Source organism: Nocardia sp. NPDC005746, assembly GCF_040630785.1.
GTDB lineage: Bacteria > Actinomycetota > Actinomycetes > Mycobacteriales > Mycobacteriaceae > Nocardia.
This window is the reverse complement of record NZ_JBEXYE010000005.1, coordinates 338,832-446,748: the sequence shown is the minus strand read 5'-3', so window position 1 is coordinate 446,748 and position 107,917 is coordinate 338,832. Positions and strand designations below refer to the sequence as shown.

General features: G+C 69.2%; 97 protein-coding genes and 3 tRNA genes (1 of these 100 running past the window's edge). 57 read left to right on the top strand and 43 right to left on the bottom strand.

Features of this window, described 5'->3' with window-relative positions; translation table 11 throughout:
• The 4 genes from ABZ412_RS13075 to ABZ412_RS13060 all read right to left on the bottom strand — a co-directional run.
• The coding region (locus ABZ412_RS13075) for an alpha/beta hydrolase (protein ID WP_357279954.1) at positions 1-1,777 on the bottom strand (1,777 nt) is incomplete at its 3' end.
• Between the two features lie 38 nt (positions 1,778-1,815).
• Positions 1,816-2,115 carry a hypothetical protein gene (locus tag ABZ412_RS13070; RefSeq protein ID WP_357279952.1) on the bottom strand — a complete coding sequence of 100 codons (300 nt, stop codon included), beginning with the start codon at positions 2,113-2,115 and terminating at the stop codon, positions 1,816-1,818.
• Positions 2,116-2,210: 95 nt separating this feature from the next.
• Positions 2,211-3,149, bottom strand: a complete 939-nt coding sequence (locus ABZ412_RS13065) for a tyrosine-type recombinase/integrase (protein WP_357279949.1) — start codon at positions 3,147-3,149, stop codon at positions 2,211-2,213.
• A gap of 98 nt (positions 3,150-3,247) precedes the next feature.
• Positions 3,248-3,321: transfer RNA gene (locus ABZ412_RS13060), tRNA-Arg, on the bottom strand.
• A 203-nt stretch (positions 3,322-3,524) separates the two neighbouring features.
• On the opposite strand from ABZ412_RS13060, the gene ABZ412_RS13055 reads away from it, so the two are divergent.
• From ABZ412_RS13055 to ABZ412_RS13020, 8 genes are all read left to right on the top strand, one after another.
• Positions 3,525-5,564, top strand: coding sequence for a cytochrome c oxidase assembly protein (locus tag ABZ412_RS13055; protein WP_357279946.1), 2,040 nt, complete (start codon positions 3,525-3,527; stop codon positions 5,562-5,564).
• A gap of 11 nt (positions 5,565-5,575) precedes the next feature.
• Positions 5,576-6,520, top strand: coding sequence for a threonine/serine dehydratase (locus ABZ412_RS13050; RefSeq protein ID WP_357279943.1), 945 nt, complete (start codon positions 5,576-5,578; stop codon positions 6,518-6,520).
• Positions 6,521-6,666: 146 nt separating this feature from the next.
• Positions 6,667-7,116: a single-stranded DNA-binding protein gene (locus ABZ412_RS13045; RefSeq protein ID WP_357279940.1), complete on the top strand. Its 450-nt coding sequence runs from the start codon at positions 6,667-6,669 to the stop codon at positions 7,114-7,116.
• A gap of 10 nt (positions 7,117-7,126) precedes the next feature.
• Entirely contained in the window at positions 7,127-8,803 is a 1,677-nt protein-coding gene (gene ettA / locus ABZ412_RS13040; RefSeq protein WP_357279938.1) for an energy-dependent translational throttle protein EttA, read from the top strand.
• Positions 8,804-9,259: 456 nt separating this feature from the next.
• The gene (locus tag ABZ412_RS13035; RefSeq protein ID WP_357279935.1) at positions 9,260-14,161 is read left to right on the top strand and encodes an NAD-glutamate dehydrogenase; all 4,902 of its coding nucleotides are present in this window, start codon (positions 9,260-9,262) and stop codon (positions 14,159-14,161) included.
• Positions 14,162-14,199: 38 nt separating this feature from the next.
• The gene (locus ABZ412_RS13030) at positions 14,200-14,634 is read left to right on the top strand and encodes a thioesterase family protein (protein ID WP_357279932.1); all 435 of its coding nucleotides are present in this window, start codon (positions 14,200-14,202) and stop codon (positions 14,632-14,634) included.
• 13 nt (positions 14,635-14,647) lie between these two features.
• On the top strand, positions 14,648-15,322 hold the full coding sequence (locus tag ABZ412_RS13025; protein WP_357279930.1) for a hypothetical protein: 675 nt from the start codon (positions 14,648-14,650) through the stop codon (positions 15,320-15,322).
• Positions 15,323-15,427: 105 nt separating this feature from the next.
• Positions 15,428-16,159 carry a dienelactone hydrolase family protein gene (locus ABZ412_RS13020; protein ID WP_357279928.1) on the top strand — a complete coding sequence of 244 codons (732 nt, stop codon included), beginning with the start codon at positions 15,428-15,430 and terminating at the stop codon, positions 16,157-16,159.
• 16 nt (positions 16,160-16,175) lie between these two features.
• Here the strand turns inward: ABZ412_RS13020 and ABZ412_RS13015 are convergent, their stop codons facing one another.
• Entirely contained in the window at positions 16,176-16,493 is a 318-nt protein-coding gene (locus tag ABZ412_RS13015) for an AzlD domain-containing protein (RefSeq protein ID WP_357279926.1), read from the bottom strand.
• Complete coding sequence (locus ABZ412_RS13010; RefSeq protein WP_357279924.1) at positions 16,490-17,200, bottom strand: AzlC family ABC transporter permease; 711 nt, start codon at positions 17,198-17,200, stop codon at positions 16,490-16,492. Before ABZ412_RS13010 ends, ABZ412_RS13015 begins: the two co-directional genes overlap by 4 nt.
• 93 nt (positions 17,201-17,293) lie before the next feature.
• On the opposite strand from ABZ412_RS13010, the gene ABZ412_RS13005 reads away from it, so the two are divergent.
• Complete coding sequence (locus ABZ412_RS13005; protein ID WP_357279921.1) at positions 17,294-17,893, top strand: XRE family transcriptional regulator; 600 nt, start codon at positions 17,294-17,296, stop codon at positions 17,891-17,893.
• A 30-nt stretch (positions 17,894-17,923) separates the two neighbouring features.
• Here the strand turns inward: ABZ412_RS13005 and ABZ412_RS13000 are convergent, their stop codons facing one another.
• On the bottom strand, positions 17,924-18,286 hold the full coding sequence (locus ABZ412_RS13000; RefSeq protein ID WP_357279919.1) for a hypothetical protein: 363 nt from the start codon (positions 18,284-18,286) through the stop codon (positions 17,924-17,926).
• A 61-nt stretch (positions 18,287-18,347) separates the two neighbouring features.
• Between ABZ412_RS13000 and ABZ412_RS12995 the strand changes: the two genes are divergently transcribed.
• A complete protein-coding gene (locus ABZ412_RS12995) occupies positions 18,348-18,803 on the top strand; it encodes a MarR family transcriptional regulator (protein ID WP_357279916.1) in 456 nt (151 codons plus the stop codon).
• 3 nt (positions 18,804-18,806) lie between these two features.
• Here the strand turns inward: ABZ412_RS12995 and ABZ412_RS12990 are convergent, their stop codons facing one another.
• Positions 18,807-19,535: an HNH endonuclease gene (locus tag ABZ412_RS12990; RefSeq protein ID WP_357279914.1), complete on the bottom strand. Its 729-nt coding sequence runs from the start codon at positions 19,533-19,535 to the stop codon at positions 18,807-18,809.
• A 300-nt stretch (positions 19,536-19,835) separates the two neighbouring features.
• Here ABZ412_RS12990 and ABZ412_RS12985 point away from each other — a divergent pair, with 300 nt between their 5' ends.
• The 5 genes from ABZ412_RS12985 (at position 19,836) to ABZ412_RS12965 (ending at position 23,342) form a co-directional block, all read left to right on the top strand.
• Positions 19,836-20,240 (top strand): globin, encoded by a 405-nt coding sequence (locus ABZ412_RS12985; RefSeq protein ID WP_357279911.1) that lies wholly within the window; start codon positions 19,836-19,838, stop codon positions 20,238-20,240.
• Positions 20,241-20,376: 136 nt separating this feature from the next.
• Positions 20,377-21,951: a glycoside hydrolase family 13 protein gene (locus ABZ412_RS12980; protein WP_357280011.1), complete on the top strand. Its 1,575-nt coding sequence runs from the start codon at positions 20,377-20,379 to the stop codon at positions 21,949-21,951.
• Positions 21,952-22,051: 100 nt separating this feature from the next.
• On the top strand, positions 22,052-22,330 hold the full coding sequence (locus ABZ412_RS12975; protein WP_357090307.1) for a hypothetical protein: 279 nt from the start codon (positions 22,052-22,054) through the stop codon (positions 22,328-22,330).
• Positions 22,317-22,784 (top strand): DUF5130 domain-containing protein, encoded by a 468-nt coding sequence (locus ABZ412_RS12970; RefSeq protein ID WP_357279909.1) that lies wholly within the window; start codon positions 22,317-22,319, stop codon positions 22,782-22,784. The genes ABZ412_RS12975 and ABZ412_RS12970 overlap by 14 nt, the downstream gene beginning before the upstream one ends.
• 144 nt (positions 22,785-22,928) lie before the next feature.
• Entirely contained in the window at positions 22,929-23,342 is a 414-nt protein-coding gene (locus ABZ412_RS12965; protein WP_357279906.1) for a helix-turn-helix transcriptional regulator, read from the top strand.
• A gap of 204 nt (positions 23,343-23,546) precedes the next feature.
• Here the strand turns inward: ABZ412_RS12965 and ABZ412_RS12960 are convergent, their stop codons facing one another.
• Together ABZ412_RS12960 and ABZ412_RS12955 are read right to left on the bottom strand one after the other, a co-directional pair.
• Entirely contained in the window at positions 23,547-24,134 is a 588-nt protein-coding gene (locus ABZ412_RS12960; protein WP_357279904.1) for an ATP-dependent Clp protease proteolytic subunit, read from the bottom strand.
• Positions 24,131-24,733: an ATP-dependent Clp protease proteolytic subunit gene (locus tag ABZ412_RS12955; protein ID WP_357279901.1), complete on the bottom strand. Its 603-nt coding sequence runs from the start codon at positions 24,731-24,733 to the stop codon at positions 24,131-24,133. The genes ABZ412_RS12960 and ABZ412_RS12955 overlap by 4 nt, the downstream gene beginning before the upstream one ends.
• A gap of 179 nt (positions 24,734-24,912) precedes the next feature.
• On the opposite strand from ABZ412_RS12955, the gene ABZ412_RS12950 reads away from it, so the two are divergent.
• Positions 24,913-25,047 (top strand): hypothetical protein, encoded by a 135-nt coding sequence (locus ABZ412_RS12950; RefSeq protein WP_357279899.1) that lies wholly within the window; start codon positions 24,913-24,915, stop codon positions 25,045-25,047.
• 88 nt (positions 25,048-25,135) lie between these two features.
• Here the strand turns inward: ABZ412_RS12950 and pepN are convergent, their stop codons facing one another.
• Positions 25,136-27,727: an aminopeptidase N gene (gene pepN / locus ABZ412_RS12945; RefSeq protein ID WP_357279896.1), complete on the bottom strand. Its 2,592-nt coding sequence runs from the start codon at positions 27,725-27,727 to the stop codon at positions 25,136-25,138.
• Between the two features lie 142 nt (positions 27,728-27,869).
• Here pepN and ABZ412_RS12940 point away from each other — a divergent pair, with 142 nt between their 5' ends.
• Positions 27,870-28,700 carry a phosphoribosylaminoimidazolesuccinocarboxamide synthase gene (locus ABZ412_RS12940; RefSeq protein ID WP_357279893.1) on the top strand — a complete coding sequence of 277 codons (831 nt, stop codon included), beginning with the start codon at positions 27,870-27,872 and terminating at the stop codon, positions 28,698-28,700.
• Here ABZ412_RS12940 and ABZ412_RS12935 read toward each other — a convergent pair.
• Positions 28,697-29,383 carry an NAD(P)H oxidoreductase gene (locus tag ABZ412_RS12935; protein WP_357279890.1) on the bottom strand — a complete coding sequence of 229 codons (687 nt, stop codon included), beginning with the start codon at positions 29,381-29,383 and terminating at the stop codon, positions 28,697-28,699. The genes ABZ412_RS12940 and ABZ412_RS12935 overlap by 4 nt on opposite strands.
• A gap of 116 nt (positions 29,384-29,499) precedes the next feature.
• Between ABZ412_RS12935 and ABZ412_RS12930 the strand changes: the two genes are divergently transcribed.
• The gene (locus ABZ412_RS12930) at positions 29,500-30,444 is read left to right on the top strand and encodes an AraC family transcriptional regulator (protein WP_357279887.1); all 945 of its coding nucleotides are present in this window, start codon (positions 29,500-29,502) and stop codon (positions 30,442-30,444) included.
• A gap of 98 nt (positions 30,445-30,542) precedes the next feature.
• On the opposite strand, the gene ABZ412_RS12925 is transcribed toward ABZ412_RS12930, so the two are convergent.
• From ABZ412_RS12925 to ABZ412_RS12915, 3 genes are all read right to left on the bottom strand, one after another.
• Entirely contained in the window at positions 30,543-31,952 is a 1,410-nt protein-coding gene (locus ABZ412_RS12925; RefSeq protein ID WP_357279885.1) for a DUF6596 domain-containing protein, read from the bottom strand.
• Entirely contained in the window at positions 31,952-32,353 is a 402-nt protein-coding gene (locus ABZ412_RS12920) for a YciI family protein (RefSeq protein WP_357279882.1), read from the bottom strand. Before ABZ412_RS12920 ends, ABZ412_RS12925 begins: the two co-directional genes overlap by 1 nt.
• Before the next feature lie 103 nt (positions 32,354-32,456).
• Positions 32,457-33,653 carry an FAD/NAD(P)-binding oxidoreductase gene (locus tag ABZ412_RS12915; protein ID WP_357279880.1) on the bottom strand — a complete coding sequence of 399 codons (1,197 nt, stop codon included), beginning with the start codon at positions 33,651-33,653 and terminating at the stop codon, positions 32,457-32,459.
• Between the two features lie 183 nt (positions 33,654-33,836).
• On the opposite strand from ABZ412_RS12915, the gene ABZ412_RS12910 reads away from it, so the two are divergent.
• On the top strand, positions 33,837-34,481 hold the full coding sequence (locus ABZ412_RS12910) for a DsbA family protein (protein ID WP_357279877.1): 645 nt from the start codon (positions 33,837-33,839) through the stop codon (positions 34,479-34,481).
• Between the two features lie 74 nt (positions 34,482-34,555).
• Here ABZ412_RS12910 and ABZ412_RS12905 read toward each other — a convergent pair whose 3' ends face one another.
• A complete protein-coding gene (locus tag ABZ412_RS12905; RefSeq protein ID WP_357280008.1) occupies positions 34,556-35,557 on the bottom strand; it encodes a M48 family metallopeptidase in 1,002 nt (333 codons plus the stop codon).
• Between the two features lie 438 nt (positions 35,558-35,995).
• Here ABZ412_RS12905 and ABZ412_RS12900 point away from each other — a divergent pair, with 438 nt between their 5' ends.
• From ABZ412_RS12900 to ABZ412_RS12890, 3 genes are all read left to right on the top strand, one after another.
• The gene (locus tag ABZ412_RS12900; RefSeq protein WP_357090280.1) at positions 35,996-36,466 is read left to right on the top strand and encodes a ribose-5-phosphate isomerase; all 471 of its coding nucleotides are present in this window, start codon (positions 35,996-35,998) and stop codon (positions 36,464-36,466) included.
• A 3-nt stretch (positions 36,467-36,469) separates the two neighbouring features.
• Positions 36,470-37,282, top strand: a complete 813-nt coding sequence (locus tag ABZ412_RS12895) for a DNA-formamidopyrimidine glycosylase family protein (RefSeq protein WP_357279875.1) — start codon at positions 36,470-36,472, stop codon at positions 37,280-37,282.
• Positions 37,283-37,438: 156 nt separating this feature from the next.
• Positions 37,439-37,948, top strand: coding sequence for a hypothetical protein (locus tag ABZ412_RS12890; protein WP_357279872.1), 510 nt, complete (start codon positions 37,439-37,441; stop codon positions 37,946-37,948).
• A gap of 13 nt (positions 37,949-37,961) precedes the next feature.
• On the opposite strand, the gene ABZ412_RS12885 is transcribed toward ABZ412_RS12890, so the two are convergent.
• The gene (locus tag ABZ412_RS12885) at positions 37,962-38,963 is read right to left on the bottom strand and encodes a sigma-70 family RNA polymerase sigma factor (RefSeq protein WP_357280006.1); all 1,002 of its coding nucleotides are present in this window, start codon (positions 38,961-38,963) and stop codon (positions 37,962-37,964) included.
• Between the two features lie 154 nt (positions 38,964-39,117).
• Between ABZ412_RS12885 and ABZ412_RS12880 the strand changes: the two genes are divergently transcribed.
• Positions 39,118-39,717 (top strand): dihydrofolate reductase family protein, encoded by a 600-nt coding sequence (locus tag ABZ412_RS12880; RefSeq protein WP_357279869.1) that lies wholly within the window; start codon positions 39,118-39,120, stop codon positions 39,715-39,717.
• A 27-nt stretch (positions 39,718-39,744) separates the two neighbouring features.
• Here the strand turns inward: ABZ412_RS12880 and ABZ412_RS12875 are convergent, their stop codons facing one another.
• From ABZ412_RS12875 to ABZ412_RS12860, 4 genes are all read right to left on the bottom strand, one after another.
• A complete protein-coding gene (locus ABZ412_RS12875) occupies positions 39,745-41,028 on the bottom strand; it encodes a glycosyltransferase family 87 protein (RefSeq protein ID WP_357279867.1) in 1,284 nt (427 codons plus the stop codon).
• A gap of 62 nt (positions 41,029-41,090) precedes the next feature.
• Complete coding sequence (locus ABZ412_RS12870; protein ID WP_357280003.1) at positions 41,091-42,413, bottom strand: phosphatase PAP2 family protein; 1,323 nt, start codon at positions 42,411-42,413, stop codon at positions 41,091-41,093.
• A 220-nt stretch (positions 42,414-42,633) separates the two neighbouring features.
• Positions 42,634-42,710 (bottom strand) — tRNA-Pro (locus ABZ412_RS12865).
• A gap of 38 nt (positions 42,711-42,748) precedes the next feature.
• A tRNA-Gly gene (locus tag ABZ412_RS12860) sits at positions 42,749-42,819 on the bottom strand.
• A 393-nt stretch (positions 42,820-43,212) separates the two neighbouring features.
• Here ABZ412_RS12860 and ABZ412_RS12855 point away from each other — a divergent pair.
• Positions 43,213-44,226, top strand: a complete 1,014-nt coding sequence (locus ABZ412_RS12855) for a GGDEF domain-containing protein (RefSeq protein WP_357279865.1) — start codon at positions 43,213-43,215, stop codon at positions 44,224-44,226.
• Between the two features lie 68 nt (positions 44,227-44,294).
• Positions 44,295-45,131, top strand: a complete 837-nt coding sequence (locus ABZ412_RS12850; protein WP_357279863.1) for a DUF1542 domain-containing protein — start codon at positions 44,295-44,297, stop codon at positions 45,129-45,131.
• Here the strand turns inward: ABZ412_RS12850 and ABZ412_RS12845 are convergent.
• The gene (locus tag ABZ412_RS12845; protein ID WP_357279860.1) at positions 45,068-46,009 is read right to left on the bottom strand and encodes an alpha/beta hydrolase; all 942 of its coding nucleotides are present in this window, start codon (positions 46,007-46,009) and stop codon (positions 45,068-45,070) included. The two genes, ABZ412_RS12850 and ABZ412_RS12845, sit on opposite strands and share 64 nt — an antisense overlap.
• 115 nt (positions 46,010-46,124) lie before the next feature.
• On the opposite strand from ABZ412_RS12845, the gene ABZ412_RS12840 reads away from it, so the two are divergent.
• Positions 46,125-46,718: a TetR/AcrR family transcriptional regulator gene (locus ABZ412_RS12840; protein WP_357279857.1), complete on the top strand. Its 594-nt coding sequence runs from the start codon at positions 46,125-46,127 to the stop codon at positions 46,716-46,718.
• Between the two features lie 140 nt (positions 46,719-46,858).
• Here ABZ412_RS12840 and ABZ412_RS12835 read toward each other — a convergent pair whose 3' ends face one another.
• Positions 46,859-47,608: a hypothetical protein gene (locus ABZ412_RS12835; protein ID WP_357279855.1), complete on the bottom strand. Its 750-nt coding sequence runs from the start codon at positions 47,606-47,608 to the stop codon at positions 46,859-46,861.
• A gap of 210 nt (positions 47,609-47,818) precedes the next feature.
• Between ABZ412_RS12835 and ABZ412_RS12830 the strand changes: the two genes are divergently transcribed.
• The gene (locus ABZ412_RS12830) at positions 47,819-48,292 is read left to right on the top strand and encodes an NUDIX domain-containing protein (protein WP_357279852.1); all 474 of its coding nucleotides are present in this window, start codon (positions 47,819-47,821) and stop codon (positions 48,290-48,292) included.
• Here the strand turns inward: ABZ412_RS12830 and ABZ412_RS12825 are convergent.
• From ABZ412_RS12825 to ABZ412_RS12815, 3 genes are all read right to left on the bottom strand, one after another.
• Positions 48,289-50,868, bottom strand: a complete 2,580-nt coding sequence (locus ABZ412_RS12825) for a polynucleotide kinase-phosphatase (RefSeq protein ID WP_357279850.1) — start codon at positions 50,866-50,868, stop codon at positions 48,289-48,291. The genes ABZ412_RS12830 and ABZ412_RS12825 overlap by 4 nt on opposite strands.
• Positions 50,868-52,577: a 3' terminal RNA ribose 2'-O-methyltransferase Hen1 gene (locus ABZ412_RS12820; protein WP_357279848.1), complete on the bottom strand. Its 1,710-nt coding sequence runs from the start codon at positions 52,575-52,577 to the stop codon at positions 50,868-50,870. Before ABZ412_RS12820 ends, ABZ412_RS12825 begins: the two co-directional genes overlap by 1 nt.
• Before the next feature lie 357 nt (positions 52,578-52,934).
• The gene (locus tag ABZ412_RS12815) at positions 52,935-53,270 is read right to left on the bottom strand and encodes a hypothetical protein (protein ID WP_357279845.1); all 336 of its coding nucleotides are present in this window, start codon (positions 53,268-53,270) and stop codon (positions 52,935-52,937) included.
• 242 nt (positions 53,271-53,512) lie between these two features.
• On the opposite strand from ABZ412_RS12815, the gene ABZ412_RS12810 reads away from it, so the two are divergent.
• The 6 genes from ABZ412_RS12810 to clpX all read left to right on the top strand — a co-directional run bounded on the left by ABZ412_RS12810 (position 53,513) and on the right by clpX (position 59,405).
• A complete protein-coding gene (locus ABZ412_RS12810; RefSeq protein WP_357279842.1) occupies positions 53,513-53,980 on the top strand; it encodes a hypothetical protein in 468 nt (155 codons plus the stop codon).
• 126 nt (positions 53,981-54,106) lie between these two features.
• Positions 54,107-54,682, top strand: coding sequence for an FKBP-type peptidyl-prolyl cis-trans isomerase (locus tag ABZ412_RS12805; RefSeq protein WP_357279840.1), 576 nt, complete (start codon positions 54,107-54,109; stop codon positions 54,680-54,682).
• 184 nt (positions 54,683-54,866) lie between these two features.
• The gene (tig, locus tag ABZ412_RS12800) at positions 54,867-56,276 is read left to right on the top strand and encodes a trigger factor (RefSeq protein ID WP_357279837.1); all 1,410 of its coding nucleotides are present in this window, start codon (positions 54,867-54,869) and stop codon (positions 56,274-56,276) included.
• Positions 56,277-56,511: 235 nt separating this feature from the next.
• The gene (locus ABZ412_RS12795) at positions 56,512-57,102 is read left to right on the top strand and encodes an ATP-dependent Clp protease proteolytic subunit (protein WP_357090243.1); all 591 of its coding nucleotides are present in this window, start codon (positions 56,512-56,514) and stop codon (positions 57,100-57,102) included.
• 37 nt (positions 57,103-57,139) lie between these two features.
• The gene (locus tag ABZ412_RS12790) at positions 57,140-57,814 is read left to right on the top strand and encodes an ATP-dependent Clp protease proteolytic subunit (protein ID WP_357279834.1); all 675 of its coding nucleotides are present in this window, start codon (positions 57,140-57,142) and stop codon (positions 57,812-57,814) included.
• Positions 57,815-58,124: 310 nt separating this feature from the next.
• Positions 58,125-59,405 (top strand): ATP-dependent Clp protease ATP-binding subunit ClpX, encoded by a 1,281-nt coding sequence (gene clpX, locus ABZ412_RS12785; protein WP_357090239.1) that lies wholly within the window; start codon positions 58,125-58,127, stop codon positions 59,403-59,405.
• A gap of 400 nt (positions 59,406-59,805) precedes the next feature.
• Here clpX and ABZ412_RS12780 read toward each other — a convergent pair whose 3' ends face one another.
• The 4 genes from ABZ412_RS12780 to ABZ412_RS12765 form a co-directional block, all read right to left on the bottom strand.
• Positions 59,806-60,348, bottom strand: coding sequence for a hypothetical protein (locus ABZ412_RS12780; RefSeq protein WP_357279832.1), 543 nt, complete (start codon positions 60,346-60,348; stop codon positions 59,806-59,808).
• Between the two features lie 72 nt (positions 60,349-60,420).
• On the bottom strand, positions 60,421-60,792 hold the full coding sequence (locus ABZ412_RS12775) for a nuclear transport factor 2 family protein (protein WP_357090235.1): 372 nt from the start codon (positions 60,790-60,792) through the stop codon (positions 60,421-60,423).
• Between the two features lie 102 nt (positions 60,793-60,894).
• Positions 60,895-61,707, bottom strand: a complete 813-nt coding sequence (gene fdhD / locus ABZ412_RS12770; RefSeq protein WP_357279829.1) for a formate dehydrogenase accessory sulfurtransferase FdhD — start codon at positions 61,705-61,707, stop codon at positions 60,895-60,897.
• A 13-nt stretch (positions 61,708-61,720) separates the two neighbouring features.
• A complete protein-coding gene (locus ABZ412_RS12765) occupies positions 61,721-64,024 on the bottom strand; it encodes an FdhF/YdeP family oxidoreductase (RefSeq protein ID WP_357279826.1) in 2,304 nt (767 codons plus the stop codon).
• Positions 64,025-64,935: 911 nt separating this feature from the next.
• On the opposite strand from ABZ412_RS12765, the gene ABZ412_RS12760 reads away from it, so the two are divergent.
• From ABZ412_RS12760 to ABZ412_RS12745, 4 genes are all read left to right on the top strand, one after another.
• Complete coding sequence (locus tag ABZ412_RS12760; RefSeq protein WP_357279824.1) at positions 64,936-65,409, top strand: hypothetical protein; 474 nt, start codon at positions 64,936-64,938, stop codon at positions 65,407-65,409.
• Positions 65,406-67,046, top strand: a complete 1,641-nt coding sequence (locus tag ABZ412_RS12755; RefSeq protein ID WP_357279822.1) for a hypothetical protein — start codon at positions 65,406-65,408, stop codon at positions 67,044-67,046. The genes ABZ412_RS12760 and ABZ412_RS12755 overlap by 4 nt, the downstream gene beginning before the upstream one ends.
• Complete coding sequence (locus ABZ412_RS12750; protein WP_357279819.1) at positions 67,043-69,394, top strand: protein kinase; 2,352 nt, start codon at positions 67,043-67,045, stop codon at positions 69,392-69,394. The genes ABZ412_RS12755 and ABZ412_RS12750 overlap by 4 nt, the downstream gene beginning before the upstream one ends.
• Positions 69,395-69,525: 131 nt before the next feature.
• A complete protein-coding gene (locus tag ABZ412_RS12745) occupies positions 69,526-72,738 on the top strand; it encodes an FAD-dependent oxidoreductase (protein ID WP_357279817.1) in 3,213 nt (1,070 codons plus the stop codon).
• 3 nt (positions 72,739-72,741) lie between these two features.
• Here the strand turns inward: ABZ412_RS12745 and ABZ412_RS12740 are convergent, their stop codons facing one another.
• The gene (locus ABZ412_RS12740) at positions 72,742-74,346 is read right to left on the bottom strand and encodes an FHA domain-containing protein (RefSeq protein ID WP_357279815.1); all 1,605 of its coding nucleotides are present in this window, start codon (positions 74,344-74,346) and stop codon (positions 72,742-72,744) included.
• Positions 74,347-74,554: 208 nt separating this feature from the next.
• On the opposite strand from ABZ412_RS12740, the gene ABZ412_RS12735 reads away from it, so the two are divergent.
• Positions 74,555-74,965 carry a hypothetical protein gene (locus ABZ412_RS12735; RefSeq protein WP_357279812.1) on the top strand — a complete coding sequence of 137 codons (411 nt, stop codon included), beginning with the start codon at positions 74,555-74,557 and terminating at the stop codon, positions 74,963-74,965.
• Between the two features lie 260 nt (positions 74,966-75,225).
• Here ABZ412_RS12735 and ABZ412_RS12730 read toward each other — a convergent pair whose 3' ends face one another.
• Together ABZ412_RS12730 and ABZ412_RS12725 are read right to left on the bottom strand one after the other, a co-directional pair.
• Positions 75,226-76,764: a glycerol-3-phosphate dehydrogenase/oxidase gene (locus tag ABZ412_RS12730; protein ID WP_357279809.1), complete on the bottom strand. Its 1,539-nt coding sequence runs from the start codon at positions 76,762-76,764 to the stop codon at positions 75,226-75,228.
• A gap of 166 nt (positions 76,765-76,930) precedes the next feature.
• Positions 76,931-77,533 carry a TetR/AcrR family transcriptional regulator gene (locus ABZ412_RS12725; RefSeq protein ID WP_357279807.1) on the bottom strand — a complete coding sequence of 201 codons (603 nt, stop codon included), beginning with the start codon at positions 77,531-77,533 and terminating at the stop codon, positions 76,931-76,933.
• Between the two features lie 62 nt (positions 77,534-77,595).
• Between ABZ412_RS12725 and ABZ412_RS12720 the strand changes: the two genes are divergently transcribed.
• The 6 genes from ABZ412_RS12720 to ABZ412_RS12695 all read left to right on the top strand — a co-directional run bounded on the left by ABZ412_RS12720 (position 77,596) and on the right by ABZ412_RS12695 (position 82,947).
• Positions 77,596-79,230, top strand: coding sequence for an FAD-binding oxidoreductase (locus ABZ412_RS12720; protein ID WP_357279804.1), 1,635 nt, complete (start codon positions 77,596-77,598; stop codon positions 79,228-79,230).
• Positions 79,227-80,153, top strand: a complete 927-nt coding sequence (locus ABZ412_RS12715) for a YegS/Rv2252/BmrU family lipid kinase (protein WP_357279801.1) — start codon at positions 79,227-79,229, stop codon at positions 80,151-80,153. Before ABZ412_RS12720 ends, ABZ412_RS12715 begins: the two co-directional genes overlap by 4 nt.
• A 98-nt stretch (positions 80,154-80,251) precedes the next feature.
• Positions 80,252-80,701 (top strand): type II toxin-antitoxin system Phd/YefM family antitoxin, encoded by a 450-nt coding sequence (locus tag ABZ412_RS12710; protein ID WP_357279799.1) that lies wholly within the window; start codon positions 80,252-80,254, stop codon positions 80,699-80,701.
• Between the two features lie 4 nt (positions 80,702-80,705).
• Positions 80,706-80,975, top strand: coding sequence for a Txe/YoeB family addiction module toxin (locus ABZ412_RS12705; protein ID WP_357279796.1), 270 nt, complete (start codon positions 80,706-80,708; stop codon positions 80,973-80,975).
• Between the two features lie 137 nt (positions 80,976-81,112).
• Complete coding sequence (locus ABZ412_RS12700) at positions 81,113-82,399, top strand: hypothetical protein (protein WP_357279794.1); 1,287 nt, start codon at positions 81,113-81,115, stop codon at positions 82,397-82,399.
• Between the two features lie 35 nt (positions 82,400-82,434).
• Complete coding sequence (locus ABZ412_RS12695) at positions 82,435-82,947, top strand: TerD family protein (RefSeq protein WP_357279791.1); 513 nt, start codon at positions 82,435-82,437, stop codon at positions 82,945-82,947.
• 27 nt (positions 82,948-82,974) lie between these two features.
• Here the strand turns inward: ABZ412_RS12695 and ABZ412_RS12690 are convergent, their stop codons facing one another.
• Entirely contained in the window at positions 82,975-83,613 is a 639-nt protein-coding gene (locus ABZ412_RS12690) for a class I SAM-dependent methyltransferase (RefSeq protein WP_357279788.1), read from the bottom strand.
• Between the two features lie 315 nt (positions 83,614-83,928).
• Between ABZ412_RS12690 and ABZ412_RS12685 the strand changes: the two genes are divergently transcribed.
• The 5 genes from ABZ412_RS12685 to ABZ412_RS12665 all read left to right on the top strand — a co-directional run bounded on the left by ABZ412_RS12685 (position 83,929) and on the right by ABZ412_RS12665 (position 92,739).
• The gene (locus ABZ412_RS12685; RefSeq protein ID WP_357279785.1) at positions 83,929-86,622 is read left to right on the top strand and encodes a valine--tRNA ligase; all 2,694 of its coding nucleotides are present in this window, start codon (positions 83,929-83,931) and stop codon (positions 86,620-86,622) included.
• Positions 86,623-86,693: 71 nt separating this feature from the next.
• On the top strand, positions 86,694-88,064 hold the full coding sequence (locus ABZ412_RS12680) for a folylpolyglutamate synthase/dihydrofolate synthase family protein (RefSeq protein ID WP_357280001.1): 1,371 nt from the start codon (positions 86,694-86,696) through the stop codon (positions 88,062-88,064).
• Between the two features lie 183 nt (positions 88,065-88,247).
• Positions 88,248-88,655 carry a DUF4233 domain-containing protein gene (locus ABZ412_RS12675; protein WP_357279783.1) on the top strand — a complete coding sequence of 136 codons (408 nt, stop codon included), beginning with the start codon at positions 88,248-88,250 and terminating at the stop codon, positions 88,653-88,655.
• Between the two features lie 84 nt (positions 88,656-88,739).
• Positions 88,740-89,156: a nucleoside-diphosphate kinase gene (ndk, locus tag ABZ412_RS12670; protein ID WP_357279780.1), complete on the top strand. Its 417-nt coding sequence runs from the start codon at positions 88,740-88,742 to the stop codon at positions 89,154-89,156.
• Between the two features lie 559 nt (positions 89,157-89,715).
• Positions 89,716-92,739 (top strand): translation initiation factor IF-2 N-terminal domain-containing protein, encoded by a 3,024-nt coding sequence (locus ABZ412_RS12665; RefSeq protein ID WP_357279998.1) that lies wholly within the window; start codon positions 89,716-89,718, stop codon positions 92,737-92,739.
• Between the two features lie 314 nt (positions 92,740-93,053).
• Here ABZ412_RS12665 and ABZ412_RS12660 read toward each other — a convergent pair whose 3' ends face one another.
• The gene (locus tag ABZ412_RS12660; RefSeq protein WP_357279777.1) at positions 93,054-93,461 is read right to left on the bottom strand and encodes a DUF3224 domain-containing protein; all 408 of its coding nucleotides are present in this window, start codon (positions 93,459-93,461) and stop codon (positions 93,054-93,056) included.
• Positions 93,462-93,766: 305 nt separating this feature from the next.
• On the opposite strand from ABZ412_RS12660, the gene rplU reads away from it, so the two are divergent.
• From rplU to ABZ412_RS12635, 5 genes are all read left to right on the top strand, one after another.
• Complete coding sequence (gene rplU, locus ABZ412_RS12655; protein WP_357279775.1) at positions 93,767-94,078, top strand: 50S ribosomal protein L21; 312 nt, start codon at positions 93,767-93,769, stop codon at positions 94,076-94,078.
• 43 nt (positions 94,079-94,121) lie between these two features.
• Positions 94,122-94,388, top strand: coding sequence for a 50S ribosomal protein L27 (rpmA, locus tag ABZ412_RS12650; protein ID WP_040806195.1), 267 nt, complete (start codon positions 94,122-94,124; stop codon positions 94,386-94,388).
• Positions 94,389-94,566: 178 nt separating this feature from the next.
• Positions 94,567-96,021: a GTPase ObgE gene (gene obgE / locus ABZ412_RS12645; protein ID WP_357279772.1), complete on the top strand. Its 1,455-nt coding sequence runs from the start codon at positions 94,567-94,569 to the stop codon at positions 96,019-96,021.
• 184 nt (positions 96,022-96,205) lie between these two features.
• Complete coding sequence (gene proB, locus ABZ412_RS12640) at positions 96,206-97,285, top strand: glutamate 5-kinase (RefSeq protein WP_357090723.1); 1,080 nt, start codon at positions 96,206-96,208, stop codon at positions 97,283-97,285.
• A gap of 284 nt (positions 97,286-97,569) precedes the next feature.
• Positions 97,570-98,061, top strand: coding sequence for a DUF4254 domain-containing protein (locus tag ABZ412_RS12635; protein ID WP_357279770.1), 492 nt, complete (start codon positions 97,570-97,572; stop codon positions 98,059-98,061).
• Positions 98,062-98,142: 81 nt separating this feature from the next.
• On the opposite strand, the gene ABZ412_RS12630 is transcribed toward ABZ412_RS12635, so the two are convergent.
• Positions 98,143-99,243: a methyltransferase gene (locus ABZ412_RS12630; RefSeq protein ID WP_357279767.1), complete on the bottom strand. Its 1,101-nt coding sequence runs from the start codon at positions 99,241-99,243 to the stop codon at positions 98,143-98,145.
• A 147-nt stretch (positions 99,244-99,390) separates the two neighbouring features.
• Complete coding sequence (locus ABZ412_RS12625) at positions 99,391-100,230, bottom strand: NAD(P)H-binding protein (RefSeq protein WP_357279765.1); 840 nt, start codon at positions 100,228-100,230, stop codon at positions 99,391-99,393.
• Between the two features lie 92 nt (positions 100,231-100,322).
• Between ABZ412_RS12625 and ABZ412_RS12620 the strand changes: the two genes are divergently transcribed.
• Complete coding sequence (locus tag ABZ412_RS12620) at positions 100,323-100,808, top strand: MarR family winged helix-turn-helix transcriptional regulator (RefSeq protein WP_357279762.1); 486 nt, start codon at positions 100,323-100,325, stop codon at positions 100,806-100,808.
• A 5-nt stretch (positions 100,809-100,813) separates the two neighbouring features.
• Here ABZ412_RS12620 and ABZ412_RS12615 read toward each other — a convergent pair whose 3' ends face one another.
• The 3 genes from ABZ412_RS12615 to ABZ412_RS12605 all read right to left on the bottom strand — a co-directional run bounded on the left by ABZ412_RS12615 (position 100,814) and on the right by ABZ412_RS12605 (position 103,670).
• Positions 100,814-100,993, bottom strand: a complete 180-nt coding sequence (locus ABZ412_RS12615) for a hypothetical protein (RefSeq protein ID WP_357279760.1) — start codon at positions 100,991-100,993, stop codon at positions 100,814-100,816.
• Positions 100,994-101,030: 37 nt separating this feature from the next.
• Positions 101,031-103,094 (bottom strand): RecQ family ATP-dependent DNA helicase, encoded by a 2,064-nt coding sequence (locus ABZ412_RS12610; protein ID WP_357279996.1) that lies wholly within the window; start codon positions 103,092-103,094, stop codon positions 101,031-101,033.
• A gap of 384 nt (positions 103,095-103,478) precedes the next feature.
• On the bottom strand, positions 103,479-103,670 hold the full coding sequence (locus tag ABZ412_RS12605; RefSeq protein ID WP_357279757.1) for a WHG domain-containing protein: 192 nt from the start codon (positions 103,668-103,670) through the stop codon (positions 103,479-103,481).
• A 75-nt stretch (positions 103,671-103,745) separates the two neighbouring features.
• Between ABZ412_RS12605 and ABZ412_RS12600 the strand changes: the two genes are divergently transcribed.
• Both ABZ412_RS12600 and ABZ412_RS12595 read left to right on the top strand, forming a co-directional pair.
• Positions 103,746-104,216, top strand: coding sequence for an MBL fold metallo-hydrolase (locus tag ABZ412_RS12600; RefSeq protein ID WP_357279755.1), 471 nt, complete (start codon positions 103,746-103,748; stop codon positions 104,214-104,216).
• A gap of 95 nt (positions 104,217-104,311) precedes the next feature.
• The gene (locus tag ABZ412_RS12595) at positions 104,312-104,791 is read left to right on the top strand and encodes a hypothetical protein (RefSeq protein WP_357279752.1); all 480 of its coding nucleotides are present in this window, start codon (positions 104,312-104,314) and stop codon (positions 104,789-104,791) included.
• A gap of 6 nt (positions 104,792-104,797) precedes the next feature.
• Here ABZ412_RS12595 and ABZ412_RS12590 read toward each other — a convergent pair whose 3' ends face one another.
• From ABZ412_RS12590 to ABZ412_RS12580, 3 genes are all read right to left on the bottom strand, one after another.
• Complete coding sequence (locus ABZ412_RS12590) at positions 104,798-106,021, bottom strand: RtcB family protein (protein WP_357279749.1); 1,224 nt, start codon at positions 106,019-106,021, stop codon at positions 104,798-104,800.
• Positions 106,022-106,095: 74 nt separating this feature from the next.
• Entirely contained in the window at positions 106,096-107,316 is a 1,221-nt protein-coding gene (locus ABZ412_RS12585) for a glutamate ABC transporter substrate-binding protein (RefSeq protein ID WP_357279747.1), read from the bottom strand.
• Positions 107,317-107,628: 312 nt separating this feature from the next.
• Positions 107,629-107,917 carry the 3' portion of a TetR/AcrR family transcriptional regulator gene (locus ABZ412_RS12580; RefSeq protein ID WP_357279745.1) on the bottom strand. The gene runs 269 nt beyond the window's last position, so the window shows 289 of its 558 coding nt (coding positions 270-558); its start codon lies beyond the right edge, outside the window; it ends in the stop codon at positions 107,629-107,631.

Here is a 107,917-nt window from a genome sequence, read left to right as displayed (position 1 = left end):
ACGCTGCTGCCCGCACAAGGCCGGCTCCCTGACCAAGGCCATCCACGTCCTGCAAAACCACGAGATTCAATCCGCACGAGGATGAAAAAGGCTCATTGACCAGTGACTTGCATGGCTTCCCATCGACGACGTCCCAATACTGACCGTGCGCGTCCGTGGTCACCCCCCAAAAGCTGTCCTTACCGGGATCGGACGCGAAATGGGTCGCCCCGAAGCTCGGATCTTCCGGATTGGTGCCGAACGGTTCCATCAGCTGAGCCTCGTAGATGATGTCGTGGGCGGCGGTGGAGACATACACCTTGTTCGGAACCTGATCCTGCGGAACGCCGGTGAGATGCAGATCCGAGGCATCGTCCACCGTCGTTCCCGGACTGGCTACCAATGCCACCGCATCGGCATTCAGGCTGTTTCCGTGAGCTGCGGCATCACCGACGACCGCGGTGCCGTAGCTGTGCCCGACCACGGTGTTGTACGACGGATTCCCGTCGTGCGTAGCACGCAATCCCTCCTGGAACTTGTTGAGTGCCGGCGCTCCGGCATCGGCGTACTTTCGGTTCGACGCATCATCGATGTTCCAGTTGGTCGGATCGGCATGCGCTCCCCAGTCCACCGGTGTGGGAGGCGTGTCGTATCCAATCCACGTAATCACCGCGGGATCCTTTGCGCCTGCTAGTTTCGCGCTTTCGCGCATGAGTTCGGCTCTGTCCATGTAGCCGTCGATCTTCGCCGGTGTCACTCCTGTGCCGGGCACGTAGGTCGAGACGTTGGTGGCTGTGTCGGGGTTGCCCGCGGAGATCGCCGCGTGGGGCATGGTGTCGCCGGTTACGCTGTCCCACACCATCAAATACCGACCCGGTTTATTGGCCTCGGCCTGGACTTTCAGCATGTCGGGAAGGTCTGTCGCGCGGTCCTTCGCGTCGTCCAGTTGCTTTTTCCAGGCGTCGTATTTGGTGCGGTCAGCGAAGATGGCACCTGGCTCGTTCTCGGGAGGAAGGTTCTCTCCCTTTGCCCAATCCGGGTGCTGTGCGGTCAACTGATCGACAGTGTCCTGGGCGGCCTGCGCGTGGGTGAGCTCGTCGTCGAGTTTTTCGCGGTTGTAGCGATCCCGATCGGCTGTGGGCAGTCCGTCATGGTTGCCGATGTACTGATCGTGTTCGTAGAGCGCATCCTTCTCCGCGGGGGTCAGCCCATCCCAGAAGTTGCGCAGCTCTTTTGGATCGCTCGGCAACTGCTTGTTGCCGTCCAGGATGTCCTGCACCTGTGACCGGACCGGGGCGCCATCTGGGGTCTTCTCGTAGCCGCCCAGCAACTGTAGATCGGTGGTGATCGCCGTTGCCGCCGAAACTTCCGACAAGCCGAACTGGAACAACAACGCCTTGATCCGCGTCTGCAATCCTGACGCCTGGCCATCAAGCACCTGTTGGGCCAACACGTTGGCCACCGCGTTCGATCCGTCCGACGGCATCTTCGGAGCCGTCACGGTACCGTCGTCGTCGACCTTCATTCCCTCGGGGATCTCATGATCGAGAATCTTCACCAACGCGGTCTGGGTGTCGACGAGCTGGGCACCATAGGTGTTGTAGTGGTCGGCGATATCCACGATCGCGGTCGCGAGATGATTGCCATGCAGCTTGTGCGCCACCGCCCGCTCTGATGCCGCCGTCGCGCCGTCGCCTTTCCACTTGTCCATGGCCTTGTCGACCGCGCTGTTCATCGCGTCGACCTTGGTCACGAACTTCTCGTTCTGTGCCACGATGTCCGCGGCGAAATCGACCATCGACTGTGGATTACAGCCCCGCACATGGCTGATCGTGGTCAATTCACGCCCTCGCCGCGACCGTACTTGTCCAACTGGTCCTTGTTGGACTTATCCATGTCCTCGTATGAGCCGCCGGCCGACTTGGCGCGATCCGCCAGAGTGTGAATCTGGCCGCCGATCAACCCGTACGCCTTCAGTACCGCGTCACCGACCTGCTCCGAGACCGCGGCCACCGGCGATCCCGGCATGCTCACCGCTTTGGTGAGCTTGAGTTTGCTGATTTCGTCCGCTTGCCCGCCCAGCTCAGTCGCCAACCCGTGCAATGTCGTGAGGTCGACGTCGAGAATGTCAGCCACCGCTAGACCCCCCTGGTTCAGTTCGCGGTACAAACCTCCGGCGAACATAACATGGCAGCCTGACCAGTCCGGACCGGACGGTTGTGTGAATCGCGCTATAGCTTGTCTCCGAGGCGGGCCTTGCGGTGGGCGTCGCGGGCGCGGGTTTCGGCGGTGGCGCGGGCGTAGCGGCCGAGCATCTGGCGGGAGCGCCAGCCGGCCAGCATCATGAGGTCCTGCTCTTGGCCGCCGCTGGCCAGCCAGTTGTGGGCGAAGAAGTGGCGGAGTTGGTGAGGGTGGAGGTGGGGGATGCCTGCGGCGTTGGCGCGGCGCTCCAAGATTTGATAGATGCCCCAGCTGGTCATCTGGCCTCGTTTGCCCAGCCAGAGCGCGGGATTGTTGTTGGCTGCCTTGGGATGTCGGGCGCGGATCCGGAGGTAGCGGCGTAGGGCGATGCGGGTTTTGTCGCCGAAGGGCAGGACTCGTGGCTGTCGTCCCTTGCCGATGACCAGGGCGGTGTTCTCCTGGAAGTCGAGGGCGTCTACGTCGAGTGCAGCGATCTCGCCGACTCGGGGGCCGATGTCGACCAGAAGACGGATGATCGCTGTGTCGCGGCGGGCTTCGAAATCGGTTCCCTCGCACGCGGCCAACAGTTTTCGGAGATCCTCTATGGGCGGTACCGGGATGGGCTTCTCGGGGACGTACGGCGGGGTCATCTTGTCGAAGGGGTTGTCTTCGAGGATCTCCTCGGTCACCAGGTATTTGCAGAACTGCTGAAGGCTGCGGTACTGGCGGTTCGCGTACTCCGGTGTGATTGGTTTGCCGGTTCGCCGGTTGGCCCGGTTGAGGGTGTCGATGATGTATGCGCCGATGTTGTCGCGGGTGAGGGCGTCGGAGTTGGGCTCGATCGGGGGTGTCCGGGCTTCGAGGAAGGCGACGAAGTAGCCGACGTCGCGGCTGTAGCAGTCGATGGTGCCGGCGGATTTGTTGGCGCGTCGAAGCTCGGTGACGAAGTCCTCCAGGAGCTCGACGATGGCGTCGAGATCTTGCCCCATGGCACCAGGCCGCGCGCGAAAGTTCCTTGGTGTTTGAGCGTTATACGGTCTGGGTATTGGTGTAACTGCCAGCGTTTTCGCTGGTCAGCTACACTTTGCGCCCCCGGCAGGAATCGAACCTGCGACCTAGGGATTAGAAGGCCCTTGCTCTATCCAACTGAGCTACGGAGGCAGTGCGGGCATCGGCGGTGATGCGGGCTCCAAACACCTTGACCCAAATCGATCTCGGTGTCCAGCGGGTTGAGTATAGCGAGCGTCCAGGTTAGTAATGGTTCGTCGCTTAGCAACTGTTCGGCGCGTCGGGGCGGTAGTGCGGACCGGAGGACCGGAAACCCCAGGGGAGTCTGGATGGGCGCTCCGAACTACGCTGGGCGTATGTCGTCAGTGCAGGACCCGCCCGCAGGATCGGATGTTTCGGCGAATCGGTCGGGTTCGGGGGTGACGTTCGCGGCGGTCACGGCACTGGGCGGGGCGGCGGCCGCGTTGGTGGCGGCGCTGGTCGTGGCGTTGTCGGCGGCGCATGCCCTGACCTTGCTGGGGATTCCTGATCCTGGTCCGCTGACCACGTACGGGCTGCCCGCGGTGCGGGCGGTGGCGGATCTGTCGGCGGCGCTGACCATCGGGTCGTTGCTGTTCGCGGCGTTCTTCGTGCCGCCGCAGGAGAGCGGAGTGCTGGACGTCGGGGGGTATCGGGCGCTGCGGCGGGCCGGGAACGCGGCGCTGGTGTGGGCCGGATCGGCGGCGCTGCTGGTGCCGCTGACGCTGTCGGACACCACCGGGCAACCGCTGCTGAAGTCGATGCGGCCCGAGCAGGTGTGGCGGGCCGCCGATCAGGTCGAGGTCGCGGGGTCGTGGCGGTTCACCGTGTTCATGGTGCTGGTGCTGGCCGTCGCGTGCCGGGTGGCGTTGCGCTGGGGCTGGACGCCGGTGCTGCTGTTGCTGTCGGTGCTCTCGCTGCTGCCGGTGGCCCTGACCGGGCATTCGTCCTCGGGCGGCGCACACGACCTGGCCACCAACAGCCTCATCCTGCACCTGCTTTCGGCCTGCTTCTGGGTTGGCGGATTGTTCGCGGTGCTGGCCTACGCGCTGCGCGACGGCAAATACACGGCACTGGCCGTGCGCCGGTTCTCGATCGTGGCGACCGTCTCGTTCGTGGTGATCGCGATCAGCGGTGTGATCAACGCCCTGGTCCGGCTGCCCGTGTCGGAACTGCTCGGGACCACTTACGGCAAGCTCGTGCTCGCCAAGACCGCGGCGCTGATCCTGCTCGGCGTCATGGGCTACCTGCAGCGCCGCAACGCGATCCCGGACCTGGAGAAGGATCCGCAGGATCGCGGCGCGCTCATCCGCCTCGCCGGTGTCGAGGCGCTGATCTTCGCGGCCACCGTCGGCCTCGCCGTCGGCCTGGGCCGCACCCCGCCGCCGGACCAGCGGACCGTGCCGACCCCGACCGAGGTCGAGATCGGCTACAACCTGGCGGGGCCGCCGACCGTGGCGCGGCTGCTGTTCGACTGGCGCTTCGACCTGATCTTCGGCACCCTCGCCCTGGTCATGGCCGGGCTGTATCTGCGCGGCGTGCTGCGGCTGCGCAAGCGCGGCGACGACTGGCCGATCGGCCGGACCATCGCCTGGCTCGCGGGCTGCCTGACGCTGCTGCTGGCCACCAGTTCGGGGGTGGGCCGGTACGCGCCGGCCATGTTCAGCGTGCACATGGCCCAGCACATGATGCTGTCGATGCTGGCCCCGATCCTGTTCGCGCTGGGCGGTCCGGTGCTGCTGGCGCTGCGCGCGATCCAACCGGCCGGTCGGAATCAGCCGTCCGGGGTGCGCGAATGGATCCTGGGGGCCGTGCACAACCCGGTATCGCGCTTCCTGACCCAGCCGGTCGTCGCCTCGGTGCTGTTCGTCGGCGGCTTCTACGCCCTCTACCTGGGTGGCATCTTCGACAAGTACGTCGGCACGCACGGCGCCCACATTCTGATGAATGTGCACTTCCTGCTCAGCGGATACCTCTTCTACTGGGTGGTCATCGGCATCGATCCCAAGCCACGCCCGATGGAGCCGCTCACCAAGCTGGGCATGGTCTTCGGCTCGCTGCCGTTCCACGCCTTCTTCGGCATCGCGCTGATGAGCATGGACACCGTGATGGGCGGCTGGTTCTACCGCGGCCTGGGCCTGTCCTGGAACAAGGACCTGCTCGGCGATCAGCACACCGGTGGCAGCCTCGCCTGGGCCAGCGGTGAGGTGCCGCTGGTCGTGGTGATGCTGGCGCTGCTCATCCAGTGGTCGCGCAGCGACCAACGGCTGGCGAACCGGCTCGACCGCAAGGCCGAGCGTGACGACGACGCGGACCTGACCGCGCACAACGCCATGTTCGCCGAGCTCGCTCGGCGCGACAGAGAGGTGCGCAAGTGAAGGATGTCGCCATGGCGACCCGGAAAGTGAAGCGGCTCTACCGATCCGACGTGCGCCAGGCCCGCCGCCTGCTGCGCGGGCACATCCGCAAGACGCCCGTCTTCCACACCGAGATCCTGGGCCCGCACGGCCCGGTCCCGGTCACGCTCAAACTGGAGCATCTCCAGCACGGCGGCACCTTCAAGGTGCGTGGCTGCCTCAACGCGCTGTTGCAGGCGCGCGGCGACCAGACCCAGGTGGTGCTGGCCTCGGCCGGTAATGCCGGGATCGCGGCGGCCCTGGCCAGCGCGGTGCGCGGAATGTCGTGCACGGTGGTGGTTCCGGAGTCGGCCTCGCACACCAAGGTGGCGGCCATGTGGTCGCACGGGGCCGAAGTGCTGTGGCACGGAACCACTTACGCCGAGGCGCACAAGTACGCCCGCCAGCTCGCCGCCGAACGCGGCGCCATGCCCTTGCACGCCTACGACCTGCCCGAGATCGTGGCCGGGGCGGGCGTGGTCGGGCTGGAGATCGAGGAGCAGGTGCGCGGCAGACCGACGGTGCTGGCCGCGGTCGGCGGCGGTGGCCTGGTGGCCGGGGTGGCGGTGTCGCTCGGGCTGCGCGGCCGGGTGGTGGGGGTCGAGCCGGTGGGTGCGCCGACCCTGCACGCGGCGCTGGCGGCCGGGCACCCGGTGGACGTCGACGTGTCCAGCGTGACCTCGGATTCCTTGGGCGCGAACCGGATCGGTGAGATCGCCATGGAGGTGGCGCAGCGCTACGCGGTGCGATCGACGCTGGTCAGCGATGACGCGATCGTGATGGCCCGGGAGTATCTGTGGCGCGAGTTCCGGATCGTGGTGGAGCCCGCGGGCGCGACCGCCGTGGCCGCGATCCAGTCCGGGGCGTACGTGCCGGGTCCGGGGGAGCGGCCGGTAATCGTCTTGTGCGGGGCCAACACCGACCTGGCGACCCTGTAGTCCATCGCGAAAGTTATCCCCACCCCGCGAGTCGTCCACACTCGCCGAGGCGGGGTCTGCCCCCGCGCACGCCCCCCGGCGAAGCTGGAAGCCGGACCGAACGCAGGGCTCGCGGCGACGGGCTCGAATCGACAAGGGGGAGCGCGATGTACGAGGCGAATACCGCGGTGATCGGCCGGGTCGTCACCCAACCGGTGCTGCGCGCGCTGCAGAACGGCGATCAGCTGCTGAGCTTCCGCATGGCCAGTACCGCCCGCCGCTACGATCAGGCCGCAGGGGACTGGGTGGACGGTGGCACGTTGTACCTCACCGTAAGCTGTTGGCGACGGGGGATCATCGAGGGAGTCGAAGCGTCGCTGCAGCGAGGTGACCCGGTCATCGCGTACGGGCAGCTGCGCTCGAACGAGTACACCACCCGAGACGGCGCGGAGCGCACCGACCTCGAGATGCGGGCCCTGGCAGTGGGTCCCGACCTGGGCCGTTGCACCGCCCCGGTGGTGCGCAAAACCTTCGGTCGACCCGACCGGACCGACCCCGTGGAACGGCCGTCCGCCGATCCGGACACTGCCGGAGAACCCGCTACTACACACAGTTAGGCTTGCCGATATGGCTGAGTTCATTTACCAGATGGTGAAGGTGCGAAAGGCGCATGGCGACAAGGTCGTGCTCGACAATGTGACCTTGAACTTCCTTCCCGGCGCGAAGATCGGTGTCGTCGGCCCGAACGGCGCGGGTAAGTCCAGTGTGCTGAAGATCATGGCGGGACTGGACCAGCCGAACAACGGTGATGCCTGGCTCGCGCCGGGCGCGACGGTCGGCATCCTCATGCAGGAGCCGCCGCTCAACGAAGAGAAGACCGTGCGTGGGAACGTCGAGGAGGGCCTCGGCGAGATCAAGGTGAAGCTGGACCGCTTCAACGAGATCGCCGAGCTCATGGCGACCGACTACTCCGACGAGCTGATGGAGGAGATGGGCAAGCTCCAGGAGGAGCTGGACCACGCCGACGCGTGGGATGTCGACTCGCAGCTCGAGCAGGCCATGGACGCGCTGCGCTGCCCGCCGCCGGACGAGCCGGTCACCAACCTCTCCGGTGGTGAGCGCCGTCGTGTCGCGCTGTGCAAGCTGCTGCTGAGCAAGCCCGACCTGCTGCTGCTCGACGAGCCCACCAACCACCTCGACGCCGAGTCGGTGCTGTGGCTCGAGCAGTTCCTCGCCTCCTACCCGGGCGCCGTGCTGGCCGTCACCCACGACCGGTACTTCCTCGACAATGTGGCCGAGTGGATCCTCGAGCTGGACCGCGGCCGCACCTTCCCCTACGAGGGCAACTACTCCACCTACCTGGAGAAGAAGGCCGAGCGCCTCGAGGTGCAGGGCAAGAAGGACCAGAAGCTGCAGAAGCGCCTCAAGGAGGAGCTGGCGTGGGTCCGCTCCGGCGCCAAGGCGCGTCAGGCCAAGAACAAGGCGCGTCTGGGCCGCTACGAGGAAATGGCCGCCGAGGCCGAGAAGATGCGCAAGTTGGACTTCGAGGAGATCCAGATCCCGGCCGGTCCGCGCCTGGGCAACGTGGTCGTCGAGGTCGAGAACCTGGACAAGGGCTTCGGCGAGCGCCAGCTGATCAAGGATCTGTCGTTCACCCTGCCGCGCAATGGCATCGTCGGTGTCATCGGCCCGAACGGTGTCGGTAAGTCGACGCTGTTCAAGACCATCGTCGGCCTGGAGAACGCGGACAGCGGCAATGTGCGCGTCGGCGACACGGTCAAGCTGAGCTACGTCGACCAGAACCGCGGCGGCATCGACCCGAAGAAGACGGTCTGGCAGGTCGTGTCCGACGGTCTGGATCACATCCAGGTCGGCCAGGTGGAAATGCCTTCCCGCGCTTATGTTTCGGCCTTCGGGTTCAAGGGCCCGGACCAGCAGAAGCCGGCCGGTGTGCTCTCCGGTGGTGAGCGCAACCGCCTGAACCTGGCGCTGACCCTCAAGCAGGGCGGCAACCTGATCCTGCTCGACGAGCCCACCAACGACCTCGACGTCGAGACCCTGAGCTCGCTCGAGAACGCGCTGGAGAACTTCGCGGGCTGCTCGGTGGTCATCTCCCACGACCGCTGGTTCCTGGACCGCACCTGCACGCACATCCTGGCGTGGGAGGGCACCGAGGACAACCCGGCCGCGTGGTTCTGGTTCGAGGGCAACTTCGAGGCCTACGAGGCCAACAAGATCGAGCGCCTCGGCCCGGAAGCCGCCCGTCCGCACCGGGTGACCCACCGCAAGCTCACCCGCGGATAGCGCACCACCCCAACCGAATTCACCGCTCGCCCCCACCCGGAGATCCGGGTGGGGCAGCCGGACCGCGCCGTCATCGGCCGGCTACCGCGGGCTCGGGTTCTGATCCGGCCCGCGGGCGAGCGGTCGGTTGGTCACTTTTGCCTGGCTCGACGATGTTTGCTGGACGGTTTACGGTTCGCTGGATGGCGTGCGGTGGCCGAAAAAGTGAACGGTTATCGAACAGCGAACTCAGCGGTTTCGCATTCGCACTAGTGCGTGAAAACTGTTTTGGTGCAAGGTTTGTCGGAGACGACCTGGCGATATCGGGCGAACATCTCACTCATCGAACCGTCCGGTTTGTCGGTATTGCGAGACGCGGCGTGGCATTGACAGGAATTCGACCCGGTACCTCCTGGGTCCAGCTACTCTCGCATCGGCGTCACTTTGTTACGGAACCGAATCCGAGGAGTTGGCGAAATGACGGTCTCGTCCGAACTGTCCAGCAAGGCCTGGGCCGCGAGTTTGCCCAAGTCGCTGGGCGGCAACCTCGTGTCCCTCGAGGAGGCATATTTCCGTCACGTCGACGCCGGCGACGCGGACTGCGCCATTCCCGCGACCTCCACACACATCTTCCGCTGCCACGTCGATCTGGCCGTGCGGCGCACCCCCGGCACCGCGAATGTCCATGTGTACCAGGCGGATGACGAGGCCGGGCTCGGCGTCGCCATCCAGTTGGTCACCGACGACATGCCGCTGCTCGTCGAGTCCGTCACCGCTTTCCTGAGCCGCATCGGCGTCAGCGTCAGCGAGGTCGTGCACCCTATTTTCGAGGTCACCCGAGACGCCGCGGGTCGCCTGGAGACCGCGGTGCCGCACGAGGTCGACGGCAATGGCGCGACCGGTCTGCGCGAATCCTGGATGCACGTGCAGCTGCATCCGGCAACCAGCCGCGCCCAGCTCGAGCGCATCGAGTCCGCGCTGCCCGACGTGCTCACCGACGTGCGCCGCGTCATCGAGGACACCGAGGCCATGCGCCAGGCCCACGAGCGTGTCGCCGGTGAACTCGACAGTGCCGCGGCCGCCGGCAGATCCGGCTTCCCGGCAGCCGACCTCACCGAGTGCGCCGACCTGCTGCGCTGGCTGGCCGACGGCCATTTCACCGTGCTCGGCTACGCCCGGTACGAACGCAGCACCGTGGACGGCCAGGCCAAGTCGATCATCGTCCCGGAGACCAGCCTGGGTGTGCTGCGCCCCAATGTCGGCACCGACTTCCGCGTCCCGGACAACAGTGGTGACCAGTCGCTGCTCATGCTGACCCAGGGCCTGGTCCCGGCCACCGTGCACCGCGCCGTCTACCCGTACTTCGTCGGCGTCGCCGAGATGGACGAATCGGGTGTGGTCACCGGTGAACACCTGTTCATCGGTGTCTTCACCGTCACCGCCCTGCACGAGAACGTGCTCGACATCCCGATCATCCGCCGCCGGGTGAAATCCATCATCGAATCCAGCGGCTTCGACCTGGACTCGTTCTCGGGCCAGGAGATGCTCGAGGTCATCCAGTCCTTCCCGCGCACCGAGCTGTTCTCCTCGCACGGCGACGCGCTGCGCCGCACCGCCAGCGCCGTGCTGAATGTCGGCATGCGCCGCCAGGTCCGCTTGTTCATGCGCCTGGACGGCTACGGCCGCTTCGTGGCCTGCATGGTGTACCTGCCACGTGACCGCTACACCACCCGCGTGCGCCTCGAGATGCAGGACATCCTGGTGCGCGAACTGGGCGGTGTCTCCATCGACTACTCGGCGCGGGTCTCCGAAAGCGACCTCGCCAGTGTGTATTTCACCGTTCGCCTGCCCGATGAGGGCACCGCGGTCGACACCACCGAGACCAACCGGCTGCGCATCCAGCACCTGCTGTCCGAGGCCAGTCGCACCTGGGACGACCACCTGCGCGACGAGGTGGCCACCTCCGCGGTCCTGGATCCGGCCGTGGCACAGCGCTACGCCGAGTCCCTGCCGGAGAGCTACAAGGAGGACTTCGATCCCACCCGCGCCATGGCCGACATCCTGCGTCTGCAGGGTCTGGCCGAGGGCGGCATCGATCAGCACCTCTACCGCTGGCCCGATTCCGCCCCGGGTTCGTGGCGTTTCACCCTCTATGTCGGCGGTGGCGGCATCTCGCTGAGCCAGGTGCTGCCGCTGCTGCAGAGCCTCGGCGTCGAGGTGATCGACGAGCGCCCGCACCAGGTCGACGGTGACCACGGCCCGGAACAGTGGATCTACGACTTCGGCCTACTGGCTCGCCCGGAACTGCTGCGCAGCGCCCTGGACCGGAACATGGACGCCGAACTGGTCGAGTCCGTGGGTCGCCTCGATGTGCTCGACGCCCAGGTGCGCGGGCTGCGCGTACGCTTCACCGAGGCGTTCGAGGCGCTCTGGTACGGCCGCGCCGAGGCCGACGGTCTCAATGAGCTGGTGCTGCGCGGCGGCCTGAACTGGCGCGCCGTCTCCATCCTGCGCGCCTACTCGAAGTACCTGCAGCAGGCCGGATTCCCGTACAGCCAGGCCGCCATCACCCGCGTGCTGCTGGCGTTCCCGGAGGCGGCGAGCATGTTCGTCGACCTGTTCTCCGCGCTCTTCGATCCCGATTCGGCCAATGCCGAACATGCCGTGGAGCTGGAGGCCGCGGTCCGCCGCCGGATCGACGACGTGGTGAGCCTGGACGCCGACCGCATCCTGCGCGCCATCCTCGGCCTGATCAAGGCCACCCTGCGCACCAACTACTACGTCCTCGACGCCGAGGGCAGGCCGCGGGACTACCTGTCGTTCAAGGTGGAACCGCGCGAGATCACCGAATTGCCCAAGCCCCGTCCGCAATTCGAGATCTTCGTCTACTCGCCTCGGGTCGAGGGCGTGCACCTGCGTTTCGGCCCGGTCGCGCGCGGCGGTCTGCGCTGGTCGGACCGCCTGGAGGATTTCCGCACCGAGGTCTTGGGCCTGGTCAAGGCGCAGGCGGTGAAGAACGCCGTGATCGTGCCGGTCGGCGCGAAGGGCGGATTCGTGGTGAAGCAGCCCCCGGCCGCCACCGCCGATCCGGTCGCCGACCGCCAGGCGCTGCAGGCCGAGGGCATCGCCTGCTACCGCACCTTCATCTCCGGCCTGCTCGATGTCACCGACAATGTCGATCGCGCCACCGGGGCGGTGCTGCCCCCGGCCCGGGTGCTGCGCCGCGACGCCGACGACACCTACCTGGTGGTCGCCGCCGACAAGGGCACGGCCACCTTCTCCGATATCGCCAATGACGTTGCCCAGCAGTACGGTTTCTGGCTCGGCGACGCCTTCGCCTCGGGCGGTTCGGTGGGCTACGACCACAAGGCCATGGGCATCACCGCCAAGGGCGCGTGGGAGAGCGTGAAGCGGCATTTCGCCGAGATGGACATCGACACCCAGTCCGAGGACTTCACGGTGGTCGGCGTCGGCGACATGTCCGGGGACGTGTTCGGCAACGGCATGCTGCTCTCGCGGCACATCCGCCTGCTCGCGGCCTTCGACCACCGGCACATCTTCCTGGACCCGAATCCCGACGCGGCCACGTCGTTCGCCGAGCGTGAGCGCATGTTCGCCCTGCCGCGCTCGTCCTGGGCCGACTACGACAGGTTGCTGATCAGCACCGGCGGCGGCGTCTACGACCGCACGGTCAAGTCGATTCCGGTCAGCGAGCAGGTGCGTGCGGCCTTGGGGCTGGCCGCCGATGTCACCTCGCTGTCCCCGCCGGAGATGATCCGCGCCATCCTGTTGTCCCCGGCCCAGCTGCTGTGGAACGGCGGCATCGGTACCTACATCAAGGCCTCCACGGAGACCAATGCCGAGGTGGGTGACAAGTCCAATGACGCGGTCCGGGTGAACGCGAACGCCCTGCGCGTCACCGTGATCGGCGAGGGCGGCAACCTGGGCGTCACCGCGCACGGCCGCATCGAGTTCTGCAAGCACGGCGGCAAGATGAACACCGACGCGCTCGACAACTCCGCCGGTGTGGACTGCTCGGACCACGAGGTCAATATCAAGGTCCTGCTCGACGGCGTGGTCTCGGCGGGCGAGCTGTCCCAGGCCGAACGCAATCCGCTGCTGGCGTCGATGACCGACGAGGTCTCGGCGCTCGTGCTGCAGGACAACGTGTCCCAGAACTATCTGATGGGCATGTCCCGGGCCGAGGCCCCGCGCATGCTGAATGTGCATCAGCGCCTCATCGAGGATCTCGAGGACCGCCGCGGTCTGGACCGCGAGCTCGAGGCGCTGCCCGCGGACGTGGAGCTGAAGCGGCGCATCGAGGAGGGCGCGGGCCTGACCTCGCCCGAGTTGTCGAATCTGATGGCGCACGTGAAGCTTTCGCTCAAGGCCGACCTGCTCACCAGCGACCTGCCCGACACCGCGTACTTCGCGGCACGGGTGTCGCAGTACTTCCCGACCCCGCTGCGCACCCGGTTCGGCACGGCCATCAAGCGGCACCGCCTGCGCCGCGAGATCACCAGCACCATGCTGGTGAACGAGGTGGTCGATCTCGGCGGCATCACCTACGCCTTCCGGCTGGGCGAGGAGATCGGGGCGTCGGCCTCCGACGCGGTGCGCGCGTTCACCGCCGCCACTCAGATCTTCGATCTGCACACGGTGTGGAAGACCATTCGCGCCGCGGAGGTCTCCACGGGCATGAAGGACGCGCTGGAGCTGGAGACCAAGCGCACGCTGGACCGCGCCTCGCGCTGGCTGCTCAACAACCGCCCGCAGCCGGTCGCGGTGGGCGCGGAGATCCACCGCTACTCGCAGGGCGTGCGCACACTCGCGCCGAAGGTGCCGGGCTGGCTGCGCGGCCACCACATCGACACACTCAACGAGCAGTCGCAGGCCATCGCCGAGCAGGGCGTGCCCGCCGAGCTGGCCACCGCGGTGTTCGGGCTGCTGAACCAGTTCCCGCTGTTGGACGTGCTCGACATCGCCGATATCACCGATCGCAGCGGTGAGGAGGTGGGCGCGCTGTACTACGCGCTCAACGATCACCTGAAGATCGATTGGCTGCTGCAGGCGGTCAGTCACCTGGAACGCGGCGACCGCTGGCACGCGCTGGCCCGGCTCGCCCTGCGCGACGACATGTACGGGTCGCTGCGCTCGCTCACCCTCGACGTGCTCTCCGCCGGCGACCCGGAAGAGACCGCCGAGGAGAAGATTGCATACTGGGAGTCGAAGAATCAGTCCCGATTGGGCCGCGCACGCTCTGCCCTGTCGGAACTTTTCGAGTCCGGAACCCACGACCTGGCCACGCTGTCGGTTGCGGCGCGGCAGGTGCGCAGCATGGTGAGTGGGGTGGGTGCGCAATCGGAGGTACCGCGTTGACGATCGGTTCGCTGAACGGCCTAGCAGCAGGCCCGGGTGTGACGGACACGGCCACATCCGGCCGCTTCCATACCCCCGTGGAGGTCCGCTGGTCGGATATGGACGCCTTCCAGCACATCAACCATGCCCGCATGGTGACGCTGCTGGAGGAAGCCCGGATCCCGTGGCTGTTCCTCGACGAGCGACCGACCGTCAAGCTGCGGGCCGGTTGTGTGCTGGCCGACCTGCGGGTGCAGTACAAGGGCCAGCTGCGCCACGAGGATTCGCCGTTGGACGTCTCCATGTGGATCGAGCGGCTGCGCGCCGTGGACTTCACCGTCGGCTACGAGGTGCGCGCCGCGGGCGCGTCCCCGGACTCCCCGCCGGCGGTGGTCGCCTCCACCCAGTTGGCCGCCTTCGACATCGACACCCAGCGCCTACGCCGCCTCACCACCGAGGAACGCGACTACCTGTCGCTGTGGCTGGCCGACTGACCCGAGAACCGTCTTGTCGGGACAACTGACCCTGCACGTTCCGGATCCCGCGGAACGCGAGAACCTGGCCACCTTCCTCACCCACGCCGTCCGGCTCGACCCGGCGGCGGTCATCCGCCTGCGCCGGCGCGGAGACCGCTTCGTCTCCGCTTGGGCCGCCACCGGATTCGAGGCGCTGGCCGTCCGCACCGTGGTCGCCGAACTCGGGACGGACGATGTGACCGTCGGCGCGGACGCCGTCCTCGCCGGGCTGCACGGGCCCGGCGCCAGCGCCGCGTTCGGGCTGGGCTTCGCCATGGATTCCGCCTGGCACGGGGCCCTGCCGCCGGAGAACGGCTTCGTCCACGTCGAGGATGTGCCCGCGCGCATGCTCGTGGAATTGGCCGAGCGCGGCGCGGAGGTGGCGCAGGAGCACGGCGGGAAACACGGCCCGCCCGCGGCGCTCTTGGACCAGACCGTGCTCACCGTCTCCAATGCCGGTGAGCGGGTCGAGGTGCCAATGCGGGTGGTGTTCGCGCTGGCCGCCATGGATTTCATTCCGCACGGCGGCGAGAAGACCGACTCCCGGCGCATCTCCGTCGACGAGATCGTGCGGGTCCGCGCGGCCCGCACCTGGCTGCGCCTGGACGCTCGCTACGGGTCGGTGGCCCGCCGCCGCGGACCCGCCCTGCCGCTGCTGACGCACTGAGCCCCACGGCCCGTTTCGAAAGATGATGTGTCCCATCGGCTGTTCGATGGGACACATCGCCGGATCGATGGCCCGTGCCTCCGCCCGCCGCACTACGTTTGGCATATGACAGCTGTCGCGATCGAGACCGGGTGGGTCGACCTGAAGGTCGGAGACACCGTGATGAGCGCCTATGTGGCTCACCCCGCCGAGCCCGGCGCCTACCCGGGAGTCGTTGTCGGACACGAGATCTACGGCCTGCACGCCACCGCGAAGCAGGCCACCGAGCGCATCGCGGCCCTCGGCGCGATCGCCATCCTGCCGGATCTGTTCCATCGGCGGGCGCCGCGCGCCGACCTGGAGTTCGGGGGAGAGGGACGTGAGCGCGGTCTGGAACTGCTGCGCACGCTGAGCCGACCCGAGGTGCTCTCGGACATCTCCGCCTGCCTGGACGAACTGCGCGGCCGGGAAGCCACCTCCCTGAACATGGTCGGTTTCAGCGCGGGCGGCCACATCGCCTACTACGCCGCGACGCAACTCCCGCTGGCCGCGACCGCCGCTTTCTATCCCGGCTGGCTCACCAATACCGATATCCCGCTGTCCACCCCTGAGCCGACCATCGAGGCCACCCCCGGCATCACCGGCAGCATCCTGTTGTTCTTCGGCGGCCTGGACCCGCTGATCGACGCCGAGGCGCGGGACGAGCTCGAAGAAGCCTTGACGGCCAATGACATTCCGCACGAGATCGTGCTTTACGAGGACGCCCCGCACGGCTACGTCTACCCGGGTCGCGACTGGTACCGCGCCGAACTCGCCGAGGATTCCTGGACCCGCATCGCGGACCTGCTCGGCCGCTGAGGTTCCCGAGCGGAGATCAGTGCACGCCGAGCATCCGTAGCCCGGCGGTGACGACCGCGGCCGACAGGATCACCACGATCAGCGGCGCCCGCCGCCAGGCCAGCACGGCCGCGACCAGCACCCCGGCGGGCAGCGCCCACCCGAATCGACTTCCGCCCGAAGGCATCAGCGTGGTGACGGCCAGCGCGGTGAGCAGCACGACCGAGGCGATCTCGAGCAGCCGGACCGTGCGCTGCGAGATCCGGACGCGGCTCCGTAACAGCGGCCCGGCGAACCGGAACGCGAAGGTGCCCACGGCCAGTGCCATGGTGGCCATCAACAGGGTCTTCGTCATCGGGCCGCGCTCACGGTCGAATCCGTGGTGGCGTCGTCGGATCCCGCGCGGCGGGCGACCAGCAGGACCGCGCCCAGCGCGAGCAAAACAGGCAGACCCGCGCCGAGGAACGGCGTGGTCGCGGCGGCCACGGCCGCACCGGCCAGTGCGGCAGTGCGCGTGAGGGAGTCACGCAGGGCCGGAAGGACGAGGGAGAACAGCACCGCCGGGAAGACGGCGTCCAATCCGAAGATGTTCGGGTCGGGCACGACCGAGCCGAGGATCGCGCCGACGGCCGCGCCCAGCGGCCAAGCGGCCAGCACAGCGAGTCCGCACAGCCAGTAGGCGGCGCGACGGCGGTCGCGGTCGGGCTGCGACAATGCCATGGCGACGGATTCGTCGTTCATGACGTGGGTCCCGAGCAGTCGCCGCCAGCCGGTGCCGACCACATCGGGCACGGACAGGCCATAGGGCACGTGCCGCGCATTGACGAGCAGCCCGGCCAGCACGGCCGCGACCAGCCCGCCACCGGCGGTGAGGATGCCGATGAAGACGAATTCCGAGCCCCCGGCCACCACCGCCACGCTCAGGAGAACCGGCAGCCAGCCGGGCAGTCCCGAGGTCACCGCGGTAGCGCCGTAGGACACGCCGATCAGGGCGACTGCCAGGCAGATCGCCGCGATTCCTGTGAGCACACCCCGATCGAGTGTTCGCCATGCCGAACGCATGTTTTCTATAATGAACACACCCGGCCGGGTTCGTCAAAGGGGCGTGCCGGAGGAAAGGGTGAGACCGTCCGGGCCGGTACTGTGAACGCCATCATGACCCAGCAGTCCGACCGCTCCGCACCGGCGTCCCCGCCGGACGCGATTCCCCCCTCTCCGCAGGAGGCGATCGCCGCCGCGCTGCGCCGGGAGCGCGCCCGCTCCGGGCTGTCGCTGACCGAGGTCGCCAAGCGGGCCGGGATCGCGAAATCCACGCTGTCCCAGCTGGAATCGGGCTCCGGCAATCCCAGCATCGAAACCCTGTGGGCGCTGTGCATCGCCCTCGACATCCAGTTCTCGCGGCTGCTGGACCCGCCGACGCCGCAGGTGCAGGTGATTCGCGCGGGCGAGGGCCCGGTGCTCGCCTCGGCCCAATCGGAGTACCGGACCACGCTGCTCGCGGCCTCCCCGCCCGCCGCGCGACGCGACGTGTATCGCGTCACCGCCGAGCCTGGCCACCCCCGCGACTCGGCGCCGCACTCGCGCGGCGTCGTCGAGCACATCGTGCTGTGCGCCGGTCGTGCCAAGGTTGGGCCCGCCGAGGATCCGGTCGAGCTCGAGCCCGGCGACTACATCTGCTATCCCGGCGATATGCCCCACGTCTTCGAAGCCCTCGAGCCGGGCACCTGGGCGCTGCTGGTCAGCGAATACAGCTGATCCTCGAATGACCCTGTCGCCACAGGGTTTTCACTGCACCGTCAGCCACCAGGCGGACAGCAGATGCACTGCCGCCAGCCCGACGCAGGTGGCGGCCATCGGCCAATTGCGCCGTCCCGCACCGATGATCGCGTCCCCGATCTGAGCCAGCCCGGCCACCACCAGGACCGGCGCGAGCCCGTCGCGCGCCCCGGCCGCGAGCAGGATCAGCACCACGATGCTCAGTGGCACCGCCCGGGCTCCGTATCCGTAGGCGAAAAACCTTGTCCCCGCGTTGATCCGGCCGCCGTCCGGCATCGCGAGCGCGGGCCGCGCCATGCCCACCACGCTGGAGATTCCGGAGATCAAGGCGACCGCTCCATTGGCGATGGCGATTCCCGTGTACGCGTCCATGTCGTTCACTCCAATAATCATTCACGCTCTGAATGGTTCGAGCAGAAGTATCATCGGACCCGTGAACGATGTCAAGAAGTCGACCGGGCTCCCGAAGACCGTCGCGTTCCGCCTCGGCACCGTCGGCGCGGTGGTCGCGGACCGATTCGCCGCGCGCATCGAGCCGCTCGACCTCAAGCCCAAGCACGCGGGCCTGATGACCGCGCTGAGCCACGGCGAGGCCGCCTCGCAGCAGGAGTTGGCGGGCCGGCTCGGCGTCGCGCCGAGTCTGGTGGTGGCGCTGGCCGATCACCTGGAACGGCTGGGCGCGATCGAACGCGTGCGGGACCCCGCCGATCGCCGGCGGCAGGTGCTCACGCTCACCGAACCGGGGCATGCCCTGCTCGCGGCATGCGAACAGGCCGCGCGGGAACTCGACGCGGAGCTCACCGCCGGATTGCGGCCCGACGAGCGCACGGCTCTACGGCGTGCGCTCGGCGTACTGGCCGCCGAAGCCGGGCTGCCGACAGGCGAGTGACGGCTAGGCCGCGCCCTCGCCCAGGTACTGCAACCACGTCGGGTCCAATTCGGAGCTGGCCGACAGCAGCCGCCAGTGCGGGCCCTTGGGCGCGACCATCGGATGGTGCAGGGCCCAGCCCAGTTCGCTCAGCAGCTTGTCCGCTTTGCGGTGATTGCAGGGCGCGCAGGACGCCACGCAGTTCTCCCACGAATGGGCTCCGCCGCGGCTGCGCGGAATGACGTGATCGATGGTCTCGGCCTTGCCGCCGCAATAGGCGCAGCGGTAGCGGTCGCGATGCATGAGGGCGGCGCGGGTCATGGGTACCCGTGCCCGGTACGGAACGCGCACGTAGTTGCGTAGTCGGATGACCGAGGGGAGTGACACCGAGGTCCCGGCGGAATGCACGACCGGACCCTCCGGATTGTCGTGCACGGTATCGGCCTTGTCGCAGATCAGCAGCACGATGGCGCGGCGCGCGGACAGGGCCGTGAGTGGCTCGTATGTGGCGTTGAGCAGCAGCACGCGGCGTTTGGCCCAGGCGGGAACGGGTGCTGCGGTGGGTGGGTGATGCGAGTGTTCGCGGTGGTCGCCCGGATGGGCGGGCTCGGGATGAGCGCCCGGATGATGCTCGGCATGAGAATGTTCGGACAGTAAGTGCAGCGGAGTAGCCCCCGACCCACGATTGTGGACATCGGCGGGCTGGAGTTGTCGATGCGTCCGCGCCTCACGGGCGCCGTGCCGCTGCTTCATGGGCCATACCCCGGTTTCGTATTCGTCCGATTGTGTGGTATCTCGGCAGACTGCCACCCAGTTGACCATGGAACGGCGCGCAATGCCATCTCTTTCGACACATTGTCAGACACATTCGGATGAACACCGCGTGACGGTGTTTTATCTGCCCCTCCGCTGCGCTGCGGGGCGGGTTCGCGGCCCCCGAAGTCTCGGTTCTTCCCTTCTCCGCTCGTCCGCTTCGCTTCCCCGCTCCTTCGGTCCGGAATCGAGACGGGCCGCGAACTTCGGGCGGGTGCGGGGGCTAATTAGACTCGAGGCGTGACTTCCGGCGAGCAGACTCAGATCTCCTTCTTCGAGGCCGTGGGCGGGCAGGCGACGTTCCATCGGATCGTGGCCGCCTTCTACCGCGAAGTGGCCGCGGACGAGGTGCTGCGGCCGCTGTACCCGGAAGAGGATCTGGGTCCCGCCGAGCGTCGGTTGCGGATGTTCCTGGAGCAGTACTGGGGCGGCCCGCGGACCTACTCCGACGAGCGTGGCCACCCGCGGCTGCGGATGCGGCACCACCCGTTCAAGGTCGGTCCGATCGAGCGGGACGCGTGGCTGCGGGCCATGCACATCGCGGTGGCGGAGATCGAGCCGGAGGTGCTCGATGACGCGCATCGCAAGCAGTTGCTCGACTACTTCGAGATGGCCGCCAATTCGCTCATGAACTCGCCTTTCTGATTGTTGCCGCAGAAGTCGCAGCTTTCCACGGGGATTCAGGTCGGTCGTGGCTGTCCGCTGATCATTTGCTGAATCTGGACAAGTACTTCCGACGCGCCCGCGAAAGCCGCTGTGCTTTGGCACCATTACCGCTGTGATGGACGATCTCGCCGAACTGCCCTGGTGGCGCTCGGCCGTGTTCTACCAGGTGTATCCCCGTTCCTTCGCGGACTCCGACGGCGACGGTGTGGGTGATTTAGGCGGATTGCGCGAGAAGCTGGGCTATTTGGAGCTGCTCGGCGTGGACGCCTTGTGGATCTGCCCGGTCATGCGCTCGCCCATGGCCGACGGCGGCTACGACGTGTCCGACCCACGTGACATCGACCCGCTGTTCGGCGGCCAGGCCGCCCTGGACGAGGTCATCGCCGAGGCGCACGACCGGGGCATGCGGGTGACCATGGACCTGGTTCCGAATCACACCAGCGATCAGCACCGGTGGTTCCGGGAGGCGCTGGCGGCCGGGCCGGGCAGCCCGGAGCGGGCGCGCTACTGGTTCCGGGACGGTCGCGGCCCGGATGGCGCACTGCCGCCGAACAACTGGCCGAGCATCTTCGGCGGCCCGGCCTGGACCCGGGTGTACGAACCCGACGGCAGGCCCGGGCAGTGGTACCTGCACATCTTCGCGCCCGAGCAGCCGGACCTGAACTGGGAAAACCAGGAGGTCGCAACCGATTTCGAACAGACCTTGCGGTTCTGGCTGGATCGCGGTGTGGACGGTTTCCGCCTGGATGTCGCGCACGGCATGGCCAAACCCCCGGGCCTGCCGGACATGGAGCGCATCGACACCCGCATGCTGCACCTCGAGGACGAGGATCCGCGGTTCAACAACGCGGGGGTGCACGAGATCCACCGGCGCGTGCGCAAGGTGATGGACGAGTATCCGCACGCGGTCGCCATCGGTGAGGTGTGGGTCAACGACAACGCCCGCTTCGGCGAGTACGTGCGCGCCGACGAACTGCACCTGGCCTTCAACTTCCGCCTCGCCCAGACGCCCTTCGATCCGGACCGCATCCGTACGGCCGTGGACAATTCGCTGCACGCGGTGGCGGGCGTCGGCGCGACGCCCACCTGGACGCTGTCCAACCATGACATCGAACGCGAGGTCACCCGCTATGGAGACGGCCCGGTCGGGCAGGCCCGGGCGCGGGCCATGATCATGCTGGAGCTGGCGCTGCCGGGCGCGGTATTCGTCTACAACGGAGCCGAATTGGGCCTGGCCAATGTGGACGATCTGCCGGAGTCGGCGCTGCGCGACCCCACCTGGGAGCGATCCGGCCACACCGTGCGCGGCCGCGACGGCTGCCGGGTGCCGCTGCCCTGGGAGGGTGCGCGGCCGCCGTTCGGGTTCACGACGGGTGTGCCGTGGTTGCCGATGCCGCCGGAGTGGGCGGGGATGAGCGTGGAGCGGCAGCTGGAACGGTTGGATTCCATGCTGTCGCTGTACCGGATGGCGATCGAATTGCGGGCCGTCCGTCCGGAATTCGCCGGGTCGGGTGTCGAGTGGTACAGGAGCCCGCCGGGCTGTCTGGCGTTTCGGCGCGAGGGCGGGCTGTTGTGCGTGCTCAATGCCACCGACTCGCCGATTCTGCTGCCCGCGGGGGAGGTGTTGCTGACCAGCGCTCCGCTGGCCGGTCGCAAACTCCCGGCGAACTCGACGGCCTGGTTGGTCTGATCGGCGAGGTTTCGCCGGTCCGAAAGGTGAATGTCACGACACGGCCGCACTAACCCTTACCGGTCGTAGTAGTCGCGGGGCGATCGACTACCGTTGGGCCGTGAGCATTCTCCAGACAGTGCTGATCTACGTCGGCATCCCGGTCGCGATCTATCTCGCGATCGCCGGATTGTCGTTCCTCGGCAAGCCGCTGCCCGGCGAGAAGCCGGAACACTACGAACTCGGTGCGAAGTGGACCCAGCCTCCGGTGCTGTGGAGCGCGACCGACGAGGTGACCGGGTCCGGCCACCACGACACTGCTGATTCGCATGGACACCATGCGGCTATCGAAACCGCCAACGCGGAGCTGATCGGAGGCCGGGCAAGTGGCAAGTTCTAATTGGCCCGCGGTGAACGAGGCCGACCTGCCCCACGGTTGGGCCCTCACCTCCAGCGGACGCGTCTCCGGTGTGCACGAGGCCGGCGACGTCTTCAAGGAAGCGCCGTTCAGCGACCGTGAGCGGCTGCTCATGGACAATGCCCTCACCGACGCCACCCGCGCCACCAAGGTGCGCTTCAACGTCTACATCGGCGACCTGGGCGCCGACTCCGCCGCCGGCGTGGACGCGCTGTTCCCGGCCACCCCGGAGGCCGCCCGCTCGGTCCTGATCGCGGTGGACCCGAACACCAGCTCCGTCGAGGTCCGCTCCGGCCACGAGATCGCCGAGCGCGCCAACGACCGCGTCTGCCAGCTCGGCGCGACCGCCGCCACCAGCTCCTTCCGTCAGGGTGAGCTGATCGACGGCCTGGTCTCCGCGGTGCGCGTGATGGCCGCCGCCATCGGCCGCGTCTAGCCGGTTTCCGATCCGACGAGGGACGCCCGGGGCTCGAGCCCCGGGCGTCTTTTCGCGTGTGCCGGGCCTTCGAGCGTTCGCCGCGGAGTTCGCTCTCAGCAGATCGAGGCGCGACGCCCGGGCCAGGCACTTTACGCTCGGTGTATGTCCGAGCATCCGCGTCTGAAGGCGCTTCCCGGTGGTCTGGATCGAGCAGGCCGGTCGGTACGGCCTACGGCATCACCCGCGCCCGTCCGCGAGCGCGCGGATCGGGAACCGCTGTGGCGCGAGGCGCTCGGCGAGCGATTGCGCTCGATGCGGCTGGACCTGGGGGAGAAGCTCACCGAAACCGCTGGGCGGGCCGGGATCTCGCCGCAGTACCTCTCCGAGGTCGAGCGCGGTCGCAAGGAACCGTCGAGCGAGATGATCGCCGCGCTGGCCGGAGCCCTCGGCGTCAGCGTGGGCGGACTCACCCGCCAGGTCGCCGAGGAGCTGCTGCGGACCCGTCTGGTCCCCGCCGCACCGCCCGCGGTGCCGCACCGCTACGCCGGTCAGGTCATGCTGTCGCTGGCCGCCTGACCCGCGCACCGGCCGCCCGCGCCGCGCCGCCGCGCGGGTCGGCCGTTTCCCGCGCAGCCTCCGGAGACCGTGCCCTACAGTTCTGATGAGCCGTAATTGGTTGTGGATCAAGACAATTCGTGACGGCCGGTTCGGGGCACGGTCTCCTGGCCGAATGGTTGGGAGGCGGTGCTCTCCATCACCACGAGTGCGAACCGACGGCTCTCAGCGCGGGCCGAGCAGTTGGTCGGCGAGGCCGTAGGCGATGGCGGTTTCGGCGGTGAAGACACGGTCGCGGTCGGTGTCGCGGCGGAGGGTTTCGGCGGGCTGGCCGGTGTGGGTGGTGAGGATGGCTTCGATCTGGGCGCGCATGCGGACGATTTCGTCGGCTTGGAGGATGAGGTCGGGGATGGTGCCCTGGCCCCGGATCGCGGGCTGGTGCAGGACGATTCGGGAATGGGGGAGGACGTTGCGGCGGCCTTTCGCGCCACCGGCGAGCAGGACCGCGCCGACGGCGATGGCCTGGCCGACGCAGGTGGTCACGACGGGCGACGAGATGTGCTGCATGGTGTCGTAGATGGCGAGCATGGCGGGCAGTTCGCCGCCCTCGCAATTGATGTAGAGGTTGATGTCCTGGCCGGGGCTCTCCGCGTCCAGGTGCAGGAGTTGCGCGATGAGGGCGTTGGCGACGCCGGAGTCGATGGGGGTGCCGAGGTAGACGATGCGCTCGCTCAGCAGGTGCGAGTAGACGTCCATGATCCGTTCGCCGCGCGGGTCGCGGGTGATGACGTTCGGAATCGTGTAGGTGCTCATGCCGAGATCCCCAGTTTCTGTCGCGCGGGGACCACCTGCTGGAAGGAGTCCACGATGTGGTCGATGAAGCCGTAGTCGCGGGCCTGTTCCGCGGTGAACCACCGGTCGTGGAGCGAATCCTCGAAGATCTGGTCGTAGGGCTGACCGGTGTCCTCGGCGATCAGGCCGAGCACGGTCTGCACCGTGTAGCGCAGGTCGTCGGCCTGGACCTCCACCTCGACGGCGCTGCCGCCGATGCCCGCCGAGCCCTGGTGCATGAGGATGCGGGCGTGCGGCAGGGCGTAGCGGTGGCCGGGAGTGCCCGCCGAGAGCAGGAATTGTCCCGCGCTGCATGACAATCCGAGCGCCAGTGTCGACACCGGGCACGGCACCAGGCGCATCACGTCGCGGATGGCGAGCATGGCCGGCACCGAGCCGCCGGGCGAGTGGATCCACAGCGAGATCCCCGCTTCCGGATCCTCGGCCGCCAGCGTCAGCATCTGGGTCATCAGCAGCGTGCCGTTGTCGTCGTCTAGCCCACCGTCCAGCACCAGGACCCGCCGGGCGAAGAGTTGCTCCCTGGTGCTCCAGTTGAACATCGGAGTCTTGTTGTCTGCCATACCTTCACGGTGCCGCAGTCGGCCCCCGGAAGTCGCGCCCCGCTGCTGTGGGCAGATCCGCTCTGAGCAGCGGGAATTCGAGCCCCCTGGATCGGGGGCACCGGTTCGGAGGTCTTCAGATCGAGGGTTGCAAGGCCCTAATCTGCTGAAGGGTTGGGAAATCCGAGAGAGGACAAAGCATGACCTTCGTCGCCACCTCCACCGGCAGTGATGTCGGCAGCCTGGCCGCCGCCCTGTTGAAGCTGCTGGGCATCACGTCGATGTGCACGATCTCGGCGAACTGGGCCGGGTGCAACCCCGGCCAGGTCTGGTAGAGGGGCTGATCCTCCACACACACAACAGCGCCTCCCGAAGGTTCGGGAGGCGCTGTTGTGTGTGGAAGGTGTTGCCGGGCAGCGCTTTCTAGCCGCGATCGAACGCGCGGGCGCGCAGCGAGCGTTCGATGCCCGCCTTGCCCTCGACCACCAGGCGGCGCAGCGCCGGCGGGTGGTCGCCGCCGAGGAACTTGTCGGCCACGGCGACGGCTTCCTCGGTGACGGCCCAGTGCGGGTAGAGGCCGACGACGACGGTCTGGGCGACCTCGCTGGAGCGGCGGTCCCACACCGCGGCGATATCGGCGAAGTAGCGCTCCACGAACGGGCTGAGCAGCTCGGACTGCCCCGCCGGCGCGAAGCCCGCGACGATGGCGCGCGCGGTGATGTTGGGCACCGTGTCGTCACCCATGACGGTGTCCCACGCCGATTCCTTGACCGCCGACTGCGGGCGGGCGGTGGATGCCGCGGCGGCCTGGCGGCGGCCCGCAGCGGTGTCGTCGCGGGCGAGTTCGGAGTCGATGACCGGGGTTTCGATGCCGTCGGAGTCGATGGCTCCGGCGGCGGCCAGCGCCTGGGTGATGCGCCAGCGCAGGTCGGTGTCGATGGTCAGGCCGGGCAGGCCCGCGCCCTCGGGGTCCTCGGCGCGCAGCTGGCGCAGCACCTGGATGTGCTGCGGGGACAGCAGCGCGCCGGTGAGCGCATTGACGAACGCCAGCTGGTGGTCCGAGCCGGCACCGGCGGCGCGGGCCAGTTCCAGCAGCCGGTCGGCGTAGGCGGGCCAGCCCTCGGTGCGCGCCCACTCCGGGTCGGCGTAGGCGCTGAGCGCGGTGCTCGCCTGCATGAGAAGCCGCTGCACGACGCCGATCTCGGTTTCCGCGCCGACGCCGCGCTGCACCAGCGCCACGAAGTCGCGGGCCTTCATCTCGGCCTGGCGGGTCATCTCCCAGGCCGCGGACCAGGCCAGGGTGCGGGGCAGCGGTTCGGCGATGTCGGCAATGCGGGCCACCACGGTGTCGAGCGAGTCGGCGTCGAGGCGGACCGAGCAGTAGGTGAGGTCGTCGTCGTTGACCAGCACCAGCTTGCCGCGGCCGACGCCGATCAGCTCGGGCACGTCGGTGCGCTCAGCCGCGTCCACGTCGAGCTCGACGCGCTTGGTGCGCACCAGCTTTCCGTCCTGGTCGTCGTAGATGCCGATGGCGAGCCGGTGCACGCGCCGCTCACCGGCACCGGGCTCGGCACCGTCCTGCACGACCGCGAAGGAGGTGAAGTTGCCGGCGTCGTCCACGGTGAAGTCGGGGCGCAGGATATTGAGGCCCGTGGTCTTGAGCCACTGCGCGCCCCAGTCGGACAGGTCGCGGCCCGACGCCTTCTCCAGCGCGCCCACCAGATCATTGAAAGTGGCGTTGCCGTAGGCGTGTTCGGTGAAGTAGTCGCGCAGACCGGCCAGGAACGGCTCCTCGCCGACGTAGGCCACCAGCTGCTTGAGCACGGAAGCGCCCTTGGCGTAGGTGATTCCGTCGAAGTTGACCTCGACAGCGGCCAGGTCGGGGATGTCGGCGGCGATCGGGTGGGTGGAGGGCAGCTGGTCCTGCCGATAGGCCCACGACTTCTCGACATTGGCGAAAGTGGTCCAGGCGTTGGTGTATTCGGTCGCGCCGACCTGGCACAGCACCGACGCGAAGGTGGCGAACGACTCGTTCAGCCACAGGTCGTCCCACCACTTCATGGTGACCAGATCGCCGAACCACATGTGCGCCATCTCGTGCAGTACGGTCTCGCAGCGGCGCTCGTAGGACGCGCGGGTCACCTTGGAACGGAAGACGTAGTCCTCGAGGAAGGTGACGGCGCCGGCGTTCTCCATGGCGCCCGCGTTGAATTCGGGCACGAACAGCTGGTCGTACTTGCCGAAGGCGTAGGGCACGCCGAAATTGGCGTGGTAGAAACCGAAGCCCTGCTTGGTCTCGGTGAAAAGCCGTTCATGGTCCATGAACGTGGCCAGCGAGGCGCGGCAGTAGATGCCGAGCGGGATCTCGCCGTGCGAATCCTGGTAGGAGTCGGTCCATTTCGCGTACGGCCCGGCGATGAGGGCGACCAGATAGGTGCTCATGCGCGGGGTGGTGGCGAAGGTGTGGCGGACGACGGCGCCGAGCCGGTGGGTGTCGGTGACGGCACCGTTGGAGATGACCTCCCAGTCCTCGGGCGCGGTCACGACCATGTCGTAGGTGGCCTTGAGGTCGGGCTGGTCGAAGCAGGCGAACATGCGCTTGCAGTCGGCGGTCTCGAACTGCGAGTACAGGTAGACCTTGTTGTCGGTGGGGTCGACGAAACGGTGCAGGCCCTCACCGGTGTTGGAGTACTCGCCGTCGGCCTCGATCACCAGCTCGTTGTTCGCGGCCAGGTCGGGCAGGGTGAGGCCCTGCTCCTCGTCGTAGCCGCTCACGTCCAGGTCGACGCCGTTGAGCACGGCCGAGCGCAGGCCCGCGCCCACGAAGTCGATGAAGGTCTGCGCACCCGGCGTCGCGGTGAAGGTCACCGTCGCCTTCGAGTGGAACGTCTCACTGCGAGGCGCGTCGGCGCTGGTGGGCTGGCCGGTGAGGTCCAGCTCGACCTTGTAGTTCTCCACCTGGACCGTGGCGGCGCGTTCGATGGCCTGCTCGCGGGTGAGATTCGGTGCGGACAAGGAGGCTCCTTAGCTCTCGGAGAACTGTGCGGCAGTAGCCAGCTTGCCATGCCCGGGGTCGCGCGGTTGGGCGTGTCCGATGCGAGGACGGCCACCCACTAGGCTGGGCGGCGGCAGCTATCGCCCAGCACGAGGAGGACCGTTGAAGCACATCCACGCCGGTAAGGTGCGCGACCTGTACGAGGACGGCGATTCGCTGATCCTGGTCGCATCCGACCGGGTGTCGGTGTACGACGTGGTGCTGCCGACCCCGATCCCGGACAAGGGCGCGCTGCTCACCCAGCTGTCGAACTGGTGGTTCGGCTTCTTCTCCGATGTGCCCAACCACATTCTGTCCACCACCGACGTGCCCGTCGAGTTCGCGGGCCGCGGCGTGCGGGTCAAGCCGCTGAAGATGGTGAAGGTGGAGTGCATCGCGCGCGGCTACCTGACCGGCGGCGGCCTGGCCGAGTACAACCGCACCGGCACCGTGTCCGGCATCGCGCTGCCGCCGGGCCTGCGCGACGGCGACAAGCTGCCCGAACCCATCTTCACCCCCACCACCAAGGCCGACGAGGGCCACGACGAGCCGATCAGCTTCGCCGACGTGGTGAACCAGGAGGGCAAGGAGGTCGCCGACAAGCTGCGCGACCTGACCCTCGAGATGTACTCGCGCGGCGCCGACCACGCCGCCGCCAACGGTGTCATCATCGCCGACACGAAGATCGAACTCGGCTGGGACGGTGACGTTCTCACCGTCGGCGACGAGGTGCTGACCTCGGACTCCTCCCGCTTCTGGCCCGCCGACGACTACGAGCCGGGCCGCCCGCAGAAGTCGTTCGACAAGCAGTTCGTGCGCGACTGGTCCACCTCCACGGGGTGGAACAAGGAGTACCCGGGCCCGGAGATTCCGGCCGACATCATCGACGTGACCCGCCAGAAGTACAAGCAGGCCTACGAACTCATCACCGGCAACGCCTGGACCGGCGTCTAGGCCGGAACCGCCTCGGCGGCAAGGAAGTTCGTGACGAACTCGTCGGCCCGGCGCTCCAGATCGGCGTACTGGGCGACCCGTTCGGCGCCGACGGTGGCCGGGTCGATGAGCAGTTGCCCGTCGGCGTCGAGCCGCTGACGGCGTTCCTCGGCGTCGGGCAGCAGGCCGACGCTCGAATGGGAGAAGCCGCAGTAGTAGGCGATTCCCATATTGAGCTGGCCATCCAGTGACTGCTGGAGGAAGTCCACGAGGGGGTCGCCCGCGGCCATTCCGGCCAGGCCGAGCCACAGCATGCGCTTGCCCGCCAGGCGAGGCTTGCTGCGGCCGTAGGCGAATCCGTAGTTCCACACGCGGTCGATCCAGCCCTTGAGCAGCGCGGGGACGCTCGCCCAGTAGACGGGGAAGACCGCGATCACCACGTCGGCGGCGAGGATGCGGTCCATGTGCTCGTGGACCTCGGGGGAGTAGAGCTTCTCGCGATTGCCCCAATCCGGCTGGTCGGCCTCGATCATGCGGGGATCGAAGCCCTCGGCCCGCAGGTCCAGCAGGTCGACGCGGTAGCCGTCGGACTCCAGCCGGGCGGTCGTGCGGGCGGCGAGGTGCGCGGTCAGGGAATCGGATCGGTGGTGGGCGACCACGACCAGCGCGGTGCGGGCGGGCTGATCGATACCGTCGTGCGACAAGGGATTCCTCCTGGATCCGGGTGGTTGTTTGCTGTGCTCCCAGTACACCCGCCCGGATGTAGACGATCCATGGGTGAAAAGCTCGGCCTGATAGGAATTCGTCTACCCTCGATGAGGTGGATCCTTTGAGTAAGTTGCTGAGCGGTATTCGAGCCGAAGGCGCCGTGGTCACCCACGCGGTGATGCCCGCACCCTGGACGATCCGCTTCGCCGACCGTGCGCCACTGACGATGATCACCGTCATGCGCGGAGGCGGGACGCTGCTGCTGCCGGACGGCGACCGTCGGACACTCGAGGCGGGCGATACCGCACTGGTGCGTGGCCCGGGCGACTTCCGGCTTGTCTCAGGTGATTTCGACAGCGGCGAGCCCGGGGCGGACGCTGCCGCTCCGGCCGAGTACGAGATCTCCTGCTTCGCCGTCGATTCCGAGTGCGCGGGTGAGGAACTCGGCGGAATCCACTGGGGCAGTGACGCCGACGCCACCGCCCTGATGGTGGGCGCCTACCGCACCTCCTTCCGTCGCCACGAACGTCTCCTGCGTGCGCTCCCAGCGGTATTGGTGGTCAGGGAGGACTACGAATCCTGCGGCTGGTACGAGTCGGCCGCCGCCTCCGCCGTACTGCAGAGCGCGGGCTCGCAGGCCATGATGGACCGCCTGCTCGACTGGAGCCTGGTCTGCACCCTGCGCACCTGGTTCGACCAAGCCGGACCTGAGGCGCCGACCTGGTTCCGCGGCCTCGCCGATCCGGTCATCGCCCCCGCGCTGCAATCGATCCACACGACCCCCGGCGCACCCTGGACCGTGGCCTCGCTGGCCGCCGAAGCCGGGGTCTCCCGGGCGCTCTTCGCCAAACGCTTCACCGCCGTGATGGGGCAACCGCCGCTGGCCTACCTCACCGAATCGCGGATGGACGAAGCCGAGGAACTCCTCACCGACACCGACCTGACCATCGCCCGTATCGCCACATCGGTCGGCTACGCGGATCCATTCGGCTTCTCCGCCGCCTTCAAACGCCATCGCGGCGTGAGCCCCACCGCCTTCCGCACGTCCGCCGCCTGAGGCGCGCCGCGGCAGAGACGGCGGCTCCGCGGTTACGTGGACGGCGGCCACCGCGCCGGGATCGCGGACACGCGGGATCGGATCTGCCCCGCGAAATCTCAACCACGACGCAGGCGGGCGGCGCGGATCGTGAGGTAGTCGCGTTCGGGGAGGCTGGTGGTGCTGCGCGCGGCCGCCGTGTAGCAGGCGACGGCTTCCTCGTGGTCGCCGGCCATTTCGTGCAGGTGGCCACGGACGGCATCGAGGCGGTGGTTGCCCGGCAGCGACTCCGCGAGGGTGTCGGCGAGGTCCAGACCGGCCTGCGGCCCGTGCACCATGGCGGTGGCGACCGCGCGGTTGAGGGTGACCATCGGGTTGGGGGACTGGCGTTCGAGGGCGTTGTACAGCAACAGGATTCGGGGCCAGTCGGTGTCCTCGGGCCGCAGCGCCTGCGCGTGCAGGGCGGCGATGGCGGCCTGGATCTGATAGGGGCCGATGAGTCCGCGGCTGACCGACGCGGTCGCCAGGCGCACCCCCTCGATGATCATCTCCCGATCCCACAGCCCGCGATCCTGTTCGGCGAGCGGGATCAGTTCGCCGTGCTCGCCGGTACGGGCGGCGCGCCGGGCATCGGTCAGCAGGAGCAGTGCGAGCAGGCCGGTGACCTCGGGATTGTCCGGAAGTACGCGATACAGCGCCCGGGCCAGCCGAATCGCCTCGCTCGACAGGTCGCCGCGGCGTAGTCGCTCGCCGCCGCTGGTGTGGCCTTCGGTGAAGATCAGGTACAGCACCCGCAGCACACTGTCCAGGCGCGTATTCCATTCCCCGCGTTGCCCGTTCGATTCCGCGGGCATGGCGAAGGGGCGGTCCTCCTCCGCGATGCGCTTCTTGGCGCGGGTGATCCGTTGCGCCATGGTGCGTTCCGGGAGCAGGAAGGCCCGGGCGATCTCCTCGGTGGTGAGCCCGCCCACCGCGCGCAGGGTCAGGGCGATCGCGCTCGCGGGCGACAGTGCGGGGTGGCAGCACAGGAAGAATAACGTGAGCGTGTCGTCGCGGTCCTCGGTCCCGGTATCGGGGGCAGCTCGGCCGGTGGCCGCGCCGCCCGGATCGGCCGTGCCGCGGATACCGGATGCCCCGGAGGACGCGGCCGCACGGCTCGCACCGTCCGCGCCGGGTGCGGCGGCCAGCTGGTCGAGTCCCGTCTCCGACAGCGCGGCGACGACGGCGTCGGCCGGGTCGGGGGTCGCCGTGCCCAGGCGTTCCGGGTCGCGGATCGCGTCGGCGGTCTCGCGGTTGCGGCGGGCGGAGTCGGCGCGGATGGCGTCGACCATGCGGCGCGCGCCGACCTGGATGAGCCAGCCGCGCGGGTTGCCGGGCAGGCCGTCGGCGGGCCACTGGGTGGCGGCGGCGAGCAGGGCTTCCTGGAGGGCGTCCTCGGCGGCGTCGAAATCGCCGTAGCGGCGGACGAGCGCGCCGAGGACCTGCGGGGCGAGTTCGCGCAGCAGGTCCTCGATCGCGGTGTGCGGCATCAGAGTTCGGCGGCGGGGGCGCTCATGATCTGCCGGACCTCGATGTACTCGCCGATCGGCTTGCCGCCGGGGCCGGGCGCGGCCGAGGCCTGGGCGGCGATCTCGACGGCCCGGTCGGGAGCATCGACGTCGACGATCCAGTACCCGGCCAGCAGCTCCTTGGTCTCGGGGAACGGGCCGTCGGTGACGACCGGCGCGGACCGGCCGTCGGAACTGACGGTGATCGCCTGCCCCGGGTCGGCGAGGCCCTGCGCTTCGACCAGCTCGCCGGACTTGGCCAGCTGCTCGCCCAGGGTGCGCTGGAAGTCGATGTGCGCCTGGATCTCCTCGGGCGCCCACTGGTGGATCGGGGTGTCGCAGAAAGCGGCCGGGGTGTAGGACTTGATCAGCATGTACTTCATGGTCGGCTCCTTCGTCGGCGCGCCGCGGTGGCGCTCTCGCATACAGGTCGGAGCCCCGCACGCCGGATCGACGTATCGCGCAGCCCATGGTGTGTGACGGTGGTCACAAGGCTTCCGGGTCGACGGCCCGGCCGCTCAGGATCAGCTCCTTGATCTTGTCGGTGACATCCCACACGTTCACGTTCATCCCGGCCAGCACCCGATCGTTCGGATCGAGCCAGTACGCCACGAACTCGCGTCCGGCCAGATCACCGCGCACCACCACGCGCGCCTGCTGCCGGGGGGAGACGTAGCCGGTGTACTCCATCCCCAGGTCGTACTGATCGGTGAAGAAATAGGGCAGCCGGTCGTACACGGCGGGCCTGCCGAGCATGGTCAGGGCCGCCACGGCGGGCTGATTGAGCGCGTTCGCCCAGTGCTCCACCCGGATTCGCTGACCCAGCACCGGATGCTGCTGATCGGCGATATCGCCGACCGCGACGATATCGGGGTCCGAGGTGGCCAGGCTCTCGTCGACCAGGACCCCGCCGTCGACCGCCAGCCCGGCCTCCGCGGCCAGCTCGATATTGGGTCGCGCACCCACCGCGACCAGCACCGCGTCCGCCTCGATACGGGTGCCGTCGTCCAGGAGCACACCGGTCGCGCGGCCGTCGGCGGTGGTGATCTCGCTGACCTTCACGTCCGTGCGCAGGTCCACGCCGTGCGCGCGGTGCAGGCCCGCGAACACCTCGCCCATCTCGGTGCCGAGCGCGGCCCGCAACGGAACCGAGTCCGCCTCCAGCACAGTAACTTCCACGCCCGCAGCCCGCGCGGCCGCCGTCACCTCGAGTCCGATCCAGCCCGCGCCGATCACCGCCAGCCGCTGGACCTCGCCGAACATGGCCAGCAGCGCGTCGGAGTCCTCGATGGTGCGCAGCACGTGCACGCCCCGCGCGTCCACCCCGGGCATGCGCAGCATGCGCGGGCGCGAGCCGGTGGCCAGTGCCAGTTTGTCGTATGGCAGCGTCGTACCGTCCGGCAGCGCAACGGTTTTGGCGCCACGGTCCAGGCCGGTGACGGTGGTGCCGGGCATCACCTCGATGTGATGGTCGCGGTACCACTGCGACGGGTCCACGGTGAAGTCGGGCAGCGACTTCTTGCCCAGCAGATGCTCCTTGGACAGCGGCGGGCGCTCGTAGGGCAGATGCTCCTCGGCGCTGACGAGGGTCACCGTGCCGTCGAAGTCATTGGCCCGCAAGGCTTCCGCGAGCTTCGCCGCGGCGAGTCCGCCTCCCGCGATGACGAACCTGGAACTGGTCATGCCGAACCTCCCTGCTCACGCGGCCGGGACAGCTCCACCGGATGTGGCCGTCCTCCCGGCGAGGCCGATATTTCGACCCTAGACCCGGGTGAGTCGGGCGGAGCGGAAATATCGGCAACAATCCGGGTTGTTGCCTTAGGGGAACGGCCGTGTGTCGGCCGTCGACTGTGAAAGGACTTCCTTGTGAGCGACACCAAAAAGGACCGGGTCGACTTCTGGTTCGATCCGATGTGCCCCTGGTGCTGGATCACCTCCCGCTGGATCCTCGAGGTCGAGCAGGTCCGCGATATCGACGTCAACTTCCATGTCATGAGCCTGGGAGTGCTCAACGACGGCCGTGAGGGCCTGCCGCCGGAGTACGTGGAGCTGCTGCGCACCGCGTGGGGCCCGGTCCGGGTCGCCATCGCCGCCGCCCGCGAGCACGGCGACAAGGTGCTGGCGCCGCTGTACACGGCCATGGGCACCCGCTTCCACAACCGCCGCGCCGAGTACGAGCAGGACGGGCCGCGCGCCGACCTGATCGAGGTCATCATCGCCGAGTCGCTGGCCGAGATCGGGCTGCCCGCCGAGCTGGCCGCCGCGGCCACCTCCGTCGAATACGACGAGGAACTGAAGGCCTCGCACCACGCGGGCATGGACAAGGTCGGCCAGGATGTCGGCACGCCGACCATCCACATCAACGGCGTGGCCTTCTTCGGTCCGGTGCTCTCGCGCATCCCGCGCGGTGAGGTGGCGGGCAAGGTGTGGGACGGCGCCGTCGCGCTGGCCTCCTACCCGCACTTCTTCGAGCTGAAGCGGACTCGCACCGAGGACCCCGCCTTCGACTGAGGGGCAGGGCTTTCGGTGATATAGACGCAGATCGGGCGGGGTCCGTGGACACGGACCCCGCCCGATTCGTGTGATCAGTGCGGCCGGTACTCGTGGTACGTGGCGGTCTCGCCGTACTGCGGCGCGGGACCGCCGTACGGCTGCGGAGCGCCGTAGGGTCCGGCCACAGGCGGCCGCTGCGGGGCGTCGGGACGCCAGAACAGCTTGCCGTGGCGGCTGCGGTCGCGCAGCGCCCACATGCGCCAGGTCAGCACCGGATGGCTGGCGGTCGCATTCGCCATCCAGACGAAGAAGCCCTTCTCCTGCGGCGCGCGGTCGGCCATCTCGTCGAAACTGACCAGATTGTTCAGGTACTTGCCCGCCGCCAGCGTCTGCATCGCCGTCGGCGCGCCCTGTGGGCGGTTGCAGAAGCCGTGATTGTCGGCCGTGTACTCCTGCGAGCGGATCAGCGAACTGCCCAGGATCGGCAGGAACGGGGCGAGGAACATGCCCAGCTGCCGCCAGTACGAGACGTGGCCCGCCGCGATGTGCCCGACCTCGTGGCCGATGATGAAGGCCAGCGCCTCGGGATTGCGTGCCGCGCCGCTGATCTCGAACAAGTCGCTGTAGACGACCACGTAACGACGGAAGCCGTGCCCGGAGGCGAAGGCGTTGATCTGGCCGTTGCCGGTGACCACGTAGGCATCCGGGACCCGGGTCATGCCGAAGCGGGCCGCCGCCTCCTGCACCATGCGGAAGCCGTCGGGGAACTGGGTCGGCGACATCTTCACGCCGTTGACGCGCTGCGCGGCGTAGTTCATCCCGCGGCCGAGGTAGACCAGCAGCGGCGCGAACACCAGCACCAGCACGATCTGGTTGGAGGAGCCCGACACCAGCGCGAGCAGCGCCAGCAGGAACGCCAGCACGGTGGCGATGATCACGATCACCAGCAGCGGGATCTCCCAGCTGTGCCGCGCGGGCATCCCGAACGGAGACAGGCCGCGGTTGCCGGTCTGCACCACCGGCGGAGGCGGCGGCGAATACGGTTGCTGCGGAGCCCATCCCGGCGGGCCCACCCGCGGATCCCAGCCGGACATGCCGGTAACGGGGTTCCACGCGGGCTGGGCGCCCGCGGGCTGCGCGGCGGGGTAGGAAGTCGTCGGGTGGGCGTACCCGCCGGTCGGCCGGCCCGGGTGGACGGCGGTGGGCTGGGCCCCGAAGTCGCCGGTCGGATACGGCGGATACGCGCTCGCGGGCTGCGCGGGGTAGCCGCCCGCGGGCCCGCCCGGGTGAGCGGTCGTGTGATCGGCGGACCGATCGGCGTTCGGCTGCGGCTGCTCGCCGCTCGGCGGCTGTCCTTGATCTCCGCTGGCGGATTGCCCCCCGTAGGCGTTCGGCGTGGATGAACTGTCGTCGGACGTCATGCCTGGATAGTACGTTCGCGCGCGTCGCCGGGTCGTGCTCGCCAGGAGTGGCTCACCGCCGGTGACAGCCCCCTGCGTGGGCGGTCGTGCGGGGCTGACAGAATCGCAGCCATGCGCGTATACCTGGGTGCCGACCATGCCGGCTTCGAACTGAAGAACCACGTCAAGGCTCACCTGGAGGGCCAGGGCCACGACGTCGTCGACTGCGGCGCGCTGGAATACGATGCCCTCGACGACTATCCGGCCTTCTGCATCGAGGCGGCCCGCCGCGTCGTCGCCGAGCCCGGCTCGCTGGGCTTCGTCTTCGGTGGCTCGGGCAACGGCGAGCAGATCGCCGCCAACAAGGTGCCCGGCGCGCGTTGCGCCCTCGGCTGGAGCGTGGAGACCGCGCAGCTCGCCCGCCAGCACAACAACGCCCAGCTGCTCGGCATCGGCGGCCGCATGCACTCCACCGAGGAAGCCCTCGCCATCGTCGACGCCTTCATGACCACCGAGTGGTCCGACGAGCCGCGCCACCAGCGCCGTATCGACATCCTGGCCGAGTACGAGAAGACCGGCGTCGCCCCCGCGCTGCCGAACTGACCTGTGCCGGAAGGCCATACGCTGCACCGCCTGGCGAAGCTGCACGACAAGCGCTTCGCCGGCGGTCAGGTCCGAGTCTCGAGCCCCCAGGGCCGCTTCGCCGACGGCGCGGCGCTGATCGACGGCCGCGTCCTCACCCGTGCCGAAGCCTGGGGCAAACACCTGCTCCACCACTACGATTCGGGCGTCACCCTGCACGTCCATCTGGGTCTGTACGGCAAATTCACCGAATCCGCCGTCCCCATGGACGCTCCCGTCGGCGAGGTCCGCATGCGCCTGATCGGTGCGGGGCGTTCCGGCGAAGCACACGGCACCGACCTGCGCGGACCGGCCGCCTGCGAAATCCTCCACGAGCCGGAGGTCGAGGCCCTCACCGCCCGCCTCGGCCCCGACCCGCTGCGCCGTGACGCCGACCCCGACCGGGCCTTCGCGCGAATCCAACGCTCCCAGCGCCCCATCGGCGCCCTGCTCATGGACCAGAAAGTCCTGGCCGGAGTGGGCAACGTGTATCGCGCGGAAGTGTTGTTCCGCCACAACATCTCACCGCACCGCCCCGGAAAGTCCCTGAGCCGCACCGAATGGGACGTCCTCTGGTCGGACCTGGTCGACCTCATGAAGGTCGGCGTCCGCCGCGGCTTCATGCACGTCGTCCGCCCCGAACACGACCACGGCGCCCCCTCCTACGCCGCCGACCGCCCCCGCACCTACGTCTACCGCCGCCTCGGCGAGCCCTGCCGCCTGTGCGGCTCGACTGTCGTCCACACGGTGATGGAAGGCCGAAACCTCTTCTGGTGCCCCACCTGCCAGGCGGGTTGAACCGTGTGGCACGAACGCACCGCCGGAGTCCTTCGGATAGGGGCTCACGCTGATCAATTCACGCCCCCTTCCGCCCTCGAGCCGTTGGAGGTCTCGACTCACCGCGCGCGAAACTCGACGTATCAAGCGTCTTCCGGCTCGGCCCAGTGAATTATGTTGGGCGGCATGCTCAGAACAAGGCGGCATCTGCTGGGACTGGCCGCCGTCACGACCGTTGTCGCCGCGGTGTCGGCCTGCGCGAACCCGCCGGAGGCGCCTGCGCCGCCCGCCGAAGCCCTCCGTCATGACCTCGAGCCCCTGACGTCCCGATGGCCTGCCCTCGCGCAACCCGCGTCGGCGACCTGGGCTGCGGGCGTCGTGGGCGTGGCGGCGACGCCCTCCCGCATCGATTTTCCTGGTCCGTCCGACTACTGGCTCCAAGCCATCGTCACCCTCGACCCCGCCGTGGCCGAATCTCTTCGCACTCGAACCATCACCGGCCCGGCCGCCTCGGCTGCGCCGAATCCTGTTCCCGGGCTCCACGCGGAGCTCGCGCCATCGCTGCCCGCCGGCGAATACCGGACGAGCCGTGAGCTCGATGCCGAGTTCGTCACCGCCGAGTTCAAAACCATTGCCTACCTGCAGGTTTCGGGCAGTGTGCTGGTGCTCGCCGCCCACACTTCGTGATCGGCGCCGGTGCTCACGCACCGGGGAGAGATTGCGGCAGGCCGAATGCGGGGAGGACGGTGTTCTCGAATCGGGTCATGGCGCTGATGCGGTCGCCGGCGAGAGTGAGGACGAACAGGCCGGATCCGTGGGTGCCGAGGGACGGGTGTCGGTAGACACCGAAGGCGGGTTGACCGTTGGCTCGGGTCGGCACCAGGTCGAATCGGTGTGCCGAGTCGAAAACGAGGGCGAAGAAGCGGGCCACGAGGTCTCGTCCTCGGTATTCCAGGGGGATCGGCGGCATCGACATGAAGACGTCGTCGGTCAACAGTGCGACCAGGGCGTCGATGTCGGCGGATTCGTAGGCGGTGACGAACTTCGCCACGATCGCGTCCTCGGCGGGTGAGTCGCCGGCGGGCGGGCGCGGGGCAGTGGTCGGCGGCAGTCGGTCCTGCATTCCGGCACGCGCGCGTTTGAGTGCGCTCTTGACCGATTCGACGGTGGTGTCGAGCATGTCGGCTACCTCGTTCGCGTGGAAGCCGAGGACATCGCGCAGGATGAGGACGGCGAGCTGACGGGGCGGCAGGATCTGCAGGGCGGTCACGAAGGCCAGGGAAATGGATTCGGTTTGCTCGTAGCGCGCCTCCGGGCCGAGCGGCACGCTGATCGCACCGTCCAGCAGGGCGTCGGGATAGGGCTCGAGCCAGTGGATTTCGCCGAGTCCAGTGGGTTCCGGCAGGTCGATTCCCGGGACGTCCCACTGCTTCGCGGGGCGTCGGCGGGCGGAGCGCAGCGCGTCGAGGCACCGATTGGTGGCGATGCGATACAGCCAGGTGCGCAGCGAGGCGCGCCCGTCGAACCGTTCGAGACCTCGCCAAGCCGCGAGCAGCGTGTCCTGCACAGCGTCCTCGGCATCCTGAAACGACCCGAGCATCCGATAGCAGTGCACCTGAAGCTCGCGACGGTGAGGCTCGGTCAGCGCCCGGAACGCCTCGCCGTCCCCGCCTCGCGCCCTCGACAACAGATCCGTTCGCACCGACTCCACTCCCGCCACCTCATTCCCTGTGCGCAGTCCCATCCCGTATGGACGTCGGCGGCGGCGCGAAAGGGTCGGTCGCGGAGCGCCCCCTTCGACAATGCCGCACCGTCCACACCTGTGACAGCCGACAACATCGTCCAAGGAGCAGGAAATGGGAAAGATCGTCATCAGCTCGAACGTCACTCTCGATGGAGTGGTCCAGGACCCGGACGGCGCGGAAGGCTTCACGCTGGGCGGCTGGTTCCACCGGTTCGTGGGGAGCAAGGACCTCGAGGACTGGGCCGCCCGGGAAACGGCGGAGCTGCTGGGCGTCGACGCGCTCCTCCTGGGCAGACGGACCAGTGAGTGGTTCGAGTCCCGGATGCGACCGGGCGGCGGCGCGGAAGCCCGCGTGAGCCCCGAGTGGGCGGACAGAATGAACAGCATCCCCAAGTACGTCGTGTCGTCGACCACCGAACCTTCCCGGTGGAACAACACCACGATCCTCAACGGTGATGCGGCGAAGGAGATTACGGAGCTCGAGCGCACGGTCGCCGGGGAGATCCTGGTCTACGGCAGCTACCAGCTGGTGCGCACCCTGCTGGAACAGAACCTGGCCGATGAACTGCGGCTGGTTGTCTTCCCGGTCGTGCTGGGAAGCGGCCTGCGCATCTTCGACCAGACCGGCGACAAGAAGCCACTGCACCTGGTCGACACCCGAAAGATGGGTGACGGCCTGGCGTTCCACACCTACGAATTCGTGCGCGGCTGACCGCCGCGGCCGACGCCCCGGTCCGGGTTATGCCCGGGCCGGGGTGCGGCGTTTCAGGAGTTGGGCGAGAGCCAGGGTGAGCAGGACGGCGGTGGCGAGGATGTAGATGTCGCCCGGGAGGTGTTGCCACCAGTGCCAGTGGAGTTCTTGGTGTTTGCCGTTGGGGACTATGCCGGGACCGATGAGGAAGAACAGGGCGAAGGTGGCGATCAGGGCGTAGGTGGCGGGAGCCGGGCGGGTGGTGGTCCAGGCGATGGCCGCCACCAGGGCGGGGGCTGCCCAGACCCAGTGGTGGGTCCAGGAGACGGGGGAGACCAGAAGGAGGACGGCGGCGTTCACCAGGAGGGTGGCGACGGTGAGGACCGTCATGGGGGCGGGCGCGGGGACGCCCGCTTCGGTGGCGTCCTTGCGCTCGAGACCGGTCAGGTGGTGCATGAGGTACGCGCCCGCTGCCGCAACCAGGAGCGCGAGGCCGAGCCAGACGATGGTGGCGGTGGAGGAGGAGAAGCCGAAGAGGCGGAAGGCCATGCCCTTGAGGGACTGGTTGCCGACGTAGTCGGGGGAGCCGATGCGATTGGTGTCGATGACGGCGTGGAACCAGTAGTCGCGGGATTCGTCGGGGAGCAGGACGAAGCCGGCGGCGACGACGCCGAGGGCGGTGGCCGTCGCGGTGGCGGCGGCTTTCCAGTCGCGGCGGATGAGGAAGTAGAGGATGAACGCGGCGGGGGTGAGTTTGGTGACGGCGGCGATGCCGACCAGGACGCCTCGGGGCCAGCGGGGCTTCTCGGTGAGGCAGTCCAGGGCCACGGCGGCCATCAGGACCAGGTTGATCTGGCCGAACCACAGGGTGGTGCGGACCGGTTCGACGGCCAGCATGAGGACCACGGCGGACACCGTCAGGGTGAGTTTGAGGCGGGAGTCCAGGTCGGGGCGGACGCGGGACATGACCAGCCAGAGGGTGACGCCGAGGCAGGCCAGGGAGCTGGCGGTCACCAGGAGTTCGGCCAGCCAGAGCGGGACGATCGCGAGGGGGATCATCAGGACAGCGGCCGACGGCGGGTAGGTGAACGGCAGGTCGGTGTGGCCGGCGACGGGGAGGGTCGGGCCGTAGAGGGTGCCGTGCTCGAGCCAGCCGCGGGTGTCGATGCGATACACCTGCAGGTCGAGGAAGCCGTGCATGGCGGAGAAGATCGCCGTGATCGCCAGCGTCAGCAGAATCCCGATCACGATCGGAATGCGAGGCAGGCCCGCGCGGCCGTCAGACTTGAGAGTGCGCAGCAAGCTCTGTTGCCCCGCCCGCGTAGTGATCATCAGGGAGAGGGTAACCCTTTCAAGGTTCGGGCAAAGATGTCCGGATTGCGTTGGGGGAGTGGTTAATCGACGGCAAATCCGTCGATGGGCGTTCGGCCTCCCCAGTGCGCCAGCCGGCTGCCCGGACGCGCGAACCAGGTCGCGTAGAAGAGGAACGTGACGGCCGCCAGTGAGCCCAGCACCACCGCCCCCGCGACGACCGGATACGCGGCCATGGTGTTGGCCAGGAACCGATAGGCCAGCAACAATCCGGCGAGCACCGCCGCGCCGAGCGACACCATGCGGACGCGCGGATGTTCCCACCCGCGTTCGGGATCGCGCAGCGCCGACTCCACGGTCATGCACAGCACCGCGCCCGCCACCAGATCACTGCCGTAGTGGTAGCCGAACCCGAGCGTCGCCAGCAGCGTGCACACCAGCCAGAACGTGCCCGCCCAGCGCAGCCACCGCGGCCCGCGGCGGGAATGGATGAACAGCGCGGTCGCCCACGCGGTGTGCATGGACGGCATGCAGTTGCGGGCGGTCTCGGAGTCGAACAGCATCGGCTGTGGATCCGTGGTGAACGCGGGCCACACCTGCGGCCAGTCCCCGATCTCCAGCCCGTGCCCGAGCGGCCCGTACGCGAACACCGGCCCGACCACCGGGAACAGCACGTACCCGAGCGGCCCGATCACGCCCAGCAGCAAGAACGTTCGCACCAGGTGGTGCCGCGGCCATGAACTCGTCGACACGTGACGCAACTGCCACACGGCCACGACCACCGCCGCCACCGGCAATTGGATATAGACGACATGCAGTACATGCGAGGGGATCGGACCGAGCGTGTCCAGCAGCCGCCCCACCACCCACGCCGGTTCCCCCAGTGCCCGGTCGGCGAGTTGCACGTACTGATCGAGCACCCGCGGCCCGGCGACGATGCTCACCATCAGCCAGGTGTCGGCGAGTTTGGACGCCATGACGAGCAACACGCCGAACGCGATGGCCTGCAAGGCGGTCCGGCGCCGCTCGCCCTCCCATCGGAGCACGACGGCCGTCAGCGCGGTGAGCGCGAGAGTCGGCCCGGTCCCGATCGACACATGCCAGCCACAGGCCACCTGCAGCCCCAGAGTCAGCAGGTCCAGCACTCCCGCGGCAACCAGTGCGATTGCCCGGGTGCGGGCGGGCACCCCGATACAGGCGAGCCCGAGTCCCGCCCACGACACCGCCGCCGACTGCGGATTGGCGAAGTAGTCGTCGACCAGGCTGCGCAGCGGTCCCATCACGCCGTGGGCGGAGGCCCACGCCTGCGCGATGGCCAGCACGAGCACCGCGACACCCAGCCCGGCGGCCGGGACGAGTCGAGAACGCGTCTCGCGGCCGGACAGCACCGAGCCGGGAACGTTCATCTTGTCGTCGACCAGCACCGTAAATCGATAACACAGTGCAAACGGAGGCACAACATCCGGTTACCGGAATCCGGCTTCCGGGTGACTCGACACACCCGGGCGATGGGAGAGATGGGACACAGCCGAAACGGCGGACGGCGCGACGTACCCGCGGGCGCCGTGCGAGTGAAGTGAATTGTCCGCTTCTACCAGTGAAATCGGGGTGGAGCGGCTCGAAAGATGGTCGGGGTGACAGGATTTGAACCTGCGACCCTCCGCTCCCAAAGCGGATGCGCTACCAAGCTGCGCTACACCCCGTTGCGCGTCGCAATCGACGCTCCCGCAGAACGGGAAAGAGCGGGTGACGGGAATCGAACCCGCACCATCAGCTTGGAAGGCTGAGGTTCTACCATTGAACTACACCCGCAGTCACCGCATCCGTGGATGCCGTGTGCGTCAGCACTGTACCGAACCTCACTCCCGGAATGCCAATCAGGTCGCGTCTCCGCACGTCGCGGCCGGTCGGGACCGGCCTCCGGCGCGTCGCGGAAAACATGCCGAAACCGGGTGTAACACCGGAGCTCGGCCAGCGATGAGACATCCGATCGCCATTCGCGAGACAGTGGGAACCTGTTCTGAATCAGGGGTTTTCGATGTCGGGTGGCTTGCTAGGATCCTTTTTGTCCGGACGGGGGTATCTGGAAAGGGGGCGGTGAGCATGCACCACTGGTGTGGCCGACCGCGTAGTAGTGAGTTCGATCCGAAGGGCGTGGCCGGCGCGCACGCCGGCCCTGGCATCACGTACGCGGGGTGAGCGCGCATGCCCATCCGTCTCGATACCCGAACCTCCGCCATCGTGGCGGCGACCATCCGGGAATGGGTGCGGTCGGTGCACCCCGGCGCGAGCAGCGCCGCACTGGGCCAGGCGCCCAGCGTTCCCTCCGCTGACCTCGAGCGCATCTTCGGCGGCGTCATCGGCGAACTGCTGGAATTGGCGGGCTCCGAACCGTTTCCGGTGCGCTCCGCCCGTCGGATCGGCCGCAGCCTCGCGGACGCCCCGTTCGAGCGCACCCGCATGCTCGCCCCCGCCAGCCGCGCGCTGCTCGGGCTCTCGCCGGGCGTGCGCGGGTCGCTGATCGCGACCCGCTGGTCGTTCATCGCCAGCCAGGCCATCGACGCCTACGCCGAGGCGCTGCAGCAGCGCGCCCTGGTCCAGCAGGAGCGCAGCCTGTCCGAGGCGGTGTCGGTGCGGGTGCAGGAGATCGCTGCCCTGCAGACCCGGCTGCGGCACGAGGCCACCCACGACGCGCTCACCGACCTGGCCAACCGCTCGCTGCTGCAGGAGCGGGTGCGGGTGATGGCCGCCGATCCGGCGCGCGGCGTCGGGCTGCTGCTCATCGACCTGGACGATTTCAAGGCGATCAACGACAACTACGGCCACACCGTCGGCGACGAGGTGCTGGTCAGCATCGCGCAGCGGCTGCGGGCGGCCTGTCCGCCGGAGACGGTGATCTCCCGTTACGGGGGCGACGAGTTCGTGGTGGCCCTGCCCGCGCGCCGCAATTCGCTCAGTGAACTGGCCATGCGGGTGCTGGCGGCGCTGTGCGAGCCGGTGCCCACGGCCACCGGATTCGTGCCCGCGTCGGCGAGTGTCGGCACCGCGTTCTGCCCGCCCGGCCGCGAGTGTGATTTCTCGGACCTGCTGCGTAGTGCGGATCGGGCCATGTACTCGGCGAAAACCGCCGGCAAACGACAGTTCGCGGTGTCGGAGCCGGACGAAGAGGAGGTTGATCCAGCCGGTCATACGATCCGCTTCGCCGCGGTAGCCGGCTAGGCCGAAGATTCAGCGAACCCACAGCAGGTAGCAACTAGCTGGCGAATTTCGCCGCGTAGGCTGGTCGCGTGTCTACCGTCGTCGTTCTCCTCCTGGTCATCGTCGTCGTGCTGCTGGCCGTGGTCGCGGTCAATCGCGGGCAACGCTCGCGTGCCGGGACCGAGCTGGCCGACGCCAAGGCCGACGCGCGCCGGGTGGTCGAACGCCTCGGCGGCCAGGTCTACAACCTCACCGGCAGCGACGACGCCTCCAAGCAGGCGCTCGCCGACGCGGGGGAGCGGTTCAACGCCGCGGGCGCGCAGATCGAGCAGGCCGGGACCGCCGCGCAGGCGCGGCTCGCGAAAGAGACGGCGCTCGAAGGGCTCTACTACGTGCGCGCGGCCCGCGTCGCCATGGGGATGGATCCCGGCCCGGACGTGGCCGAACTGGACGGGCAGCGCAGTGCAGGTCGGGTGACCGAGGACCGGGCCATCGAATTCGAGGGGCGCCGGGTCGAGGCCTCGCCCACGCCGTCGCCGTCCACGCCGAACTACTACCCGGGTGGCCGGGTCGCGGGTCGGCCGGTACCTGCCGGTTGGTACTCCGAACCGTGGTGGAAGACCGCCCTCGTCGCCGGAGCCTGGGGTGTCGGGTCCGCCCTGCTGTTCAATGCGCTGTTCAGCGGCATGTCCGGCGTCGGCTATGACGCGGCCGCCTTCGAAAGCGGTTACGGCGACGGCTATCAGGACGGCCTCGACGCCGCCGACGGCGGATATGCCGACGGCGGCTCCGACCAGGGCTCCTACGACCAGGGTGGCTATGACCAGGGCGGCTACGACCCCGGCACCCAGGACTTCGGTGGTCAGGACTTCGGCGGCGGCACCGATTTCGGTGACTTCGGCGGATTCGACGGCGGCGACTTCTGATCGTTCAGGAAGACCTGGATCGCTCGGATCAGCTGTTCGGGCTGATCCTCGGGCGAGAAGGTGCCCGAATCGTGGATCCACTCGATGCGCGCGTCCGGGAAGTCGACGGCCATCCGCTCGGCGTACCGCTCCGGGAAGAAGCGGTCACCCGCCGACCAGGCCAGCAGCACCGGGTTCTTGAAGTCCGCGAAAGTCCGTGCGGCGGACAGGGTGTACCGGCGATCGAGACCGGTGATCGCGCGCCGGACGTCCGCCCGGATGCCCTTCGTGCCGACCGGTAGCGCGTAGGAGTCGCTGGCCGCGCGGTCGATCGGGCGGCGGGCCAACCAGCCGTAGGCGATGGGCAGGCGGCGGATGGGCCGCAGCCGCATGGTCGCCGCGAGCGAGGTGAGCGCGCCCGGGGTGCGGGCCGCCAGGCCCAGGTAGTCGAAGAACGACGGCGGGAAGTTCTCGTACGCGTCGCAGGACGTGAGTACCAGCCGGGCGACGAGGTCGGGGCGGGCGGCGAGCACGAGCTGGCTGACCGCGCCGCCGGAGTCGTTGCCCACCAAGGTGACCGGGCCCAGATCGAGCTGCTCGATGGCCGCGATGACCAGCTCGGCCAGACCGGGCGGGGTCAGGTCGGCGTCGGGCATGGCCGCGGTGTGCGAGCCGAACGGGAGATCGATTGCCACGCAGCGGTATTCGCCGGAGAAGGCGGGGATGATCTTGCGCCACAGGTTGGCGTTGACCAGTAGTCCGTGCACGAAAACGATGGGATCGCCGCTGCCGCTGTCGAAGACGGGCAGTGTGCCCTGCGGGAGTGCGAGTTCGCGGCGGGCGCCCAGTGCTGGATCGCGCCAGGCCGCGGGGGATTGGGGGGAGATGGTGTTCGTCATCCGTAGGACTCCCTCTGGAGTGGAGATGGTGAAGACCTTCTCAAACTAACAAACAGGCTGCCTGTTTTCAATGGTTCGGCGTTACGATCCACCTACCCCGCTCAGAAAGGCGTCGATGATCAGGCAAGCCGAACGATCCGAGTCGACCCGCGCGAACCTGATGGCCGCAGCGCGCGAACTGTTCGCCGAACGCGGGTACGCGGCGGTCAGCACGCCCGAGATCGTGGAGCGGGCGGGCAGCTCCCGCGGCGCGCTGTATCACCAGTTCAAGGACAAGAAGGACCTGTTCCGCGCGGTCTACGAGCAGGAACAACAGGCGATCCTGCAGCAGGTCGCCGAGACGATGGCCGAGGCCCCGCCCACCGACGCCATGGCCGTGCTCGAGGCGGGCCTGCACAACTTCCTGCTCTCCTGCGTCGACCCCGAACGCGTGCGCATCACCCTCATCGACGCCCCCGCGGTGCTGGGCTGGCAGGAGTGGCGCGAGGTCGACGAGAAATACGGCCTCGGCCTGATCGTCGCGGGCCTGCAATCCGGCATCCAGTCCGGGCAGCTGCGCGCCGACCTCGACATCCGGCCGCTGTCGCTGATGATCCTGTCCGCCCTCGGCGAGGCCGCCATGTTCATCGCCAACTCCGACGACCCCGAATCCGCCCGTGCCCGAACCGAACCCGCGGTGCTGGCGCTGATCGACGGCCTGCGGGTCTAGCCAGCGCATCCCTGCGGGGTGGCTTGCGCAATATCGCCGAACGCGCCGCCGAACTCGGCGGCACCCTCGAAATCGGGTCGGGACTCGACGGGCTAGGAACCACGCTGGTGTGGCGGGTTCCGAGTCCACGGGCCCGACGATCAGTTGGCGGGCCCGACGGGCTGCGCCGAGGCGGCCGGAGTCGGTGCGGTCGTCATCTTGTCGGCCCACTTGGTGGTGCCGTCGGCGGCCTGCATGGTGGCGAGCAGGTCGATGCCGTTGGCGATCAGGACGGGGCTGCCTACGGCGATACTGCCGATGATGCCACCCACGGTGGCGCCGGTGATCAGGCCCGGGAAGCAACCGGCCACCAGGGTGACGACGCAGCCGATGGTCGCGCCGATGGCGGTGCCGACGAAGGTGCCGATCGTGGTGGCCAGGCCGAACTGGCCGGCGAAGCTGCTCATGGCGCGCTGGTTCTCCAGATCCGAGGCAACGGGTTTCACGACCAACGGCTGCGACAGTGACAGCCCGTCCGGCTTTCCGGGGGTGAGGGCCAGCACGGTGCCGTTCTGCCGGACCTCCGGCTCGACCGGGATATCGATCACGCCCAGGCTGAATTTCATCGGCAGGGTCAACAGCACCTTGTTGTCGGCGTTCTTCACGTTCAGGACCGGGGTCGCCCTGGCCGCCGGGCCGGTCTCCGGGGTGACGTCCGGCGCCAGCTCGAAGGTTCCGCCCTTCAGGGTGCTGATGACCGTCTTGTCCACCAGCTTGACCGAGTACTCGACACTCGGCGCGGCGGCGGGCTGGGCATTCGCCGGGATGGTTGCCACGGTGAACGCGGCGGCCTGGGTGACGAGTGCTCCGGTCACCAGGGTGGCGGTCGCAGCAGCAATGCGGAATTCCATGCCTATCCAATCTGCATCGGGTGTGGGCATATCCGAAGCCAGGAGCTTAATGGAAATAAATGTTGCCGAAAAGGTTTCAGGCCCAAGGGAGAGGGCGGGAATTGTTCGTCCTATATGGGGAAATAGTTCTCGAAGTCCGAATTGCCGCAATGTTGCTCGCGGTTGTGCCCGATGTGGGCCTGCGCCAGGGTGTTCGGCACACTCGTTTCCATGAGCTTCAAATACAGTGCCGGAGTCCTGCTGTTCCGCCGCACGAACGGCCTCGAAGTGCTGGTCGGGCACATGGGAGGCCCGCTGTGGGCCAAGAAGGACGCCGCCGCCTGGTCCATTCCCAAGGGAGAATACGATCCCGCCGAAGAACAGCCGCGCGATGCCGCCCGCCGCGAATTCGGCGAGGAACTCGGACTGCCGGTTCCCGACGGCGACTGGATTCCCCTCGGTGAGGTCGAATACGGCAGCGGCCGGGGCAAGAAACAACTCACCGTCTGGGCCGTGGAAGCCGACCTCGACCCCGCCGAGGTCGTTCCCGGAACTTTCGAAATGGAATGGCCGCCGCGATCCGGGCGAATCGCCGAATTCCCCGAAATCGACCGGGCCGCATGGTTCGATCTGGCCCTTGCCGAGGAGAAGCTCGGCAAGGGCCAGCGCCCCTACCTCCAGCGTCTGAAGGATCTCGTCGGTTAGAGACGCGGGTCGACCGGCTCGGTTTCGAGGGCGAGGACCGCGAAGACCGCCTCGTGGACCCGCCACAGCGGCTCACGGGCCACGAAACGGTCCAGCGCCTCCAAGCCCAGGGCGTATTCGCGCAGCGCCATCGACCGTTTGCCGCCCAGGCCGCGCTGACGCAGGCGATCCAGCTGACCAGGCCGCAGGTACTCCGGGCCGTAGATGATCCGGAGGTATTCCGGCCCACGGCATTTCACGCCCGGCTGCACCGGCCGCCCGCTGCGGCTGCCGGTGCCCGCCACCAGCGACTCCAGCGGCTTGACCACCATGCCCTCGCCGCCGGCCAGGGTGAGTTCGGTCCACCAGGCCGTCGCGGCGGCCTCGCTCTCGGGAGCGGCGAGGTCGACAACGCGGCGGCCGGTCGCGGTGAAGAACTCCGGGTCGGCGGCGACCAGGCGGTCGATCCGCTCCAGATGCCAGCTGTGGTCGCGCACAGCGTAATTCGCGCCGGACGCCGCCAGCAGCTGGAACGGGGCCAGGCGGACGCCGTCCAAACCGTCGGTGGGCCAGCAGTAGCGGCCGTAGGCGGTGGTGAAGGCGTCGGCGTCGGCCCGCCGATCCGCGGTGCGCTCGGCGAGATCGCCCAGCTCCACCCCGCGTGCCGCCGCGGCCTCCAGCACGTCCGAAGCCTGCGCCAGCGAGGCCCGCGCGGCCGCGCCGACCGCGGCGTACTGGGAACGCAACAGGCCCATCGCCTTCGCCGACCAGGGCAGCAGCTCGGTGTCCAGCAGCAGCCAGTCGGTGCCCAATTCCTCGAACAGCCCGGCGGTTTCGGCCGCCGCCCGCACCCGGGTGAGCACCGCCTCGGTCCGCGCCGGATCGTCGAAGAACGGGCGGCCGGTGCGGGTGTACACCGCGCCCGTGCTGCCGTCCTCGACCCCGAACCGGTCCCGCGCGGCCTGCGCCGACCGCGAAACCGCCACGACCGCACGCGAACCCATGTGCTTCTCCTCGCACACCACGGTGCCCACGCCCTCGGAGCGGTAGTACTCGAAGGCCTGCGCCGGGTGCTCGAGGTGACCGTCCAGCGTGGAGGTGGCGCACGGGGACATGGTCGGCGGCAGGTACACCAGCCAGCGCGGGTCGACGGCGAATCGGCTCATCACCTCCAGCGCGGCGCTCGCGGCGTCCTCGCGCACGGTGACCCGGCCCAGGTGGCGGGTCTCCACCACCCGCCGGCCCAGCACGTCGTCGAGATCCAGCACGCCCGGATCCCGCTGCACCACCGCCTCGCCGGTGGCGAAGGTCGCCGCTTCCAGCGGGCGCACCGGCTCGAACCAGACCTGTTCGGCCGCGACCGATACCGGCTCCCGCTCCGGGTAGCGCAGGGCGGTCAGGCGGCCGCCGAACACCACGCCGGTGTCCAGGCACAGGGTGTTGTTCACCCACACCAGTTCGGTCATCGGCGTGTGGCCGTAGAGCACCAGCGCCTTGCCGCGGTAGTCGCTGGCCCACGGGTAGCGCACCGGCAGGCCGTATTCGTCGGTCTCACCGGTGGATTCGCCGTACATGGCGAACTCGCGGACCCGGCCCGAGGTGCGGCCCTGGTACTCCTCCTTGAGACCGGCGTGCGCGACCACCAGCTTGCCGCCGTCGAGCACGTAGTGGCTGACCAGGCCGCGCATGAATTCCTGTGCGGCCTTGCGGAACTCGGTGTCCTCCGCCTCCAGCTGCGCCAGCGACTCGGCCAGGCCGTGCTTCACCGTGACGCGGCGGCCGTCGAGAGCGCGCACCAGTTTGAACTCGTGGTTGCCGGTGACGCACAAGGCGTTTCCGGACGCCACCATGCCCATGACGAGCCGCAGCACGCCCGGGGTGTCGGGTCCGCGATCGACTAGGTCGCCGACGAACACCGCGGTGCGGCCCTCGGGGTGATGCGCGTCCACCGGACGGTCATCGTCATCCCGGACCAGGATGTAGCCGAGTTCGCCGAGCAGTGTCTCCAGTTCACCGCGGCAGCCGTGCACGTCGCCGATCACGTCGAACGGCCCGGTGACATCGGTCTTGTCGTTCCACAGCCGCTCGTCGCGAATGGTCGCCGCCTCGATCTCCTCGACGCCGCGCAGCACGTGCACCGTGCGGAAACCCTCACGCTCCAGGAACTTCAGCGAGCGCTTCAGATCGCGCACGTGGCGGCCGACCACGTGCGGGCCCAGATCGGCGCGATCCACCCGCAGCGCGTTGCGCTCCACGCACACGCTCTCCGGGACGTCCAGCACGATGGCCACCGGCAGCACGTCGTGGGCGCGCGCCAGCTCCACCAGCGACTGCCGCGCCTTGGGCTGCACATTGGTGGCGTCGATGACGGTGCGCAGGCCGCGGCGCAGGCGCACACCCGCCACATGGTGCAGCAGCTCGAAGGCCGCGTCGGTCGCCGACTGATCGGCTTCGTCGTCGCTGACCAGCCCGCGATAGGCGTCGGAGGACAGCACCGCCGTCGACCGGAAATGCTTGTGCGCGAACGTCGACTTTCCCGAACCGCTGCTGCCGATCAGCACGACCAGCGACAGCGCCGGGACGGACAGTTCTGCCATTACGCGGCCCCCTTCGCGGCGTCGTCATCGTTCTTCCTGGTGAACACAGCCATCTGTGTCGAGGCCCCCACTTCCGCATCCTCGGGCCCGACGGGCTCGAAACGCACGGCATACCCGTGCGTCGCGCCGACCCGGTGGGCCCAGTCCGCGAATTCTGCCCTGGTCCACTCGAACCGGTGATCCGAATGCCGGAAAGCGCCCGCGGCGAGCCCGTCGTAGCGCACATTGAACTCGCTGTTCGGCGTGGTCACGACCACCGCGCCCGGAGCCGCCGCCCCGAACACGGCCTGCTCCAACGCCTTCAACCGGGGCGCGTCGACATGCTCGATCACCTCCATGAGCACGGCCGCGTCGAAGCCCCGCAACGAGGCGTCGGTGTAAGTCAGCGCGCCCTGCCGGACGGTGACCCGCCGCGCCTGCCACTCCGGCAGCCGCCGCACCCGCCTGGCCGCGATCTTCAACTCGCGCATCGACACATCGATGCCGACGATCTCGGTGAGTGCCCGGTCCGCCGCCAGTTCGAGCAGCAACGCACCCTGCCCGCACCCGAGGTCGAGCACCCGGCTCGCCTCCTCCGCCAGCAGTGCCCGATGCACCGCCGCCCGCCGCAGCACCGCCAGCGACGGGCCGCGTTCGCCGGAATCCACCGGCTGCGCGGCCGTGTCGCCGTCGGCCGACCCGCCTGGCTCGAGCCCCTGGCCACTCGCGGTCGAGCCGCTGCCCTCGACAAGAGCTTCGCGGGCACCGGTCTCGGCGGCAGACTGCCCGGCCGCCCCGGTCATGCCGGGACGGACCGCGGCGTCGCTCGCCGCTGTGTGCTCACCGGCCACCGGAGCGCCGGCGAGTTCAGTAGTCGGCGCGGCAAAGTCGACGCCGCGATGCGGGCGGGTCGGCTCGGTGCCGGGTCCCTCGTCGTCGAAGTCGTGTTCCATCGCACCGAGTTCCTCCGGGTCCTGGTCGTCGAGCTCCGCCAGGCGGGCCAGGGCGGTGCGGACCAGGGTGTGGCGGCGGGTCAGGTAGCGGCGGGTGATCCACTCGCGCTCCGGGTGGGCGGTGAGCCAGCCCTCGCCGAAACGGAGCAGTTTGTCGATCTCGGCGGCATCGAGCCAGTAGTGCTTGCTGCCGTCGAGGACAGGCAGCAGGACATAGAGATGGGTCAGGGCCTCGGCCAGGCGCAGCGTACCGGTGAGTTCGAGGCGGACGTAATGGGAATCGCCCCACTCCGGGAACGCCGGGTCCAGCGCCAGGGGAGTGGCCGAGACGGTCCAGCCCAGCGGCGCGAAGACGCGCTCGGCGTACTCCGGGCCGCCCTTGCACGGCACGGCCGGAAGGTCGATCCGCAGGTCGAGGGCGGTGCCGGCCAGCTGCGGCCGCTGTGCGCACCGGCCGTGCAGCGCGGTCCCGAAGACCGTCGAAATGGCCACGGACAGCAGGGAGGACGCCGCGTAGGGGCGGTCGTTCACGTACTGGCCGAGACTGAAGTCCGGTGTGCCCTCGGGCTTTCCGCGCACCAGGCGCACCGGGTCGATCTCCAGCAGCAGCGCCGCGGTACAGCGGTCGTCGCTCGCCTCCGGGTAGAGGACGTGCGCGACGCCGTAGGACTGCTCGAAAGTCTGTCTGCGCGAGGGATTCTTGTGCAGCAGATACCCCAGGTCGGTGGCGGGCCACTCGGCTTCCGCGGGGCGCGTACAAGAGATCGTCAACAGCATCCTGAGATGCTCCCGGAGGCCACGACCGGCCGCAAACAATTTTCCGTCTACGGAACCCGTTGCGGCAGGCCCGAATTGTCACGGACCGGTCGCGATGTCCCGATAACCGGTTGTCACGGGTGACCGGCGCGCCCACACTCGGAAATCGAGCGGCTACGGGGGTGGCGGGATGCGCCGAGACGATCCGACGAACCGGCGGGGTCATGCCGGACCAATCCCACTGGTGTCCATCGCGGTGCTGGTGAGCGCCTGCGCCATCGCGGGTGTACCGCGAGCGGCGGCACCGGAACTGCGCGCACTGGATCTGGGCGGCTACAGCGGTCGACCGCTCGTCGTGCCCGGGGACACCGGCGAAACCTATGCGCGGCTCCTCGAATCGGTGCGTATGGCCGACGCCGTCGTCTCGCCCCGCGACGTCGATCCCGCGCTGTCGCGGGTCTCGGCCATCCCGGTGCCGACGCCGACGGACGCGGTCGGCATCCTCGCCGAGGCGACCCGGCCCACTCTCACCGCGCACGGCATGCTGGCGGGATTCAGCATCGGCGGCACCGACGATCCGAGCGGCAGCCCGAGGGAGGGCGCGGCCACCGGACTGCGCATCACGGTCCTGCGCATGAGCGACCCGATGGCGGCCATCGAGACCGCCCGCGAGATCGACGCCTCCGACGCCGCGGTCAATCGCGACAATGTCACGGTCCCGTTCCCCGAATACTTTGCCACACACGGGCATTGGCGGCCCTATGTCCCGACCATGGCGGTGACGCTCGCCCACGGCCCCTATGTGGTGAGCCTGTACATCGTCGATCCGGCCACCGACCGCGCCGCCATGAAGGCGCTGGCGACTCGCGCTTTCGACGCGGAACTCCCACGCCTGGACGCCTTCACGGCCACCGCGCCCGAGGCGCTCCCGGCGCTGACCCCTCGATCCGGAGGGCATGGTGTCGCGCCTGCTGCCCGCCGAACCCGGGCACTGGCCGTATCCCACGCTGTTCCAGGACGAATACGGCCTCATCGCGGGCTGGGGCGGGCCGCGGCGCGCCACCGGAGTCGTCTACGGCCCGGTCGTGGCCGACCAGCTGATCAACCCTCCCGGCAAGCCCAGCCTCCCGGTGCAGGCCGTGGCCGTCACGGATTCCACACGGCTGCTGCGTTTTTCCGACGCCGTCGGCGCACGACACGCGCTCGAGCGGCTCTCGGAGCCGACCGCCACCCGAACCGTCGTATCCGCGCCCGACGGCGTTCCGGAAGCCGTCTGCCTGCGTGCTGCCGGCGCCGCGCCGCACAACGAATACACCTGCCTGGTACTGGACGGCCGCTATCTGGCCTCGGTGTCCGGGCCCACCGAACCGGCCGTCCACCGGATGGCCGCGGCCCAATACGCCGTCCTCGTCAGCACCCGCTGACCACGCCCGGCGCGCCGCCGAAACCCTTGCGGGCGCGCCCCGACCGGCTCCACCGCCCGAAGCCGTGTAGGTTCGGCGCGGCGTCGCAATCTGTGCGGCAACCGGACTGGACGGACAGGAGCGGGAATGCGCTTGGTGGGCAAGGTCGGTGTGATCGGTGCGGTCGCGGCCGCCACGATGCTGGCGGCCGGTTGCGGCGGCAGCAGCGACAACAAGGCGTCGTCGACCACGACGACGACCGCCGCCGCCACGACCAGTGCGGCGGCCACCACGGCCGCGAGCAAGGGCCGCGAGTGCACCGCCGAGGACATCAAGGTGGACGGCGGCTTCGGAACCGCGCCGACCATCACGCTGCCCGCCGACTGTGATCCGCCCAAGGAGCTCATCACCAAGGACCTGGTCGTGGGCAGTGGCCCCGAGGCCAAGGCCGGGGACAAGCTGAGCACCAACTACACGCTGATCACCTGGTCCAACCAGAAGAAGCTGGACAGCTCCTTCGACCGCGGCAAGCCGCTGCCCCTCACGCTGGGCGCGGGCCAGGTCATCAAGGGCTGGGACCAGGGCCTGGTCGGCATCCAGGAGGGCAGCCGCCGCCTGCTCATCATCCCGCCCGCCCTCGGCTACGGCGACCGCCCGCCGAGCGGCATGAAGCCGGGCGAGACGCTGGTCTTCGTGACCGACGCCGTCAAGGTCGGTAGCTGAGATAAACCGCCAGTACCAGGGCGACCGGTCCACCGACCGGCCGCCCCGGTGCCCTGTGCGGCATTCGGGCGCCCCCTGCGCGACGACCGGTTACACGGCCCCCCGGGCCGTCAACTAACCTGGTCGGGATGCGTTCGGGGGGAACCTAGACGTCAACCATGAACAACGAACAAGGAGCATGTCCGTGAAGAGCACCGTCGAGCAGCTGAGCCCGACTCGGGTCCGCATCAATGTCGAGGTGCCCTTCGAGGAGCTCAAGCCGGACTTCGACCGCGCCTACAAGGCTCTCGCGCAGCAGATCCGTATCCCGGGCTTCCGTCCGGGCAAGGCGCCGGCCAAGCTTCTCGAGGCCCGCGTCGGCCGTGGCGCCGTGCTGGAGCAGGTCGTCAACGACGTGCTGCCCAAGCGCTACAGCGAAGCCGTGATCGAGACCGAGGTGAAGGTCATCGGTCAGCCGGAGATCGAGATCACCAAGATCGAGGACGGCCAGGAACTGGCCTTCACCGCCGAGGTCGACATCCGCCCGGAGATCTCCCTGCCGGACTTCTCGAACATCAAGGTCGAGGTCGACCCGATCGAGATCACCGACGCCGACATCGACGAGCAGCTGCAGTCGCTGCGTCAGCGTTTCGGCACCCTGACCGCGGTCGAGCGGGCCATCGAGAACGGCGACTTCGTCTCCATCGACCTGTCCGCCACCGTCGACGGCGAGGCCGTCGAGGAGGCCTCCACCACCGGCCTGTCCCACGAGGTCGGCTCCGGCCAGCTCATCGAGGGCCTCGACGAGACCCTGATCGGCCTCAAGGAGGGCGAGTCCAAGGAGTTCACCTCCAAGCTGGTCGCCGGTGAGCACGCGGGCAAGGAAGCCGTCATCACCGTGACCGTGCAGTCGGTCAAGGAGCGCGAGCTGCCCGAGGCCGACGACGAGTTCGCCCAGCTGGCCAGCGAGTTCGACACCATCGACGAGCTGAAGGAAGACCTCAAGACCCGCGTCGAGCGCGTCAAGAAGGTCACCCAGGCCGGCGAGATCCGCGACAAGGTGCTCGAGCAGCTGCTCGAGACCGTCGAGATCCCGCTGCCCGAGGGCGTCGTCAAGGCCGAGATCGACGCCGTCGAGCACGACGCCGTCCACGGCTTCGACCACGACGAGGCCAAGCTCGCCGAGGCGCTCGAGGCGCAGGGCTCCTCGCTCGAGGAGTTCAAGGCCGACACCAAGCAGGCCGCCGAGAAGTCGGTCAAGACCCAGCTGCTGCTGGACGCCGTCGCCGAGGCCGAGAACACCCAGGTCGGCCAGGACGAGCTGTACGAGCGGATCATCTTCCAGGCGCAGCGCTACGGCATGAGCCCGGACCAGTTCATCCAGCAGATCCAGCAGGCCGGTCAGCTGGGCGCTGTCTTCGCCGACGTGCGTCGCGGCAAGGCCCTCGCCGGTGTCGTGGTCCAGGCGGCCGTCACCGACACCGCCGGCAACACCGTGGACACCGCCGAGATGTTCGGCAACCCGGCCGAAGAGGCCGAGGAGGTCTCCGCCGAGGAGCTGGCGACCGTCGCCGACGCCACCGAGGCCGCCGAGGCCGAGGCCGAGGCCAAGTAAGAATTTCATCTCACCCCTGTGTACGGGGGTTCTCGGGTGACACCCCCGAGAACCCCCGTACACCGGAACGCGAAGCGTTGACGTAAGTTTGCGCTGTGAGCGAAGCAGGGCGGTACCGGGAGTTCGGTGCCGCCCTGCTTCGTTAGGGTTTGTGTCAGCGAATCAGTAGGGGCTTGTTAACCGAGCCGTTGAGAGAGGGCAGGTATCCGTGACAATTCATCAGGCAGGGGTGCGCATGACATCCGCGACTGCTGGTCTGAACCTCAGTGATTCGGTGTACGAGCGCCTGCTGCGCGAGCGCATCATCTTCCTGGGCACTCAGGTCGACGACGACATCGCCAACAAGCTGTGCGCGCAGATCCTGCTGCTGACGGCCGAGGACCCGACCAAGGACATCTCGCTCTACATCAACTCCCCGGGTGGTTCGGTGACCGCCGGCATGGCCATCTACGACACCATGCAGTTCGCCGAATGCGACATCCGCACCGTCGGCATGGGCCTGGCCGCCTCCATGGGTCAGTTCCTGCTCGCCGCGGGCACCAAGGGCAAGCGCTACGCGCTGCCGCACGCGCGGATCATGATGCACCAGCCGTCGGCCGGTCTCGGTGGTTCGGCCGCCGACATCGCCATCCAGGCCGAGCAGTTCGCCTACACCAAGCGTGAGCTGAACGAGCTGCAGTCCCAGCACACCGGCAAGTCCATCGAGCAGGTCACCGCCGATGCCGACCGCGACCGCTGGTTCACCGCCGCCGAGGCGCTCGACTACGGCTTCATCGACCATGTGGTCACCCACGCCAGCCAGGCGAACGGCAGCAGCAGCAAGTAGTTCCGCAGCCCACCACACAGACTTTGGAGAGACGTTTATGTCCAACATGATCGATCCGCGGGCCGCGGGCATCACCTTCGCCGCCGCCGGTAACCTGCCGCAGTCGCGCTACATCCTGCCGCAGTTCACCGAGCAGACCAGCTTCGGCGTCAAGACCTCCGACCCGTACAACAAGCTGTTCGAGGAGCGAATCATCTTCCTGGGCAACCAGGTCGACGATGTCTCCGCCAACGACATCATGGCGCAGCTGCTGGTGCTCGAGTCCCAGGACCCGGACCGCGACATCACCATGTACATCAACTCGCCCGGCGGCTCGTTCACCGCGCTGATGGCCATCTACGACACCATGCAGTACGTGCGCGCCGACGTCGCCACCGTCTGCCTGGGCCAGGCCGCCTCGGCCGCCGCGGTCATCCTCGCGGCCGGCGCTCCCGGCAAGCGCGCCGCGCTGCCGAACGCCCGCATCCTGATCCACCAGCCGTCCACGTCGGGTGGTATTCAGGGCCAGGTCTCCGACCTCGAGATCCAGGCCGCCGAGATCGAGCGCATGCGTCGCCTCATGGAGACCACGCTGGCTCGCCACACCGGCAAGGACGCGGACGTGATCCGCAAGGACACCGACCGCGACAAGATCCTCACCGCCGAAGAGGCGAAGGGCTACGGGATCGTGGACACGGTGTTCGAGTACCGCAAGCTCAGCGCCCAGAAGTGAACTGGGTGGGTGGCGGGGTAGCGGCGTGCCGCGAACGTCCCCGCCACCCGGGCAGAGGTGAGTCCACGCACATGTCCGGCGAGAAACGTGCCCAAGTTGTCGACCTCGGTCACGCGAAACGGGTACGGTCACTCTAGGGACCTTTGCTCGTGGTTGTCGGCTCTGCTCTTCGTTCGAAATCAGGTTTGGATAGACAGCCGAATCGCCGGATCCGCAAAATCAGGGGTCGCGGCATACGCTCGAAGAAGGCAGCTCGCCGGCAACCGGGGACAGACGGTTGCACGCGGACAAGGAAGTAGGGACCCAGGAGATGGCGCGCATCGGTGATGGCGGCGATCTGTTGAAGTGCTCGTTCTGCGGAAAGAGCCAGAAGCAGGTCAAGAAGCTCATTGCGGGACCGGGGGTGTACATCTGCGACGAGTGCATCGACCTGTGCAACGAGATCATCGAGGAAGAGCTCGCCGAATCCAGCGAGGTCAAGCTCGACGAACTCCCCAAGCCCGCGGAAATCCGGGACTTCCTGGAGCAGTACGTGATCGGGCAGGATTCCGCGAAGCGGACGCTCGCGGTGGCGGTCTACAACCACTACAAGCGCATTCAGGCGGGCGACAAGGGCCGCGACTCCCGGGGCGAACCGGTCGAGTTGGCCAAGTCCAACATCCTGATGCTCGGCCCCACCGGCTGTGGCAAGACCTACCTGGCGCAGACGCTGGCGAAGATGCTGAACGTGCCGTTCGCCATCGCCGACGCCACCGCGCTGACCGAGGCCGGCTACGTCGGTGAGGATGTCGAGAACATCCTGCTCAAGCTGATCCAGGCCGCCGACTACGACGTCAAGCGCGCCGAGACGGGCATCATCTACATCGACGAGGTCGACAAGATCGCCCGCAAGTCGGAGAACCCGTCCATCACCCGTGACGTCTCCGGTGAGGGCGTGCAGCAGGCGCTGCTGAAGATCCTGGAAGGCACCCAGGCCTCGGTGCCGCCGCAGGGCGGCCGCAAGCACCCGCACCAGGAATTCATCCAGATCGACACCACGAACGTGCTGTTCATCGTGGCGGGCGCGTTCGCCGGCCTGGAGCGCATCGTGCAGGACCGGGTCGGCAAGCGCGGCATCGGTTTCGGCGCGGAGGTCCGGTCCAAGGCCGAGATCGACACCGCCGACCACTTCGCCGAGGTCATGCCCGAGGACCTGATCAAGTTCGGTCTGATCCCCGAGTTCATCGGCCGTCTGCCCGTCGTCGCCTCGGTCACCAACCTGGACAAGGAATCCCTGGTCCGGATTCTGGCCGAGCCGAAGAACGCGCTCGTGAAGCAGTACGTGCGCCTGTTCGAGATGGACGGTGTGGATCTGGAGTTCACCCAGGACGCCCTGGAAGCCGTTGCGGATCAGGCGATCCTGCGCGGCACCGGCGCCCGCGGTCTGCGCGCCATCATGGAGGAAGTGCTCCTCCCGGTCATGTACGACATCCCCAGCCGGGATGACGTGGCCAAGGTGGTCGTCAACGCCGACACGGTGAACGACAATGTGCTGCCGACCATCGTGCCGCGCAAGCGCTCCGCCCCGGAGCGCCGCGAGAAGTCGGCGTAGACCCCTTCCCGAGCGAAACCGGCTCCGCGAGATTCCTCTCGCGGAGCCGGTTCTCTGTGTGTGCCACCGTGGTTCGGTCCGCCGAGAGGTCGCCGTAGGTCATGGCGCCGGGCGCTGACCAGCCGCCCTACGCGGCCCCCGCTCGGATAGTTCTCCGGTGCGTCCAGGGCAGGCGCCGTCCATGGGGACGATCTGGGCGACCGATAGGTCGTTTGGTGTTCTGCTGTGGGCTCATCTGTCTCCGGAGAGCCGTGGAGTCGGTGACGGTCGGGGTGAGCCGACTGCGCCCGTGTCGAGAATCGCCGTTGATCCTCCGTGGTTCGCCGTTGAACCTTTACTCCGCTACTCCGAAAATCGGTGCGTTCGGGTCACCTGTTACGACGGCGCGACCACGGAGAATTCATCGCTGGGGCGGGTTGCCGCGGCGGGGGAATTTGAAGGTGAACGGGGCCGGTTCCGGGACCGGGAAACGTTCGCGCGGGGCGACCAGCAGGACGGCCAGGCCGAGCGCCGGGAGCAGCAGGGCCGCGAAGAGTGACAGGCCGTAGCTGAGGCCGCTGAGCGCGTCCGGGCGGTGGAAGGCGTGGTACAGGAAATGCGGCAGGCCGAAGACCAGCCAGCCCAGTCCGGAGACCCGGGCGATGACGCTGTCGCGGTAGTAGAGCGCGGCCGCGGAGATGGCGCCCAGCGCGAGGAAGAAGGCCCCGACGTCGGCGGCCAGGTGATGGTTGTAGGGCCCGTCGGCGCGCACCCAGCGCAGCCCGAAGCCGGGGTAGCTGTCGTAGAACGATTCCGGTGCGATCACCGCCCACAAGCCGGTGACTAGGCCGGTCGCGGTGAGCACCCCCAGCATGATGAGCAGGGCGATCCAGCGCCGCCGGTTGATCTCCAGCCGCATGCTGATCCGCACCCCGTCACCGGTGCCACGCAACGAGATCCGCACAGGCCCTCCCACCCTCGCCGAATCACTGTGCTGTCACCGTAATTCGGGCGAGGGTGAGGGGCAAGACTGTGGCTAGATCTGCTCCATCTTCAGGTCGTCCTGACCCCAGTAGGCGCGCATCTTGATGATCTTGCCCTCGTCGTTCAGCTCCATCACGTCGATGGGCGCGAGGGTCATGCGGTGCCCGTTGGACACGGTGACCAGGGTGAAGTGGGCCGCGACGTGGTTGCCGGCCACCTTGACGGTGTGCAGCTCGGTCTCGCGCTCGAGGTTCTCCAGCGCCTTGTACAGCTCGCCGATGGCCTCGTGGCCACGACGCTCGGGGCTGCCGATCGGGTCCTCGATCACCGCGTCCTCGGCGTACAGGTCGAGGATGGCCGAGGTCGGGCCGGTCGCGACCAGCTTCACGTACTGCTCCACGACATCCCGGGGCTGCGCTGCCATAGGGGTTCTCCCATCAGAATTGAAACGTGTTCTATTGCGGAGACTAGCAGCCGGAGCGGCGGAAAGGACCCCGCTGCCTCACCCTGTGGAACACCGCGGGCATCACAGTGCGATGCGGTCCTCGCCGGTGTAGACGTTCATCGTTTCACCGCGCAGGAAACCGACCAGGGTCACACCGGAATCGGCGGCCAGATCCACCGCCAGCGAGCTGGGGGCCGACACCGCGCCCAGCACCGGAATGCCCGCCATGACGGCCTTCTGGACCAGCTCGAAGGAGGCGCGGCCGCTCACCATGAGGATGAGATCGTTTGCGGGGAGCCGATTCTCGCGCAAGGCCCAACCGACCAGCTTGTCCACGGCATTGTGCCGGCCGATGTCCTCGCGCACCGCCACGGCCTCGCCGTCCGCGGTGAACAGACCCGCGCCGTGCAGGCCGCCGGTGGCGTCGAAGACCTGCTGGCGGGAACGGAGTTCGGCCGGGAGCTTGGCGAGGGTGTGCACATCGATGCGGGGCGTGCCCGCCGGAATCTCGTGGCGGATGCGGGTCCGGACCTCGTCCAGCGCCGTCTTCCCGCACAGGCCGCACGAGCTGTTGGTCAGGAACGGCCTGGGCTGGATCGGAACCGGATTCCGCAACTGGATGTCGAGGACGTTGTAGGTGTTGTGCCCGTTCTCGTCGGTGCCCGCGCAGTAGCGGGCGCTGACGATGTCCTCGGCCGTGTCGATGACGCCCTCGGCGTAGAGGAAGCCGTGCACGAGATCGATGTCCGCGCCCGGGGTCCGCATGGTGACCGTCAGTGACTGCCCGCCGGTGCGGATCTCCAGGGGCTCCTCGACGGCCAGGGTGTCCGGCCGAGTGATGGTCCCGTTCGGGGAGATGCGCAGCGTGCGGCGGCGTGCGGTGACTCGGCTCATGCGGGGCCCCGGTTCATGCGGTGATGTGGGTGTGCGGTTCGAAACGGATGGTGACCGCCTTGGAGACGGGCGTGTTGGAGCGTTTCGCGACGTGGTCCAGGGGGATCAGGGGGTTGGTCTCCGGATAGTAGGCGGCGGCATTGCCGCGCGGGGTCGGGTAGCCGACCAGGCGGAACCCGGCGACGCTGCGCTCGGTGCCGTCCTCGAACTCGGAGACGACGTCCACCAGGTCGCCCTCGGCGAATCCGAGCGCGGTGATGTCGGCCGGGTTGACCAGCACCACCCGGCGGCCGTTGTGGATGCCGCGGTAACGGTCGTCGAGGCCGTAGATGGTGGTGTTGTACTGGTCATGGCTGCGCAGGGTCTGCAGGATGAGGCGGTCCGCGGGGACGGGCAGCCAGTGCAGATCGTTGACCGCGAAATTGGCCTTGCCGGTGGCGGTGCGGAACTCGCGGGCGTCGCGCGGCGGGTGCGGGAGCTGGAATCCGTTGCGGCCGCGCACTTTCGCGTTGTAGTCGGCGCAGCCGGGCACGACCTGCGCGATGGCGTCGCGGATCCGGTCGTAGTCGCGGCGGAACACGCCCCACGGGACCTCGTGCTCGGGTCCGAACAACTCCTGGGCGAGCTCGCACACGATGGCGACCTCACTGCGCAGCTGATCGCTGACCGGGGTCAGGCGGCCGGTCGACAGGTGCACCATGGACATCGAGTCCTCGACCGAAACCTGTTGGCGCACACCGTCCTGGACGTCTTCGTCGGTGCGGCCCAGTGTCGGCAGGATCAGCGCGGTGCGGCCGTGCACGACGTGGCTGCGGTTGAGCTTCGTCGAAACCTGCACGGTGAGAGCGCACGTGCGCAGCGCGGCCTCGGTGACCTCGGTGTCGGGGGTGGCCGACACGAAATTGCCGCCCATGCCGAAGAACACCTTGCCGCGGCCGTCGCGCATGGCGCGGATGGCGTTCACGGTGTCGTAGCCGTGGGTGCGGGGGCTGGTGATGCCGAATTCGCGGTCCAGGGCGGCCAGGAACGGTTCGGGCATCTTCTCCCAGATGCCCATGGTGCGGTCGCCCTGCACATTGGAGTGGCCGCGCACCGGGCACACGCCCGCGCCGGGCTTGCCGATCATGCCGCGCAGCAGCAGGAGATTGGTGGCCTCCTCGATGGTGGCGACGCCGTGCACCTGCTGGGTCAGGCCCATGGCCCAGCAGATGATGGTCGACTTCGACTCGGCCAGCAGCGTCGCGGTGCGGTCGAGGTCTTCGCGCGACAGCCCGGTGGCTTCGATGACCGTGTCGAGATCGACGGCGCGCATGTGCTTCTCGTAGTCGGCGAAGCCCGCGGTGTGCGCGTCCACGAAGGCGCGGTCCACCACGGTGCCGGGCGCGCGGTCCTCGGCGTCGAACAGCAGCTTGGCCAGGCCCTGGAACAGGGCCATATCGCCGCCCAGGCGGATCTGCAGGAAGTCGTCGGCGATGCTGATGCCGCCGGTGAAGCCCTTGACGGTCTGCGGGTCCTTGAAGCCGATGAGTCCGGTCTCGGGTAGCGGGTTGACCGCGATCACCTTCGCGCCGTGCGCCTTCGCCTCACCCAGCGCCGACAGCATGCGGGGGTGGTTGGTGCCCGGGTTCTGCCCGGCCACGATGATCAGGTCCGCCTTGGTGAAGTCGTCGATGGTGACCGAGCCCTTGCCGATGCCGATCGAGCTGACCAGGGCGGTGCCCGAGGACTCGTGGCACATGTTCGAGCAGTCGGGCAGATTGTTGGTGCCGTAGGCGCGGACCAGCAGCTGGTAGAGGAAGGCGGTCTCGTTGGCGGTGCGGCCGGAGGTGTAGAAGACGGCTTCGTCGGGGGAGTCCAGGCCGCGCAGGGCGTCGGCGATCAGGCGGTAGGCGTCGTCCCAGTCGATGGGGGAGTAGTGGGTGTCGCCCTCGCGCAGCACCATCGGATGGGTGAGCCGGCCCTGTTGCCCGAGCCAGTAGCCGGACTTGGCGGCCAGGTCGTCGAGGGAGTGGGCGGCGAAGAACGCGGGGGTGACCGTGCGCAGGGTCGCCTCCTCGGCGACGGCCTTCGCGCCGTTCTCACAGAACTCGGCGGGGCGACGCCGACCGGTCGGTTCCGGCCAGGCGCATCCCGGACAGTCGAAGCCGTGGCGCTGATTCACCCGGGCCAGCGTGCGCGCCGTGCGCACCACGCCCATCTCCTCGACCGCGCGCTCCAGGGCGACGGTGACCGCCCTGACCCCCGCGGCCTCGGTCTTCGGAGCCGTGACCTGGAGCGCGGACTCGTCGATATCGCTCACAGGCGCGGCTCGATGCATGGTGACGATTGTCCTCTCGGCGCGATGGAGCGTCCCAGTCGGTCATCGCCATCGTAGGGCGCGGTACCTGAGACCCAGCGGACCGGTCGGTCCCAAGTGTGAACGGGCGTGATCACCACAGCGATAGACAGGGCGGCGGGGGCGCGGTTGGCCTTACCATCGAACAAGCGAGGTCACGCCGAATGAATACTTCACTGAATTCCACTCGGCGTGCTGGTGGGGACCGGCACGCGAAACTGGCCCGCGCGGTGAGATTTTCACCCCGGACCTTACACCTTGTTCTCCTGCTCGCAGCGCTGCTCGCGCTCGGGCTCCCGGCCGGGATCGGTTGGGCCAACCCGGGAATCAGCGCCCCGGCGCCGATCACCACCACCGTCCCGCAGCCCGCACCCCAGGGCGGCCCGCCGGCGAAAGTCGCACCTACCACGACGGATCCACCGAGATGCGCCGTCGCCGAGAACTGCGGCGGCGACAGCAAGAAGCAGCAGTGCGGCCACAGCTGTGACGACACAGGCACCCGCGACGGCTGCGGCACCGACTGCAACAAGCCCGTGTACTGCGATGACGGCACCGTGAAACCCGCGACCGGAGAATGTCCGACGAGGTGCCCGGACGGTTCGACGAAGCCCGCCGGTGGGTCGTGTCCGACACCCGAGAAATGTTCGGACGGCACGACCAAGCCTGCCGGGAGCACCTGTCCGCCACCGGTGACATGCAAGGACGGTTCGACCAAACCCCCGAATCGTGACTGCCCCACCACGAATCCTCCGATCACGTGCTCGGACGGGTCGGTCAAACCGGCGAACGGCGACTGCCCGACCACCCAGCCACCGAGATGTCCCGACGGTTCGGTCAAGCCCCCGAACGGTCAATGCGCTACCGGCGGTGTCAATCCGCCACCCATCACCTCGGTGACGACCGCGGCGCCGCCACCGCCGCCCACGACGACCACCACACCGCCCCCGACCACCGACACCACACCGCCGACCACCGAGACCAAGCCGCCTGTCGTTCCACAGGTCTCCGGATTGCAGCTCGATCCGCCCGCGGTCCCGCCCGGCGCGCCCGTGCTGGCCAGTGGCAGCGGGTGTGATCCCGGTGCGGCGGTGCGGCTTTCGATCGGCGGGGCCGCCGCCGCCGACACCACCGCCGGCGCGGACGGCGGGTTCCAGGCCACGCTCACCACCGGCGGGACCGAGATCGGTCAGCACGAGGTGACCGCGGAGTGCGGCAGGAAACTGGCCGCGCCGCTGGACATCGTGCTGGTCAGTCAGGTCGGCGGCGGCGCGGCGACCATGACGGTGCTGGTGTTCTTCCTGCTCATCGGCGGCTGGTTCTACGGCCACCGGATGATCTCCCATCTCCCGGCACGGAGGCCCCGATGAACGAACGCACCGCACCGCCGCTCACCGCGCGCGGTGCCCGAAGCATGTGGGGACCGGGCCGGGCGGTGCACGCCGGGCTGGCCGCGGTCGTATTCGCCGCCGCCGCACTACTGTTCGCGGCCCCGACCGCGAGCGCGGCGGGCGGGGTCAGCGTGACCGCCACGCTGGACGGGCGGGCCATCGGCGGCGCGGACGCCGGGAATCCGGTGCGCCTGGATCCCAAGAAGGTGTCCCTGGTCGTCGTCGAGGTGACCAACAAGTCGTCCGGTCCGGTGTCGATCCGGCGGGTCGACCTCGCCGGGCACGTGCTGGGGCTGAACTTCTACTCCTACTCCACGACAGTCGAATTGACGGTGGGGGCGGGCAAGACCGAGAAGCTCACCTACCGGCTGGATCCGGCCGGGCTGGACGGGCAGGCGACCGGGCTGATCGGCTCCGACCTGACCCTCGTCGGCCAGGACGGAAAGCCGCTGGCCGCCGTGCACACCGTCATCGACGTGCGCGGGTCGCTGGCCTCGGTGTACGGACTGTTCGGGATCATCATCGCCGTCCTGACCGGACTCGCCATCGTCGACGCGGCCTTGACCGTTGCGCGCCACCGGCTCTCGGCCAACCGCTGGCAGCGCGGGCTGCGGCTGCTCGCGCCCGGCACCGGCATCGGACTGATGATCGGGTTCACGGGGTCGGTGGCCCGGTGGTGGGTGCCGGGCACCGTGCTGTGGCTGTCACTGGCCGGGGCGCTGGCGGCCGTGTTCTTCCTCGCCGGGTACCTCTCGCCCACGCCGCGGCAATCCGACGACCTCGGGCTCGATCCCGAAGATCTCGCCGCCGCACAGGAACTCGATGCTCGCGGCTTCCCCGCCGGGTCCGGGTCGCCCCTCGGTATCGGAGCACCCGTCGGGATCGGTGCGCCGCCGGGCGGACCACCACGCGGGATGGGTGTGGCGTTCGGCGGCGGGCAGCACGGCACGGGCGCCCCCCCGGCGAGTGGCGCGCCGATGCCGTTCCCCGGCCCGCCCGAACCGGAGCTCCAGGCCGCGCCGACGGGCCCGAATCCGCCGTACGGCGGCACGTTCCGCGACCTGCGTCCGGTCGGGCCGGGCGGCACCTATCCCGACCTCGATATCCGGAATCAGCCGTCCGGTGCGGCAACGGAATTCGTGCCCTACGGGCCCGCCGGGTCCGGCACGGCGGCACAGCCCGGACCGGGTGCGCCGCACGGGCCGATGCGTGTCTTCCCGGGCGGTCCCGCCCCGGCGCCCACACCCGATCCCGCAGCGTTCCAGAGCGGTGAGACGACCCGCATCTCGAAGTCCGGGTTCGGCGGCGCGTACCCGGGCGGTGGGCCGCCGGCCTCCGCCATGCTGCCCGACACCGGCGAAAACGCCACCACCACGGTGCATTCCCCGCAGTCGGGTGGGCGGCCGGAGGTCGGCGCGGAGACGCTGCTGCCCTCGGGCGGTGCGCCCGCTGTCGGCAAGCCCGGTGGCGGGACAACCCCGGCCGGAACCGGTGAGCAGACCGCCGGGTATCCGGCCGGTGTGCAACGACCCGGCACGTCCGATCCGGACGACGAGCCGACGCTACGCGGTGACCCCGGCGGGACCGGATTCCGGTCGGAGGGCGCGGCGAGATGAGCGCGGGCAATCTCAGCGACGCCGATGTGGCGCGCGTGCGGGCCGCGCTGCCCGGGTACGAGATCGGCGGGCAGATCGGGCGCGGCGGGTGCGGGGTGGTGCTGGCCGGGGTGCATCGCGGACTGCACCGGCGGGTCGCCATCAAACAGATCCCGCCGCATTTCGCCGACGACATGCAGGTGCGGCGGCGGTTCGTCGACGAGGCGCGGGTGATGGCGGCGCTCGACCACCCGCACGTGGTGCCGGTCTACGACTACATCGAACACGACGATCTGTGCCTGCTGGTCCTCGAATACCTGCCCGGGGGGACCGTCGAGAACCGTTTCATCACCGCGGGATTCGAGGCCACCGCCGCGGTCGCGGTCGCGCTGTCCTGCGCGGCCGGGCTGGACGCCGCGCACCGCAGCGGCATCCTGCACCGCGACGTCAAACCCTCCAACCTGATGTTCGCCGCCAACGGGGCGCTCAAGCTCACCGATTTCGGCATCGCCAAGATCGTCGGCGGCGAGGACACCCTGGTCACCAAGGCGGGCGAGATCATCGGCACCCCCTCCTACATCGCCCCCGAACAGGTCCGCGGCCAAGGGCTCTCGCCGGCCACCGACGTCTACGCCCTGGCCACCATGCTCTACCAGCTCCTCTCCGGCGTCCTGCCCTTCCCGACCGGATCCGACGCGCTGGCCCTGCTCTTCGCCCACGCCTACTCCGACCCCGTCCCCCTCACCGAGGCCGCCCCCTTCGTCCCCCACCCCATCGCCGAGGCCGTCATGCGCGGCCTCGCCTCCGACCCGGCCGAACGCTACGACACCGCCGAAACCTTCGGCATCGCCATCGCCGAAACCGCCGCCCACTTCTGGGGCGCGAATTGGCTCACCCCCGTGGGCATCCCGGTCATCGGCGCCGACACCATCATCGCGGCGGCGACGGGCGGACCGCGCGGACCGGCCGGCCCGCACACCCCGCCTCCGGGGCACGGGCAGCCGGACCCCTTCACCCCGCAACCCGGCTTCGGACGGCAGCCGGGCCCGCGTACGCGATCCAGCCCGGGGATGCGTTCCGGTCCGGGGATGCCGCCTGAGCCCGGTCGTCCTTCGGGCCCTGTGACACCACCACCCGGCCCAGGGATGCCCGCGCCCGGTCGGACGACACCGCCGCGAGGTTCGCAGCCCGGGTCTCAGGCGCCGGGCGTGCGGACTCGCGATGCCGGATCCGGTCCGACAACACCTGGGCCGCAACCGATCCGGTCGCAGCAGACGCCCGACACCGCGACCGGCGGCTCGGCGGCATCCGGAGAAACGCGCCGATCGCCGAGCGGCGCGGACGGGGCGTCGACACGATTCGGGCCGACGAGCGCGGCCGAGAACGCTTCCCGTGCCGCGTTTCCCGCCGATCGCAGGTCCGCGCCGACGGTGCGCGCCGGGCAGGAACCGGGGATCCCGCCCGGTCGCGGTGGAACGATGCCGCCGATCGACCGGGGAGGCATGCCTTCGGCGGGTCGCGGGTTCAGGCCGGGGTCGACGGCGCCGCCGGAGCGGATTCGGCCTCGGGGGCCGATCCAGCACGGAGGGGTGCGGCTGGTGGAGGTGGCGCGGGCGGATCTGGTGCCGGTGCAGCAGGTCGTGAACTTGCCGTCGCCTCGGGTTCCGTTCCTGGTGGCGGGGCTGCTGGCGGTGGTGACCGGCGGGGCGGCGGTGCTGGGGATCGGGGCGGTGGGGCGGGAGGCGCCACCGGTGGGGATGGTGCGGATCGGTGGGGTCGATCCGGCCGTGGAGACCGTGGTGCTGGATTTGTCGGAGCCGGTGCCGATCACGGTGTCGAGTGGGGCGGCCGACGGCGCGAAGCTGTCGGTGAATGTGCTCGGGCTGCGGGCCGGGGGCGCGGAGACGGCGCTGGCCGGTGGGGCCGGGGACGTGGCCGCGCCGGTGAACCGGTATGTGCTGGCGGGACGGTTGACCGGGGAATTGTCGTTGTCCCGCAATGGTTCCGAGACGGCCGCCTACCGGTTCGGGGTGCGGACGCGGCAGCCCGCGACCACCACGGCGACCGGGGTCGGGCTGGCATTGCTGCTGCTGTTCGCCGCTGCCTATGCCGAATCGAACGCGCGGACGCTGCGGCGCGGGAGTGCCCGGTTCGCGTCGACCGTCGGGTTGGCCATCAGTATGGGACTGCTGGGCGTCGCGGCCGTCGGTGCGGCGTGGGTGCTGCTCGGGCGGGAACCCACCCCGCTCGGCGTGATCGCCTGTGCCGCAGGCGGTGCGGCGACGGGACTGGCGCTCGCGACCGGGTGCCGGCGGGTCGGGAAACGGTACCGCTACGTGCGGGTGCAGCGACTACGGGAGCGCGCCTGAGGTTCGCGGGCCGACGCGAACACGTCCGGATGCGGGACGAAGCGCCTCGACGGTAATGGTGAGCCCGGAAAACGGCGATATAAGCACGAGCGCGGCGCGATCGGGGACCGCGCCGGGGAAGGGGTGGGAGCATGGCTGGTCGGCCGGTCATCGAGATCCGCGAATGGGGACGGCCCGCGCGGCGGCGCATGCTGGACGGGCCCATCGTGTTCGGACGCGACGGCAGCCACGAGGTGCTCGCCGACGGCGGGGTGTCCCGGCAGCACCTGCGGCTGGTGCCCACGCCGACCGCGCTGTCCGTGGTCGACCTGGGCAGCCGCAACGGCACCACCGTCAACGGGGTGGCATTGACCGGGCGGCGCGAACTGATGACCGGCGACGTGGTGCGGCTGGGACGCTGCGAGATCCTGGTGCTGCACATGCCCACCGCCGAACCCGAAGGCTTCGACGGATCCGAGACCGTGCTCGGGCCCTCCGGCGTGATTCCCCGGCCGCCCGGCGCCGAACCCACGCCGCCGCCCGGCTGGGTGGCGGTCGCCAACCGGGTCCTCGGCCTCGACCCCACCGGGCAGCGGAACCTGTTCCCCGCCTTCACCGAACTGCCCAGCCGGATCCCGCTGCGGGTCTGGCAGGGCGTGCGCGTGCTGAGCATCACCGCGTACCTGGCGTTGATCGTCACGCTGTTCGTGCGGCCCGCGGGCGGGTTGTTCGTCTTCTTCAAGATCGTGGTGCCGCTGCTGCCCGGGCTGTTCCTGATCGCACCGGGCCTGTGGCGCAACACCTGTCCGCTCGCGGCCACCAATCAGCTGCCCCGGCTGCTGCGCTTCACCCGCGGGGCGACGGCGCCGGCCTGGTTGCAGCGGCGCGGGTATCTGATCGCGGTCGCCCTGTTCTTCGGCATCGCCGGATCCCGGGTGGCCGGACTGGATCGCAGCGGAATCGCGACGGGCACAGTGCTTTCCACCGTGCTGCTGGCCGCGTTCACCGGCGGCGTCGCGTTCAAAGGCAAGAGCGGGTGGTGCAGCAGCATCTGCCCGCTGTTCCCCTTGCAGCGCGCCTACGGGCAGACGCCGTTCGTGACGATCGCCAACAACCACTGCCGGCCGTGCCTGGGGTGCGCCAAGAACTGCTTCGACTTCAAACCGCGCGCCGCCTACCAGGCCGATATGGCCGACCCGGATCCCGGCTGGAGCGCGCCGCGCAAACTGTTCGCCGCCGCGCTGCCCGGATTCGTGCTCGGATTCATGGTGCTGGCCGGGTACCCGGGTGTCGCTGTGCCACAACGGTATCTGGCGCTCGGGGCGGCCGTGCTGGTCGCGGTGGGCGTCTACTTCGCGGTCGAGGCGCTGACCGGGGTGAGCGCGGCCGTGCTGTCGGCGGTGTACGCGGCCATCGCGTTGAACGGCTTCTACTGGTTCGCGGGGCCGGTGCTGCTCGGGGCGTTCACCACCGTCACAGGTGTCGGGGGAGTGGCCTGGCTGCGGTGGCCGATCAGCCTGCTCGTGCTGGTGGCGACGCTGCTGTTCCTGGCCCGCACCCGGGTCGGCGAACTCCAGTACGCGCTCACCACCGGCGCGCGCACCGAACCGGTGCTGCTGCCGTTCCCGCGCCCGCGCGAGGCCGAGAAGACCACGGCCCCGGGCGCTTCGGTGGAGTTCGACGGCCGCACCGTGGCCGCCGAGATCGGTGTCAGCCTGCTCGACCTGGCCGAGAAGGCGAACCTGCCGCTGGAGTCGGGCTGCCGCATGGGCGTCTGCGGCGCGGACCCGGTCGCCATTCTCGACGGCGGCGACAAACTGTGCGCACCCACCGGTGACGAGCGAAACACCCTGCGCCGACTGGGATTCGCCGACAACACCCGCATGGCCTGCTGCGCGCGCGTCAACGAAGGCGGCGTGCGCGTCTCGCTCACCCCGCAACCCGGCCGCGCCACCGGCGATCGGCCCGCCCACTTCGACCGCTCCCTGGTGAGCCTGGTCGTCATCGGCACCGGCATCGCGGGCGTCACCGCCGCCGACTTCCTGCGCCGTGGCCACCCCGACTGCGAGATCCACCTGGTCGGGCGGGAATCCCACGACTTCTACAACCGCATGGGCATCTCCCGGCTCATCCCCGGCCGCTCCGCCATGCAGGGGCTGTACCTGCAACCCGAGCAGTGGTACCAGGATCACCGGATCACGCCGTGGCTCAATACCCTTGTCACACATCTCGATCCACATGCCCGGCGAGTTCATCTCGGCACCGGCGATGTGCTGCCCTACGACCGGCTGATCCTCGCCACCGGCGCGTCCGCCGCGCTGCCCGAGATCGAGGGCCTGCACCGGCCGGGCAGTTTCGTGCTTCGGGAAGCGGGGGACGCGCTCGATATTCGGGCCTACGCCCAGCGGCGGTCGTGCACCCGTGCCGTGGTCGCGGGCGGCGGTCTGCTCGGGCTCGAGGCCGCGTACGCGCTGCACCAGCTGGGGCTGCGGGTCACCGTGCTGGAGCGAGGGGCCCGGCTGCTGAGCAAACAGCTCGACGCGCGTGCCTCCGCCATGGTCGCCGGCCACCTCACCCGGGCGCGGATCGAAGTCCGATATCGGGCCGAAACAGCCGCGCTGACAGGCGATTCCGGCACCGGCGGCACCGGCGGCACCGGCGGCACCGGCGGGCTGGGTGGACCCGGCGGGCTGGGTAGATCTGGTGGGCCGGGTAGATCTGGTGGGCTGGGTAGATCTGGTGGGCCGGGTGGATCTGGTGGGCTGGGTGGGCCGGGTGGTTCCGACCGGCACCGGGCCGATCCGGTGCGCGGCGTCGTGTTGAAGGACGGCACCGTGCTGCCGTGCGAGGTCTTCCTCACCGCCACCGGCATCAAGCCCAACACCGACCTGGCCCTGCGCGCCGGAATACCGTGTCGCCGAGGAATTCTCGTCGACGACCGCATGCGCACGGCGGCGCCCGACGTGTACGCCGCCGGTGACGTCGCCGAACACCGCGACCGCGTCCTCGGCTTGTGGCCCATCGCGGCCGAACAGGCGCAGGCCGCCGCCGTCAACGCGCTCGGCGGACAGCAGGTGCTCACCGCGGAGACACCCGCCACCATCCTCAAGGGCGTCGGCCTGGAACTGTTCAGCATCGGCCGGGTCGAACCCGAACGACACGACGAGGTGATCGTCGTCGACGGGTCGCCGCGGCCCTCCTACCGTCGCCTGATCCTGTCCCAGGGCCGGGTGGTCGGCGCGATCGTCCTCGGCCACCACCCGACCGATGTGGCCGCCGCCCAACAGGCCGTCCGCGCCCGCCTCCCGATCCCGCCGAACGCCCGCGAGGCCCTCCAGCGCGGGGACTGGTCAGCGCTGCGCTGAGATTCACGCCGTGCGGTAGGTGAGGATGCGCTCGCCGATCCGCAGGCTCCAGCCCGCCTTCAACTCCATCGGCTGCTGACCGACCCGAACCCAGTCCGCCGCACCGGGCGCCGCCACATAGGTGCCGCCCGGCGTGCCCGCGTCCCGCACGAACACCCGCCCCTTCTCGATGAACACGCGCGCGTGCACCCGCGACACGTGGCGGTCGCGCGCGATCACGATGGGCGAGGCCACCGCCCGCCGGACCGCCTCGTCGATCATCGGATCGCGCCCGATCACATACGGGCGATCCAGCGGATAGGTCTCGCCCTCGGCGCTGGTCAGCGAGGCGCCCGGGCCCGCCAGCGTGGATGTGGACGGCGGCCCGCCCGCGGCCCGCGTCTCGGCGACCTCGGGCTCCTGAACGTAGGCGGCCGTCGGCGGCTGCTCCTCCGGATCCGGGCGATCGTCCCGCCGCTCAGCGGGCTTCGACGCCGCCGGCTGCTTCGACAGGTCGGGGCCACCGGCGCGCGGAGTCGTCGCCGCATTCCGGGGATACGCCGGCCCGGCCTGGGGCATGGACTCGCCTCTCTGCGGGGAAACCGGCTGCGCACGACCGGCTTCCGCGCCCGTCGAAGGAGCGGGGGTGAAGCCGGTCTGCGACTGCGCGGGTGGAGGGGCCCGGCGGGTCACCTCCACATTCGGCCCGGAACCTGGCCCGGGCACGTGCGGGGTAGGCGGCGCGGAAGCGTGCTGGGCGGGAGGCGTCGATGGGTGCTCAGTGCGCGGCGTGGACGCGTGCTGAGTCGGCGGTGTGGATGGGTGCTGAGTCGGCGGTGTGGATGGGTGCTGAGTCGGCGGTGTGGACCCGTGCTGGGCCGACTGGGCAGGCGCGTGCTGGGTGGCCGGGGCGGACGCCCCGAACGGGCCGGACGTCGCGACCGGACCGGAGACCGGGGCGTGGCCGGACGCCGGGACGGGACGGGACGCCGGGGCGGGACCGGACGTGACGATTGGACCCGACGGGTGTCGAGTCGCCGGGGCGGATTGCGTCGGGGGCCGGTGATCAGGGGCGCGCTGGTGCGGGGGAGCGGAGTCCGGTGTGGAACGGTGCGCGGCCTGCGCGGGCGCGTCGCCGCCGCGCTGGGACGGGAGTCCGGAGACGGGCGCGTGCAGGACGACGCCGCCGCCGGGCACGACGCCTGCGCGCAGGTCGGTGTGCGGGGCCTCGCCGATCGCGCCGTCGGCGGACAGCACGAGGCGGCGGACCGTGTCCCGGATGATTTCGTCGGCCCAGGTCATGGCACGTTCGCCGGAGAGGACGCGGTGGCCCTCGGGCCCGTCGACAGTGGCGATGACCGGGCCGCGCAGCAGGATCAGGATGCCGCCCGCGGTGGGGGCGACCACGCCGAAGGCCGGGGGCTGGGCGGTGCTGCTGGTGAAGACGGTGGCGGCCAGGCGCTGGGCGATGGCCATGCCGGGGTCGGCCGCGGTGGCGGCGGTCTCGACCGCGCCGAGGATGCGGTCCGTGGACGGGCTCTCGCCGTGCAGGACGATGACCACGCTTCCGAACCGGGCGACCAGTCCGTCCCCGGGTATCACCCCGACCGTCGTCGGAATCCGACCCATGCGCGCCTCCCTCTCCCCGCGCTCGGAATATCGCAGCCAAGCATATGGCCGTTCCACACCCGTGCCTATGGCCCGTTCCACGGCCGTTCGCGGCGACACGTGATCGGTCCGATCGCGGCAATGCGGCCCGAAGCGGCAATCCGGAGGCCAGGATCGAGGCATCGTGCCGGGGCAGTCGGCCCCGGCGGCACCCGATGAGGACCGAACCATGACGGGCTCGATCATCAGGACCACCACCGCCTCGGCGGCCACCCTCGCCACCGTGGCCGCGCTCACCGCCCTGGCCGCCCCCGCCGGGGCCACCGGCACCCGCGTCGGCATCGACCCGGGCATCAGCTTCGGCCCGGCCACCAACTACGGCACCGGTTGCAGCTACGACATCGACGGGATCGTCGACGACCCGGTCACCCCGGTCGTGTTCTACGACAACAGCATTCCCTTCGCCGTCGCCGACCCCTCCGGCTCGCTGGCGCAGGCCCGCTGGACCCCCACCACGCCCGGACCGCACCGCCTGCAGATCTGGCAGCGCCACGCCGGCTCCCCGGACGTCTTCCCCTACGTCGACATCCAGGTCGGCACCGGACTGCCCACCGGATCGGGCTGCGCCGTCACCGGCTGACCGCCGCCCCGGCTGGCCGCCGCGCCGTGCCTGGCTGACCGCCGTGCCGGGCCGGTCGGCGCACCATCCCCAGATGGCAGCCGTGCTGTGTCTGACCGACCGCCATGTGTGCCTGGCTGGCGCGGCGCCCCCATTCGGCGGCCGTGTGTGGCTGGCTGACCGCCGCGCTGCCTGGTGACCGTCGCGGCCACGACCACGGGCATTTCCCGGAGAACGCCCATACGCGGGGCCGGCGCAGACGCGCGGACGGCGGATGGGAACTACAGGAAGGCGGCCAGCGCGGCCGGTTCGGCGGCCTTGCGGTCGGTGTCGACCAGGCCGATCCGGGTCCGGCGGTCGAGCAGATCGGATGCGTCCAGCGCGCCCTCATGGCTGACCGCGTAAGCGAATTCGGCCCCGGTGACATCCATGCCGGGGGCGACCTCCGCCGCCAGCGTCGGATGTTGGCGAGCCAGTTCCAGCACCGCGGCCGCCTCGCTGCCGTAGCGCTCGACCAGGCGCGGCGGGGCCTCGATGGCATCGCGCTCCGCACCGGAGACCGCGCCCACCAGCGGCAGCGCGCGAGTGCGGCACTGCCCGGCGGACAGTCGCGCGTGGCCGACGGCCGCGTCCACCGCGTCCTCGGCCATCTTCCGATAGGTGGTGAGCTTGCCGCCGACCACGGTGATCACGCCGGTGGGGGAGGTCAGCACCGCGTGCTCGCGGGAGATGTCGGCGGTGCTGTCGTCGCCGGTGCGCAGCAGCGGTCGCAGGCCGGCGAAGCTGCCGCGGATATCGCTGCGGCGCAGCGGCTCCCGCAGCACGGTGTTCACGGTGTCGAGCAGGAAGTCGATCTCGCCGTCGGTGGCGTGCGGGACGTCCGGCACCGGGCCGGGCGCCTCCTCGTCGGTGAGGCCCAGGTACACCCGGTTGTGCGCGGCCGGGAGCGCGAAGATGAAACGGCTGGTGCTGCCCGGGATCGGCACCGTCAGCGAGGCGATCAGGCCGCCGAACGCGGCCGCGTCGAACACCAGGTGGGTGCCGCGCGAGGGCCGCAACTCGATGCTCGGATCCACCTGATCGGCCCACACGCCGGTGGCGTTCACCACCGAACGCGCTGTCACGGACAGGGTTTCACCGGTCAGCGTGTCCCGCAGCGTGGCCGAGGTGCCGGTGACGTCGACGGCCTCGACCCGGGTCAGCACCGTCGCGCCCTCCCGCGCCGCGGTGCGGGCGATGGCCATCACCAGTCGCGCGTCGTCCACCAATTGCCCGTCCCAGGCCAGCAATCCGCCGCGCAATCCGGACCGCCGCACGGTCGGGGCCAGCCGCAGCGCCTCCGCGGCCGCCACCCGCCGCGAGCGCGGCAGCACCGACGCCGGGGTCCCGGCCGTGCGGCGCAGCACGTCACCGGCCAGGAATCCGGTGCGCACCAGCAGCTTCTGCGCCGCGCCGATACTCGGCAGCAGCGGCACCACCTGCGGCAGCGCCCGGGTCAGGTGCGGGGCGGTGCGGGTCAGCAGGATGTCGCGCTCGACCGCGCTCTCGTGCGCGATCCCGACCCCGCCGCTGGCCAGGTACCGCAGCCCGCCGTGCACCAGTTTGGAGCTCCACCGGCTGGTGCCGAACGCGAAGTCGTGCTTCTCCACCAGGACCGTGCGCAGCCCGCGCGCCGCGGCGTCCAGCGCCACGCCGACACCTGTGATGCCGCCGCCGATCACCAGCATGTCGATCGCGGACCCGTCGCCCAGCGCGGTCAGTTCCCGCTGCCGTCGCTCGCGATTGAGCGCGGAACTGGACGGAGCTGAATTGCTGGTCATGTCAGGGCCTTTCGTGGCGGTGTCGATGGATGGGGATGAGCTCGTGGCGTCGCGCCGCCGGAGTGCCGATCCGTCCGCGGATCCGGCGCCCGTCCCGTGCCCGCACCGACCCCGTCCGCGTGGACGGAATCGGTTCGCGGGCGCGGGATTCGGTCGCCGGACGCGTTCATCGCGGGCCGGATTCGCCGGGGGCGGGTGTGAGGTAGCCGTGCAGGGCGTGGGTCAGTTCGGCGTCGAGGTGGTCGCTGTCGACCGCCACGGCGAAGGCGGACGCGGACTGGACCGCGGATTGGGCGATGAGCAGGAGCATGGCGGCCATGTGCGCCGGATCGCCGTCACGAATCGAGTTGTCGGCCTGGCCTTCCCGGATCCCTCCGGCGAACAGGTCGATGAGGGCGCGCTGGTTGCGGCCCAGGCGTTCGAAGACGTAGGTCTGCATGACGTCGGCGTCGGCGCGGAAGATCTTGGCGAACAGCGGGTTCCGCCGGATCATGGAGCCGCCGCCGACGATCGCGCCGACCAGGCGTTCCCGGGCGGTGCCCGAGTTGGGGGCGGTGTCGGCGATGATCTCGCGCAGTTCCCGCACCAGCAGGTCGGCCACCAGGGAACCGGTGTCGGGCCAGCGCCGGTACACGGTGGGCCGGCTGACGCCCGCGCGGCGGGCCACCTCGGTCAGGGTGGTGCGCCGGACACCGAATTCGGCCACGCAGGCGCGCGCCGCGTCCAGGATCGCCCGGTCGACGGCGGAAGATGGTTCGGTAGAGCTCATGGTTGCCACCATGGGAGAGTAGTTGCCGTTACTGCTTGACATTCTATGTCACACTGTAACGCATGGTCGACACACAAGCAGCTTCCGCATCCACCGCAAACTCGGGCGAGCCGCAGGTCCGCCCGAGTATGGTGTGGGACGCCTGGGGCTCCCCGGCCGGACACAAACCACTGTCCGACCAGATCCGGGGACTGCTCACGCAGGTTTTCGGGGTGTCCGGCGAGCCGGTGACCCGTCGCAATGAGGGCGACGTGCCGCTGCGCGCCTCCGCCCTCGCACCGGAACAGCACGCCGGGCTCGTCGCCGTGGTCGGAACCGAGCACGTGTCCGTCGACCACCGCGACCGGCTGCTCCGCGCCGGCGGCAAATCCACCCCCGACCTGCTGCGCCGCCGCGCCGACGGGGAGCAGGACGCACCCGACGCCGTCGTCTTCCCCGCCGATCACGACCAGGTCCTCGCCGTCCTGAAGTACTGCGCCGCCAATGCCATCGCGGTCGTTCCCTTCGGCGGCGGCACCAGCGTCGTCGGCGGCCTCGATCCCGCGCGCGGCGGCTTCGGCGCCGTCCTCGCCCTGGACCTGCGCCGCCTCGACACCCTCACCGACGTCGACCCGATCAGCGGTACCGCCACCCTCGGCGCGGGCCTGTCCGGTCCGCAGGCCGAGGAACTGCTTGCCCGCCACGGCCTTTCGCTCGGCCACTTCCCGCAGAGCTTCGAATACGCCACCATCGGCGGCTTCGCGGCCACCCGGTCCTCGGGCCAGGCCTCGGCCGGGTACGGGCGCTTCGACGACATGATCCAGCGCTTCAAGGTCGCCACCCCCGCGGGCGATCTCGACCTGGGTCGCGCCCCCGCCTCCGCCGCCGGACCCGATCTGCGCGAACTGTTCTCCGGCTCCGAGGGCGCGCTCGGCATCATCACCGAGGTCACCCTGCGCGTGCACCCGGTCCCCGAGACCACCGGCTATCAGGCCTGGTCCTTCCCCGACTTCACCACCGGAGCCAACGCCCTGCGCGCGGTCATCCAGGCCGGGGCCGCCCCGACCGTCATGCGGTTGTCCGACGAGGCCGAGACCGGCCTGAACCTGGCCCGCGCCGGGGACATCGGCGGCGCGGCCGTCGGCGGCTGCCTCGCCGTCACCACCTTCGAGGGCACCGCCGCGCACGTCACCGCCCGCAGCGCCGAGGCCGCCGCCCTGCTGGCCGCCGCCGGCGGCACCGCGCTGGGCGAGGCCCCGGCCAAGGAATGGGAGCACGGCCGCTTTGCCGCCCCCTACCTGCGCGACGCGCTGCTGGACGTCGGTGTGCTGTGCGAGACCCTGGAAACCGCCACCACCTGGAGCAACCTCGCCAATCTGAAGGAGCGGGTGACCGCGGCGCTGGTCGACGCGCTCGGCCAACCGGCCCTGGTCATGTGCCATATCTCGCACACCTACCCGACCGGCGCCTCGCTGTACTTCACCATCGTCGCCAAGCAGGCGGAGGACCCGATCGCGGGCTGGGCCGTGGCCAAGAAGGCCGCGGGCGACGCCATCGTGGCCGCCGGCGGCACCATCACCCACCATCACGCCATCGGCGCGGATCACCGCCCGTGGATGACCGACGAGATCGGTGACCTGGGCGTCCAGGTGCTGCGCGCGGTGAAGAACGCCGTCGACCCCACCGGAATCCTCAACCCTGGGAAGCTGATTCCGTGAGAACCATCCGCTCCATCGCCCTGGTGACCAACCCGCTGTCCGGGCACGGCAAGGGCGCGCTGGTCGCCGTGGAGGCGGCTAACCGGTTCGCCGAGTTCGGCGTCGAGGTCACCGAGATCCTCGGTGACTCGGCCGCCGAGAGTGAACGTCTGGTCCGCAAGGCCCTCGCCGATCCGGACGCCCGCCCCGACGCCGTCGTCGCCGCGGGCGGCGACGGCCTGGTCGGCGTCGTGTTGCAGGCCCTGGTCGGCACCGGTGTCCCGCTGGGCCTGATCCCCGGCGGCACCGGCAACGACCTGGCCCGCGAACTCGGCGTCCCCGACGACACCGCCGCCGCGGTGGCCACCATCCTGGACGGCCGCACCCGCGCCATCGACCTCGGCACGGTCGAGACCGAGGAGTCGGGGCGCGCCATCTGGTTCGCCACCGTCACCGGCACCGGCCTCGACGCCCGGGTCACCCTGCGCGCCAACGCCTTGCGCTGGCCCAACGGCCCGATGCGCTACACCGTCGCGGCCCTGCTCGAACTCGCGGGCAAGCTCGCGGTGCCGTACCGCATCGAACTGACCGGTTCCCCGGACCACCCCGACGGCACGGTCCTCGAACTCGACGCGGTCATGGTGGCCGTCGGCAACACCCGCACCTACGGCGGCGGCATGCTCATCACCCCCGACGCCCAGATCGACGACGGCCTGCTCGACCTCACCGTCGTCGGCGCCATGTCCCGCCTGGAAATGCTGCGCCTGCTCCCGACCCTGTCCTCGGGCAAGCGCATCGACCACCCGGCCGCGGTCCAGTACCAGGCCCGCGAGATCCGCCTCACCGCCCCCGGCGCCCCCGCCACCGCGGACGGCGACCCGGCCGGACTCCTCCCGGCGCTGTTCCGCGCCCACCCCGGCGCACTGGACGTCCTCGTCCCCTGACGTCGACGCAGAGCTGTGCCCCATACCGGAAAGGTATGGGGCACAGCTCTGCCCGGTTACCTGCTTGTACAACATGTTGTACGGAGGAGTTGTACGCTATGTTGTACAGCAACCTGAGGGAGGATGAACCGATGCCGTCGTTGCCGATCTCCAAGGTCCGCGAAAATCTGTTCGGCTTCGTGAAGCAGGTCAACGACGACCACGACACCCTCACCGTGGTCACAAAGACCGGCGAGAACGCGGTCCTCGTCGCCGAGGCCGACTGGAACTCGCTCATGGAGACCCTCTACGTTCTGCAAACCCACGGCGGGATCCAACTGTTGAAGTCTGCGGCCGACGCGCGCGCCGGCCGCACGGTCGCACGCGCCCTGATCGACCCCGACGCGGCCGAGCCCGCGTCCCCGGAGGATGGGGAGGGCGAGAGCGCGGAGGCCGAAGTCATTCGCCTGCTGTTGTCGGAGTTGATCAGACGAGGTGCTACGCCAGAAGTCATCCACGACCTATTGGGTGAACGGCTATCGGAGGCAGTCGAGAACTCGGGAGCGTGACCACGTGCCCGACCGCAAGCTGACCTTCACCGCCCAAGGGTGGCGCAGCTACGAAAGCTGGCTGACCCGCGATCGCCAGGTACTGCGAGCCGCGAACAAGATGATCGACGCTGTCCTGTCCGACCCGTTCACCGGGATCGGCAAACCCGAGCCCTTGCGTCACCAGCTGGCAGGCCACTGGTCCCGCCGCATAACTCACGAACACCGCCTCATCTACTACGTCACCGACACCGAAGTGGCGATCGTCCAGGTAGGCGGCCACTACGACGACTGAGAGCCCCGAACCTGCTCTCCTCCATGTCGGCACAATCCGTCATGACGGTGGCATCGGTTGCCGCATAGCATCATTCGAGCAATTTCTGTCAGCGCCGGGAAGTTGATGGGGGACCGGCCTCGGGTGAGGAGCGAGTCGTGAGCTTCGGGTTCCGTGTCGGCGTTCCGGGGATGAGCGTGCGGGTATCGACCCGTGGCGTACGGACTTCCGTGGGTCCACGCATCGCAAGGGTCAGTATGGGCGCGGGCAGAACTCGGGTGTCCTCAGGATTCGGTCCTTTCTTCGCTTCCACGTCGCTCAGCGGTGGCAGGCGCGGCAGTACCGGCCAGCGGCGGTCGTCACGTCCGCGCGCGGCGCTGCCATCTCCGGCGCAGCTCGAACGGGCGCGCAGGCAGGCCGAACGCGCTCAGCAGGAAGCTGAACGCGCCGCGTTGATCGAGCAGCTGCAGCGATTGCGTTTGCAGATGACGAGCGTGCACCTGCAGCATTTCGAACCCGCGCGGCCGCCGGTGATTCCGAATCCGCCGCTGCCGGAACCGGCTCGTGTGTTGGCCGCCGCTCGCGCCTTCCACCTCTCCGGAATCGGAATGCTGGCGCGCAGCGATCGAGCCGCCGCGAAACAACGAGCGGACGAAGACGCTCGCCGGTACTCGATGGAGGAACAACAGCGGCTCGAAGCGGTGCACCAGCAGTTGATCACCGACGCCGCAGTGTGGTGGCAGCATATCGTCTCGAACGACGAGGGAACTGTTTGCGAGGCAGTAAATCTGGCGTTCTCCGACAACCCGGCTGCGGGTTGCGCTGTCGGGGTGGACGGCTCGGTGCTGTCCGTGGTGATGCGGCAACCCGACATCGATTCTCTGCCCGACCAGGCGCCTGGGTTCACCCCGTCCGGTCGGCCGATGCTGAAGGCCCTCACCAAGCGGGACCGTGCGCTGTGGTGGCTCACTGCGATGGGGTCCAACGTCATCGGCACACTGCTCGAAGGTTTCGCGGTCGCGCCTGGCATAACAGCGATCGACCTCGCCGTGCTCTCGCGGCTTCCCGATACGCAGCGGCTGGGATTCGTGGCCTACGGGCGATGGTCACGCGATGCGGTCGCGCGCGTTCAATGGAGATACCCGAACGACGCGCTGCGGTTTCTGGATATCGGCGAGGATGTCGCGTGTTCGATTACGACCTCGGCATCCGGTCGCACCGCAAGGACGATCAAAGCACTCGATATAGACAATCTGCCGGGTTTGCGAAGTTTGCTCGATCACGCCCAGGACGACTCCGGACCGGACGATGTCATGCTCGGTGGCATCGACGGTGATCTGCTGGACAACCAGAGCCGCTCGGTCGGGTCATCTACGGATCCCTACGCATTTCGTTCGTTTGCGGAGTGGCGGAACCAACCGGTCCAACCGCCTCGGATAATCTAAACGATTGCGCACCAATACTTCTCGCTCCAGGTCAGATGGTTTCGCTGCCAGAGCCCGCCTCGGATCGCTTGCAGATCACTTGTGCCTTCGGGGGAGCTGATGCCGACCTGACGCTCTTGCTGGGTGACCCTTCGGCGCACGTCGCCTCCGATGTGGACTTCATCTTCTATGGTCAGCCGAGCTCTGTGGACGGCTCCGTGCAGCTGCTGGGTAAACAGTCGGAAGGACCGCATGTCGTCGAGCGGGCCGAGCTGCGATTGGCTGCGCTCCCGCCGCGGGTTCAGCGGATCGCGATCGCCGTCAACATGGATGTGGACGCCGGGCTGAGCTGGGCCGCGCTGAGTTATGCCCATATACAGGTCGATTGTGCGGTGGGCGCGTGGTCATTCACGCCGCGCGCCGCTCCGGACATCCGTGCGATCGTAGTCGCGGAGTTGTTCCGGCACGTTGTCAACGGAGTGTCGTTGTGGGGCCTCCGCGCGATCGGCTATGGCTGGGCGGAGGGACTACCCGCGCTCGCTCGAGCTCACGGGGTGACCGTGAGCTGACCGCGTCAGGAATGCGGCCGGCTCGCATCAGGCCGGGCGGGCGATGAGCAGGTGGCCTGTCATCGGCCTGCTGGTGACCTCGCGCTGATCGACCGTGAGGCCGGCCCGTTCCACGGCCGCGCGGACTTCGGTGACCGGGCGCAGCGTGAATCCGTAAGGAGTGAAGGGCATTTTCGCCATCGCATCCGGATCGCCGATGCCGATCACCAAGCGGCCCTTCGGCTTCAGGACACGGGCCAGCTCCGCGCAGGCCGCGTCCAGTTCGGGCACGAAATAGATGGTGTTGCAGGTGATTACGGCGTCCAGCGAGTCGTCCGCCAGGGGCAGCCCGGTGAGCGACCCCTCGACCAGTCGCAGCCGGTTGGAGGACACGTCGGCCGAGTACTCGGCGCGCGCCTTGGCGAGCATGTCCGCGGAGAGCTCGACGCCGGTCACGGTGCCGGTGGTGCCGACCCGGCCCAGCAGCAGGGTGAGGCCGAGACCGCCGCCGAAGCCGATATCGGCGGCCGCGTCGGTGGGTGTCACCTCGGCGGCGGTGACCGCGGCCTCGATCAGGGGGCGGTTGCTGCGGTTGAGCACGCGGGCGACCACCTTGCCGAGACGGCCGCTGGGGTGGCCCAGCTGGCCGGCGACCGTCGACATCAACCGTGTGACAATCGGATTCATGGATTTCAGGCTACCGGCCGGTCGCCTCGAACGGGTCGTGTGACGACACGGCAACGACTCCGGTCACGACGCGGGAACAATGTGTCCGACGCAACGTGAATGCAACGAAACCTGGTCTACCCTGGCCCATTTGGCGCAGAACCTGAGAATTGGCCAAGGATCTGGGGGAACGCGCCGAAACGGCGGTAGGCTGGCCATCGAGGGCGGGGCTTTCGGTGTCCCTCATCCACCGAGAGCCCCGCCCTTCGGCTATCCAATTCGCCCCTGGGAAAAACCCGGTTCTTGGGCGATAATCCCAGCCCTTAGAATCACACGGTGACCAGCGCAGCCTCTGAGAACCCGCGTAATCGTGCCGATGCCCTCCCCAAGAGCTGGAACCCCAGCGACGTCGAGGCCGACCTGTACGAGCGCTGGGTAGGCGCCGGTTACTTCACCGCCGACCCGGGCAGCGCCAAGCCCGCGTACTCCATCGTGCTGCCCCCGCCGAACGTCACCGGCACCCTGCACATGGGCCACGCCCTCGACCACACCCTCATGGACCTGCTGACCCGCCGCAAGCGCATGCAGGGCTTCGAGGTGCTGTGGCTGCCCGGCATGGACCACGCCGGCATCGCCACCCAGACCGTGGTGGAGAAGCAGCTCGCCGTCGACGGCAAGACCAAGGAAGACTTCGGCCGCGAACTGTTCGTCGACAAGGTCTGGGACTGGAAGCGCGAATCCGGCGGCCAGATCCAGGGCCAGATGCGTCGCCTCGGCGACGGCGTCGACTGGAGCCGCGACCGCTTCACCATGGACGAGGGTCTGTCCCGCGCTGTGCAGACCATCTTCAAGCGCCTCTACGACGCGGGCCTCATCTACCGCGCCGAACGCCTGGTGAACTGGTCGCCGGTGCTGAAGACCGGCATCTCCGACCTCGAGGTCGACCACAAGGAGGTCGAGGGCGAGCTCGTCTCGCTGCGCTACGGCTCCCTGAACGACGACGAGCCGCACGTGATCGTGGCCACCACCCGCGTCGAGACCATGCTCGGCGACACCGCCGTCGCGGTGCACCCCGACGACGAGCGCTACCAGGCCCTCATCGGCACCACCGTGTACCACCCGATCACCGGGCGCCAGATCCCGATCGTGGCCGACGACTACGTGGACCCCGAATTCGGCTCCGGTGCGGTCAAGATCACCCCGGCGCACGACCCCAACGACTTCGAGCTCGGCCTGCGCCACAACCTGCCCATGCCGACCATCATGGACATCACCGGCAAGATCGCCGACAGCGGAACCGAATTCGACGGCATGGACCGCTTCGAGGCCCGGGTCAAGATCCGGGAGCGGCTCGAGTCCGAGGGCCGCGTGGTCGGCCGCAAGTACCCCTACATCCACCAGGTCGGCCACTCCGAGCGTTCCGGCGAACCCATCGAACCCCGCCTGTCCATGCAGTGGTGGGTCAAGGTCGAGGGCATCGCCAAGGCCGCCGGCGACGCGGTCCGCAACGGCGATGTGAAGATCCACCCGGCCAGCCAGGAACCGCGCTGGTTCGAGTGGGTCGACAACATGCACGACTGGAACATCTCCCGCCAGCTGTGGTGGGGCCACCGCATCCCGATCTGGTACGGCCCCGAGGGCGAGATCGTCTGCGTCGGCCCAGACGAGCAGGCCCCCGAGGGTTACGTCCAGGACCCGGACGTGCTCGACACCTGGTTCTCCTCGGGCCTGTGGCCCTTCTCCACCATGGGCTGGCCCGACTCCACCGAGGAACTGCGCACGTTCTACCCCACCAGCGTGCTGGTCACCGGCTACGACATCCTCTTCTTCTGGGTCGCCCGGATGATGATGTTCGGCATGTTCGTCTCCGACGACCCGGTGCTCACCGCGGGCAAGGACGCCAAGCAGGTCCCGTTCCAGGATGTGTTCCTGCACGGCCTGATTCGCGACGAACACGGCAAGAAGATGTCGAAGTCGCGCGGCAACGGCATCGACCCGCTGGACTGGATCAAGGAGTACGGCGCCGACGCCACCCGCTTCACCCTGGCCCGCGGCGCCCAGCCCGGCGGCGACCTCTCGGTCGGCACCGCGCACGTCACCGCCTCCCGCAGCTTCATCACCAAGCTGTTCAACGCCACCAAGTTCGCGCTCATGAACGGCGCGCAGCCGGGCGAACTGCCCGCCCGCGACACCCTCACCGACAGCGACCTGTGGATTCTGGACCGCCTCGACGAGGTCATCGCCGAGGTCGACGGCGCCCTGGACCGCTACGAGTTCAGCAAGGCCCTCGAAGGGCTCTACCACTTCGCGTGGGACGAATTCTGCAGCTGGTACCTGGAATTGGCGAAGGTCCAGTTCGCCGACTCCGAGGAGCGCGCCGCCGGCACCCGGGTCGTGCTCGGCACCGTCCTCGACGCCGTGCTGCGCCTGCTGCACCCGGCCGTCCCCTTCGTCACCGAGACCCTGTGGCAGGCCCTCACCGACGGCGCGGAGGGCGAGTCCATCGTCATCTCCTCCTGGCCGGCCGTCTCCGGCGCGACCGCCGACGCCGCGGCGGCCCGCCGCGTCGCCGACACCCAGAAGCTGATCACCGAGATCCGCCGCTTCCGCGCCGACCAGGGCCTGGCTGACAGCCAGAAGGTGGCGGCCACGCTGATCGGCATCGACACCGCCGACCTGCTCGCCCAGGAAGCCGGAATCGCCAACCTGGCCAAGCTCACCGCCGCCGGTGACGACTTCGCCGCCACCGCGTCGCTGGAGGTGCGCCTGTCCGCCGCCACCGTGACCGTCGAGATCGACACCTCCGGCACCGTCGACCTCGACGCCGAGCGCCGCCGCCTGGAGAAGGACCTCGCCGCCGCCCAGAAGGAGCTCGCCGGCACCAACGGCAAGCTCGGCAACGAGGCCTTCCTGGCCAAGGCGCCCGACGAGGTGGTCGCGAAGATCAAGGCGCGCAAGGAGATCGCCGAGGGCGACGTCGAGCGCGTCACCGCCCGTCTCGCCGAGATCGCCAAGCTGGCCGCCAAGTGAACGACGAACCGGAGCGCCAGTACGGGGAAGGCTCGCTGACCCACGGCACCTCCCCGGTGGACCTCGCCGAAATGGCGCTGGTCGAGGCCGAACTCGACCAGCGCTGGCCGGAGACCAAGATCGAGCCGTCGCTGTCCCGGATCGCGACGCTGATGGACCTGCTGGGCTCGCCCCAGCAGTCCTATCCGGCCATCCACATCGCGGGCACCAACGGCAAGACCTCGGTCACCCGCATGATCGACTCGCTGCTCACCGCGCTGCACCGGCGCACCGGCCGGATCACCAGCCCGCACCTGCAGCTGGCGACCGAGCGCATCGCCATCGACAACGCGCCCATCACGCCGGGGCGCTACGTGGAGGTGTACCGGGAGCTGCTGCCGTACATCGAGATGATCGACGCCCAGTCCAAAGCCGCAGGCGGCCCGGCCATGTCGAAGTTCGAGGTGCTCACCGGGATGGCCTACGCGGCTTTCGCCGAGGCGCCGGTCGACGTGGCCGTGGTGGAGACCGGGCTGGGCGGTCGCTGGGACGCCACCAATGTGATCGACGGCCAGGTCGCCGTCATCACACCCATCGGTCTCGACCACACCGAATTCCTCGGCCCCGATCTCACCTCCATCGCGGGGGAGAAGGCCGGGATCATCAAGAGGGCCCCCGAGGACGAACTGTCCCCGCGCGACACCGTCGCCGTCATCGCCCAGCAGGAACCCGAGGTCATGGACGTCCTGCTGCGCCGGGCCGTCGAGGTCGACGCCGCGGTGGCGCGCGAGGGCTCGGAGTTCCAGGTGCTGTCGCGCCGGATCGCCATCGGCGGGCAGATGCTCGAATTGCAGGGCCTCGGCGGCGTGTACGACGAGATCTTCCTGCCCATGCACGGCGAACACCAGGCCCGCAACGCGGTGCTCGCCCTGGCCGCGGTCGAGGCCTTCTTCGGTGCGGGCGCGTCCCGTCAGCTCGATATCGATGCCGTGCGAGCCGGATTCGCGAGCTCCGTGAGCCCCGGCCGGATGGAGCGCATGCGCAGCGCGCCCACCATCTTCATCGACGCCGCCCACAACCCGCACGGCGCCAAGGCTCTAGCCGCGACCCTCACCAGCGAATTCGACTTCCGCAAACTGGTCGGCGTGATCGCGGTGCTGGGCGACAAGGACGCCGGCGGCATCCTCGACGCCCTGGAACCGGTCTTCGACGAGATCGTCGTCACCGAGAACGGCTCTCCGCGCGCCCTGCCCGTCGACGACCTGGCCAACCTCGCGGTCCAGCGCTTCGGCGACGAACGCGTGGCCGTCGCCCACGACCTGGCCGACGCCATCGAAACCGCCATCGCCCTCGCCGAGGGCGGCGAGGGCGATGGCACGATATCCGGTGCGGGCGTTGTGATCACCGGGTCGGTGGTCACCGCTGGTGCAGCCCGCTCTCTTTTCGGAAAGGATCCCGCTTGACGTCCTCCCCGTCGTTTGTGCGGGGATTCCTGACCTCGCGGTCAGGGTTTTCTGCTTCATCGCCGACAGCCCGCCAGGAGTGCTCTCCCATGAGGTCTTACATAAGCTCCACAGACCGTTGCCGCCCGCCCGGCGGCCACCACCATGTTAAGTCGCAACTCGGGTGCGCACGGAGGTTTTCCAATGAGTGATGATCCAAAGCCCGAGGTTCCGCAACCAGCGACCGACCCGTGGAAGGGCCTGCGCGGCGTCATGGCCGGGACCCTGGTCCTGGAGGCCATCACCGTGCTGCTCGCGCTGCCGGTGATCAGCGCGGTCGGCGGCGGCCTGCGCTGGTGGTCGGTGCTCTACGTGGTGGGCCTGGCCGTGGTCATGTTCCTGGGCGCGGGCGTGCAGCGCCGCTCCTGGGCCATCCCGTTCAACCTGGCCCTGCAGGTGGCTCTGCTGCTGGGCGGCTTCATCCACATCTCGATCCTGGTGATCGGTGTGGTGTTCGTCGCCGTGTGGGTCTTCGTGCTGTTCCTGCGCTCGGACGTGAAGAAGCGCATGGAGGCGGGAACCCTGCCCAGCCAGCGCATGTCGGGGGCCTGAGTAGCGCCGCCGAATCGGGCAGGCCGGGGCATCCGCCCCGGCCTGCGTTTTTCCTGCCGAGCAAGCGACGGTTAGGCTTCACGCGTGACTGAGCAGACCTTGGTACTCATCAAGCCCGACGGCGTGGCCCGCGGCCTCGTCGGGGAGATCCTCACCCGCATCGAGCGCAAGGGCCTGAAGCTCGCGGCCATGAAGCTCGTGAACGTCTCCGAGGAAGTGGCGGTCGTCCACTACGCCGAGCACGCCGAGCGTCCGTTCTTCGGTTCCCTGATCGAGTTCATCACCTCCGGCCCGGTCGTCGCGGCCGTGCTCGAGGGTGAGCGCGCCATCGCCGCCTTCCGTCAGATCGCCGGCGGCACCGACCCGGTCGAGAAGGCCGTTCCGGGCAGCATCCGCGGCGACTACGCCCTCGAGACCCAGTTCAACCTCGTGCACGGCTCCGACTCGCCGGAGTCCGCCAAGCGCGAGATCGACATCTGGTTCCCCGGGTTCGCGCACTGATCTTCCGGGAGCGTTTGCTCCCGCTTCCTCCTCGGCCGGGTCCGGGGCCACGCCCCCGGACCTGCCACCCAGCGGCCGCTCGCGAGACTCGCGAGGCCGCTCCGGGCCGCGTGGGCACGACGCCCCGGCACGGTGTGGGATACTGGCTCTGGAAGTGACCGACGCCGGCCGTTTGCGGCAGGCATCGTTCACCTTCGATTGACACCGCGGAGCGACGGACGATCATCGCTGCCGCCGACGGCTCCAAGACTCGGCCGCCGGGCAGGCACGCTGGATGAACGCTCGTGACACGGAGTTGAGCCAACCAACCAGGCGCCACGTGACCAGTTAGCCCGAACGACGAGATACCGGTGATAACGGGCCACGCGGCGCGAAGACTTACGATCTCGCGCCCCCGGGCGTGAGGCCAACAAGACAGCGCCCCCGCGTCGGCCGCGTCACTCCTCGGAGGAACGCGCCCGGGGGCCCCCGAGGAGATTTCGTGGCCGATCAAGAGCCGCAGGACGCATCGCAGGTGAACGGTGAAGGGGGCGCTCAGATCACCCCGGCTGCCGGACAATTGCCGGAACGGATCCGAGTGCACGCACTGGCGAAGCTGCTGGGCACCACCAGCAAACGTATTCTGGCCCACCTGACCGAGATGGGCGCGCAGGCGAGAAGCCCGCAATCCAGCCTGGACCGGACCGTCGCCGAGACCGTGCGCGACGCCTTCGGACCGCGTGATGTCGAGGCCGCCCCCGCCGGACCCGAACCGATCGCGGAGACCACCGTCGACGCCGCCATCGCCGCGGACGACGACCGGGCTGCCGATGAACTGGCCGCCGAGGAAGTGGAGGCCGCCGAGGCCGCCGCCCCGTCCGCCACCGCGCAGACCACCCTGTTCGCCAGCCCCTTCCTCAGCGAGGCGCAGGCCGAGGAGCAGGTCCAATACCAGCCGTCCGCCGTCGTCGCGGCGCCGCTGTTCCTGTCGCCGGACGCCACCGCGATCGAGGAGACCCGCCGCAAGCGGCGCGAGCGCAAGCCGCGCGCCGAGGAGCCGGTGGCCGAGGAGAAGGTCACCGAGGACACCGCGGTCACCGAGGAGACCGCCGCCGAGGACGCCGAGGACGAGGGCGACTGGGACGGCGATCAGGATCGTGAGCAGCGTGAGGGCACCTCGCGCCGCCGTCGCCGGGGCCGCCGCGGCCGCGGCCGGGGCCGGGGCGAGCAGCACGGTGACGCCGAGGGCGAGGACGGCGAGGAGTCCGACGCCGAGGACGAGTCGGCCGAATCCGCCGAGGCCGACACCGCCGACGAGGACGACGACGCGGGCGTGCCCGAGGGTTCGAGCAGCCGTCGCCGCCGTCGCCGTCGCCGCCGCAAGGGCGGGGACGACAACGAGCCCGAGGTCTCCGACGACGATCCGCCGAACACCGTCGTGCACGAGCGCGAGCCGCGCAGCAAGCGCCGCGCGCAGGTCGACGAGGTGCAGGGCATCAGCGGTTCGACCCGCCTGGAGGCCAAGCGCCAGCGCCGCCGCGACGGTCGCGAGGCCGGGCGCCGCCGTCCGCCGATCCTGACCGAGTCGGAGTTCCTGGCCCGCCGTGAGGCGGTGGATCGGGTGATGGTGGTGCGCGAGAAGCACTTCGCCGACCACCCGACCTCCACCACCCAGGTGGCGGTGCTCGAGGACAACATCCTGGTCGAGCACTTCGTGACCTCCACGGGCTCGGCGTCCATGGTCGGCAATGTGTACCTGGGCAAGGTGCAGAACGTGCTGCCGTCGATGGAGGCCGCCTTCGTCGACATCGGCCGCGGCCGCAACGGCGTGCTGTACGCGGGCGAGGTGAACTGGGAGGCCGCCGGTCTGGGCGGCAAGGAGCGCAAGATCGAGCAGGCGCTCAAGCCCGGTGACACCGTGCTGGTGCAGGTGTCGAAGGATCCGGTGGGCCACAAGGGCGCTCGCCTGACCACGCAGATCAGCCTGGCCGGCCGCTTCCTGGTGTACGTGCCGGGTGGTTCGTCGACCGGTATCTCGCGCAAGCTGCCCGACACCGAGCGCAAGCGGCTCAAGGAGATCCTGCGCGACATCGTGCCGCAGGACGCGGGCGTCATCATCCGCACCGCCTCCGAAGGCGTCTCCGAGCCGGAGCTGGCCCGCGACGTGGAACGGCTGCAGGCGACCTGGCGCACCATCGAGGAGCAGTCCAAGCAGGGCTCCGGCGCGCCGAAGACCCTGTACGAGGAGCCGGACCTGCTGGTCAAGGTGGTCCGCGACCTGTTCAACGAGGACTTCTCGAAGCTGGTCATCGAGGGCGAGCGCGCCTGGACCACGGTCGAGAACTACGTCCGCACGGTCGCTCCCGACATGCTTGCCCGCGTCGAGCGCTACGACAACAGCGGCGTCGACGTGTTCGGCAGCCTGCGCATCGACGAGCAGCTGGCCAAGGCGCTGGACCGCAAGGTGTGGCTGCCCTCGGGCGGCACCCTGGTGATCGACCGCACCGAGGCCATGACCGTCATCGACGTCAACACCGGCAAGTTCACCGGGTCGGGTGGGTCCAACCTCGAGGAGACGGTGACCCGCAACAACCTGGAGGCGGCCGAGGAGATCGTGCGCCAGATGCGGTTGCGCGACATCGGCGGCATGATCGTGGTCGACTTCATCGACATGGTCCTGGAGTCCAACCGGGATCTGGTGCTGCGCCGCCTCACCGAGGCGCTGGGCCGCGACCGCACCCGTCACCAGGTCTCCGAGGTCACCTCGCTGGGCCTGGTCCAGATGACCCGCAAGAAGCTGGGCACCGGCCTGGTCGAGGCGTTCTCCACCACCTGTGAGACCTGCCACGGCCGCGGCATCCTGGTGCACAACTACCCGGTCGAGTCCTCGGCTCCGGCCGGGGACAGCGGTGAGGGCGTGAGCCGTCGCGAGGGTTCGCGTCGTCGTCGCAAGGACCGCAACGCGGCCGCCGCCGAGGCCGCCCCGGCCGTCGAGCCGGTGGCCGAGGAGCCGGCCGAGAAGCACGAGGACGAGGCGGAGAAGGCCGAGAAGGCCGCTACCAAGCGGGCCCACCCGGTCGCACTGGCCATGGCCGCCCACGCCGATCACCCCGACGAGGACGGTGTCGCCGAGGGCGCGCCGCTCACCAATGGCGCTGCCGCGGCGGCCGTGACCGAGGCCGCCGCCCTGGACGCGGCGGCCGAGGCAGCCGAGCTGGTCGAGGACGAGCAGGCCGCGTCCGGTACGCGGGCCGTCGAGTCCGCGTCCGCCGGGGACATCGTGGTGGTCGAATCCGAGCCGGAGGGAATCGAATCGCCGATCGCCGAGGCGCACGCGGCCGTGGCGGCGGTCGCCGCCGTGGAAGCCGCCGCGGCCCAGCCGGTCGTCTCGGGCCGTCGTCCCGCCCGTCGCCGGGTGGCGCGCACGGCGTCGGCTCCGGCCACCGAGAGCAAGGGCGCGGTGTTCGTGCTCTCCAGCGGTGATCAGGCCGACAAGCCGGGCTTCAACCTCGACGACCTGGCTCCGGCCGTGGTGCCGCCGCGCGCTCGCCCGCGTCGCCGGGCCGCGGGCCGTCCGGCCGGTGCGCCGGAGGGCGAGAACTAGCCGGTCAGCGTGAGACGAGTTGTGGCCCCGCCGGATTCCGGCGGGGCCACAGCTTTTCCCCGGGGTGATGAACGCCATTCACGGATCGCTCACGGTCCGGCCATGTCGGGCGCACAGGCTCCGGGCGTCCGATCACGACTGAAGAAGGAAATACCATGGGTTCCGCAGCCGACTTCCTGAGCGATGTGCTCGTGCAGACCATCACCAAGCTGCTCTCCGCGGGCAGCAGCAGCGTCAGCGCGAAGTAGCGCCCGCCACCGGACCACCGTGGCCCCGCCGGAATCCGGTGGGGCCACGGGCCTTTCCCCGGCAGATCAGGCGAGTTCGTAGTCGAACCAGATGTGGTGGGTGCCGTCGGCGTCGATGGCGATATCGCCCGTGCCGGTGATGCCCGCGAGCTCGCCGGTGCCGCTGCCCACGACGATGACGAAGAACCCGTCGCGGCGATCGGCGCCCGTGGTCGAGGCCGAGTGCGCGAAGTTGAACGCGCCCGCGCGCCCGTTCAGCGTGCCTTCGAACGATTCCATCGCCAGGTAGGTCCCGATGCCCTTCTCCTGGTCGAAGGCGGAGGTGAACAGGGTGGCCGCCCGTCCGGAGATCTCGCCCTCGAACTGCTTCTCCATCATCGACAGTCCGACCGGCAGGCCGGTGGCGATGGCGGGGTCGGGGGTGACATCGGTGGGGGTGAAAGACTTGACGCTGAAGGTGCCGGTCGCTCGCATGACTCGATTCTGCCGGGGCGGCCGGGTGCGATCTTGTAAGAACGCGACAGCGTGGGCCGAGAGATGGGCTGCCCCGGTTTGGTCGGGGTTGGCGAGTCCTGTAGTCTTGGTCAGTCGCTGCCCCCTGCGATGGCACTCTGTTGTGACTAGTGCTGTGAGTGGGCCCATCGGTTCGCAGAACCTCTGGCCCGAGGCGGCGGTGAATACCCCCAGACCAGTCTGCGGCGGATGCCGGTGTGAACACCGGCGACCGGCCGTGTGAGCATAGTGCCGAGCACTTGTAAAGAAAGAAGGGCAGCCGACCGATGGCAACGTACGCAATCGTCAAGACCGGCGGAAAGCAGTACAAGGTCGCGGTCGGTGACCTGGTGAAGGTCGAGAAGATCGAGGGTGAGCCGGGCACTTCGGTGTCGCTGGCGCCGGTGCTCGTCGTTGACGGCTCCGAGCTGACCACCGATGCTGACAAGCTGGCGAAGGTTTCCGTGTCCGCCGAGGTCGTCGAACAGACCAAGGGCCCGAAGATCCGCATCCACAAGTTCAAGAACAAGACCGGCTACCACAAGCGTCAGGGCCACCGTCAGAAGCTGACGGTCCTGAAGGTCACCGGCATCAAGTAATCCGACTTGGGGTTCGTCACCCCGGCACGAGGAGTTCTGAGACATGGCACATAAGAAGGGTGCATCCAGCTCGCGCAATGGTCGCGATTCGAATGCCCAGCGGCTCGGTGTGAAGCGCTTCGGCGGTCAGACCGTCAAGGCCGGCGAGATCCTGGTCCGCCAGCGCGGCACGCACTTCCACCCCGGCGTCAACGTCGGCCGTGGCGGCGACGACACGCTGTTCGCTCTCGAGGCGGGCGCGGTGCAGTTCGGCACCAAGCGTGGTCGCAAGACCGTCAACATCGTGGTGCCGGAGCCGGTGAACGCCTGACCGGCGCACCGGAGTTCGCTCCACTAGCTTTCCGAAGCGGGTCAGGGTTTGTAGTAGCCCTGGCCCGCTTCTTTTTGTTCAGACACAGTGCTGTTCACAGCCCCGCTTCTGTCATTCCTGGCCGAGGCCCGGGGCGTCACATCCAGTCGACAAGTCCTGAAGGAGGATGATCACCGATATGTCCAAATTCATCGACCGTGTCGAGCTGCACGTGCGCGCGGGCAAGGGTGGGCACGGCTGCGCCTCGGTGCGCCGGGAGAAGTTCATGCCGTTGGGTGGTCCCGATGGCGGCAATGGCGGCAATGGCGGGGACGTGACCCTCGAGGTCGACCCGAACGTCCACACGCTGCTGGACTTCCATTTCCATCCGCATGCCAAGGGCGGCAACGGCAAGCCCGGGGAGGGCAGCAACCGCAATGGCAAGCAGGGCGAGGGGCTGCTGCTGAAGGTGCCGGACGGCACCGTGGTGATGAGCCTCGACGGTGAGGTGCTCGCGGACCTGACCGGTGCGGGCACCCAGTATGTGGCGGCGCGCGGCGGTCGCGGCGGGCTGGGCAACGCGGCGCTGGTGTCCAAGGCGCGCAAGGCGCCCGGCTTCGCGCTGCTCGGCGAGGACGGCCAGGAGCGCGATGTCGTTCTGGAGCTGAAGTCGGTCGCCGATGTCGGCCTGGTGGGCTTCCCGTCGGCCGGTAAGTCGTCGCTGGTGTCGGTGCTCTCGGCGGCCAAGCCGAAGATCGCGGACTACCCGTTCACCACGCTCGTGCCGAACCTCGGTGTGGTGCTCGCGGGTGACACCACCTTCACCGTGGCCGATGTGCCCGGTCTGATCCCGGGTGCGAGCGAGGGCCGCGGTCTGGGCCTGGACTTCCTGCGACATCTGGAGCGTTGCGCGGTGCTGGCTCACGTGGTGGACTGCGCCACTCTGGAACCCGGCCGCGATCCGGTGTCGGATGTGGACGCGCTCGAGGCTGAGCTGGCCGCGTATCAGCCCGCGCTGGCCGGTGACACCGGTCTGGGTGATCTCGCCGATCGCCCGCGCGTGGTGATTCTCAACAAGGCCGACATCCCCGATGCCGACGAGCTGGCCGAGTTCGTGCTGCCGGAATTCGAGAAGCGCGGCTGGCCGGTGTTCAAGATCTCGGCGGTGAGCCGGGAAGGCTTGCGGCCGTTGACCTTCGCGCTCGCCGAGATGGTCGCCGAATACCGCACCGCGCATCCGAAGGCGGAGCCGAAGCGCGCGATCATCCGCCCGGTCATCAAGGGCGACAGTGGTTTCCGCGTGATTCGCGATCCCGAGGTCGAGGGCGGCTTCATCGTGGTGGGCGAGCGCCCCGAGCGGTGGGTGCGCCAGACCCAGTTCGACAATGACGAGGCCGTGGGTTACCTGGCCGACCGCCTGGCTCGCCTCGGCGTCGAGGACGAGCTGGTCAAGCTGGGTGCGGAGCCCGGCGCTTCGGTGACCATCGCGGACTACTGCTTCGATTGGGAGCCTTCGATTTCCGCGGGCGTGGAGACCTTGATGACCCGCCGCGGCGTGGACCCGCGTCTGGATCAGACCGAGCGCATCGGCGCGGCGGAGCGCAAGCACGCCTCGCGTGTGCGCCGTGGTCTGGTCACCGACGACGACGAGTAATACAGTGCCGCGTGGCCGTTCGCGAGGAGGCGAGCGGCCGGTGCGGACGGACAATGAATTCGGGTGCGACGGTGCGTGGGTATCGCGGGCGAATTGAGGTGTGGTGCAAGTGAGTTCGAGTGGCGCGCAGGCCAATGGAGCGGCGGAGCTCGGCGCTGACGGGCTCAGTGCCGCGCGGCGGGCCATCGCGTCCGCGCGCAGCGTCGTGGTGAAGATCGGGTCGTCGGCGCTGACCAGCCTGGAAGGCGGTCTGGACACCGGCCGCCTGGACCAGCTGGCCGACGCGGTCGAGGGCCGCATGCGGGCGGGTTCGGATCTGGTGGTGGTGTCCTCGGGCGCCATCGGCGCGGGCATGGCCCCGCTCGGATTGTCCAAGCGGCCCAAGGATCTCGCCACCAAGCAGGCCGCCGCGAGTGTGGGTCAGCTGGCGCTGGCGCACGCGTGGGGGACATCGTTCGCCCGCTACGACCGGGTGGTCGGGCAGGTGTTGTTGAGCGCGGGCGACTTCGGCCGCCGCGAGCCGCACCGCAATGCGCAGCGGACCCTGGACCGGCTGCGGTCGCTGCACGCCATCGCCGTGGTGAACGAGAACGATACTGTCGCAACGGAAGAGATCCGGTTCGGCGACAACGACCGGCTCGCGGCGCTGGTCGCGCACCTGGTGGGCGCGGACGCGCTGATCCTGCTGTCGGATGTGGACGGCCTCTACGACGGTGATCCGCGCAAGGGTTCGGCGAACTTCATTCCCGAGGTGCGCAGTAGCGCGGATCTGGACGGCGTGATCGCCGGTTCGGGTGGTGCGCTGGGTACCGGGGGTATGGCGTCGAAGTTGTCCGCCGCCCGGCTGGCCGCCGACGCCGGCGTGCCCGTGCTGCTGGCCGCCGCGTCGGACGCGGCGGCGGCATTATCGGGTGCGACGGTGGGCACGGCCTTCGCGGCGCGCCCGGTTCGGTTGTCGGCCCGCAAGTTCTGGGTCCGGCACGCCGCCGACGCGCGGGGTGCGGTGCATCTGGACGCGGGTGCGGTGGCGGCGGTGGCCGAGCGTCGCCATTCCCTGCTGGCCGCGGGGATCACCGAGGTGACGGGGCATTTCTTCGGTGGTGACGTGATCGATCTGATCGCTCCGGACGGCGGGCTGGTGGCTCGTGGCGTGGCGGCCTATGACAGCGATGAGTTGCAGACGATGAAAGGCCGTTCCACGGCCGTGCTGCCCGACAGCATGCAGCGCCCGGTCGTGCATGCCGACGATCTGGTGAAGGTTTAGTCGAGCGCCGGTTACGGGTGAATTGCGCTGGGGGAGAGGGCAAGTAACCGTACAGACTGGGCGGTCGTTCTCCTACTGGAGGGGCAGTGGGAGGGCGGGGGAAGGGCGGTGGGCGGGACCGGCGATCGGTTCATGCTGGAGGTGCACCCGGTGCCGCATCGAGATGTGCCCTTCGCCGATAGCGGTTGCCCGGATCCGGCGCGGTCCGCCCTTGCCGCGCCGGGCTCGCGGTCCGGCGGCCGCCCGCGGCTCCGGGTGCGCCCGCAGCGCCCGTGGAGGTAGGTATGTACGTACCCCAACCTGATAGCACCCAGTTGTGGCGGGCGAGCGGCCGTGACACCAGATACGACTACCCGCTGCTGCCCGACTGGCACGAACTGCTGGCCGCCTTCTGCGGTCACATCGGGGATCAGCCCGAGGACCACCCGGTCACCCGCTGGTCCCGCGCGCTGGCCGAACTGCATCTGCAGCGACGCCGGGTCCGCTCCGGCGATGTGGGCGGAATCGACGAGCTACGCGCTCAGCTGGTGACGTTCATCGACGAGTGGGTGGCGAGCCGAGCGCTGCGGAGGGGTGCAGCGCGGGCCGAATCCCTGGGGGCCGTGGTGGATGCGATGGCGGCCGCGCACGTGCGCGCCGTGCATCTGCTCAGGACGGCCGAGAATGTGTCGGACGAACAGGTGCACGCCGCCTGGTTCCTGCTGGCGCAGATGGCGGACGGCTGGACCGATCGGGCCGCAGGGGTTGTCGGCCCGCGGATCCGCCGTACCGCCTGAAACGCCACCGGATCCGGGCGGTAGGAGGTAGCCCGCGGTGGGCGTGTGGATTGCGCCGCACACGCCCCGCGGGCGCCTCGTTCACACCGTCGGACGGGCCTCGATGACACAGTCCGGGGCGGCGGTCGTGGTGACCCCGGTGAGCACGAAACCGCTGCGGGACAGCAGGTTTCCGAATTCGTTCTGGGTCCGTTCCCGGCCGCCGCGGGTCTGGATCAGCATCTCCAGGTCGATGACCTTGCCCGGGTGCGGGCGGTGGTGCTCGGGCATCACCATCTCGATGATCAGCAGCCGCGCTTCGGTTTCCATGGCGGTGCGCACGGTGCGCAGGATGCGCTCGGCGTCGGCGTCGTTCCAGTCGTGGATGATGTGCTTGAGCAGATACGCGTCCGCGCCCTTGGGTACGACGTCGAAGAAGCTGCCGGGTTCGACGGTGAGGCGGCCGGCGAGCCCGGGGCCGAGCAGCTGCTCCTCGAGGCCCTCGGCCACCCGCGGCAGGTCGAACACGGTGCCGCGCATGGACGGATGGCGTTGCAGGATGTCGACGAGCAGGCTGCCGCGGCCGCCGCCGACGTCCACGATCGAGCCGAAGCGGCCGAAGTCGAAGGCCGCGTGGAGCGGTTCGGTGGCGAGGCTGCCGACGCTGGTCATGGCCCGGTCGAAGACCTGCCCGACCTCGGGGTGCTGTTCGGCGAACTCGAAGAACTCCATGCCCTCCAGCTCCGGCCACAGCGACCCGCCGGCGCGGACCGAGGTGGCCAGATGCGTCCAGTGCTTGCGATGCAGTTCGGAGCCGAAGAAGACGAACAGATCGCGCAGCGACACGTCGGCATCGGTGCGCAGCCCCTGCGAGACGCCGGTCAGCCGGTAGGTCCCGTCGCGGTGCTGCTCGAAGACACCCCAGCTGATCAGCAGGCGCAGCAGCCGGCGCAGTGCGTCCTCGTCCACGTTCAGGGTGCGCGCCAGCTCGGCGGCCGATTTGGGGCCGTCGGCCAGCACGTCGGCGATGCCGAGCTCGGCCGCCGCGCAGATGGCCTGGGAGACGTATCCGGCCGTCCCCAGCTCCAAGAGGGCGATGTGGCCGGGGACCAGCCGCCGGTGCAGGACGGCCAGACCGTCGCGCAACCAGGTGGCGGCGCGCAGGAGCGGCAACGGTGGAATCTTGGGTGATGCGGACGCCATGCTGAACTCCCCGGGATCGTTCGGCGACTGCGGGATTCGCCCGATCCTACGCGCCGAGCCCCTGGTGGTCCGCGGTTTCCGCGACTACCCGGCAACCCGCGCGGGATCGCCGGAGGTCGCTCGGCGTGGCGCGGGCGGCTCCCGCGGTCAGGAAACCGTGAAGGCGGGCGCGTTCTCGCGGGCCCACTGGGCGAAGGTGCGGGCGGGGACGCCGAGCAGGGTCTCGGTGGTGTCGGCCGGGGCTTCGGGCGTGTCGGTGGTGATGGCCCAGATGTTCAGCAGGGCGCTCACGATGTAGGGCGGCATGGTGCGCGACATCTGCGCCTCGGCCTCGGCCGGGGTGACGGTGGTGATCGGGATGTCGCGGCCGAGGGCCGCGGCGAGGTGGCCGATCTGCGCGCGGAAGCTGATCGCCTCCGGTCCGGTGAGAGTGACCGTGCGGCCCCGCAACTCGCCGCCGGTCAGGGCGGCGACCGCGATGTCGGCGATATCGAGCGGATGGATCATGGCCAGTGCGGCGTCCGGGTACGCGTGCTCGATCGGCGTGCCGGACGAGATCGCCGCGATCCAGCCGAAGGCGTTGCTGTCGAAACCGCCGGGGCGCAGCACGGTGGTGACGAGATCCGCTGCGGCGAGGGCGTTTTCGACGGCGAGGTGGTTCGCGCCGATGGGGTTGTCGGCGGCGTTCGGATCGTCGACCGCGGAGGAGGACAGCAGCACGACGTGCTCCACCCCGGCGGCCGCGGCGGCCCGCGCGAAGGTGTCCGCCGCGGCGGGGTCGGCGTAGAGGAAGACCTGGCGCACGTCTTTCAGTGCGGCGGTGAGGCTTTCGAGATCATCGGGCAGGGCGACGGCGTCGACCCCCGCGGGGAGGTCGAGGGCCGAGGGGTCCTTGCTGGCCGCGCGGACCGGGAGGCCGCGGGCGTGCAGGGAGGTGAGGACGGCGCGGCCGATCTGGCCGCGAGCGCCGGTGACGAGAATGGTCATGAAATGCATGCTGTCATGCACACAGTTGCTAGTCAACACATATGTTCCGATGTGCATGCAGATGCTGATGGGCATGCAGATACGATGTGGTGATGACGACGGACGACCGCACCCCCGACGAGCTGCTGGATGCCATCGGCCCGGCCTTCGGCAAGCTCCGCCGCGGCGTCCTGCAGCAGGTCGAGAACCCGATCAGCGCCAAGGACTCCACCCGTGCGCTGGTGCTGGGTCTGGTCCTGGGCTGCGGGCAGGACGAGCCGGGGGAGATGACGGTCGGCGGTATCGCCGCGGCCATGTGCGTGGATCCGTCGGTGGCGAGTCGCATGGTCACCGACAACATCAAGGCGGGCTACCTGCTGCGCGTCCCCTCACAGCTGGACGGCCGCCGCGCCGTCCTCGAACTCAGCCCCGAGGGCCTGGAGTTCATGACCCGCTTCCGCGGGCAGCAGCGCGCCGCCTTCGAATACATCACGGCCGAGTGGCCGGAACAGGACCGCCTCGACTTCGCGCGCCTCATGCTGCGCTACGTCGACGCCATCGAGAACCTCGAGAACCGGCGGCTCACCCCCGACGCCTGAGCGCGTCAGGGTCCGGAGGTTCCCCCATAGGTGGCGGCCTTGCCGTCCGGGTCATGGTCCGGGCCGTAGTCGACGGCGGAATGCTCCCAGTCGACCTCCTCGATCCACTGCGCCGGCTCGGGCGGCAGCTTGCGCCAGCGCGCCCGCGGATCGTTGGCCTCGTCCCCGCCGTTCCCCGTACTCATGCTCTCTCCCTTCCCCGTTCGACGGTACGCCCGAAGGTCAGGAAGGGGTGGCCAATGCGAAGGGGAGGACGGCGTCGGCTCCGGCGGCACGGAGTTGGCGGGCGGCCATGGTGAAGGTCCAGCCGGTGTCGGTGAGGGCGTCGACCAGCAGGATGGGGCCGTCGACCGCGGTGAGATCCGGTGTCTCCCAGGCATTGTGGAGGGCGGCGACCCGGTGGGCGGAGTTGGCGGCGGAGACCGGGGGCAGGTCGGGGCGCAGCGCGAGGACGCCGAGATCCTGGAGGCGGCCGATCTCGGCGAGGCGGGCGGCCAGGGATCGGGTCAGCAGGGGGCGGGCGCCGGAGTCGAGGGCCAGGACGGCGGTCGGGCGCTGGGCCCAATCCCATTCGCGCAGTACGGTGGTGCAGGCGCGGAAGACCTCGTCGGGGACGGGGGCGTCGGGGCCGTCGAGGAGCGGGCGCAGGCGCTGGCCCCAGCCGAGATTGCTGAGGCGGCCCAGGACGCGACCGATCTCGGGGCCGTCGGTGATCTTGCCGGACAAGGAGATTCCGAGTTTGGCCAGGCCGGTGGGCCACTGCTTGCGGGGCGCCAGGTCGATGCCGGGCCGGTCCAGGCGGGTGCGGATGTCGGCCAGGTCGGAGACGTCGACCGCCGTGTCCTGGGTGGCGCCCGTGCAGTTGTCGCAGCGCCCGCAGTGGGTGCCGAGCACCAGGCCCGGATCGTCGAGTTGGCTGCGCAGGAACGTCATCCGGCACTGGCCGGTGGACTGGTAGTCGATCATGGCCTGCTGCTCGGCCTCGCGGGCGACGCTGAGACGCTCGTAGCGTTCGGTGTCGTAGACCCACGGTTCGCCGGTGCCGAGCCAGCCGCCGCGTACCCGGCGGACCGCGCCGTCCACGTCCAGCACCTTGAGCACCATCTCGAGGCGTGAGCGATTGAGCTCCACCAATGGTTCCAGTGCGGCGGTGGACAGCGGCCGCTCGGTGTCGAGGGCGGCCAGCACCGAGCGCACGATGTGCTCGCGCGGGAAGGCCACCGAGGCGAAGTAGCTCCAGATCTGGCGGTCCTCGTGACCGGGCAGCAGTACCACCTCGGCCCGTTCGGTGCCGCGGCCCGCACGGCCCACCTGCTGGTAGTAGGAGATGGGGGAGGAGGGCGCGCCCAGGTGCACCACGAAGCCGAGATCGGGCTTGTCGAAACCCATTCCGAGTGCGGAGGTCGCGATGAGCGCCTTCACCTCGTTGTTCAGCAGGGCGGCCTCGAGCGCCTCGCGTTCGGTGGGGTCGGTCTGCCCGGTGTAGGCGGCGACATGGTGCCCGTGCGAGTTGAGCACGTCGGCGAGGTCGTGGGCCGCGGCGACGGTGAGCGCGTAGACGATGCCCGAGCCGGGCAGTTCGTGCAGTCGCTTGCTGAGCCAGGCCGTGCGCCGCACCGCGTCCGGAATCGTCACCACCGACAGGTGCAGCGATTCCCGGTCCAGGCTGCCGCGCAGGACCAAGGTGTCGGTGCCGATCTGGGTGGCCACATCGGTGACCACACGGTCGTTGGCGGTGGCCGTGGTGGCCAGCACCGGCACCTCCGAGCCGAGATCGGCTATGAGCGTGCGGATCCGGCGGTAGTCCGGCCGGAAGTCGTGCCCCCAGTCCGATACGCAGTGCGCCTCGTCGATCACCACCAGTCCGGCGTCGGCGGCCAGTTTGGGCAGCACCGAATCCCGGAAGTCCGGGTTGTTCAACCGTTCCGGGCTGACCAGCAGCACGTCGACGTCACCGGCGGCCACCCGCGCGTGGATCTCGTCCCATTCGGTGACATTGCCCGAATTGATGGTCGCCGCAACGACTCCCGCGCGCTCGGCCGACGACACCTGGTTGCGCATCAGCGCCAGTAGCGGCGACACGATCACCGTCGGCCCCCGTCCCTGGGCGCGCAACAGCTTCGCGGAGATGAAGTAGACGGCGGATTTACCCCACCCGGTGCGTTGCACCACCAGCGCCCGCCGCCGTTGCACCACCAGCGCCTCGATCGCGACCCACTGGTCTTCCCGCAACCGCGCCGCCGGTCCGGCCAACTCCCGCAGCAGCCGTTCCGCATCCTCGCGCAAGCCACCCCCGCCGGGCTGCGCGGCGGCGTCGACGAGTTCGAGGTCGGAGACGTTCGGGTCGGCTGAGGTCACGCCGACCATCGTGCCTCACCGCACCGACACCCCACGCCCGCCGTCCGATTCTTCGACCGACTTCGCACCCTCGAGCCACGTCCGGCCGCCGGGCGCGGGCTCGGCCGGCCGGCCGAGCACCGGTCCGCGACCTAGCTGATAGCCGGTCGGGGAGTGCGAGCGGCAGCCCCGGGAAACTCGGCCGCCCGCGCGCCGCGTGAATCAGGCCCGGCGCGCGTCCGCGCACTGTGGAAGGTGGCCTCGAAACAGGATTCCTACCCGGTCCTCCCGGCGCTGCCGTTCCGCCCGCTGCGCAGATCCACCGGCGGCGGCTCAGACGGTGTCGGCCAGGTGCGCGGCGACCAAGGCGCCGACCAATCGGTCGAGGGGCAGCCAGGGGAAGCTGGGCCGGTCCTGGCGCAGTGTGATGAGGCCGTGCATGCCCGCCCACAGGCATTGGGCGGTGGCGGTGGCGGCGGAGTCGGGTACGCCGGCGGCGGCCGCGGTGCCGACCAGCAGGTCCATGGTGGGCAGGCCGGGGAGCTACCCCTCGGTGGGTTCCCAGCCTGGGGTGCCGGCGGTGCCGAACAGCACGCGGTAGTGGCCCGGGTGGGTGACGCCATGCTCACCGTGACCCGCGTCGTCCACGCCAGCGCCCTCCTGGATTTCGGAGGAGCGCGCATCCTCACCGACCCCTGGCTGTCGGAGACCCGCTTCTACCGCCCGGGCGAGCCGCGCGCCTTCGCGACCGCCGCCGACCCGCCGGAGCTCTCCGTCGTGATCAGTCACGGCCACTGCGACCTCGACGCCCTGGTGAGGTATCCCGACAAGTCGGTGCCGTTCGCGGTGGTGCCCGGCCTGGCCGACACGGTGCACGCCGCAGGCTTTCCGAACGTGGTCGAGTTGGCCCCTTGGTGGAGCACACATCTCGGCCCGGTCGAGGTGACCGCCGCCCCGGCCAGCCACGGCGTCCCCGAGGTGACCTTCGTGCTGCGCGCCGACGGCCACACCGTCTTCCTTCTTCGGCGCGGAGGCTTTGCTCGTGTGAGACACCGCCGGAACCCGCCTTGATTGCGGTGCCGTCAAGATCGCGCGGAATCCGCTGCGCGGACGGACAATAGGGTTCCGGGCACGAAGGGCGTCCGGGGGCGCGCAGGGAGACGCACATGCCGGAGAAGTTTCCGTCGCCCGCGGGGTGGACTCCGCCCGGGGCGCAGTTCCGTAGCAGCAGCACGGTGTCGCGGACGGTGGCCGGCACGCTGGCGGGGTTGCTGATCACCCCCGTCGGGATCGCGCTGGCCGCCCGCGGCGCGGCCGGGACCAGACAGTGGGCGATCCTGGGGGATTTCGCCGACCGCGTCGGCTCGACCTTCCAGATCCTGCTGGCCGCAGCGTTTTTCCTGGTGGTGGCGGCGCTGGCCGCCTACTCCCCGGCGGGCACCATCGTGGCCGGGCTGGTGTGGGGAGTGTTGCCCGGGATCATCCATTTCATCTTCCCGGACGACACCTTTCGACTGATCGGCGATCTACCCCTGTCGGATGAAATGCATGTCGCGCTGTATCAGTGGTTGCAGACCGGATTCCCGCTCATCGTGGGCATCCTGCTGGTGGGCGCGGGCGTAGCGGCGACGTTCCGCCGCCGCTGACCCGGCTCACCCCTTCACGCACAGCACCTGCCGCAGCGTGGCGACCACGTCCACCAGATCGGCCTGGGCCGCGATGACCTGGTCGATGTCCTTGTACGCCGCGGGGATCTCGTCGATCACCCCGGCGTCCTTGCGGGACTCGACGCCCTCGGTCTGCTTCACCAGGTCGGCCACGGTGAACTGCTTCTTGGCCGCGTTGCGGCTCATCCGCCGTCCCGCCCCGTGCGACGCCGACTGGAACGAGGCCGGATTTCCCTTGCCCCGAACCACATACGACCGCGTCCCCATGGAGCCGGGAATCAGCGCGAGGTCGCCCGCGCCGGCCCGGACGGCGCCCTTGCGGGTGACCAACATGGGGATCCCGTCGATGATCTCCTCCGCCACGTAGTTGTGGTGGCAGGAGATGGGCTCGTCGAAACGCACTGTCAGACCGTCGAATTCATCGCGCACGGCCTTGCAGACCAGTGCCAGGATGACGGCCCGGTTGCGGGCCGCGTACTCCTGGGCCCAGGTCAGGTCGCGCCGGTAGGCATCCATTTCCGGCGTGCCGGAGAGGAATACGGACAGGTCGCGGTGCGGAAGGTCCTGGTTGTGCGGCAGTTCGCGGGCGACGGCCATGTGCCGCTGCGCGATCTCGTTGCCGATATTGCGACTTCCGGAGTGCAGCAGGATCCACACGCGGTCCTCGGTGTCGACGCACAGTTCCTGGAAGTGGTTGCCGCCGCCGAGGGTGCCCATCTGGTTGTGGGCCTTGGCTTCCCGGGGCCGCACGATCGGATCCAGCGTGTCGAAGCCCTTCCAGAACCGTTCCCACCCCGCGCGCATGGTGGTGCCCGCGGCGCGCTGGCCGAAGACCTCGGCGTTCAGGCGGTTCACGTCGACCGGTTCGCGGTGCGCCGCGAAGCCGACCGGCAGCGCCGCCTCGATGCGGGAGCGCAGCGTGTGCAGGTTGTCGGGCAGGTCGGACGCGGTGAGCGAGGTGAGTACCGCTTCCATGCCGCACCCGATGTCCACGCCGACGGCCGCGGGGGCGACCGCGTCCCGCATGGCGATGACCGATCCGACCGTCGCGCCCTTGCCCAGGTGCACGTCCGGCATCACGCGGACGCCGTACACCCATTTCAGTTGCGAGATATCGCGCAGCTGCTGGAGCGCGGCCGCGCCGACCTCGTGCTCGTGGGCCCACATGAGCGTCTGCGCTCGGGTACCGCGCAGCTCGACGGGAAACATCGGACAGTCCTTTCCTTCGACTGCCTTTCACGGTAGGTCCACCGCCCGTCCCGGCGCACCGCATTATTTCGCGGTCAGGGTTCGACGAAGTCGGCGGTGAGGCTGCACAGCTTCCAGGAGCCGTCGCGCCGGACCATGGCGCCGGTGTAGTCGACGTCCTTGAAGTAGTGCCGGTATTTCTCGGGCACGTTGGTGAAGGTCTCGTGGAATGCGAAGGTGGCGGAGTCGGGGCCGGATTGGGTGACGCCGGTGACGGTATTGGTGTAACCGGCATTGCGTATTTCCGGGCCCAGGGTTTTGTCGTATTGGGGGGTGTATTGGAAGATTATTTCGTCGATGGCGTCGGCGTTCTCGGGGCAGACCAGGGAGCGGAATCCTTCCCAGTCGCGGGCATTGGAGGTGGCGGTGACGGCTGTGGCGGCTTTCACCAATTCCGGGTCGAGGGTGGCGGGGTCGCCGGGTTCGACGGTGCGGTCGGGGGCGTTGAATACCGCGGGCGCGGGCAGCGGTTTGTAACTGGCGGCGGTGAGGTGCTTTTCCAGTGCGCGCCGCCAGTTCCCGTCGTCGATCATCATGCGGATGATCGAGGTGATGCGGCCCTGCAATTCGATGTCGCCCTTGCGCACTCCGACGCCGTAGCGTTCGCGGGTGAACCGGTGGCCGGAGAGCCGCAGCGTGCCGGGGTGTTCGTCGGCGTAGCCGGCGAGGATGACGTCGTCGGTGGTGACGGCGTCGACGGTGCCGCCGATCAGGTCGGCCACGCACTGCGGGTAGCTGTCCCGGGTGGTGAGGCGGACGAATCGGGCGAAGCTGCGGCGGATCTTGTCGGCGGCGGTGGAGCCCTCGGCGGTGCAGACGGTGCGGCCGTCGAGGTCCTCGGGCTGGTCGATGGCGCGTTCGCTCTGCCGGACCAGCAGGTCCTGGCCGGCCAGCAGGTAAGGCCCGGCGAAGGAGACCAGCTGCTGGCGGGCGGCGGTGATGGAGTACGAGGCGACGACGAAATCGACGGTGCCGGAGTTCAGGAGGGTTTCGCGTTGGTCGGTGCGGGCCTCGCGCCAGGTGATGTGCTCGGGCGTGACGCCCAGCTTCCCGGCGATATAGGTCGCGACGTCGACGTCGAACCCGAGCGGTCTGCCGTCGCTGCCCTTGACCGAAAGCCCGGGTTGATCGAATGTGATGCCGATGGTGAGCGTTCGCGGGGGCGGCGGTGGCGGCGCGTCGGATTTCGGATTATTGCCGCAGGCTGCCAGGGCTAGACAGGCGGTGACGGCGACGGCGCGGATCGCACGCTTCATCGAATCTGATCTCCTGGTGTCAGCTCCGGCGGCAATTGGTCAGCACATGGAGCATCCAAGCATCAGAGGCGCGGAAACACGCGGAGTTTGCGGAACCATGGGCGCGATTCGCCCATGGTTCAGTTTATTCCGCAATATTTCAGCGACCATTGCTTCGCGATTGCGAGCGGGTGATCAGGATGCCCAGGGCAGGCGAGCGGGTGGCCGCGCGCCGAAGGTGTCGTGGACCACCCGGCAGGCTGTCGGGATCCGGTCGACATCCTGATCGGTCAGAGCCGCGTGGAGCGAGAAGCGCACGTATGTACTCGCAGGTCAGTGATTCGCGCGCAATCCATCCGCGATCACGGCGAAGGTGCGCTCGCGTAATCCGGGTGCGGCTCCGGCCTCGTGGACGGCGAGGAACACGCCCTTGATGATGGTCAGCAGATCGTCGACGCTGATTTCGGGCCGCACGGCTCCGGCGTCCTGGGCGCGGGAGAGCAGGATCCCCAGTGCCTCTTTCAGATCGTGGGACACCGTGCGCGGATACTCGCCGCCGCCGGAGCGCAGCGCGTCGGCCAGATCTCGTTTGACCCCGCCCTCGAGCACCATCATCGCCAGG

Excerpts from the sequence above, each read along its gene's own strand:
- ABZ412_RS13065 (WP_357279949.1), bottom strand. The coding sequence starts at position 3,149 with ATGGGGCAAGATCTCGACGCCATCGTCGAGCTCCTGGAGGACTTCGTC.
- ABZ412_RS13055 (WP_357279946.1), top strand. The coding sequence starts at position 3,525 with ATGTCGTCAGTGCAGGACCCGCCCGCAGGATCGGATGTTTCGGCGAAT.
- ABZ412_RS13050 (WP_357279943.1), top strand. The coding sequence starts at position 5,576 with ATGGCGACCCGGAAAGTGAAGCGGCTCTACCGATCCGACGTGCGCCAG.
- ABZ412_RS13045 (WP_357279940.1), top strand. The coding sequence starts at position 6,667 with ATGTACGAGGCGAATACCGCGGTGATCGGCCGGGTCGTCACCCAACCG.
- ettA (WP_357279938.1), top strand. The coding sequence starts at position 7,127 with ATGGCTGAGTTCATTTACCAGATGGTGAAGGTGCGAAAGGCGCATGGC.
- ABZ412_RS13035 (WP_357279935.1), top strand. The coding sequence starts at position 9,260 with ATGACGGTCTCGTCCGAACTGTCCAGCAAGGCCTGGGCCGCGAGTTTG.
- ABZ412_RS13020 (WP_357279928.1), top strand. The coding sequence starts at position 15,428 with ATGACAGCTGTCGCGATCGAGACCGGGTGGGTCGACCTGAAGGTCGGA.
- ABZ412_RS13015 (WP_357279926.1), bottom strand. The coding sequence starts at position 16,493 with ATGACGAAGACCCTGTTGATGGCCACCATGGCACTGGCCGTGGGCACC.
- ABZ412_RS13010 (WP_357279924.1), bottom strand. The coding sequence starts at position 17,200 with ATGCGTTCGGCATGGCGAACACTCGATCGGGGTGTGCTCACAGGAATC.
- ABZ412_RS13005 (WP_357279921.1), top strand. The coding sequence starts at position 17,294 with ATGACCCAGCAGTCCGACCGCTCCGCACCGGCGTCCCCGCCGGACGCG.
- ABZ412_RS13000 (WP_357279919.1), bottom strand. The coding sequence starts at position 18,286 with ATGGACGCGTACACGGGAATCGCCATCGCCAATGGAGCGGTCGCCTTG.
- ABZ412_RS12990 (WP_357279914.1), bottom strand. The coding sequence starts at position 19,535 with ATGAAGCAGCGGCACGGCGCCCGTGAGGCGCGGACGCATCGACAACTC.
- ABZ412_RS12980 (WP_357280011.1), top strand. The coding sequence starts at position 20,377 with ATGGACGATCTCGCCGAACTGCCCTGGTGGCGCTCGGCCGTGTTCTAC.
- ABZ412_RS12965 (WP_357279906.1), top strand. The coding sequence starts at position 22,929 with ATGTCCGAGCATCCGCGTCTGAAGGCGCTTCCCGGTGGTCTGGATCGA.
- ABZ412_RS12960 (WP_357279904.1), bottom strand. The coding sequence starts at position 24,134 with ATGAGCACCTACACGATTCCGAACGTCATCACCCGCGACCCGCGCGGC.
- ABZ412_RS12955 (WP_357279901.1), bottom strand. The coding sequence starts at position 24,733 with ATGGCAGACAACAAGACTCCGATGTTCAACTGGAGCACCAGGGAGCAA.
- ABZ412_RS12950 (WP_357279899.1), top strand. The coding sequence starts at position 24,913 with ATGACCTTCGTCGCCACCTCCACCGGCAGTGATGTCGGCAGCCTGGCC.
- ABZ412_RS12925 (WP_357279885.1), bottom strand. The coding sequence starts at position 31,952 with ATGCCGCACACCGCGATCGAGGACCTGCTGCGCGAACTCGCCCCGCAG.
- ABZ412_RS12920 (WP_357279882.1), bottom strand. The coding sequence starts at position 32,353 with ATGAAGTACATGCTGATCAAGTCCTACACCCCGGCCGCTTTCTGCGAC.
- ABZ412_RS12915 (WP_357279880.1), bottom strand. The coding sequence starts at position 33,653 with ATGACCAGTTCCAGGTTCGTCATCGCGGGAGGCGGACTCGCCGCGGCG.
- ABZ412_RS12905 (WP_357280008.1), bottom strand. The coding sequence starts at position 35,557 with ATGTCCGGCTGGGATCCGCGGGTGGGCCCGCCGGGATGGGCTCCGCAG.
- ABZ412_RS12900 (WP_357090280.1), top strand. The coding sequence starts at position 35,996 with ATGCGCGTATACCTGGGTGCCGACCATGCCGGCTTCGAACTGAAGAAC.
- ABZ412_RS12880 (WP_357279869.1), top strand. The coding sequence starts at position 39,118 with ATGGGAAAGATCGTCATCAGCTCGAACGTCACTCTCGATGGAGTGGTC.
- ABZ412_RS12875 (WP_357279867.1), bottom strand. The coding sequence starts at position 41,028 with ATGATCACTACGCGGGCGGGGCAACAGAGCTTGCTGCGCACTCTCAAG.
- ABZ412_RS12870 (WP_357280003.1), bottom strand. The coding sequence starts at position 42,413 with ATGAACGTTCCCGGCTCGGTGCTGTCCGGCCGCGAGACGCGTTCTCGA.
- ABZ412_RS12855 (WP_357279865.1), top strand. The coding sequence starts at position 43,213 with ATGCCCATCCGTCTCGATACCCGAACCTCCGCCATCGTGGCGGCGACC.
- ABZ412_RS12845 (WP_357279860.1), bottom strand. The coding sequence starts at position 46,009 with ATGACGAACACCATCTCCCCCCAATCCCCCGCGGCCTGGCGCGATCCA.
- ABZ412_RS12840 (WP_357279857.1), top strand. The coding sequence starts at position 46,125 with ATGATCAGGCAAGCCGAACGATCCGAGTCGACCCGCGCGAACCTGATG.
- ABZ412_RS12835 (WP_357279855.1), bottom strand. The coding sequence starts at position 47,608 with ATGGAATTCCGCATTGCTGCTGCGACCGCCACCCTGGTGACCGGAGCA.
- ABZ412_RS12830 (WP_357279852.1), top strand. The coding sequence starts at position 47,819 with ATGAGCTTCAAATACAGTGCCGGAGTCCTGCTGTTCCGCCGCACGAAC.
- ABZ412_RS12825 (WP_357279850.1), bottom strand. The coding sequence starts at position 50,868 with ATGGCAGAACTGTCCGTCCCGGCGCTGTCGCTGGTCGTGCTGATCGGC.
- ABZ412_RS12820 (WP_357279848.1), bottom strand. The coding sequence starts at position 52,577 with ATGCTGTTGACGATCTCTTGTACGCGCCCCGCGGAAGCCGAGTGGCCC.
- ABZ412_RS12810 (WP_357279842.1), top strand. The coding sequence starts at position 53,513 with ATGGTGTCGCGCCTGCTGCCCGCCGAACCCGGGCACTGGCCGTATCCC.
- ABZ412_RS12805 (WP_357279840.1), top strand. The coding sequence starts at position 54,107 with ATGCGCTTGGTGGGCAAGGTCGGTGTGATCGGTGCGGTCGCGGCCGCC.
- ABZ412_RS12795 (WP_357090243.1), top strand. The coding sequence starts at position 56,512 with ATGACATCCGCGACTGCTGGTCTGAACCTCAGTGATTCGGTGTACGAG.
- ABZ412_RS12790 (WP_357279834.1), top strand. The coding sequence starts at position 57,140 with ATGTCCAACATGATCGATCCGCGGGCCGCGGGCATCACCTTCGCCGCC.
- clpX (WP_357090239.1), top strand. The coding sequence starts at position 58,125 with ATGGCGCGCATCGGTGATGGCGGCGATCTGTTGAAGTGCTCGTTCTGC.
- ABZ412_RS12775 (WP_357090235.1), bottom strand. The coding sequence starts at position 60,792 with ATGGCAGCGCAGCCCCGGGATGTCGTGGAGCAGTACGTGAAGCTGGTC.
- fdhD (WP_357279829.1), bottom strand. The coding sequence starts at position 61,707 with ATGAGCCGAGTCACCGCACGCCGCCGCACGCTGCGCATCTCCCCGAAC.
- ABZ412_RS12765 (WP_357279826.1), bottom strand. The coding sequence starts at position 64,024 with ATGCATCGAGCCGCGCCTGTGAGCGATATCGACGAGTCCGCGCTCCAG.
- ABZ412_RS12755 (WP_357279822.1), top strand. The coding sequence starts at position 65,406 with ATGAACGAACGCACCGCACCGCCGCTCACCGCGCGCGGTGCCCGAAGC.
- ABZ412_RS12750 (WP_357279819.1), top strand. The coding sequence starts at position 67,043 with ATGAGCGCGGGCAATCTCAGCGACGCCGATGTGGCGCGCGTGCGGGCC.
- ABZ412_RS12745 (WP_357279817.1), top strand. The coding sequence starts at position 69,526 with ATGGCTGGTCGGCCGGTCATCGAGATCCGCGAATGGGGACGGCCCGCG.
- ABZ412_RS12740 (WP_357279815.1), bottom strand. The coding sequence starts at position 74,346 with ATGGGTCGGATTCCGACGACGGTCGGGGTGATACCCGGGGACGGACTG.
- ABZ412_RS12735 (WP_357279812.1), top strand. The coding sequence starts at position 74,555 with ATGACGGGCTCGATCATCAGGACCACCACCGCCTCGGCGGCCACCCTC.
- ABZ412_RS12730 (WP_357279809.1), bottom strand. The coding sequence starts at position 76,764 with ATGACCAGCAATTCAGCTCCGTCCAGTTCCGCGCTCAATCGCGAGCGA.
- ABZ412_RS12725 (WP_357279807.1), bottom strand. The coding sequence starts at position 77,533 with ATGAGCTCTACCGAACCATCTTCCGCCGTCGACCGGGCGATCCTGGAC.
- ABZ412_RS12720 (WP_357279804.1), top strand. The coding sequence starts at position 77,596 with ATGGTCGACACACAAGCAGCTTCCGCATCCACCGCAAACTCGGGCGAG.
- ABZ412_RS12710 (WP_357279799.1), top strand. The coding sequence starts at position 80,252 with ATGTTGTACAGCAACCTGAGGGAGGATGAACCGATGCCGTCGTTGCCG.
- ABZ412_RS12695 (WP_357279791.1), top strand. The coding sequence starts at position 82,435 with ATGGTTTCGCTGCCAGAGCCCGCCTCGGATCGCTTGCAGATCACTTGT.
- ABZ412_RS12690 (WP_357279788.1), bottom strand. The coding sequence starts at position 83,613 with ATGAATCCGATTGTCACACGGTTGATGTCGACGGTCGCCGGCCAGCTG.
- ABZ412_RS12680 (WP_357280001.1), top strand. The coding sequence starts at position 86,694 with ATGGCGCTGGTCGAGGCCGAACTCGACCAGCGCTGGCCGGAGACCAAG.
- ABZ412_RS12675 (WP_357279783.1), top strand. The coding sequence starts at position 88,248 with ATGAGTGATGATCCAAAGCCCGAGGTTCCGCAACCAGCGACCGACCCG.
- ABZ412_RS12660 (WP_357279777.1), bottom strand. The coding sequence starts at position 93,461 with ATGCGAGCGACCGGCACCTTCAGCGTCAAGTCTTTCACCCCCACCGAT.
- rplU (WP_357279775.1), top strand. The coding sequence starts at position 93,767 with ATGGCAACGTACGCAATCGTCAAGACCGGCGGAAAGCAGTACAAGGTC.
- rpmA (WP_040806195.1), top strand. The coding sequence starts at position 94,122 with ATGGCACATAAGAAGGGTGCATCCAGCTCGCGCAATGGTCGCGATTCG.
- obgE (WP_357279772.1), top strand. The coding sequence starts at position 94,567 with ATGTCCAAATTCATCGACCGTGTCGAGCTGCACGTGCGCGCGGGCAAG.
- ABZ412_RS12635 (WP_357279770.1), top strand. The coding sequence starts at position 97,570 with ATGTACGTACCCCAACCTGATAGCACCCAGTTGTGGCGGGCGAGCGGC.
- ABZ412_RS12630 (WP_357279767.1), bottom strand. The coding sequence starts at position 99,243 with ATGGCGTCCGCATCACCCAAGATTCCACCGTTGCCGCTCCTGCGCGCC.
- ABZ412_RS12625 (WP_357279765.1), bottom strand. The coding sequence starts at position 100,230 with ATGACCATTCTCGTCACCGGCGCTCGCGGCCAGATCGGCCGCGCCGTC.
- ABZ412_RS12620 (WP_357279762.1), top strand. The coding sequence starts at position 100,323 with ATGACGACGGACGACCGCACCCCCGACGAGCTGCTGGATGCCATCGGC.
- ABZ412_RS12615 (WP_357279760.1), bottom strand. The coding sequence starts at position 100,993 with ATGAGTACGGGGAACGGCGGGGACGAGGCCAACGATCCGCGGGCGCGC.
- ABZ412_RS12605 (WP_357279757.1), bottom strand. The coding sequence starts at position 103,670 with ATGGACCTGCTGGTCGGCACCGCGGCCGCCGCCGGCGTACCCGACTCC.
- ABZ412_RS12595 (WP_357279752.1), top strand. The coding sequence starts at position 104,312 with ATGCCGGAGAAGTTTCCGTCGCCCGCGGGGTGGACTCCGCCCGGGGCG.
- ABZ412_RS12590 (WP_357279749.1), bottom strand. The coding sequence starts at position 106,021 with ATGTTTCCCGTCGAGCTGCGCGGTACCCGAGCGCAGACGCTCATGTGG.
- ABZ412_RS12585 (WP_357279747.1), bottom strand. The coding sequence starts at position 107,316 with ATGAAGCGTGCGATCCGCGCCGTCGCCGTCACCGCCTGTCTAGCCCTG.